This window comes from Pseudonocardia sp. ICBG601 (assembly GCF_020496245.1).
Genome location: NZ_JAHLJA010000148.1, coordinates 2,087,469 through 2,202,811, shown reverse-complemented (window position 1 = coordinate 2,202,811; position 115,343 = coordinate 2,087,469). Strand labels below are relative to the sequence as shown.

General features: G+C 75.2%; 101 protein-coding genes and 4 tRNA genes (1 of these 105 only partly in view). 65 read left to right on the top strand and 40 right to left on the bottom strand.

Annotated elements, in window-relative coordinates; genetic code table 11:
• Positions 1-125 precede the first annotated feature (125 nt).
• Together KPL57_RS39890 and KPL57_RS39885 are read left to right on the top strand one after the other, a co-directional pair.
• Entirely contained in the window at positions 126-1,784 is a 1,659-nt protein-coding gene (locus KPL57_RS39890; protein ID WP_226355638.1) for an AMP-binding protein, read from the top strand.
• A gap of 53 nt (positions 1,785-1,837) precedes the next feature.
• Positions 1,838-2,827 (top strand): sucrase ferredoxin, encoded by a 990-nt coding sequence (locus KPL57_RS39885; RefSeq protein ID WP_226355637.1) that lies wholly within the window; start codon positions 1,838-1,840, stop codon positions 2,825-2,827.
• 63 nt (positions 2,828-2,890) lie between these two features.
• On the opposite strand, the gene KPL57_RS70675 is transcribed toward KPL57_RS39885, so the two are convergent.
• Both KPL57_RS70675 and KPL57_RS39875 read right to left on the bottom strand, forming a co-directional pair.
• Entirely contained in the window at positions 2,891-3,676 is a 786-nt protein-coding gene (locus tag KPL57_RS70675) for an HAD family hydrolase (protein ID WP_226355636.1), read from the bottom strand.
• 100 nt (positions 3,677-3,776) lie between these two features.
• Positions 3,777-4,301, bottom strand: a complete 525-nt coding sequence (locus KPL57_RS39875; RefSeq protein WP_226355635.1) for a hypothetical protein — start codon at positions 4,299-4,301, stop codon at positions 3,777-3,779.
• 291 nt (positions 4,302-4,592) lie between these two features.
• Between KPL57_RS39875 and KPL57_RS39870 the strand changes: the two genes are divergently transcribed.
• The 5 genes from KPL57_RS39870 (at position 4,593) to KPL57_RS39850 (ending at position 12,835) form a co-directional block, all read left to right on the top strand.
• A complete protein-coding gene (locus KPL57_RS39870) occupies positions 4,593-6,770 on the top strand; it encodes a glycosyltransferase family 39 protein (protein ID WP_374203835.1) in 2,178 nt (725 codons plus the stop codon).
• A 101-nt stretch (positions 6,771-6,871) separates the two neighbouring features.
• Entirely contained in the window at positions 6,872-8,149 is a 1,278-nt protein-coding gene (locus tag KPL57_RS39865; protein WP_226355634.1) for a bifunctional glycosyltransferase family 2/GtrA family protein, read from the top strand.
• Complete coding sequence (locus KPL57_RS39860) at positions 8,146-10,365, top strand: glycosyltransferase family 39 protein (RefSeq protein ID WP_226355633.1); 2,220 nt, start codon at positions 8,146-8,148, stop codon at positions 10,363-10,365. Before KPL57_RS39865 ends, KPL57_RS39860 begins: the two co-directional genes overlap by 4 nt.
• A 167-nt stretch (positions 10,366-10,532) precedes the next feature.
• Entirely contained in the window at positions 10,533-11,081 is a 549-nt protein-coding gene (locus KPL57_RS39855) for a PH domain-containing protein (protein WP_226355632.1), read from the top strand.
• Positions 11,082-11,116: 35 nt separating this feature from the next.
• Complete coding sequence (locus KPL57_RS39850; RefSeq protein ID WP_226355631.1) at positions 11,117-12,835, top strand: PH domain-containing protein; 1,719 nt, start codon at positions 11,117-11,119, stop codon at positions 12,833-12,835.
• Between the two features lie 8 nt (positions 12,836-12,843).
• Here KPL57_RS39850 and KPL57_RS39845 read toward each other — a convergent pair whose 3' ends face one another.
• Complete coding sequence (locus KPL57_RS39845; RefSeq protein WP_226355630.1) at positions 12,844-14,412, bottom strand: helicase HerA-like domain-containing protein; 1,569 nt, start codon at positions 14,410-14,412, stop codon at positions 12,844-12,846.
• 79 nt (positions 14,413-14,491) lie between these two features.
• Between KPL57_RS39845 and orn the strand changes: the two genes are divergently transcribed.
• From orn to KPL57_RS39810, 7 genes are all read left to right on the top strand, one after another.
• Positions 14,492-15,124, top strand: a complete 633-nt coding sequence (gene orn, locus KPL57_RS39840) for an oligoribonuclease (protein ID WP_208821361.1) — start codon at positions 14,492-14,494, stop codon at positions 15,122-15,124.
• Positions 15,125-15,188: 64 nt separating this feature from the next.
• Positions 15,189-15,261, top strand: a tRNA-His gene (locus KPL57_RS39835).
• Between the two features lie 81 nt (positions 15,262-15,342).
• A tRNA-Lys gene (locus tag KPL57_RS39830) sits at positions 15,343-15,415 on the top strand.
• Positions 15,416-15,438: 23 nt separating this feature from the next.
• Positions 15,439-15,514, top strand: a tRNA-Lys gene (locus KPL57_RS39825).
• Positions 15,515-15,614: 100 nt separating this feature from the next.
• Positions 15,615-16,397 (top strand): SDR family NAD(P)-dependent oxidoreductase, encoded by a 783-nt coding sequence (locus tag KPL57_RS39820; protein WP_226355629.1) that lies wholly within the window; start codon positions 15,615-15,617, stop codon positions 16,395-16,397.
• 26 nt (positions 16,398-16,423) lie between these two features.
• Positions 16,424-18,352: an NAD(P)/FAD-dependent oxidoreductase gene (locus tag KPL57_RS39815; RefSeq protein ID WP_226355628.1), complete on the top strand. Its 1,929-nt coding sequence runs from the start codon at positions 16,424-16,426 to the stop codon at positions 18,350-18,352.
• Positions 18,353-18,433: 81 nt separating this feature from the next.
• The gene (locus KPL57_RS39810; protein WP_226355627.1) at positions 18,434-19,879 is read left to right on the top strand and encodes an MFS transporter; all 1,446 of its coding nucleotides are present in this window, start codon (positions 18,434-18,436) and stop codon (positions 19,877-19,879) included.
• 16 nt (positions 19,880-19,895) lie between these two features.
• Here KPL57_RS39810 and KPL57_RS39805 read toward each other — a convergent pair whose 3' ends face one another.
• The 7 genes from KPL57_RS39805 to KPL57_RS39775 all read right to left on the bottom strand — a co-directional run bounded on the left by KPL57_RS39805 (position 19,896) and on the right by KPL57_RS39775 (position 25,752).
• The gene (locus KPL57_RS39805) at positions 19,896-20,705 is read right to left on the bottom strand and encodes a D-glutamate cyclase family protein (protein ID WP_226355626.1); all 810 of its coding nucleotides are present in this window, start codon (positions 20,703-20,705) and stop codon (positions 19,896-19,898) included.
• Positions 20,702-22,033 (bottom strand): MFS transporter, encoded by a 1,332-nt coding sequence (locus tag KPL57_RS39800; RefSeq protein WP_226355625.1) that lies wholly within the window; start codon positions 22,031-22,033, stop codon positions 20,702-20,704. Before KPL57_RS39800 ends, KPL57_RS39805 begins: the two co-directional genes overlap by 4 nt.
• 192 nt (positions 22,034-22,225) lie before the next feature.
• Positions 22,226-22,699, bottom strand: coding sequence for a VOC family protein (locus tag KPL57_RS39795; protein ID WP_226355624.1), 474 nt, complete (start codon positions 22,697-22,699; stop codon positions 22,226-22,228).
• 11 nt (positions 22,700-22,710) lie between these two features.
• Positions 22,711-23,652, bottom strand: a complete 942-nt coding sequence (locus KPL57_RS39790) for a biotin-dependent carboxyltransferase family protein (protein ID WP_226355623.1) — start codon at positions 23,650-23,652, stop codon at positions 22,711-22,713.
• Positions 23,649-24,284, bottom strand: a complete 636-nt coding sequence (locus KPL57_RS39785) for an allophanate hydrolase subunit 1 (RefSeq protein ID WP_226355622.1) — start codon at positions 24,282-24,284, stop codon at positions 23,649-23,651. The genes KPL57_RS39790 and KPL57_RS39785 overlap by 4 nt, the downstream gene beginning before the upstream one ends.
• Positions 24,281-25,081, bottom strand: a complete 801-nt coding sequence (locus KPL57_RS39780) for a LamB/YcsF family protein (protein WP_226355621.1) — start codon at positions 25,079-25,081, stop codon at positions 24,281-24,283. The genes KPL57_RS39785 and KPL57_RS39780 overlap by 4 nt, the downstream gene beginning before the upstream one ends.
• Positions 25,078-25,752, bottom strand: coding sequence for a GntR family transcriptional regulator (locus KPL57_RS39775; RefSeq protein WP_226355620.1), 675 nt, complete (start codon positions 25,750-25,752; stop codon positions 25,078-25,080). The genes KPL57_RS39780 and KPL57_RS39775 overlap by 4 nt, the downstream gene beginning before the upstream one ends.
• A 147-nt stretch (positions 25,753-25,899) precedes the next feature.
• Here KPL57_RS39775 and KPL57_RS39770 point away from each other — a divergent pair, with 147 nt between their 5' ends.
• The 3 genes from KPL57_RS39770 to KPL57_RS39760 are packed head-to-tail and all read left to right on the top strand — an operon-like array spanning position 25,900 to position 28,796.
• On the top strand, positions 25,900-26,532 hold the full coding sequence (locus KPL57_RS39770; RefSeq protein ID WP_226355619.1) for a class I SAM-dependent methyltransferase: 633 nt from the start codon (positions 25,900-25,902) through the stop codon (positions 26,530-26,532).
• Positions 26,533-26,541: 9 nt separating this feature from the next.
• Positions 26,542-27,783: an FAD-dependent oxidoreductase gene (locus KPL57_RS39765; RefSeq protein ID WP_226355618.1), complete on the top strand. Its 1,242-nt coding sequence runs from the start codon at positions 26,542-26,544 to the stop codon at positions 27,781-27,783.
• 32 nt (positions 27,784-27,815) lie between these two features.
• Complete coding sequence (locus tag KPL57_RS39760; RefSeq protein WP_226355617.1) at positions 27,816-28,796, top strand: asparaginase; 981 nt, start codon at positions 27,816-27,818, stop codon at positions 28,794-28,796.
• Between the two features lie 9 nt (positions 28,797-28,805).
• Here the strand turns inward: KPL57_RS39760 and KPL57_RS39755 are convergent, their stop codons facing one another.
• Positions 28,806-29,783 carry a YafY family protein gene (locus tag KPL57_RS39755; RefSeq protein ID WP_226355616.1) on the bottom strand — a complete coding sequence of 326 codons (978 nt, stop codon included), beginning with the start codon at positions 29,781-29,783 and terminating at the stop codon, positions 28,806-28,808.
• 75 nt (positions 29,784-29,858) lie between these two features.
• Between KPL57_RS39755 and KPL57_RS39750 the strand changes: the two genes are divergently transcribed.
• Positions 29,859-31,310, top strand: a complete 1,452-nt coding sequence (locus KPL57_RS39750) for a carboxylesterase/lipase family protein (protein ID WP_226355615.1) — start codon at positions 29,859-29,861, stop codon at positions 31,308-31,310.
• Positions 31,311-31,359: 49 nt separating this feature from the next.
• Complete coding sequence (locus KPL57_RS39745) at positions 31,360-31,689, top strand: putative quinol monooxygenase (protein ID WP_020623433.1); 330 nt, start codon at positions 31,360-31,362, stop codon at positions 31,687-31,689.
• Positions 31,690-31,711: 22 nt separating this feature from the next.
• Here the strand turns inward: KPL57_RS39745 and KPL57_RS39740 are convergent, their stop codons facing one another.
• From KPL57_RS39740 to KPL57_RS39730, 3 genes are all read right to left on the bottom strand, one after another.
• Positions 31,712-32,716, bottom strand: a complete 1,005-nt coding sequence (locus KPL57_RS39740) for a TerC family protein (RefSeq protein ID WP_226355614.1) — start codon at positions 32,714-32,716, stop codon at positions 31,712-31,714.
• Between the two features lie 110 nt (positions 32,717-32,826).
• Positions 32,827-33,726 carry a hypothetical protein gene (locus KPL57_RS39735; RefSeq protein WP_226355613.1) on the bottom strand — a complete coding sequence of 300 codons (900 nt, stop codon included), beginning with the start codon at positions 33,724-33,726 and terminating at the stop codon, positions 32,827-32,829.
• A 23-nt stretch (positions 33,727-33,749) separates the two neighbouring features.
• Positions 33,750-35,066, bottom strand: a complete 1,317-nt coding sequence (locus tag KPL57_RS39730) for an SLC13 family permease (RefSeq protein WP_226355612.1) — start codon at positions 35,064-35,066, stop codon at positions 33,750-33,752.
• 206 nt (positions 35,067-35,272) lie between these two features.
• On the opposite strand from KPL57_RS39730, the gene KPL57_RS39725 reads away from it, so the two are divergent.
• From KPL57_RS39725 to KPL57_RS70670, 4 genes are all read left to right on the top strand, one after another.
• Complete coding sequence (locus KPL57_RS39725; RefSeq protein WP_226355611.1) at positions 35,273-36,550, top strand: NAD(P)H-dependent oxidoreductase; 1,278 nt, start codon at positions 35,273-35,275, stop codon at positions 36,548-36,550.
• Positions 36,547-37,236, top strand: a complete 690-nt coding sequence (locus tag KPL57_RS39720; RefSeq protein ID WP_226355610.1) for a GntR family transcriptional regulator — start codon at positions 36,547-36,549, stop codon at positions 37,234-37,236. Before KPL57_RS39725 ends, KPL57_RS39720 begins: the two co-directional genes overlap by 4 nt.
• 20 nt (positions 37,237-37,256) lie before the next feature.
• A complete protein-coding gene (locus tag KPL57_RS39715; protein WP_226356670.1) occupies positions 37,257-38,540 on the top strand; it encodes an MFS transporter in 1,284 nt (427 codons plus the stop codon).
• 782 nt (positions 38,541-39,322) lie between these two features.
• The gene (locus KPL57_RS70670) at positions 39,323-39,718 is read left to right on the top strand and encodes a MarR family transcriptional regulator (protein WP_308253084.1); all 396 of its coding nucleotides are present in this window, start codon (positions 39,323-39,325) and stop codon (positions 39,716-39,718) included.
• Positions 39,719-39,764: 46 nt separating this feature from the next.
• On the opposite strand, the gene glpK (KPL57_RS39705) is transcribed toward KPL57_RS70670, so the two are convergent.
• Entirely contained in the window at positions 39,765-41,282 is a 1,518-nt protein-coding gene (gene glpK / locus KPL57_RS39705; RefSeq protein ID WP_226355608.1) for a glycerol kinase GlpK, read from the bottom strand.
• Positions 41,279-42,040 (bottom strand): IclR family transcriptional regulator, encoded by a 762-nt coding sequence (locus KPL57_RS39700; RefSeq protein WP_226355607.1) that lies wholly within the window; start codon positions 42,038-42,040, stop codon positions 41,279-41,281. Before KPL57_RS39700 ends, glpK (KPL57_RS39705) begins: the two co-directional genes overlap by 4 nt.
• 299 nt (positions 42,041-42,339) lie before the next feature.
• Between KPL57_RS39700 and KPL57_RS39695 the strand changes: the two genes are divergently transcribed.
• From KPL57_RS39695 to KPL57_RS39660, 8 genes are all read left to right on the top strand, one after another.
• The gene (locus KPL57_RS39695) at positions 42,340-43,080 is read left to right on the top strand and encodes an MIP/aquaporin family protein (protein ID WP_374203678.1); all 741 of its coding nucleotides are present in this window, start codon (positions 42,340-42,342) and stop codon (positions 43,078-43,080) included.
• 52 nt (positions 43,081-43,132) lie between these two features.
• Positions 43,133-44,650 carry a glycerol kinase GlpK gene (glpK, locus tag KPL57_RS39690; protein WP_226355606.1) on the top strand — a complete coding sequence of 506 codons (1,518 nt, stop codon included), beginning with the start codon at positions 43,133-43,135 and terminating at the stop codon, positions 44,648-44,650.
• A gap of 130 nt (positions 44,651-44,780) precedes the next feature.
• Positions 44,781-46,493, top strand: a complete 1,713-nt coding sequence (locus KPL57_RS39685) for a glycerol-3-phosphate dehydrogenase/oxidase (RefSeq protein ID WP_226350901.1) — start codon at positions 44,781-44,783, stop codon at positions 46,491-46,493.
• Positions 46,494-46,508: 15 nt separating this feature from the next.
• Positions 46,509-46,811 carry a hypothetical protein gene (locus tag KPL57_RS39680; RefSeq protein WP_226350900.1) on the top strand — a complete coding sequence of 101 codons (303 nt, stop codon included), beginning with the start codon at positions 46,509-46,511 and terminating at the stop codon, positions 46,809-46,811.
• Between the two features lie 109 nt (positions 46,812-46,920).
• A complete protein-coding gene (locus KPL57_RS39675; RefSeq protein ID WP_226350899.1) occupies positions 46,921-47,514 on the top strand; it encodes a DinB family protein in 594 nt (197 codons plus the stop codon).
• A gap of 154 nt (positions 47,515-47,668) precedes the next feature.
• A complete protein-coding gene (locus KPL57_RS39670; RefSeq protein WP_226350898.1) occupies positions 47,669-48,643 on the top strand; it encodes a cytochrome c oxidase assembly protein in 975 nt (324 codons plus the stop codon).
• Between the two features lie 49 nt (positions 48,644-48,692).
• Positions 48,693-49,649 carry a pyridoxal-phosphate dependent enzyme gene (locus tag KPL57_RS39665; RefSeq protein WP_226350897.1) on the top strand — a complete coding sequence of 319 codons (957 nt, stop codon included), beginning with the start codon at positions 48,693-48,695 and terminating at the stop codon, positions 49,647-49,649.
• Between the two features lie 67 nt (positions 49,650-49,716).
• A complete protein-coding gene (locus KPL57_RS39660) occupies positions 49,717-50,856 on the top strand; it encodes an NAD(P)/FAD-dependent oxidoreductase (protein ID WP_226350896.1) in 1,140 nt (379 codons plus the stop codon).
• Here the strand turns inward: KPL57_RS39660 and KPL57_RS39655 are convergent.
• From KPL57_RS39655 to KPL57_RS39645, 3 genes are read right to left on the bottom strand one after another with little or no spacing between them, the layout of a single operon-like run.
• Positions 50,833-51,354 carry a DUF2127 domain-containing protein gene (locus KPL57_RS39655; RefSeq protein ID WP_226350895.1) on the bottom strand — a complete coding sequence of 174 codons (522 nt, stop codon included), beginning with the start codon at positions 51,352-51,354 and terminating at the stop codon, positions 50,833-50,835. The genes KPL57_RS39660 and KPL57_RS39655 overlap by 24 nt on opposite strands.
• Entirely contained in the window at positions 51,351-52,514 is a 1,164-nt protein-coding gene (locus tag KPL57_RS39650) for a YncE family protein (RefSeq protein WP_226350894.1), read from the bottom strand. The genes KPL57_RS39655 and KPL57_RS39650 overlap by 4 nt, the downstream gene beginning before the upstream one ends.
• Positions 52,515-52,537: 23 nt before the next feature.
• Positions 52,538-53,326 (bottom strand): polysaccharide deacetylase family protein, encoded by a 789-nt coding sequence (locus tag KPL57_RS39645; protein ID WP_226350893.1) that lies wholly within the window; start codon positions 53,324-53,326, stop codon positions 52,538-52,540.
• A 123-nt stretch (positions 53,327-53,449) separates the two neighbouring features.
• Here KPL57_RS39645 and KPL57_RS39640 point away from each other — a divergent pair, with 123 nt between their 5' ends.
• Complete coding sequence (locus tag KPL57_RS39640; RefSeq protein WP_226350892.1) at positions 53,450-55,162, top strand: MFS transporter; 1,713 nt, start codon at positions 53,450-53,452, stop codon at positions 55,160-55,162.
• Between the two features lie 29 nt (positions 55,163-55,191).
• Here the strand turns inward: KPL57_RS39640 and gndA are convergent, their stop codons facing one another.
• Entirely contained in the window at positions 55,192-56,628 is a 1,437-nt protein-coding gene (gndA, locus tag KPL57_RS39635) for an NADP-dependent phosphogluconate dehydrogenase (protein WP_226350891.1), read from the bottom strand.
• 94 nt (positions 56,629-56,722) lie between these two features.
• The gene (locus KPL57_RS39630; protein WP_226350890.1) at positions 56,723-57,586 is read right to left on the bottom strand and encodes an alpha/beta fold hydrolase; all 864 of its coding nucleotides are present in this window, start codon (positions 57,584-57,586) and stop codon (positions 56,723-56,725) included.
• A 77-nt stretch (positions 57,587-57,663) separates the two neighbouring features.
• Between KPL57_RS39630 and KPL57_RS39625 the strand changes: the two genes are divergently transcribed.
• Together KPL57_RS39625 and KPL57_RS39620 are read left to right on the top strand one after the other, a co-directional pair.
• Entirely contained in the window at positions 57,664-58,488 is an 825-nt protein-coding gene (locus tag KPL57_RS39625) for a sulfite exporter TauE/SafE family protein (protein ID WP_226355605.1), read from the top strand.
• A 56-nt stretch (positions 58,489-58,544) separates the two neighbouring features.
• Positions 58,545-60,827 carry a UvrD-helicase domain-containing protein gene (locus KPL57_RS39620; protein ID WP_226355604.1) on the top strand — a complete coding sequence of 761 codons (2,283 nt, stop codon included), beginning with the start codon at positions 58,545-58,547 and terminating at the stop codon, positions 60,825-60,827.
• Here KPL57_RS39620 and KPL57_RS39615 read toward each other — a convergent pair.
• From KPL57_RS39615 to KPL57_RS39600, 4 genes are all read right to left on the bottom strand, one after another.
• Complete coding sequence (locus KPL57_RS39615; protein WP_226356669.1) at positions 60,824-61,657, bottom strand: SCO1664 family protein; 834 nt, start codon at positions 61,655-61,657, stop codon at positions 60,824-60,826. The two genes, KPL57_RS39620 and KPL57_RS39615, sit on opposite strands and share 4 nt — an antisense overlap.
• A gap of 50 nt (positions 61,658-61,707) precedes the next feature.
• A complete protein-coding gene (locus KPL57_RS39610) occupies positions 61,708-62,292 on the bottom strand; it encodes a DUF3090 domain-containing protein (RefSeq protein WP_208821306.1) in 585 nt (194 codons plus the stop codon).
• Positions 62,293-62,389: 97 nt separating this feature from the next.
• Complete coding sequence (locus KPL57_RS39605) at positions 62,390-63,097, bottom strand: histidine phosphatase family protein (protein ID WP_226355603.1); 708 nt, start codon at positions 63,095-63,097, stop codon at positions 62,390-62,392.
• A 29-nt stretch (positions 63,098-63,126) separates the two neighbouring features.
• Positions 63,127-63,948, bottom strand: coding sequence for an undecaprenyl-diphosphate phosphatase (locus KPL57_RS39600; RefSeq protein ID WP_226355602.1), 822 nt, complete (start codon positions 63,946-63,948; stop codon positions 63,127-63,129).
• 168 nt (positions 63,949-64,116) lie between these two features.
• Here KPL57_RS39600 and KPL57_RS39595 point away from each other — a divergent pair, with 168 nt between their 5' ends.
• Entirely contained in the window at positions 64,117-65,064 is a 948-nt protein-coding gene (locus tag KPL57_RS39595; protein ID WP_226355601.1) for an aldo/keto reductase, read from the top strand.
• A gap of 105 nt (positions 65,065-65,169) precedes the next feature.
• Positions 65,170-65,454, top strand: a complete 285-nt coding sequence (locus KPL57_RS39590; RefSeq protein ID WP_062400830.1) for a DUF5703 family protein — start codon at positions 65,170-65,172, stop codon at positions 65,452-65,454.
• A 13-nt stretch (positions 65,455-65,467) separates the two neighbouring features.
• On the opposite strand, the gene KPL57_RS39585 is transcribed toward KPL57_RS39590, so the two are convergent.
• The 3 genes from KPL57_RS39585 to KPL57_RS39575 all read right to left on the bottom strand — a co-directional run bounded on the left by KPL57_RS39585 (position 65,468) and on the right by KPL57_RS39575 (position 68,144).
• Entirely contained in the window at positions 65,468-65,845 is a 378-nt protein-coding gene (locus KPL57_RS39585) for a VOC family protein (RefSeq protein ID WP_226355600.1), read from the bottom strand.
• A gap of 66 nt (positions 65,846-65,911) precedes the next feature.
• Entirely contained in the window at positions 65,912-66,682 is a 771-nt protein-coding gene (locus KPL57_RS39580; protein WP_226355599.1) for an SDR family oxidoreductase, read from the bottom strand.
• Positions 66,683-66,812: 130 nt separating this feature from the next.
• Complete coding sequence (locus tag KPL57_RS39575) at positions 66,813-68,144, bottom strand: M20/M25/M40 family metallo-hydrolase (protein ID WP_226355598.1); 1,332 nt, start codon at positions 68,142-68,144, stop codon at positions 66,813-66,815.
• 99 nt (positions 68,145-68,243) lie between these two features.
• On the opposite strand from KPL57_RS39575, the gene KPL57_RS39570 reads away from it, so the two are divergent.
• The 4 genes from KPL57_RS39570 to KPL57_RS39555 all read left to right on the top strand — a co-directional run bounded on the left by KPL57_RS39570 (position 68,244) and on the right by KPL57_RS39555 (position 71,806).
• Positions 68,244-68,328: transfer RNA gene (locus tag KPL57_RS39570), tRNA-Leu, on the top strand.
• A 125-nt stretch (positions 68,329-68,453) separates the two neighbouring features.
• Positions 68,454-69,635, top strand: coding sequence for an oxygenase MpaB family protein (locus tag KPL57_RS39565; protein ID WP_226355597.1), 1,182 nt, complete (start codon positions 68,454-68,456; stop codon positions 69,633-69,635).
• Positions 69,636-69,713: 78 nt separating this feature from the next.
• A complete protein-coding gene (locus tag KPL57_RS39560; RefSeq protein WP_226355596.1) occupies positions 69,714-70,154 on the top strand; it encodes a metalloregulator ArsR/SmtB family transcription factor in 441 nt (146 codons plus the stop codon).
• A complete protein-coding gene (locus KPL57_RS39555) occupies positions 70,151-71,806 on the top strand; it encodes a SulP family inorganic anion transporter (RefSeq protein ID WP_226355595.1) in 1,656 nt (551 codons plus the stop codon). Before KPL57_RS39560 ends, KPL57_RS39555 begins: the two co-directional genes overlap by 4 nt.
• A gap of 7 nt (positions 71,807-71,813) precedes the next feature.
• Here KPL57_RS39555 and KPL57_RS39550 read toward each other — a convergent pair whose 3' ends face one another.
• Complete coding sequence (locus KPL57_RS39550) at positions 71,814-73,007, bottom strand: MFS transporter (protein WP_226355594.1); 1,194 nt, start codon at positions 73,005-73,007, stop codon at positions 71,814-71,816.
• Positions 73,008-73,133: 126 nt separating this feature from the next.
• Between KPL57_RS39550 and KPL57_RS39545 the strand changes: the two genes are divergently transcribed.
• From KPL57_RS39545 to KPL57_RS39535, 3 genes are read left to right on the top strand one after another with little or no spacing between them, the layout of a single operon-like run.
• Positions 73,134-74,333: an aminotransferase gene (locus KPL57_RS39545; RefSeq protein WP_226355593.1), complete on the top strand. Its 1,200-nt coding sequence runs from the start codon at positions 73,134-73,136 to the stop codon at positions 74,331-74,333.
• Between the two features lie 50 nt (positions 74,334-74,383).
• A complete protein-coding gene (locus KPL57_RS39540; RefSeq protein WP_226355592.1) occupies positions 74,384-75,820 on the top strand; it encodes an MFS transporter in 1,437 nt (478 codons plus the stop codon).
• 56 nt (positions 75,821-75,876) lie between these two features.
• A complete protein-coding gene (locus KPL57_RS39535; protein ID WP_226355591.1) occupies positions 75,877-77,007 on the top strand; it encodes a GGDEF domain-containing protein in 1,131 nt (376 codons plus the stop codon).
• Between the two features lie 10 nt (positions 77,008-77,017).
• On the opposite strand, the gene KPL57_RS39530 is transcribed toward KPL57_RS39535, so the two are convergent.
• The gene (locus KPL57_RS39530) at positions 77,018-78,673 is read right to left on the bottom strand and encodes an FAD-dependent oxidoreductase (RefSeq protein WP_226355590.1); all 1,656 of its coding nucleotides are present in this window, start codon (positions 78,671-78,673) and stop codon (positions 77,018-77,020) included.
• A 165-nt stretch (positions 78,674-78,838) separates the two neighbouring features.
• Here KPL57_RS39530 and KPL57_RS39525 point away from each other — a divergent pair, with 165 nt between their 5' ends.
• Positions 78,839-79,993, top strand: coding sequence for a DegT/DnrJ/EryC1/StrS aminotransferase family protein (locus KPL57_RS39525; RefSeq protein WP_226355589.1), 1,155 nt, complete (start codon positions 78,839-78,841; stop codon positions 79,991-79,993).
• 25 nt (positions 79,994-80,018) lie between these two features.
• On the opposite strand, the gene KPL57_RS39520 is transcribed toward KPL57_RS39525, so the two are convergent.
• On the bottom strand, positions 80,019-80,678 hold the full coding sequence (locus tag KPL57_RS39520; RefSeq protein ID WP_226356668.1) for an ATP-binding protein: 660 nt from the start codon (positions 80,676-80,678) through the stop codon (positions 80,019-80,021).
• Between the two features lie 124 nt (positions 80,679-80,802).
• On the opposite strand from KPL57_RS39520, the gene KPL57_RS39515 reads away from it, so the two are divergent.
• The 4 genes from KPL57_RS39515 to KPL57_RS39500 all read left to right on the top strand — a co-directional run bounded on the left by KPL57_RS39515 (position 80,803) and on the right by KPL57_RS39500 (position 84,918).
• Positions 80,803-81,402: a sigma-70 family RNA polymerase sigma factor gene (locus KPL57_RS39515; protein WP_062404298.1), complete on the top strand. Its 600-nt coding sequence runs from the start codon at positions 80,803-80,805 to the stop codon at positions 81,400-81,402.
• A gap of 306 nt (positions 81,403-81,708) precedes the next feature.
• Entirely contained in the window at positions 81,709-82,542 is an 834-nt protein-coding gene (locus tag KPL57_RS39510) for a DUF5134 domain-containing protein (protein WP_226355588.1), read from the top strand.
• Positions 82,539-83,945: a PepSY domain-containing protein gene (locus tag KPL57_RS39505; protein ID WP_226355587.1), complete on the top strand. Its 1,407-nt coding sequence runs from the start codon at positions 82,539-82,541 to the stop codon at positions 83,943-83,945. Before KPL57_RS39510 ends, KPL57_RS39505 begins: the two co-directional genes overlap by 4 nt.
• A gap of 79 nt (positions 83,946-84,024) precedes the next feature.
• Complete coding sequence (locus KPL57_RS39500; protein WP_226355586.1) at positions 84,025-84,918, top strand: oxidoreductase; 894 nt, start codon at positions 84,025-84,027, stop codon at positions 84,916-84,918.
• Between the two features lie 53 nt (positions 84,919-84,971).
• Here the strand turns inward: KPL57_RS39500 and mftD are convergent, their stop codons facing one another.
• Positions 84,972-86,189, bottom strand: a complete 1,218-nt coding sequence (gene mftD / locus KPL57_RS39495) for a pre-mycofactocin synthase MftD (RefSeq protein ID WP_226355585.1) — start codon at positions 86,187-86,189, stop codon at positions 84,972-84,974.
• Positions 86,190-86,785: 596 nt separating this feature from the next.
• Between mftD and KPL57_RS39490 the strand changes: the two genes are divergently transcribed.
• From KPL57_RS39490 to KPL57_RS70660, 7 genes are all read left to right on the top strand, one after another.
• On the top strand, positions 86,786-87,667 hold the full coding sequence (locus KPL57_RS39490; protein ID WP_226356667.1) for a LytTR family DNA-binding domain-containing protein: 882 nt from the start codon (positions 86,786-86,788) through the stop codon (positions 87,665-87,667).
• 104 nt (positions 87,668-87,771) lie between these two features.
• Positions 87,772-88,791 (top strand): hypothetical protein, encoded by a 1,020-nt coding sequence (locus KPL57_RS39485; protein WP_226355584.1) that lies wholly within the window; start codon positions 87,772-87,774, stop codon positions 88,789-88,791.
• A gap of 189 nt (positions 88,792-88,980) precedes the next feature.
• The gene (locus KPL57_RS70665) at positions 88,981-92,094 is read left to right on the top strand and encodes an LCP family protein (protein ID WP_308253082.1); all 3,114 of its coding nucleotides are present in this window, start codon (positions 88,981-88,983) and stop codon (positions 92,092-92,094) included.
• A 138-nt stretch (positions 92,095-92,232) separates the two neighbouring features.
• Positions 92,233-93,231 (top strand): ABC transporter substrate-binding protein, encoded by a 999-nt coding sequence (locus tag KPL57_RS39475; protein ID WP_226355583.1) that lies wholly within the window; start codon positions 92,233-92,235, stop codon positions 93,229-93,231.
• The gene (locus tag KPL57_RS39470; RefSeq protein WP_226355582.1) at positions 93,228-94,286 is read left to right on the top strand and encodes an iron ABC transporter permease; all 1,059 of its coding nucleotides are present in this window, start codon (positions 93,228-93,230) and stop codon (positions 94,284-94,286) included. The genes KPL57_RS39475 and KPL57_RS39470 overlap by 4 nt, the downstream gene beginning before the upstream one ends.
• Positions 94,283-95,332 carry an iron chelate uptake ABC transporter family permease subunit gene (locus KPL57_RS39465; protein ID WP_226355581.1) on the top strand — a complete coding sequence of 350 codons (1,050 nt, stop codon included), beginning with the start codon at positions 94,283-94,285 and terminating at the stop codon, positions 95,330-95,332. The genes KPL57_RS39470 and KPL57_RS39465 overlap by 4 nt, the downstream gene beginning before the upstream one ends.
• On the top strand, positions 95,329-96,771 hold the full coding sequence (locus KPL57_RS70660; RefSeq protein ID WP_308253081.1) for an ATP-binding cassette domain-containing protein: 1,443 nt from the start codon (positions 95,329-95,331) through the stop codon (positions 96,769-96,771). The genes KPL57_RS39465 and KPL57_RS70660 overlap by 4 nt, the downstream gene beginning before the upstream one ends.
• A 19-nt stretch (positions 96,772-96,790) precedes the next feature.
• On the opposite strand, the gene asnB is transcribed toward KPL57_RS70660, so the two are convergent.
• Complete coding sequence (asnB, locus tag KPL57_RS39450; protein WP_226355580.1) at positions 96,791-98,404, bottom strand: asparagine synthase (glutamine-hydrolyzing); 1,614 nt, start codon at positions 98,402-98,404, stop codon at positions 96,791-96,793.
• Between the two features lie 261 nt (positions 98,405-98,665).
• Between asnB and KPL57_RS39445 the strand changes: the two genes are divergently transcribed.
• The 3 genes from KPL57_RS39445 (at position 98,666) to mihF (ending at position 101,190) form a co-directional block, all read left to right on the top strand.
• Positions 98,666-100,096: an NAD(P)/FAD-dependent oxidoreductase gene (locus KPL57_RS39445; protein WP_226355579.1), complete on the top strand. Its 1,431-nt coding sequence runs from the start codon at positions 98,666-98,668 to the stop codon at positions 100,094-100,096.
• Between the two features lie 91 nt (positions 100,097-100,187).
• A complete protein-coding gene (locus tag KPL57_RS39440) occupies positions 100,188-100,631 on the top strand; it encodes an ester cyclase (protein ID WP_226355578.1) in 444 nt (147 codons plus the stop codon).
• A 247-nt stretch (positions 100,632-100,878) separates the two neighbouring features.
• Positions 100,879-101,190: an integration host factor, actinobacterial type gene (mihF, locus tag KPL57_RS39435; protein WP_020621796.1), complete on the top strand. Its 312-nt coding sequence runs from the start codon at positions 100,879-100,881 to the stop codon at positions 101,188-101,190.
• Positions 101,191-101,260: 70 nt separating this feature from the next.
• On the opposite strand, the gene KPL57_RS39430 is transcribed toward mihF, so the two are convergent.
• Genes KPL57_RS39430 through KPL57_RS39415 form a run of 4 tightly spaced genes read right to left on the bottom strand, consistent with a single transcriptional unit; the run spans position 101,261 to position 104,828 of the window.
• Entirely contained in the window at positions 101,261-102,247 is a 987-nt protein-coding gene (locus KPL57_RS39430) for a glycine betaine ABC transporter substrate-binding protein (RefSeq protein ID WP_226355577.1), read from the bottom strand.
• A gap of 1 nt (position 102,248) precedes the next feature.
• Entirely contained in the window at positions 102,249-103,043 is a 795-nt protein-coding gene (locus KPL57_RS39425) for an ABC transporter permease (protein ID WP_226355576.1), read from the bottom strand.
• Positions 103,040-104,176: an ABC transporter ATP-binding protein gene (locus KPL57_RS39420; RefSeq protein ID WP_226356664.1), complete on the bottom strand. Its 1,137-nt coding sequence runs from the start codon at positions 104,174-104,176 to the stop codon at positions 103,040-103,042. The genes KPL57_RS39425 and KPL57_RS39420 overlap by 4 nt, the downstream gene beginning before the upstream one ends.
• A gap of 4 nt (positions 104,177-104,180) precedes the next feature.
• Positions 104,181-104,828: an ABC transporter permease gene (locus tag KPL57_RS39415; protein ID WP_226355575.1), complete on the bottom strand. Its 648-nt coding sequence runs from the start codon at positions 104,826-104,828 to the stop codon at positions 104,181-104,183.
• Positions 104,829-104,911: 83 nt separating this feature from the next.
• Here KPL57_RS39415 and KPL57_RS39410 point away from each other — a divergent pair, with 83 nt between their 5' ends.
• Positions 104,912-105,904, top strand: a complete 993-nt coding sequence (locus KPL57_RS39410; protein WP_226355574.1) for an alpha/beta fold hydrolase — start codon at positions 104,912-104,914, stop codon at positions 105,902-105,904.
• On the opposite strand, the gene KPL57_RS39405 is transcribed toward KPL57_RS39410, so the two are convergent.
• Both KPL57_RS39405 and KPL57_RS39400 read right to left on the bottom strand, forming a co-directional pair.
• Positions 105,886-106,584 (bottom strand): response regulator, encoded by a 699-nt coding sequence (locus tag KPL57_RS39405; RefSeq protein WP_226355573.1) that lies wholly within the window; start codon positions 106,582-106,584, stop codon positions 105,886-105,888. The two genes, KPL57_RS39410 and KPL57_RS39405, sit on opposite strands and share 19 nt — an antisense overlap.
• A complete protein-coding gene (locus KPL57_RS39400; RefSeq protein ID WP_226355572.1) occupies positions 106,581-108,209 on the bottom strand; it encodes a sensor histidine kinase in 1,629 nt (542 codons plus the stop codon). The genes KPL57_RS39405 and KPL57_RS39400 overlap by 4 nt, the downstream gene beginning before the upstream one ends.
• 144 nt (positions 108,210-108,353) lie before the next feature.
• On the opposite strand from KPL57_RS39400, the gene KPL57_RS39395 reads away from it, so the two are divergent.
• The 6 genes from KPL57_RS39395 to KPL57_RS39370 all read left to right on the top strand — a co-directional run bounded on the left by KPL57_RS39395 (position 108,354) and on the right by KPL57_RS39370 (position 115,132).
• Complete coding sequence (locus tag KPL57_RS39395) at positions 108,354-109,388, top strand: tripartite tricarboxylate transporter substrate binding protein (RefSeq protein ID WP_226355571.1); 1,035 nt, start codon at positions 108,354-108,356, stop codon at positions 109,386-109,388.
• 234 nt (positions 109,389-109,622) lie between these two features.
• On the top strand, positions 109,623-110,585 hold the full coding sequence (locus tag KPL57_RS39390) for a tripartite tricarboxylate transporter substrate binding protein (RefSeq protein ID WP_226355570.1): 963 nt from the start codon (positions 109,623-109,625) through the stop codon (positions 110,583-110,585).
• The gene (locus tag KPL57_RS39385) at positions 110,582-111,115 is read left to right on the top strand and encodes a tripartite tricarboxylate transporter TctB family protein (protein ID WP_226355569.1); all 534 of its coding nucleotides are present in this window, start codon (positions 110,582-110,584) and stop codon (positions 111,113-111,115) included. The genes KPL57_RS39390 and KPL57_RS39385 overlap by 4 nt, the downstream gene beginning before the upstream one ends.
• The gene (locus tag KPL57_RS39380; RefSeq protein ID WP_226355568.1) at positions 111,115-112,623 is read left to right on the top strand and encodes a tripartite tricarboxylate transporter permease; all 1,509 of its coding nucleotides are present in this window, start codon (positions 111,115-111,117) and stop codon (positions 112,621-112,623) included. Before KPL57_RS39385 ends, KPL57_RS39380 begins: the two co-directional genes overlap by 1 nt.
• Before the next feature lie 148 nt (positions 112,624-112,771).
• On the top strand, positions 112,772-113,146 hold the full coding sequence (locus KPL57_RS39375; RefSeq protein WP_226355567.1) for a hypothetical protein: 375 nt from the start codon (positions 112,772-112,774) through the stop codon (positions 113,144-113,146).
• Between the two features lie 15 nt (positions 113,147-113,161).
• Positions 113,162-115,132 carry an amino acid transporter gene (locus KPL57_RS39370; RefSeq protein WP_226355566.1) on the top strand — a complete coding sequence of 657 codons (1,971 nt, stop codon included), beginning with the start codon at positions 113,162-113,164 and terminating at the stop codon, positions 115,130-115,132.
• On the opposite strand, the gene KPL57_RS39365 is transcribed toward KPL57_RS39370, so the two are convergent.
• A protein-coding gene (locus KPL57_RS39365; RefSeq protein ID WP_226355565.1) for an AMP-binding protein crosses the window boundary here: on the bottom strand, positions 115,129-115,343 show its end. 1,372 nt of this gene lie beyond the right edge of the window; the window shows 215 of its 1,587 coding nt (coding positions 1,373-1,587); its start codon lies beyond the right edge, outside the window; the stop codon is at positions 115,129-115,131. The genes KPL57_RS39370 and KPL57_RS39365 overlap by 4 nt on opposite strands.

The following is a 115,343-nucleotide window of genomic DNA, read 5'->3' as shown; positions in this document are numbered from 1 at the left end:
GTGGGTCACCGAGGGACACATCGTCTTCACCCTACGAAACATGACGGACATGCTCAGTGACCTCTGACACAGATCCCCGGACCGGACCCGACGCGGCTGCGGGTGGCCCTGCCAGACTGCGCCGCATGGCTGGCTCCCCGCTGCTCCAGAACCTCTCCGGCACCGCCCGCACCGCCTACGAGCTGGGCAGCGGCACCGCCCGTGCCGCCGTGGCCCTGACCCGCTCGGGAGTCGTCCGACCGCTCGGCCCCGGGAAGCTGTACGGGATGGGCCGGGCCCTGGTGCGCTACGGCAACAGCATCACCGCCGCGTTCGCCGTCGGGGCGGCCCGCCACCCGTACCGGCTCGCCGTCGTCGACGACGACGGGGTCACCACCTACGCCGAGCTGGAGGCCCGCACCGACAGCCTCGCGCTGGCGCTGCTCGACTCCGGCGCCGGGCCGGGCGCCCCGGTCGGGGTGCTGTGCCGCAACGCCCGCGCGCCGATCGAGGCGATGGTCGCGGCGGGCAAGGCGGGCGCCGACGTCGTGCTGGTCAACACCGGGCTCTCGGCCGAGCAGATGCGCGGGGTGCAGGAGCAGCAGCAGCTGCACACCCTCGTCGCCGACCCGGACTTCCTCGACATCGTCCCGGACGGGCCGCGCGTCGTGCTGACCCGCACCCCGGACGGGCCGCGCCCCGCGGGCGACCGCGCGCTCGACGACCTCGACGCGATGGTCGAGCGCGGCGGGCCGGGCGAGCTGCCGTTCAAGCCGGAGCCGTCCAAGCAGATCGTGCTGACCTCCGGGACCACCGGGACGCCGAAGGGCGCCAAGCGGCCGCACCCGTCGACCCTCGCCCCGGCGGCGTCGATCCTGTCGGCGATCCCGCTGCGCGCCGGTGAGCCGACGCACATCGCCGCGCCGCTGTTCCACACCTGGGGCAACGCCGGGCTGCTGCTCGCCTCGCTGCACGGCGCGACCGTCGTGCTGCGCCGCAGGTTCACCCCCGAGGGGTTCCTCGACGCCGTGCGCGAGCGCCGGTGCACGACGGTGTTCGCGGTGCCGGTGATGCTCCAGCGGGTCCTGGAGTCCGAGACCGAGGGCTGGGGCGACGACGAGGGCCCGCGGATCGTGGCCGTCTCCGGGTCGGCGCTGCCCGGCGGGCAGGCCAACCGGTTCATGGACCGCTTCGGCGACTGCCTCTACAACCTCTACGGCTCCACCGAGGTCTCGTGGGTCTCGATCGCCGGACCGGAGGACCTGCGCGACGCCCCCGGCACCGCGGGCCGCGCCCCGGCCGGCACCACCCTGGTCATCCTCGACGACGACGACCGGCCCGCCGCGGCAGGCGTCGACGGCCGGGTGTTCGTGGGCAACGACCTGCCGTTCGAGGGCTACACCGGCGGCGAGGACGGCCTGGAGGAGCGCGACGGGCTGCTCGGGACCGGCGACGTCGGACACCTCGACGAGCAGGGACGGCTGTTCCTCACCGGCCGCGCCGACGACATGATCGTCTCGGGCGGGGAGAACCTGCACCCCGGCCCGGTCGAGGAGCTCGTCTCGGGGATGGACGGGGTGCGCGAGGCCTGCGTGCTCGGGGTGGACGACGACGAGTACGGCCAGCGGTTCGCCGCCTGGGTGGTGCTGGAGCCGGGTGCCGACGTCACCGCGGACGCGATCCGCAGCCGGGTGAAGTCCGACCTGGAGAAGTTCGCCGCCCCACGGGACGTGCACTTCCTGGACGAGCTGCCGCGCAACCAGACCGGGAAGGTGCTGCGGGCCGAACTACCCGGCCGGGGGTGACCCGTCCGAGGGGCCCGACTTGAAGTTAGGCGACCCTTCCCTACACTGGCCCGATGACGGACCCGCCGGCCACCGACGCGTCGCGCGGCCCCACCCCGCGGGCGACGGCCGGCTGTGCGGGTCTCAGCGAGGCCGCGGGCGAGCCCCAGACCGGGACCGCTCCCCACGTGCGACGGCTGGTGGCCGTCGAGCACGTCGGCGCGTGGCCGCGGGCCGTCGCCGACCATCCCGACCCCGCGGTCGCCGCACTGTGGGCACGGCTCCGCGCCGACGACGTGACGCTGCTGCTGATCCGGCGCACCGGACGGGCGGGCAGGTGTGCCGCCGACGACGCCCGCACCGTGTACGTCGCCGACCTCGCGCCGGGCGCCTCACTGTCCTGGTCACGCACCGTCCGTAGCACCGACGACCTGGCCGGGATCGACCTCGACCCGGCCGCCGGCACTCCGGTCACCGACCCGGTGATGCTCGTGTGCGCACACGGTCGGCGCGACGTGTGCTGTGCCGTCCTCGGCCGCGCGCTGGCCGGGGACCTGGCCGCCGAGGGCGCAGACGTCTGGGAGTGCACCCACCTCGGTGGGCATCGCTTCGCGCCGACCGCGCTGGTGCTGCCGACCGGCTACGCCTACGGCCGTCTCGACACCGGCGCCGCGCTCGCCGCGCTCAAGGCCGCGGCCGGTGGCGGCGTCGACCCGTGGGCCTGCCGTGGACACACCGGCCTGGACCCGGCGCAGCAGCTGGCGGAGCTGGCGGTGCGCGAGCACACCGGGATCGGGGACGCCGGCGCCCTGCTCGTCGACCCCGTCTCCCCCACCGACGGCGGACCCGTGACCGTGACCGTGCGCGCCCGCGACGGTCGGGTGTGGACGGTCCCGGTCCGGGCCGGCGCCGCGCTGCCGGCGCGGCCGCCGTCCTGCGGGGCCGCCCTGGAGCCGGCGGTGCCGATGGTCGCCGGTGTCCCCGTCCTGCGCCGGCGGGTGCGGCGCACCGCGACGCGGGTCCGGTCGGTCGTGCGCGCCCGGGTGAGCACCGCGCGCCACTGACCATCCCGGCGCAGCTCCCGGCCCGGCCCACGATCCGGACCGGCCCGGGCTCGGGGACCGGGCTCAGCCGAACGCGCGTTCCAGGGCGTGGGCCAGGCCGTCGTCGGCGACGGTCGCGGTCGTCTCGTCCGCGTCGGCGTGCACCTGCGGCGGGGCCTGGCCCATCGCGATCCCCCGGCCCGCCCAGCGGAGCATGGCGCGGTCGTTGTCACCGTCGCCGACGGCGAGGACCTCGGACCGGTCGATGCCCAGCCGGTCCGCGACGCGGGCCAGCCCGGACGCCTTCGACACCCCGGCCGGCACCATCGTCACCCACGGCAGCTCGTGGTCCAGCGTCGGCTCGGTGCCCTCGACGTGCAGGTCCGCGGCCCGCGCTGCGGTCTCGGCCGGGCTGTGACCCGGCCAGTACATGATCAGCTTCGGGGTCGGCTCGTCGAGCAGACCGGCCGGGCCGACCTCGCTGACCGTGCCGGCGAGGATCCCGTCCGGGAACGGCGCGGAGATCCGCTGGCCGACACCGACGTGCTCGCAGGCGAACACCGCGCCGGGGAACAGCGCCGTCATCCGCTCCAGCGCGTCGGCGACGACCGCCCGCTCGAACCGGGCCACGGACAGGACGCGCCGGGTGCCGGTGTCCATCTCCACCGCCCCGTTGGACGTGAGGGTGACGCCGCGGCTCAGCCCGATCGCGTCCAGGGCGGGTGCGACCCCGACGACGGTCCGGCCGGTGCAGAGCATGACCTCGGCCCGTGAACCGGCGAGCGCGATCGCGTCGAGCACCCGGCGGGTGGGCGGGCGACGGCCGTGGACGACGGTGCCGTCGATGTCGAGTGCGACGAGCCTGATCACCCGTCCGACCCTAACCGCGGTGATCACCGGTCGGGCAGTCCATGGCGCGGTGGGCGCGCGCTGTGCTCCCCGACCGGTGATCGTGCGGGATCGGGACGGGTCAGCCGGCGGTGCCCTGGGTCGCCTCGCCGCCGCCGGCGACGGACGCACAGGCCGCCTGCGCCTTCTCCCACACCGTGGCGTCGACGCCGGGCGGGGCCTGACCGGTGCCCTGGCCGCCGCCGGCTCCGGCCTGCGGCGCACCGCCGCCCTGTCCGCCCTGCTGGGCGCCGCCCTGGCCGGCCTGTCCGTTCGCGGCCGGGGCGCCGCTCGGCGGGGTCCCGCCGCCGGAGCCGCCGCCGTCCGGCGGGGCCGGGACGCCGTTCTGCTCCAGGCAGGCCATCAGCGCGTCGTCACCGGCGGCCCCGGACTGCGTTCCCGACGACGCCGCACCGGACTGTGCTCCCGACGACGCGGTGTCGGCCGATCCGGTCGAGGCGGCCGAGGTGCCGCAGGCGGCGGACCCCAGCAGGACGACGGCGATGGCGGTCCCGGCGGCGATCCGGCGGCCACGACGCAGCCGTGGGGTGGGTGACCCGTCGGCGTCGAGGACGTCCGTACGGGCGGGGGTGGTCTCGGGGGACATGGGGTGATGACTCCTCTTCCGGTCACGCGGGGCGGGCACGATGCCCGCGGCGCGCGACCGGCACCCACGCTGGTGGTCGTGCCTGTGCGCAGGCTGTGCGCGACATCGGAATCCGCCCTCCGTCCCGGTCTCCGGCGACCGCGACGACGACCGAGACCGCCACGGCCACGGCCACGGCGATAGGCACGGCGATAGGCACCGCGCGGCCGCGCGGCCCGGGGGCGGGTCCGCACAGCTGGTTCACAGGTCGATCACCGGGTCCGCACAGCGGTCGGCGGGAGCGTCGGCCGGGTGACGAGCACCCTGTCCCGGTCCCGACCGGTCCCCGCGCCCGATCCGTCCCCGCCGCCGCGACGGCTGCTCGGCCGGCTGCCGCTGGTCGTCCTGCTGGCCGGGACGGCGGCCCTCTACCTGTGGGGGCTGTCGGCGTCCGGCTGGGGCAACGCGTTCTACGCCGCGGCCGCGCAGGCCGGCGGCGAGAGCTGGTCGGCGTGGTTCTTCGGGGCGTCCGACGCCGCGGGCGGCATCACCGTCGACAAGGCGCCGGGCGCGCTCTGGCCGATCGGGCTGTCGGTCCGGCTGTTCGGGCTGTCGAGCTGGAGCGTGCTGGTCCCGCAGGCGCTGATGGGCGTCGGTGCGGTCGCGCTGCTGCACGCGTCGGTGCGCCGGGTCGCCGGGTCCGGCGCCGGGCTGCTGGCCGGGGCCGCGCTCGCGCTGACCCCGGTCGCGGTGCTGATGTTCCGCTTCGACAATCCGGACGCGATGCTCGTGCTGGTCCTGACCGGCGCCGCGTACGCGCTGACCCGGGCCGTGGAGCGGGGCCGCACCGGCTGGCTGGTGCTCGCCGGCGTGCTCGTCGGCTACGGCTTCCTCACCAAGATGCTGCAGGCGTTCCTGGTGCTGCCGGCGTTCACCGCGGTGTGGCTGCTCGCCGCGCCGGTCGCGTGGTGGCCGCGGATCCGCGGCCTGCTCGCCGCCGCGGCGGCGCTGGTCGTGTCGGCGGGCTGGTGGGTGCTCACCGTCGAGCTGTGGCCGGCGGCGGACCGGCCCTACATCGGCGGGTCGCAGACGAACAGTGTGCTGGAGCTGGTGTTCGGCTACAACGGCGTCGGCCGGCTCACCGGCGACGAGGTCGGCTCCGTCGGCGGCGGCGCGGGCGGGCGGACCGGGGGCTGGGGCGAGACCGGACTGCTGCGGCTGTTCGGGTCGGAGATGGCCCGGGAGGCGTCCTGGCTGCTGCCCGCGGCGCTGCTGCTGCTCGGCGTGCTGCTGGTGCGGACCCGGCGCGCCCCGCGCACCGACCCGACGCGGGCGGCGGCCCTGCTGTGGGGCGGCTGGCTGCTGGTCACCGCTCTGACGTTCAGCCTGATGGCCGGGATCATCCACAGCTACTACACCGTCGCGCTGGCCCCGGCGGTCGCCGCGCTGGTCGGGATCGGCGGCGCGTCGCTGTGGCGCGACCGCGGCTCGCTCGCCGCGCGGCTGTCGCTCGCGGCGGTCGTCGCGGTGACGGCGGTCTGGTCGTTCACGCTGCTGCCCTCGGACTGGCTGGCGTGGTTGCGCTGGACGGTGCTGGTCGTGGGGCTGCTCGCGGCGGCCGCGCTGATCGGGGTGCACCGGATGCCGCGGGTGGTCGCGGTCGGGGTGCTGACCGCGGCGCTGCTCGCCGGTGCAGGCGGTACGGCGGCCTGGGCGGTGGCGACGGCGGGGACCGCGCACAGCGGGGCGATCCCGAGCTCCGGGCCCGAGGGCTACGGCACCGGTCCCGGCGGACGCGGCGGTCCGGGCGGTGGCGGTCCGGGCGGTGGCGGCGGGTCCGGAGGCTTCGGCGGGATGCGCGGCGGCCAGGGCGGTCCCGGTGGCGCACCGGGCGGCGGCACGGCCCGGAGCGGCGCCGCACCGAGCGGTACGACACAGGGCGGCACGACACAGGGCGGCACGACACAGGGCGGCACGACACAGAACGGTGCGGCCCAGAACGGTGCCGCCCAGAACGGTGCCACGCAGGGTGGCGCGCCCCAGAACGGCATCACGCAGAACGGCGCGGCACAGGGCGGTGGTCGCGGCGGGGGTGCCGGCGGGCGCGGCGGTGGCCCGGGCGGCATCCTCAGCGCACCCACGCCGTCGTCGCAGGTCACCGCCCTGATCCAGCAGGACTCCGGCACCTTCACCTGGGCCGCGGCCGCGGTCAGCTCGATGCAGGCCGCGGGCTACCAGCTCGCCGCGGACGCGCCGGTGCTCGCCGTCGGCGGGTTCAACGGGACCGACCCGTACCCGACGCTGCAGCAGTTCCAGGACCTCGTCGCCGAGAAGAGGATCCATTGGTTCGTCGGGTCGTCGGGCACCGGGATGATCTCGACCGACTCCGGTGGCAGCGACGCCGCGGCGCGGATCGCCGAGTGGGTGGAGGCGACGTTCCCGGCGACGACCGTGGACGGCGTCACCCTCTACGACCTGAGCGCGTCGTGACCGGGCCGGCGGCGGGGCGGGAGCTCACAGCGGAGGGGCTCACAGCCGGCGCACAGGTCGATCACACGGCCGCGACAGCGCACGCGCCCAGTGTCGACGGCATGACCACCCTCGTCGCCGGCCCCGAGACCGGCACCGACCCGGCACCCGGCCGACACTCCCGGACGGTGCTCGACATCGTCGTCCCCGTCTACAACGAGGAGGGCGACCTCGAGTCCTCGGTCCGGCGGCTGCACGCCTTCCTGACCTCCGGGTTCCCCTACTCGTTCCGGATCACCATCGCCGACAACGCGAGCACCGACGCCACCCCGGCGATCGCGGCCCGCCTCGCCGGCGAGATCGAGCAGGTCGTCGCGGTGCGGCTGGAGCAGAAGGGCCGCGGCCGGGCGCTGCGCCACGTGTGGAGCGGCTCGGACGCCGACGTCCTCGCCTACTGCGACGTCGACCTCTCCACCGACCTCGGCGCGCTGCTCCCGCTGGTCGCGCCGCTGGTGTCGGGACATTCCGACCTGGCGATCGGGACCCGGCTGGCGCGGACCTCGCGGGTGGTGCGCGGGCGCAAGCGCGAGTTCATCTCGCGCAGCTACAACCTGATCCTGCGCGGCGCGCTGTCCGCCCGGTTCTCCGACGCCCAGTGCGGTTTCAAGGCGATCCGGTCCGACGTCGCGCGGCGGCTGCTGCCGCTGGTCGAGGACACCGGCTGGTTCTTCGACACCGAGCTGCTGGTGCTCGCCGAGCGCGCCGGGCTGCGGATCCACGAGGTCCCGGTGGACTGGGTGGACGACCCGAACTCCAGTGTGGACATCGTGGCGACCGCGACGGCCGACCTCAAGGGCGTGTGGCGGGTCGGGCGGGCGCTCGCGACGGGTGCGCTGCCGATCGCCGACATCCGGGCCCAGCTCGGCCGCGCCCCGCTCGCCCCGGCCCCGGTCCCGGGGGTACCGCGGGCGATGCCGTTCCAGCTGGCCCGGTTCGCCGCGATCGGCGTCGCGTCGACGGTGGCGAACCTGCTGCTGTTCCTCGCCTTCCGCGGGCTGTTCGGTGCGATCACGGCCAACGTCGCCGCGATGCTGATCTGCGCGATCGCCAACACGGCGCTGAACCGTCGGTTCACCTTCGGCGTCCGCGGCCGGGACCGGGCGGTCACCCACCAGTTCCAGGGCCTGGTCGTGTTCGGGCTGGGGCTCGGGCTGACCACCGGTGCGCTCGGCCTGCTGGCGCTGCTCGCGCCGGGGGCGCACCTGGCGGTGGAGGTGGCGGTGATCGTCGTCGCGAACCTGGTCGCGACGGTGCTGCGTTTCGTGCTGTTCCGTTCCTGGGTGTTCCGGGGCGCCTCCGCGCCGGCCACCGCCCCGCTCGAGAAGGCGACCGCTCTGTGACCAGCACCCTCGACCGGGACACCGTCCGGTCCGACACCGCGCCCGCCCCCGCCGGCCGGGGGTGGGCGCGGCCCGCCTCGGTCGCCGCGCTGCTCGCCGGCACCGCGGTGCTCTACCTCTGGAACCTCAGCGCGTCGGGCTGGGCGAACTCCTTCTACGCGGCCGCGGTGCAGGCCGGCGCGAACGACTGGACGGCGTTCTTCTTCGGGTCGCTGGACCCGGCGAACGGGATCACCGTCGACAAGCCGCCGGCGTCGCTGTGGCCGATGGAGCTCGCCGCCCGGATCTTCGGGTTCTCCTCGTGGAGCCTGCTGGTGCCGCAGGCGCTGATGGGCGTCGCCGCCGTAGGGGTGCTCTACGCCGCGGTGCGCCGGGTGTCCGGGCACGGCGCCGGGCTGCTGGCCGGGGCGCTGCTCGCGCTGACCCCGGTCGCGGCGCTGATGTTCCGGTTCGACAACCCCGACGCGATGCTGACCCTGCTGATGGTCGTCGCGGCGTACCTGGTGGTGCGGGGGCTGCAGGACGGCCGGACGCGCTGGATCGCCGGGGCCGGTCTCGTCCTCGGCCTGGCGTTCCTGACCAAGTCGCTGCAGGCGTTCCTGGTGCTGCCGGGGATGGCGCTGGCCTGGGCGTGGGCCGCGCCCGGCCGGCCGTGGCGACGGGTGTGGCAGCTGCTGGTGGGGGGCGCCGGGCTCGTCGTCGGGGCGGGGTGGTGGCTGCTCGCCGTCGCGCTGTGGCCGGTGGACGCTCGGCCGTACATCGGCGGGTCCGGGGACAACACCCCGCTCGGCCTGGCGTTCGGCTACAACGGGCTGGGCCGCATCACCGGCAGCGAGGGCGGCAGGGGCGGCGGGGGCATGCCGGGCGGCGGTGCCCCCGGTGGAGCCGGCGACGCCGCGGGCGGCGGCATGCCCACAGGCAGCGGCATGCCCACGGGTGGCGGCATGCCCACCGGCGACAGCATGCCCACCGGCGGCGGGATGTCCACGGCCGGCGGCATGAGCGGTATGGGCGGCGGCGGTATGGGCGGCGGGCCCGGGGGCGGCGGGTTCGGTGGGCAGTCCGGGCTGCTGCGGATGTTCGAGTCGTCGTTCGGCACCCAGATCTCGTGGCTGCTGCCGGCCGCGCTGCTGCTGTTCGTGGCCGCGCTGGTCGTGCGCGGACGCCGGTCGCGCACCGACGCCGTCCGCGGGTCGCTGCTGCTCTGGGGCGGCTGGACCCTGGTGACGGCGCTCGTGCTGTCGTTCATGGAGGGGATCGTCCACCCGTACTACTCGGTGGCACTCGCCCCCGGGATCGCCGCGCTGATCGCGATCGGCGGGCGCGAGGTGCTGGGCGAGCGGGACCGGTGGTGGGCTCGCGGAGTGCTCGCCGCCGCGACCGCGGGCACCGCGGTGTGGGCGTTCACGATGCTCGGCTGGTCGCCGGAGTTCCTGCCGTGGCTGCGGTGGGCGGTGCTGGTGGTCGGCGTGCTCGCCGGGGTCGCCCTGCTCCTGCCGGGCCGAGGACGCCGGAGGCTCGCCGTGGTGCTCGGGGTGGCCGTCCTGAGCGGGGTGGCGGCCCCGGCCGCCTACGCCGTGCAGACCGCCGCGACGACGCACGCCGGGTCGATCCCGACCGCGGGCCCGTCGGTCGCCGGTGGCGACGGCGGTGGTGGTCCGGGCGGGCGGGGCGGCCGGTTCCGCGACGGCGACCGGGCCGCTGCCACCTCGGGCGGCGACGCCGCGGGCGCCGGAGCGACGGGTCGGCCGGGCGCCGGCGGACAGAACGCCTCCGGGCAGAACGGCATGGCCGGACAGAACGGTGCGGCCGGACAGGGCGGCGCGGCCGGGCAGCAGGGCGGCGGGCGTGGTGGTCCGGGCGAGGGACGTGCGAGCGCCCAGGTCGCGGCGCTGCTCCGCGACGCCGGACCGGCCCGCTGGGCCGCGGCCACGATCGGTTCGCAGAGTGCGGCGTCGCTGATGCTCGCGGCCGGTGGCGACACCGCCGTGCTGGCGATCGGCGGCTGGTCGGGCAGCGACGAGTACCCGACTCTCGCGCAGTTCCAGCAGTACGTGCACGACGGCGAGATCCGCTACCTCGTGAGCGGTTCGGGTGGCGGCCCCGGCGGCGACCGCGGGGTCGGCGCCGAGATCACCACCTGGGTCACCGAGCACTACACGGCGACGACCGTCGACGGCACGACCGTCTACGACCTGTCCGCCCCGTCCCGCTGAGCCCGGCCCGAGCCCCCGTCGAGTGGCACGTCAGGTACCCGGCACCCTCCTGCCGAGGTACCTGACGTGCCACTCGGCGGGGTAGCTCGGTCTCTCCTCCGGCCACGGTCGCGCATCGCCCGGCGTGCTCGGGTGCTGCGCGCACGACCGTTCGGCAGAGTGGGGTCATGACCGCCACCGGCCCCCGCACGACCGGCGAACCCGGCCCCACCGGGGCAGCGCTGCCGCTGCCGCTGCGCCCGCCCGCGAACCGGGTCGACCCGCGCGCGATCTGGTGGTGGCGGCTGTCCGCGCTCCCGCTGCCGGTCCTGCTGCTGGTCGCGCAGGGTGTCGGCGCCTACCTGCTGCCGGCCCGCCCGTGGCACCCGCTGCTCGCCGTCGCGGCGGGGCTCACGGTGCTGTGGCTGCTGGTCGGGACGCTCGTCGTGCCGTCGCTGCGCTACCGGCTGCACCGCTGGGAGGTGACCGACGACGCCGTCTACCACCGCTCGGGCTGGCTGGTGCGCGAGTGGCGGATCGCGCCGATCCCGCGGGTGCAGACCGTCGACACCGAGCACGGCCCGCTGCAGCAGGCGCTGCGCCTGGCCACGGTCACGGTCACGACGGCGTCGGCGCGTGGACCGGTCCGGATCGCCGGGCTCGACGCCGAGGTGGCGAGCGAGCTGGCCCGCCGGCTCACCGAGACCACCGGCCGGTACGCCGGGGACGCGACGTGAGCGGACCCGGCCACACCGGGCACCGGGGACGCGACGTGAGCGAACCCGGCCACACCGGGCACCGGGACGAGCCTGCCGACCGGTACCGCGGCGGCCCCCCGCCGGCGCACGACCACCCCGCCGACCGGTACCGCAGCGAGCCCGCGCCCGCGCCCGACCACCCCGTCGCCGGGGCCGACCCCGGATCCGGCGGGTTCTCCGAGTCCCCCTGGCGGCGGCTGCCGGGCCGGATGCTGCTCGTCGCGCCGGGCACCGCGCTGCTGAGGCTCGCGCCCGCCCTGGTCGTGCTCGTCCTGTTCGGTGCGGGCAGCGGACACCGTGCCCAGGTGTGGATCGCGGGTGCGGCCGTCGTGCTCGCCGTCGCGGCGGGCGTCGTCCGCTGGCGCACGACCCGGTACCGGATCACCGACGAACGCGTCGAGCTCCACAGCGGACTGCTGAACCGACAGCGCCGCTCGGTACCACGGGACCGGATCCGCACCGTCGACCTGACGACTCCGTTGCTGCACCGGATGGTCGGGGTCTCGGTGGTGAAGGTCGGCTCCGGACAGGGCGGCCGGGACTCCGGCCTGGACCTCGACGCCGTCACCACCGACGAGGCCGAACGGCTGCGCCGCGAGCTGCTCGCCCGTCCCGGCCCGGCACACGGACGGGCCGGAGCCGATAACGGGACCCCCGAGAACGAGACAGCCGAGAACGGAACCGACGGGGACGCACGCGTTCCGGTCGGTCCGTCGGATCCCGCCGAACCCGGGGGCGAGCGGCTCGACCGGATCGACTGGTCCTCGCTGCGCTACGCCCCGCTGACGGTCAGCTCGCTGGCCGCGATCGGCGCGCTGGCCGGCGCCGGCTGGAACCTGCTGAACGAGACCGGCCTCGACCCGCGCTCGCTGCCCGGCGCGGACGCCGTCGCCGGGGAGCTGTCGGCCGCACCGGTCTGGGCGACGGTGCTCGTCGCGGTCGGGCTCCTGCTGCTGGTCATGGTCGCCGGCAGCATCGTGCTGTTCGTGGAGCGCTGGTGGGACTACCGGCTCAGCCGCGAGCCCGACGGCACGCTGCGGGTGCGACGCGGCCTGCTGACCAAGCGGTCGCTGTCGGTGTCCGAGCAGCGGCTGCGCGGGGTGACGGTGTCCGAGCCGCTGCTGGTGCGGGCCCTGGGCGGCGGCGCCCAGGCCGGGGCGCTGACCGTCGGGCTGGCCGGGGAGGACAAGGACTCCGGCGGCGGCGCCCTCGGCCCGCCGGTGCGCCGCGCGCACGCCCACGCCGTCGCCGCGACGGCCGCACGCGCGACCGGCCCGGTCACCGACGGCCCGCTGCGGGCGCACCCGGCGCGGGCCCGGACCCGGCGGCTGGTCCGCGCGGTCGGTCCGGCGCTCGTCCCCGCCGCGGTGCTCGGGGTGCTCGCCTGGTTCGACGCCGCGGTGTGGCCGGTCGTGGTGGGTGTGGCACTGGTGATGCTGGCCGTGCCGCTCGCGCTGGACCGTTACCGCGCCCTGGGCCACCGGCTCGACGAGCGCTACCTCGTCGCCCGGCACGGGTCGCTGCTGCGCACCACGACCGCGCTGCGCCGCGACGGCGTCATCGGCTGGCGGGTGCGGCAGAGCCTGTTCCAGCGCCGCGCCGGGGTGCTGACGCTGGAGGCGACCACCGCCGCGGGCGGCGGCGCGGTGCAGGTGCTGGACCTGAACCCCGCCGACGCCGTCGCGCTGATGGCCGCGGTGACCCCGGACGCGGTCGCCCCGTTCCGGGCCTGACCCGGGGGTCAGCGACGCCGGCGGGTCCCGAACAGGCTGCGGGTGATCTCGCGGGTCACCGTGTTCGTGAGCTGGCGGCCGGTCGGCGACTGCAGGAAGTCCCCGATCTTGGAGAGGAACCCGCCGCCCGGCGAGTCCTGCGGCGGAGGCGGGGGCGGCGGGGCCTGGCCCGGCTCCGGGGCGGGTGCCGGGGGCGCCTCGACCGGCGTCGCCTCGCCGCCCGGCCCGGCCGCGATGCTCGCAGTGAGCTTCTCGTAGGCGGACTCGCGGTCCACCATCTGTCCGTACTTCGCCTGCAGCGGTGAGGCGGCGGCGTCGGCGCGGACGTCGTCGACCGGCAGGGCGGCCATCAGCGAGCGCGGGGCCCGCAGCCGGGTCCAGGCGACCGGGGTGGGCGCGCCGCGCTCGGACAGCACCGTGACGACCGCCTCACCGGTGCCCAGCGAGGTCAGCGCCGACTCCAGGTCGTAGACGTCGGACTTCGGGTAGGTCCGCACCGTGCGCGACAGCGCCTTCTGGTCGTCCGGGGTGAAGGCCCGCAGCGCGTGCTGGATCCGCGCGCCCAGCTGGGACAGCACCTCGTTCGGCACGTCGGTGGGCAGCTGGGTGCAGAAGAACACGCCGACGCCCTTGGACCGGATGAGCTTGACGGTCTGCTCGATGCGGTCGAGGAACGCCTTGGAGGCGTCGGTGAACAGCAGGTGCGCCTCGTCGAAGAAGAACACCAGCTTGGGCCGGTCGAGGTCGCCCGCCTCGGGCAGCTCCTCGTACAGCTCGGCGAGCAGCCACATCAGGAACGTGGAGAACAGCACCGGGTTCGCGGCGCGTTCGGCCAGCTCCAGCAGGGTGACGACGCCCTTCCCGTCGATCTGACGCATCAGGTCCGCGGGGTCGAACTCGGGCTCGCCGAAGAACTCCTCGCCGCCCTGGGCCTCCAGGTTGACCAGCGCGCGCAGGATGACCCCGGCCGTCGCCGGGGAGACCCCGCCGATGCCCTTGAGGTCGGCCTTGCCCTGGTCGGAGGTGAGGTGCTGGATGACCGCGCGCAGGTCCTTGGTGTCGAGCAGCGGCAGCCCGCGCTGGTCGGCCCAGTGGAAGATCAGGCCGAGGGTGGACTCCTGGGTGGCGTTGAGGCCGAGCACCTTCGCCAGCAGGATCGGGCCGAACTGGGTCAGCGTCGCCCGCACCGGGACGGCGACGCCGCCGTCGCCCAGCGACAGGAACTGCACCGGGTACGCGGTCGGGACCCAGTCGTCGCCGGTGTCGGTCGCGCGGGCGGTGACCTTGTCGTCCGGCTCGCCCGCACGGGCCATGCCGGACAGGTCGCCCTTGACGTCGGCGAGCAGGACCGGGACCCCGGCGTCGGACAGCTGCCCGGCCAGTGCCTGCAGGGTCTTGGTCTTGCCGGTGCCGGTCGCCCCGGCCACCAGGCCGTGCCGGTTCAGCGTCGCGAGCGGGATCCGGACCCGTGCCTGCGGGTCGCACACCCCGTCGACCAGGACGGTGCCGAGCTCCAGCGCGGCCCCGTCGGTGGCGTATCCGGCGGCGATGGTGCGAGCAGGTGTGTCGTCAGCCACGGCGCGAGCCTAGGGCACTCCCCCGACGGTGACGGGCGAGGCTCGCACCCGTCGCACCGATGTCACCTAGGCTGTGGCGATGACCGATCGGCTGGTGTGGATCGACTGCGAGATGACCGGGCTGGATCTGGGCTCCGACGCCCTGATCGAGATCGCGGCACTGGTCACCGACGGCGACCTCAACATCCTCGGCGAGGGCGTCGACGTGGTGATCGCCTGTGACGACGCGAAGCTCGACGCGATGCCCGACGTCGTGCGCGACATGCACGCCCGGTCCGGGCTGACCGAGGAGGTCCGGCGCGCGACGGTCACGATCGAGCAGGCCGAGAAGATGGTGCTCGACTACGTCCGCACCCACGTCCCGGACGCCCGCTCCGCGCCGCTGGCGGGCAACTCGATCGCGACCGACCGCGGCTTCATCGCCCGGGACATGACCGAGCTCGACGGGTACCTGCACTACCGGATGATCGACGTCAGCTCGGTGAAGGAGCTGGCGCGGCGCTGGTTCCCGCGGGTGTTCTACGCGAAGCCGGAGAAGGGCCTCGCGCACCGCGCGCTCGCCGACATCCGCGAGTCGATCCGCGAGCTGGCCTACTACCGGCAGGCGCTGTTCGTGGCCCCGCCCGGTCCGACGACCGAGCAGGCGCAGGCCGCGGCGGCCGCGGTCGCGCACGTCGCGGCACCCCCGGAGGGCGGTACGACCCCCGCCTGACACCCCCCGGAGCGGGCGGGCTACAGTAGTCCAGCGCTTCCGGGAGTGCCCGGGAGAACGCATGGTGGGTGTAGCTCAGTTGGTAGAGCACCTGGTTGTGGTCCAGGGGGCCGCGGGTTCAAGTCCCGTCACTCACCCGGTCGCCGCCTCGGCGATCGATCCCACCGCACGTCCGGGATCGATCCTCCGTGCGTGGGCGAGGCACGACAACTCCACACGCGCCGTTAGCTCAATTGGCAGAGCAGCTGGCTCTTAACCAGCGGGTTCGGGGTTCGAGTCCCTGACGGCGCACGCAGTACCACAACTGAACACATGCGCCGTTAGCTCAATTGGCAGAGCAGCTGGCTCTTAACCAGCGGGTTCGGGGTTCAAGTCCCTGACGGCGCACCATCACGACGGCCGCCCTCCACACGGAGGGCGGCCGTCGTCGTCGTGGGGCACGGTCCACGGTTTTCTAGCGAGGCTTAGAAACGGTCGTTATGCTCGCCGCGTGACCGACCCCGCACCCCCGCCCTCCCCCGGCCCCCGCCCGTGGGTCCTCGTCGCCGGAGGGTCCGGTGGGATCGGCGCCGCCGTCTGCACCGCGCTCGCCGACGACGGCTGGGACGTCGCCCTCACCTACCGAGCGAACGCCGGCCGCGCCGAGGAGACGGCGGCGGCCGTGGCCGCGCGCGGCGCGCGCGTCCGGACCGAGGCGCTCGACCTGCGCGACGCCGGGGCGACCGGCGCGCTGGTCGACACCCTCGCCCGGGAGCACGGGCTGGCGGGCGTCGTCTACGCGGCGGGCCCGCACATCCACATGGACTACGTCGCGAACACCTCCCCGGAGCGGATGCGCGACCAGCTCCACGACGACACCCTCGCCTGCTACACGCTGCTGCAGGCGTCGCTCGCGGCGCTGCGGGAGACCTCGGGCGCGATCGTCGCCGTGTCGACGCCTGCGGTCGTCCGCTACCCGAAACGCGACCTGCTCTCCTCCGCCCCCAAGGCGGCCGTCGAGGCGATCGTGCGCGGGATCGCCGCCGAGGAGGGGCGCTACGGGGTGCGGGCGAACTGCGTCGGGCCGGGCCTGATCGAGGCCGGGATGTGGCACGACCTGAACGAGCGCGGCGACTACACCGAGCGCGCCCTGGAGATCGCCCGCTCGAACATCGCGCTGCCGCGGCTCGGGACGGCCGAGGACGTCGCGCACGCCGTGGCGTTCCTGCTCTCGGCCCGGGCGGGCTGGGTCACCGGCCAGACCCTGTACGTCGACGGCGGGTACAGCGTGTGATCCGGGCGACCCCGCGGACCGTCACGATGACGGCCGGCGACGACGAGCTCCGGACCGCGCTGGAGTCGGCGAACCTCCCGACGCTGCTGCTCGTGCTGGAGCGCTTCACCGGCGACCCGCGCTGGCTGGCCGACCCGTACCGGCCGAGCCGGACCAAGGGCCTCGACGACAACGACGACGGCGGGTTCCCCCCGGAGGTCCGCGACCGGATCCGGGAGGCCGCGTTCACGGTGCTGACCGAGTGGCGCGACGGCCGGCGCGCACTGCCGGAGCCACCGCCGGACTCCGCGATCACCGGGCTGCTGAGCGTCTCCCTGGGCGAGACCGTCCCGCCCGAGTACGGCCCGGGCATGGCCGCGGAGGCCGGCTTCCACCCGCGCCCGGAGGTCCGCTGGACCGCGGGACGCCCGGCGGCGGCGGACCGGATGCACGTGCTGGTGGTCGGGGCGGGGCCGTCCGGGGTGGCGACGGCCGCGACGCTGCGGGAGCTCGGCATCCCCCACACCGTCGTCGAGCGGGGCGGCGACGTCGGCGGGGTCTGGGCGCAGAACGACTACCCCGGCGCCGGGGTCGACACCCCGACCCACCTCTACAGCTACTCGTTCCTGCCCCGGCCCGGCTGGACGCGGTACTACGCGAAGCAGCCCGAGATCCTCGGCTACTTCCGGCACGCCGCCGACGAGCTCGGGATCCGCCCGACGGTCCGGTTCCACACCACGGTCACCGACGCGGAGTGGGACGAGGCGGCCGCCCGGTGGGACGTCACGCTGCGCGGACCGGACGGCACGACCGACCGCATGCGGGTCACCGCGGTCATCAGCTGCGTCGGCGTGCTCACCGAGCCGTCGGTCCCGGACCTGCCCGGGGCGGACACCTTCGCGGGCCCGCTGTTCCACTCCTCCCGCTGGGACCACGCGCTCGACCTCACCGGCAGGCGGGTCGCGGTCATCGGGACCGGGGCGACCTCGCAGCAGATCGTCCCGGCGATCGCCGACGCCGCGGGCCGGGTGCTGGTCTTCCAGCGCACGCCGCAGTGGGTCGCCCCGAACCCCAACTACCGCCGCGAGGTGCCCGAGGGCGCCCGGCTGCTGCTGGAGCAGGTCCCCTACTACGGCGCCTTCTACCGGATCCGGCTGGTCTGGCAGTTCCAGGACAAGCTGCTCGCCACCCTGCACCGGGACCCGGGGTGGGAGCACCCCGAGCGGTCGGTCAACGCCGCCAACGACCGGCACCGGGCCTTCTTCACCCGGCACCTCGAGGCGGAGCTCGGCGACCGCACGGACCTGCGGGACAAGGTCCTGCCGGACTACCCGCCGTACGGCAAGCGGATCCTGATGGACAACGGCTGGTTCCGCACCCTCCTGCGCGACGACGTCGAGCTCGTCACCGACGCGGTGACCGGCTTCGACGCCCACCACGTCCACACCGCGGACGGCGGGCGGCACGAGGCCGACGTCGTCGTCCTGGCCACCGGCTTCCGGACCAGCGCCATGCTGGCCTCGATGCGCGTCCGGGGCCGGTCCGGGGCGACCCTGCGCGACCACTGGGGCGACGACGACGCCCGCGCCCACCTCGGGACGACGGTGCCGGACTTCCCGAACCTCTTCCTCGTCGGCGGGCCCAACACCTTCCTCGGCCACGGCGGCAGCACGATCCACGTCACCGAGTGCTCGGTCGCCTACATCGCCCAGCTGCTGGTCCGGATGGTCGAGGACGGGATCGCGGCGCTGGAGGTGCGGGAGGACATGACCGCCGCCTACAACGCCGAGATCGACGCCGCGCACGAGGGCCTCGTCTGGACCCATCCCGGCACCACCAACTGGTTCCGCAACCGGGCGGGCCGGGTGGTCGCGCTGAGCCCGTTCCGCGGCGTCGACTTCTGGGCGCGGACGCGGACACCCGACCTCGCCGACTTCCACCTCACCCCGGCGGAGCCGGACCCCGCGGCGGGGTGAGACCGGTCGCCGTCGCGGGCCGGGCGCCGCGGGGCGGTCTATCGTCGACCCCGGTTCGTTAGCTCCGGACAAGGAGATGCCGTGGGGAACGACGTCGTCGTACCTGCCGGGCCCGCCGGACGCCGGCACCGGCTGCTGATCCTGGCCGTGCTGTGCACGAGCATCCTCGTCGTCTCCATGGACGTCACGATCATCAACGTGGCGCTGCCCGCGCTCGTCGCGGACCTGCACGCCTCGATCACCGAGCTGCAGTGGACCGTCGACGCCTACACCGTCGTCCTGGCCTGCTTCCTGATGCTGGCCGGTGCGACGGCCGACCGGGTCGGGCGCCGCCGCATCTTCCAGACCGGGCTCGTCCTGTTCGGGATCGGGTCGCTGCTGTGCAGCCTGGCCCCGACGGTCGGCTGGCTGATCGGGGCGCGGGTGGTGCAGGCCCTCGGCGGCGCGATGCTCAACCCGGTCGCGATGTCGATCATCACCAACGTCTTCACCGACGTCCGGGAGCGGGCCCGCGCGATCGGCGTGTGGGGCGCGATGGTCGGCATCTCGCTGGGCGTCGGCCCGGTGCTCGGCGGGCTGCTCGTGGACACCGTCGGCTGGCGGGCGATCTTCTGGGTGAACATCCCCGTCGTGCTGGCGGCCTGGGTCCTGACGGCCCGGCTCGTCCCGGAGTCGCGGGCCGCCCGTCCGCGGCGGGCCGACCCGGTGGGGCAGCTCCTCGTGGTGGCGCTGCTCGGGTCGACGGTGGCGGCGGTGATCGAGGGCCCGCGGCTGGGCTGGTCGTCGGCGGGGGTGCTCGGGCTGGCGGCGCTGGCCGTCGTCGCGCTGGTCTGTCTGGTCGTCTGGGAGCGGCGCCACCCCGAACCGCTGGTGGAGCTGCGGTTCTTCCGGAGCGCCCCGTTCACCTCGGCGACGGTGATCGCGGTCTGCGCGTTCGCCGCGTTCGGCTCGCTGCTGTTCCTGTCCGCGCTCTACCTGCAGGACGTCCGCGGGCTCGGTGCGCTGCAGGCCGGGCTGACCCTGCTGCCGGCCGCCGTCGCCACCACGGTGGTCGCGCCGCTGTCCGGGCGGATGGTCGCCGCCCGCGGGGCACGCCTGCCGCTGGTGCTGGGCGGCAGCGCGATGGTGCTGGTCGCGCTCACCTTCTCCCAGCTCTCCCCGACGACGCCGCTGTGGCTGATCCTGCTCGCGCACGGGGTGTTCGGCTGCGGGTTCGCCCTGCTCAACCCGCCGATCACGAACACCGCGGTGAACGGGATGCCGCCGGAGCGGGCCGGGGTCGCCGCCGCGGTGGCCTCGACGAGCAGGCAGGCCGGGCAGTCGTTCGGCGTCGCGGTCAGCGGGACCGTGGTCGCCACCGCGGCGAGCACCGCCGCCGGGGTCGCGACGGCGTGGGCGGTCGTGACGCCGCTGACCGTGGCGGTCGTGGTGCTCGGCGTGCTGGGGACGACGGCGCGGGCCCGTGCCTCGGCGGCACGGGTCGCGGCGCTGTTCCCCGCGGCCCCGTCCCCCGCCCGCGCGTCCTGAGCGGGGGACGGCGGCGTCACCCCCGCGGGCCGGCGGTCGCGGCCGCGTCGACCGAGTGGTCCAGCACCACCATGTGCCCGGCCGCGTGGGTGAACACGTACTCGGCGCCGCTGCCGGGCAGCGCCAGCTGCGGGGTGACGCCGCAGCCCCAGAAGACCGGGACGTCGCCGTCCTCGACCACCGGCGCCGGGCCGAAGTCCGGTGCCGCGAGGTCGGCGATGCCCAGCGCGGCGGGGTCGCCGACGTGCACGGGCGCACCGTGCCCGGTCGGGTAGCGCGCCGTGACCTCCCGGGCCCGGTCGACCAGTGCGGCGGGCACCGCGCGCATGCTCACCACGAGCGGCCCGTGGACGCGGCCCGCGGGGACGGTGGGCCGCGTCGTGACGTAGACCGCGGGCGCCGCGGACTCCGGGTTGCGCCGCACCGGGACACCGGCCCGCTCCAGGGGCTCCTCGAAGGTGTGGCTGCACCCGAGCAGGAACGCCACCGAGTCCTCACGCCACCGGTCGCGCAGGTCGGTCGGCCCGCCGTCGTCGACGCCGTGGTGCCAGGTCCGGTAGCGCGGGAAGTCGGTGCGGACGTCGACCCGGGTGTCCCCGACGGTGACGACCGGGTCGCCGGTGTCGCCGACGCCGAGCAGCGGGCACGGCGTCGGGTTCCGCACGCAGAACAGCAGGAAGTCGTACGCCGCCGCCTGCGGGACGACCACCAGGTTGGCCTGCTGGTACCCGCCGAACAGGCCCGCGGTGGGCCCGGTCCAGCGCCCGGCGGCGGCCAGTGCCCGCAGCTCGGCCGGGGTGGTGGGCGCCGTCGTCGCGGCGGTCACCGGGCCAGCTCCCGGCGGGCGGTCTCGCGGACGGTGAGCAGGGTCAGCAGCGCGACGACCGTCGCGACCATCAGCAGGTAGCCCGGAGCGAGGGGGTCGCCGGTGACCGACGTGAGCCAGGTCGCGAGGAACGGCGTGAGACCGCCGCCGATGATCGTCCCGCCGTTGAAGGCCAGGGACAGGCCGGTGTAGCGGACCCGGGTCGGGAACTGCTCGGCGTAGGTCGGGTAGGTGACGGCCTGGACGACCGGCATGGGCAGGGCCAGCAGGAACATGCCGACGACGGCGAGGGTGAAGTCGCCGGTGCCCATCAGCGCCATCGTCGGCAGGACGAGCACCGAGTAGCCGAGGAAGCCGACGACGATGAGCTTCTTGCGGCCGTAGCGGTCGGACAGCGCGCCGGCGATCGGCATCAGGCAGGCCACGAACAGCCCGATCGCGGCCATCAGCCAGAACGTGCTCGACTTCGGGTAGCCCAGCTCCGAGGTGAGGTAGATGTTCATGAAGATCAGGCCGATCCAGTAGCCGGCGTTCGACCCGGTGGCCAGCAGCAGCACGGTCACCAGCGCGCGGCGGTGGTGGGTGAACACCTCCCGCACCGGGGCCTTGGGCAGCTCACCGGAGGCGCGGCTCTGCTCGAACTCCTCGGAGTCCTCCAGCCGGTGCCGGGCGATGAGCGTCAGCACGACCAGCGGCAGCGCGAGCAGGAACGGGATCCGCCAGCCGAACGCCGACAGCTGCTCGGTGGTGAGGACGGTCGAGGTGATGCCGGCGACCAGCGCGGCGGTGCCGCCACCGAGCGCGACCCCGACCGGGGTGAAGGACCCGAAGAAGCCGCGACGGCCGGCCGGGGAGGACTCCGCGAGGTAGGTGGCCGACCCGGTCACCTCGCCACCGGCGAAGAAGCCCTGCGCGAGCCGGGCGAGGACCAGCAGCGCCGGGGCGAGCAGACCCGCGGTGGCCGCGGTCGGCAGGAGCCCGACCAGCGCCGTCGCGGTGCCCATCCCGGTGATCGTGAACACCAGGACGGGCTTGCGGCCGAGGCGGTCCCCGAGCCGGCCGAGGACGATGCCGCCGAGCGGGCGCATCAGGAACGCGCTGCCGAACACCGCCAGCGTCGACAGCAGGGACGCGACCGGGTCGGCGCTGGGGAAGAACAGCGGCCCGATGACGACGGCGAGGTAGCCGTAGACCCCGAACTCGTAGTACTCGACGGCGGTCCCGGACGCGGCGGCGAGCGCCGCGCGGCGGGACCGGGCCGGGCTCGGCGGGGCGACGGGCGCCGTTCCGCCGGACCGCCCGGTGGGGGCGTCGCTTGATAGGGTCATGGTGGTCTCCCGGTGAGGAACGCCCGCGGGAGCGGGCAGGCGTGATCGCGGTGTGGTGGGCGGACGAACCCGGCGCGCGCGAGACGGCGACACCGGCGGCACAGCGGGTCATCGGTGGGCGGCATCCCGCCGATGACCCGGCCGCGGACCGTCCGGGGGACGGGCCGCGACCGTACGGGGACCTCCCCGCCGTCAGACGGCGAAGAGCTGCTCCAGGTCGGCGAAGGCCTTGAACTCCAGCGCGTTGCCCGCGGGGTCGAGGAAGAACATCGTCCACTGCTCCCCCGGCTCGCCCTCGAACCGCACGTAGGGCTCGATGACGAAGTCGGTGCCCGCGGCGGTGAGCCGCTCGGCCAGCGCGCGGAACTCCGGGACGCTCAGGACCAGGCCGAAGTGCGGGACCGGCACGTCGTGGCCGTCGACGGGGTTGGTCCCGGCCACACCGGCGCGCGGGGTGTCCGACGGCTCGCCGACCTGGTGGGTGACGACCTGGTGCCCGGCGACGTTCCAGTCCGTCCAGCGCTCGGCGGAACGGCCGCGGCCGAAGCCGAGCAGCGTGCCGTAGAACTCCCGGGCCGCCTCGATGTCGTCCACCGGGATCGCCAGGTGGAACGGCGGGCGGACGGACGTGACGATCGCGGGGGTTTCCGTGGTCGGTGCGGACACAGGGGTACCTCTCATCCTTCGGTGTCGCGCCCGGACACGATGGCGTCCAGACGCAGGGGGTCCCCGGGCCGGAGCTGGCCGAGGAGGTCGATGTCGGCGTCGGCGACGACGCCGACCACCGGGTAGCCGCCGGTCACGGGGTGGTCGGCGAGGAACAGGATGGGCTCGCCCGAGGGCGGGACCTGGATGGCGCCGAGCGGCACACCCTCGCTGGGCAGCGAGCGGTCGCCGACCGCGAGGGTGGCGCCGGTGAGCCGGATGCCGACCCGGTCGCAGTGCCCGGAGACCCGCCACGCGGCGCGCCGGAGCAGGGACCGGTCCGCCGGGCCGAGGACCGCGTCGCGAGGGCCCCAGTGGAACCGGACCCGGGTGCCGGGGCCGGGGAGCCGGGGCGCGACCAGCTCGACGGGGACGGCGGGCGGCTCGCCCGGCGCCGGGCCGAGCGGCAGGTCGGCCCCGGGGCCGACGACGGGCGGGCCGAGGCCGGTCAGCGAGTCCCGGGCCCGCGAGCCGAGCACCGGTGCGGGGCGCACCCCGCCGCCGACGGCGAGGTAGCTGCGCAGACCGTGTCGCGGGGTACCGAGCCGCAGCTCGGCACCGGCCGGGACCCGCAGGCACCGGGGGTCGGCGACCGGCCGGCCGTCGAGGGTGACCGGGACCGGGGCGCCGGTGACCGCGACCCAGCGCGGCGTGTCCAGCACGACCGCCAGGCCGCCCAGGGTGACCTCGATGGCCGCCTCCTCCGGCGGGTTCCCGACGAGCCGGTTCGCGGTGGCGAACGCGGCCCGGTCGACCGGCCCGGAGGCCGTGACCCCGAGGTGGGCGAGCCCGGGCCGGCCGGGGTCCTGCACGCTGCAGCCCGGCCGGACCTCGAGCACCCGCAGCCGGGCCCCGACGGCGGACGGGCCGGCGGGTCGCGCGGCGCGGGCGGGCGGGTCGAGCAGCGTGGTCATGCGGGCACCTCCACGAACCGGACGCGGTCGCCGAGCGCCAGCCGGTTGGGCGGGGTCGCGTCGACGTCCCAGAGGACGGCCGTGGTGGTGCCGATCCGGTGCCAGCCACCGGGCGTCCCACCCGGGTAGACGACGGTCTGGTTCCCGGCGATCGCGACCACCCCGGCTGCGACCCGGGGCCGGGGCGTGGACAGCCGCGGCAGGCGCAGCGCGTCGGGGAGCCCGTCGAGATAGGCGAAGCCCGGCGCGAACCCGAAGAAGCCGACGTGGTGCTCGGCGGCGGCGTGCCGCCGGGCGACGAGCTCCGGGGTCGTCCCGAGCCGCTCGGCGACGGCGGGCAGGTCGGGGCCGTCGTAGCGGACGGGGACCTCGACCGTGCGGGGCCCCGGGACGGGTGTCCCCCGGCCCCGCGGGGTGCTCCCGGCGAGGGCGCGCAGGTGGCGGCGCAGCGCCGCCATCCGGGCACCGGGGCGGGCGACGACCAGCACGGTGCACGCGGCCGGGACGACGTCGGTCACCCAGGCGTCCCACCCGTCGGCCGCGGCGCCGTCGGCGACCTGGCGGACGGTCCCGGGGGGACAGTCCACGATCCACGCCCGGTCGCCCGCGCGGTGCACCGCGGGCGCGGTCACCGGAGGGCCCCGGTGACGGGGGCCAGCGGCTCCGGGCCGCAGCCGAACCCGGCGGCGGTGAGCGCGGCCCGCGCGGCCCGCGCCAGGGCGTCGGCGCCGGGGGTGTCGCCGTGCACGCACAGCGCGGCGACCGCGCCGCCCGCCGGGCGTACGGACACGACCGTCCCGTCGACGGCGGTGACCCGGCCGTCGCGGGCGATCGAGACGGCCCGGGCGGCGGCCTCGGCCGGGTCGCGCACCAGGTCGCCGGGCTGCCCGCGGGGCACCAGACCGCCGGCGGCGGTGTAGCCGCGGTCGAGGAACGCCTCGGCCCGCGGGCTCAGCCCGGCCGCGCGGGCCCGCTCCCAGACCTCGGTCCCGGGCAGGCACACCAGCGGCAGGCCCGCGTCGACCAGCCGGACGGCCTCGACGAGCGCGTCGGCGTGGGCCGGGTGCGTGCCGCTGGCGTGGTAGAGCGCGCCGTGCGCCTTCACGTACCCGACGCGGGTCCCCGCGGTCGCGGCGAACGCCGTCAGGGCACCGATCTGGTAGACGATGTCGTTCACCAGGGAGTCCCGGGCGACGTCGACGAAGCGGCGGCCGAACCCGGCGAGGTCGCGGTAGGACACGTGCGCACCGACCGCGACGCCGCGGCGCGCGCAGTCGTCGCAGGTGCGGCGCATGACGTCGGGGTCGCCGGCGTGGAAGCCGCAGGCGACGTTGGCCGCGTCGACGACGTCGAGCAGCGGGCGGTCGTCGTGGACCCACGCGCCGAAGCTCTCGCCGACGTCGGTGTTGAGCGCGATCGCGGTGCTCACCTCGCCTCCCGTGCCGCCCAGAACGCGGAGAGCTCGCCGCGGTCGGCCGACCAGGCCGCGTGCAGGCCCTCCTGGCCGCCGTCGATGTGGGCCAGCACGAGACGGCCGAGCTCGTCGGCGTCGCCGTCGGCCAGTGCCTGGACCATGCCCCGGTGCTCGTCCTGCACGCGGTCGTAGGCGCCGGTGCCGTGCACGTAGAACCGGGAGTAGGGCTCCAGGCGGTGGTAGAGCTGGGAGATCAGCTCGTAGCGCAGCGGCAGCCGGGCGAGCCGGTACATGTCGAGGTGGAAGGCCAGGTTGGTGCGGGACCACTCGGCGGCACCGGTCCGGGCGACCTGGTCCATGTCGCCGGCCATGCCGTCGAACCGCGCGACGTCGCGCCGGGACACCCGGTCCGCGACGTGCGGGGCGAAGCTCGGCTCGACCATGCGCCGCAGGTCGTAGATCTCGTCGATCTCGGCCAGGTCCAGCTCGGTGACGAAGGTGCCGCGGCCGGCCTCGCTGCGCAGCAGGCCCTCGCCGACCAGGGTGCGCAGCGCCTCCCGCAGCGGGATGCGGCTGACGCCGTAGCGGTCCGCCAGCTCCTCCTGCACCAGCCGGTGGCCGGGCGGGTACACGCCTTCCACGATTGCGCGACGCAGGGCGTCGACCAGCGCGTCATCCGGTGCCATGTGCTCTGTATACGGTGGATACAGCGTGTACGGAAGCCCCTCGGCGATCGCTTTACAGGAACGACACCGACCGACACACGCCCGTCGCCGGGTGACCCGGATCGCCCGGACATGACCGGGACCGCGCGAACGGCCACGATGTACCGCATGGGCCGACCCGACCACGCCGTCTTCCTCAAACGCTCGTTCTCGAAGATGGACCAGCTCGCGACCCCGTTCCTCACCGGACGGCGGCTGTGCCGCCAGCTCGCCGCCGTCGTCCCGCGCGGGACGAACGGCGTCGTCGTCGAGCTCGGCGCCGGACCAGGGGTGCTCGCCGAGCCGATCCGTGAGCGGCTCGGACCGCACGCGCGCTACCTCGCGATCGAGATCGACTCCGAGCTGGTCGCGCACCTGCGCCGGCACAAGCCGTGGCTGGAGGTCGTGCAGGGCGACGTCGCCGACCTGGACCGGATCCTCGACGAGGCCGGCATCACCGAGGTCGACGCGTTCGTCTCGACCCTGCCGTGGGCGGTGTTCCCGCAGACCCTGCGCCTGCAGGTCATGGGCACGATCGCGCGCCGGCTGGTCCCGGGCGGGGTGATGAGCATGATCATCACCTGGATGGCGCTGCCGAACCGGGTGCGGGTGCTGCGCGACCTGCTCGACACCCACTTCGACGAGGTCGTGGAGACCGCGACCGAGTGGCGCAACCCGCCGCCCGCCCGCACCTTCCTGTGCCGCCGACCGCTCCCCCAGTTCAACTCTCTCGACGAGCGAGACACTCGTTCGGCGAGCTAACATGGCCGGGTGACCGCGGAACGGACGATCGTCGCGGGCGGTGGCCCCGGCGGCATGCTGCTCGCCTACCTGCTGGCCCGGGCGGGCCTGCCGGTGACACTGCTCGAACGCCACCGGGACTTCGACCGCGACTTCCGCGGCGACTCCCTGCACCCGTGGACGCTCGAGCTGTTCGACCGGCTCGGGCTCGCCGGACGCCTGCTGGAGCAGCCGCACGTCCCGGCCCGGCGGTTCCGCTTCCGCACCGGTCGCGGGACGGTCACCACCACCGACTACGGCCTGCTCGACACCCCCTACGACTACGTCGCGCTCATGCCGCAGGCCCGGTTCCTCGACTTCCTCGCCGCCGAGGCGGCGACCCTGCCGACCTTCGAGCTGCGCACCGGCGCCGCGGTGAACGGCCTGCTCGGCGCGGGCACCGACGACGACCCCGTCCGCGGGGTGACCCTGCGGTCCGGGGAGCGGATCGACGCCGGGCTGGTCGTCGCCGCCGACGGCCGGTTCTCCCGCCTGCGCACCCTCGCCGGGCTGACCGCGGAATCCCAAGGAGCCACCACCGACCTGCTGTGGTTCGCGCTGCCCCGCCACGACGACGACCCGCCCGACGCCGCCGTCGACCTGTTCCTCGGCACCCGCAGCTACGTCGGGCTGCTCGGCGGCGAGGAGCGCTGGCAGGTCGGCCTGTCGCTGCCCAAGGGCGGCTACCCGGCGCTGCGCGAGGCCGGGGTGGAGCACGTGCGCCGCGAGGTCGCCGGGCTCATGCCGTGGCTGGCCGACCGGGTCGGGCTGCTCACCGACCTGAACGACGCCACACTGCTGTCGGTCGACATCTCCCGGGTGCCGACCTGGCACCGGCCCGGCCTGCTGCTGATCGGCGACGCCGCGCACGTCATCTCCCCCGTCGGCGGCAACGGGATCCTGATGGCCCTGCAGGACGCGCTCGCCGCGGCGAACCACCTGGTTCCCGCGCTGCGGGCGGGCACGGTCGGCACCGCGACGCTCGCCGCGGTCCAGGCCGAGCGGGAGCCCGCGATCGTGTCCGTGCAGAGCCGGCAGGTCCGCATCGAGCGGGGCGTCGCACGGGCCCGCGAGCGCGGCCGCACCATCGCCCCGCCCGCGTTCGTCCGGCTGCTGATGCGCCTGCCCGCCGTGCGGCGGCGCTCGGCCCGGGGCAACGCCTACGGTCCCGTCCCGGTGCACCCGACACCGGAGCTGGCACGGGAGCTGGGTCTGGCCCCGGTCCCCGCCTGAGCGCCCGCCGCGGCGGACGTAGCGTCGGCCGCATGAGCACGCCCGGCCCCGTCCCACCCGTTCCGCCCGTCCTGGCCGCCGCCGTCCCGCTGGCCGTCGTCGAGCGGGAGGGCACCGTGGAGTCGGTGCACCTGGGCACCGTCGCGGTGCACCACCCCGGCGGCACCGTGACCGGCTCCGGCGACCCGGACGTGGCGTTCCTGCCGCGCTCGGCGCTCAAGCCGGTGCAGGCGGTGGCGATGCTGCGGGCCGGGCTGGACCTCGGCGGCGAGCTGCTCGCGCTGGCCAGTGCCTCGCACTCCGGCGAGCCCGGCCACGTCGACGGCGTGCGGCGCATCCTCGCCGGTGCCGGGCTCGACGAGTCCGACCTGGACAACACCCCGGACCTGCCGCTGGGGCCGTCGGCCGCGGCGGCCGTCCGCGCGGCGGGGACGGGACCGTCGCCGGTGCTGCAGAACTGCTCGGGCAAGCACGCCGCGATGCTCGCCGCCTGCGTGGCCGCGGGGTGGCCGACGGCCGGCTACCGCGACCCCGCGCACCCGCTGCAGCGGCTGGTCCGGGAGACCGTCGCCGAGCTGACCGGGGTGCCGGTCAGCGTCACCACCGTCGACGGCTGCGGCGCGCCGCTGTTCGGCACCACCCCGGCCGGGCTGGCCCGGGCCTTCGCGACGCTGGCGACGGCCGCTTCGGACACCCCCGAGGGGCGGGTCGCGGCCGCGGTCCGCGCGCACCCGTGGTGGGTCGGCGGCACGGACCGGCCGGTGACCCGGCTGGCCGGCGCGGTGCCGGGCCTGGTCACCAAGGACGGTGCCGAGGGGGTGCTGGCGGCCGCGCTGCCCGACGGGCGGGCGTTCGCCGTCACCGTGCTGGACGGGTCGCCGCGACCGCTGCCGGTCGTCGCACGCGCCGTGCTGGAGTCCCTCGGCGCCGGGTCCGACGCGCTCACCGCCGCGACCCGCACCGACGTGCTCGGCCACGGCACGCCCGTGGGCGCGGTCCGCGCCCTGCTCTGAGCGGCCCGGTCAGCCGCCGCCGTTCGCGCGCGCGTGGTCCGCGGCCCGCCCGAGGCGGGCGGCGACCGCGTCGAGGTGCTCCACCAGCTCGACCGGCTCGACCACCTCGAAGTCGACGCCGAAGAAGCACAGCCACACCGCCAGCGACTCCAGGGTCCAGGCCCCGGCCGCGAGCTCGCAGCGGTCCCCGCCGAGGTCGGTCACGATCCCCGACGCCGGGGTGACGTGCTCGGCGATCCGCTCCGCCGGGGCGTGGAACACGATCCGCGCCCGGTGCGGGTAGGCACCCGAGGAGATCCCGCGCTGGGCGAACGCGGCGAGCCCGCCCTCCGGTTCCGGGCGCGGGGCGAAGCGCGGCCCGGCGGGCAGCTTGGGCCGCATCCGGTCCACCCGGAAGGTGCGGCGGTCGTCGCGGCCGGTGTCCCAGGCGACGAGGTACCAGCGGCGCCCGGTGTGCACGAGCCCCTCGGGCTCGGCGACCCGGCGGGTCTCCGTCCCGTCCCCCGCGACGTAGTCGAACCGCAGGACCTCGTGGTCGCGGCAGGCGGCGGCCAGCGCGGACAGCACGTCCGCGTCGACGGTCGGGCCGCGCGCGGCGAGCGTGGACGTCGCGGTGCCCAGGGCGGCGACGCGGCGGCGCAGCCGGTTCGGCAGGACCTGCTCCAGCTTGGCCAGGGCCCGGACCGAGGTCTCCTCGATGCCCGAGACCGACCCGCCCGCGGCGGTCCGCAGCCCGACCGCGACGGCGACGGCCTCGTCGTCGTCGAGCAGCAGGGGTGGCAGCGCGGCCCCGGCGCCGAGCCGGTAGCCGCCGGTCACCCCGGGTGTGGAGTGGACCGGGTAGCCGAGGGTGCGGAGCTTGTCGACGTCGCGGCGGACGGTGCGCACGTCGACGTCGAGGCGCTCGGCCAGGGCGGGCCCCGTCCAGTCGCGCGGCACCTGCAGCAGCCCGAGCAGGCGCAGCAGCCGCGCCGATGTCCCCATCACGACGACCAGTGTGCCGCCGATTCCGGTCGGATCCTGTCCTGGATGGCGGCGGTCGGATCGGAGTAGACCGGAACCATGGAATCCGAGGAGATCGTCGGCACCACCTCCGGACCGGTGCGCGGCGTCCGCACCGGCGACGTCGTCCGGTTCCGGTCCGTGCCCTACGCGGCACCGCCGGTGGGCCCGCTGCGCTACGCCGCCCCGGCCCCCGCCCCGGTGTGGGAGGGGGTCCGCGACGCCTCGGGCCCGCCCGGCCCGAACGCCCCGCAGCCGCCGCGCGTGATCGCGGGCGGCCTGGACATGAGCCCGGTGATCGGCACCGGGCGGCGGCCCGGCGAGGACTTCCTGACCGTCGACGTGTGGACCCCCGACCCCGGCGCGGGCGGGCTGCCGGTGCTCGTGTTCCTGCACGGCGGCGCGTTCGTCGCGGGTGAGTCCTCGGCCCCCGCCTACGACGGGGCCGTGCTCGCGGCGGGCGGCGCCGTGCTGGTCGCGGCGAACTACCGGCTCGGCGCGGAGGGGTTCCTGCCGCTCGGGGGCGGCGCGACGAACGTCGGGCTCCGTGACCAGCTGGCGGCGCTGGAGTGGGTGCGCGACAACGCGGCCGCCTTCGGCGGGGACCCGGACCTGGTCACCGTGGTCGGCGAGTCGGCGGGGGCGATGAGCATCGGCCTGCTGCTGGCCTCGCCGCGCTCGGCCGGGCTGTTCCGCCGCGCGGTGGTGCAGTCCGGGGGCGCCGAGATGTGCCGGTCCGCGCCGGAGCGGGCGGCCCCGCTGGCCGCGGTGCTGGCCGCCGAGCTCGGCGTCGCGCCCACGGCGGATGCCTTCCGGTCCGTCCCGGTCGACGACGTCATGGCCGCACAGGCCCGGGTGGACCTGCCCGGCCGCCGCGGCGACCTGCGCGAGCCCGACGGCGGCGACCCCGGCTTCGGCCTGGCCGGGTTCCTCCCGGTCCTCGGCGACGACCTGCTGCCCGCCGACCCGCTCGCCGCGCTGCGCGCCGGGGCGTCGGCCGGCGTCGACCTGCTCGCCGGGAGCAACGCCGAGGAGATGAACCTCTACCTCGTCCCGACCGGGGTGCTCGACGCGCTCACCGAGGACCAGGCACGGGGCGCGCTCGCCGCCGTCGCACCGCAGGTGACGCTGCCCGGCGGCGGCACCCCCGGCGAGCGCTACGCCAGCGCCATGACCGAGCTGGTGTTCGCCGGACCGACCCGGCGGCTGCTCGACGCGCACACCGGACGCCGGTTCGGCTACCTGTTCGCGCACCGCTCCGACGCCTGCGACGGGCGGCTCGGCGCGGCACACGCGACCGAGCTGCCCTACGTGTTCGGGACGCTGGACTCCGCGTCCGGCCCGTCCGGGCTCGCCGGGCACCACCCGTCGGCGGAGCTGTCGGAGCGGATGCGCGCGACGTGGCTGCGGTTCGCGGCCACCGGGGACCCCGGATGGTCCACCTGGGACCCGGCCGCCCCGGTGCACCGCCGCTTCGACGGCCCCGGCGACGCCGACGAGCCCGCGGGCTGAGCCCGCCCCGACCCCGGGGCGCCGGGAGGGGCCGTCTACGGTCGCCGCCGTGGACACGAGCGAGCGGGTCGGCCGGTACGTGCGGATGGTGGCCCTGGAGGGACAGGGGACCGAGCTGGCGGGCGCGCTGCTCCGCGTCGCCGACGACATGGCCGCCCAGCCCGGCTGCCTCGCCTACGTCGTGAACGCCACCCCCGACGAGCCCGACGTCGTCTGGGTCACCGAGATGTGGTCCGACGCCGCGTCGTCGGAGGCGGCGCTGAGCCGCGACATCGGCGAGAGCGGCCTGGGCGACGTGCTGGCGCTGCTCACCGCCCCGCCGGACTACATCGAGGTCACCCCGCTCGGCGGGCCCGGCCTGGCCGGCCTGCCCGGCTGAGCGCCGGGCCGGCCGGACCGGCTCAGTCGCGCTGCTCGGAGCGCTCCTTGCGGGCGCGCAGCGACCCGGCGTGGGCGGTCATCGACGGGTCGCCCTTGGTCTTGACGAGGCTGGCGACGGTGACGACCGCGAGGATCCCCAGGATCACGACCAGGCTGACCATGGTCGGGATCTCGGGCACGGCCGGCGAGATGTCGACGTGGAGCCAGTGCAGGATCAGCTTCACGCCGATGAACGCGAGGATGACCGCGAGCCCGGCCGACAGGTAGACCAGCCGGTCCAGCAGGCCCTTGACCAGGAAGAACAGCGCCCGCAGGCCGAGCAGCGCGAAGGCGTTGGCGGTGAAGACGATGAACGCCTCCTGGGTCACGCCGAACACCGCGGGGATCGAGTCGAGGGCGAACAGCAGGTCGATGCCGCCGATCGAGACCAGCACGATGAACATCGGGGTCGCGACCCGGCGGCCGTTGTCCCGGGTGAACAGCTTCCCGCCGTCGTACTCCTCGGTGACCGGGAAGAGCCTGCGCGCGCCCCTCACGACCATGTTGTCCTCGATGTCGGGGTCCTCGTCCTTGTGCCGGTAGAGCTGCACGGCGGTCCACAGGAGCAGCAGACCGAAGACCAGGAACATGAACGAGAACAGGTTCAGCAGCGTCGCCCCGACCGCGATGAAGATCGCGCGCATGATCAGGGCGAGCACGATGCCGAAGGTCAGCACCTTGTGCTGGTGCTCCTCCGGCACCGCGAACGTCGTCATGATCACGACGAAGACGAACAGGTTGTCGACCGACAGGCTCTTCTCGACGATGTAGCCCGTGAAGTACTGGGTTCCGAAGTCCCAGCCGTGGATCGTCGCGAACACCAGTCCGAACGCGATCGCGACCAGGATGTAGAACACCGACCAGGCGGTGGCCTCCTTGAATCCCACCCGGTGCGGCCGCAGCCAGCCCAGGACGAGGTCGAACGCGAGCAGCGCGATGATCACGCCGATCGTGACGGCCCATTCGAGACCGCTGATCTCGAGCACCGGGGGTCCTCCTGCAGGTCACCGCACCGACCACGGCGGTCGGTTGCGGAGCGCACCATATCGGGCAGTCAGGACACCGCGCCCGTCCTGGGGCCGGGCGCGGGCCGTGATCAGCCCTTCGGACGCGCCGCGAAGACCCCCTCGGCGGGGAACGCCCCGTTCGCCAGGGCCGTCCGGACGAACGCCCCGCCGAGCTCGCCGAGCCGCGTGGCCCCGTCGGCGCCGAGCGCGGACCACGGGGCGGCACCGAGACGGTGGGTGTCGTTCTCGATCCGCTTGCGCAGCGCCGTGCCCTCCTCGGTCAGGACCGGTTCGACGGCGTCGTCCCCGGCCGTGTCGGCCGGCTGCAGCAGGCCGCGGTCCGCGAGTCCGGCGACGGCGGCGTTCCACTCGGCGGCCGACCAGCCGCGGCTGCCGCGGGCGAAGGCCACGGTGAACCCGGTGCCCGTCGCGGTCGCGGTGACCAGCGCCTCCAGCCCGGACAGCCCGGCCTCGACCAGCAGCGCGATGTGCCCGTCGCCGCGGTGCTCGCGCAGGATCGACAGCGCGTGCCACAGGACCAGGTGCGGCGCGGTCGGCCAGGGCACGTCGAGGTGGCCGGCGGCGAGCGGGCGCCCGTCGGGGGTGACGGCCCCGGCCGCGGTCCGGGCCAGCCCGGCGGCCTCGGCCATCTCGGGCGAGGCGACGGCGTCGCCGCCCAGGGTGCGGCGCAGCGAGGCGTCGGCGACGGCGAACCGCACGTCGAGCAGGTCCGGTGCGGACACCAGCTCCCAGGCCCGCGGGACCGACCTCGCGACCAGGCGCGGGGAGAAGTTGTAGAACGTCGCGGTGACCACCGAGGCTCCGACCGCGCCCATCGGTGCGGCCCGCGGGGCGAAGTAGCTCATCCGACCCGGCTCCAGCCCGGCGGCGGTGTAGGCCGGTTCGCCCTCGGGGGCGAAGTAGACCTGGGAGTGCAGCGGTTCCAGCCCGCGGGCGAGGCGCCCGGCGGCCACGGCGGCGTCGTTCATGGCCGCGACGCTAGTCGGGCGGGTCAGAGGATGCCGGGCAGCACGAGCAGTGCCCAGGCCAGCAGCGGGCCGACCAGCACGACGACGCCCGCGTAGGCGAGCATCTGGCGGTAGAAGCGGTCCCGGTCGACGTCGGCGGGCGCGTTGGCGAGCACCAGCGCCCCGTTCGTGGAGAACGGGCTGACGTCGACGACGGTCGCGGCCACCGCGAGCGCCGCCACCATCCCGACCGCGGACACCTCGCCCTGCTGCAGGAACGGCAGGGCCAGCGGGATCGCGACACCGAGGATCGCCACCGAGGACGCGAACGCCGAGAGCACGCCGCCGACGTAGCAGAGCAGCAGCGCCGCGAGCAGCGGTGCGCCGATCCCGCTGATCCCCGAGGAGACCAGGTCGACCGCGCCGGCCTCCAGGAGCACGCCGACGTAGGTGACGACACCGCAGATCAGCAGGACGGTGGACCAGGAGATCTTCCCGACGACGTCCGGGCGGCGCGGGGCGACCAGCCGCAGCACGATCGCGACGGCGAGCGCGACGACGCCGACGTCCCAGCCGAACGCGGCGGAGCCGACGGCCATGAGCGCGATGCCGGCCAGCGTGATGCCCTGCTCCAGCCCGACCCGGCCGACGACCGGGGCCTCGGTCACGGTGCCGGTCGCGGCGGCGCTCCCGGTCCCGGTCCCGGCGTCCCCGGCGGGGGCGGCGTCGTCGCCCGGTGCCTCGACCGGGTCGACCGTGCGCCCGACGAGCGACCGGCCGCCGAGCACCAGGAAGATCCCGACGGCGATCACGACGTTGACCACGAGCGGGGTCAGGAACAGCGCGATCGGGTCGCTGGGCAGGCCCACGGTCGCCATCGTCGAGTTCACGAACGCGCCGTAGACGGTGATCGGCGAGAACGCCCCGCCGAGCGCGCCGTGCACGACCATCATGCCCATGAGCAGCAGGTTGATGCCGTAGCGCCGGGCGAAGGGCATCGCCAGCGGCGCGACGATCGCGACCGCGAACAACGCCCCGAGCGCCGAGAGCCCGCAGGAGATCGCGAAGAACACGAACGGCGCGAGCACCAATCGTCCGCGGACGGCCCGCATCGCCCAGTGGACCAGCAGGTCGACGGTGCCGTTGGCCGTCGCCAGCGCGAACAGGTAGGTCAGCCCGACGAGCAGCAGGAACAGGTCTCCGGGGAAGCCCGCGAGGACGTCGTCAAGGCTCAGCCCCAGCACGCCGATCCCGACCGCGGCCGCGGCGAGGAACCCCAGTGCGCCGAGGTTGACCGGCATCGTCGTGGCGATCACGAACATGACCACCAGCACGGCGATCGCGATGATCTCGGGCCCCATCGGCCTCGCTCCTCGGTGTCGACCGGCCCGGACGGCGGTGACCGGGCCGGTCGACACCGTGACAGATCGCCCACATCGTGAGCAAGCGACCACATCGCGGCGTTCCAGAGTCTGGTCAACCATTGACAGTCGACCGTGTACCGGCGCACGGTGCCACCGCCGGTCACAGCGGGGTGGCACGGCGGCGCGGCGTGGAGGGGCACCGGATGGGTCTGTTCGAGACGATGCAGCAGCGCTCCACACCGGTCCGGGCCGGCGTGATCGGCGCGGGCACGTTCGCGACGATGTTCCTGCACCAGGCGGCCCGGGTGCCGAACCTGCAGGTCAGCGCCGTCGTCGATCTCTCGGAGGAGCGCGCCCGCGCCGCACTGGACACCGCCGGGCTCACCGGGGCCCGGGTCGCGACCTCGGTCGACGCGGTGCTCGGGGCCGACGACGTGGACGTCGTCGTCGAGGCGACCGGCTCCCCCGTCGCGGGCGCCGCGCACGCGCTGGGCGCGATCGAGGCCGGGCAGCACGTCGTGATGGTGACCGTCGAGGCCGACGTGCTCGTCGGTCCGGTGCTCGCGGCCCGCGCGGCCGAGCGGGGAGTGGTCTACACGATGGCCTCGGGCGACCAGCCCAGCCTGATCTGCGAGCTGGTGGACTGGGCGCGGACCAACGGGTTCGGCGTCGTCGCCGCCGGGAAGGGCACCAAGTACCTGCCGGAGTACCACCGCTCGACCCCGGAGACGGTGTGGGGCCACTACGGGTTCACCCCCGGGCACGCGGCGGCCTCGGGGCTCAACCCGGTCATGTTCAACTCCTTCCTCGACGGCACGAAGTCCGCGATCGAGATGGCGGCCGTCGCGAACGCCACCGGCCTGCTCCCGCCCGACGACGGGCTCGCCTTCCCGCCCGCCGGCACCGACGACCTGCACCGGGTGTGCGTCCCGCGCGAGGCGGGCGGCGTCCTGGACCGCACCGGGACGGTCGAGGTCGTGTCGTCGCTGCACCGCGACGGCACCCCCGTGGAGCGCGACCTGCGCTGGGGCGTCTACGTGACGCTCGAGGCGCCGAGCGACTACGTGGCGGCCTGCTTCGCGAACTACGGGCTGCGCACCGACCCGTCCGGTCGCTACACCGCGATGTACCGGCCGTACCACCTCATCGGGCTGGAGCTGGCGCAGAGCGTGTGCGCCGCCGGGGCCCGCGGTCTGGACTCCGGGCGGCCGCGGGACTGGGTGGCCGACGTCGTCGCCACCGCGAAGCGCGACCTGGTCCCCGGCGACCGGCTCGACGGCGAGGGCGGCTCGACCGTGTACGGCGTGGTCCGCCCGGCCGCCGCGGCCCGGGCCGGCGGGTTCCTGCCGATCGGGCTGGCCGAGGGGCTCACGCTGCGGCGCGCCGTCGCCGCGGGCACCCCGGTCTCCCGCGACGACGTCGAGCCGGCCGCCGGGACCGGTGTCGCCCACCGCCTGCGGGCCGAGCTGGAGGCCCGGTGAGCGATCCGGCGACGTGGGGCGGGGACCTCGCGGCGCATCCCGGTCTCGGTGACGCCGTCGCCGACCGGGTCCGTGGCCTCATCCTGTCCGGGGAGCTGCGCGACGGCGCGCGGCTGGTCGAGCGCGACCTCGCCGAGCGGCTGGGGATCAGCCGCGGCCCGGTCCGCGACGCGCTGCGCAGGCTCGACGCCGAGGGGCTGGTCGTGCTGCTCCCCCGCCGCGGCGCCCGGGTCGCGACGCTGACCGCCGACGACGCCGAGGAGATCATCGCGCTGCGCGCCGCGACCGAGCCGCTGGCCGTGCGGTCCCTGGCCACGACCGGATCGGCGGAGCACGCCCGGGAGCTCGGCCGGATCGTCGACGACCTGCACGCCGCCTGCGCCGCGCGGGACAGCGCCGCCGCGGTGACCCTGGACTTCGCACTGCACCGCCGGATCCACGAGCTCTGCGGACGACGGCGCCTGCTGCACACCTGGGAGACGATCTCCGCGCCGCTGCAGCACGTCTTCCGGTTGTCCCGGGACCTCTACGACGACCTGGGCGACATCGCCGACAGCCACCGCACGCTGCTCGACGACATCACCTCGGGCGACCCGGCCCGCGCCGAGGCCGCCGCGCGGGCCCACGTGACCCGCTTCGGACCGGAGCTGCTGCGGCGGATGCCGCGCGAGGAGGGGGACCAGTGACCGAGCCCGCCGCACCCACGATGTCGGCGCAGCGCATCGCCGTGGCCAGCTTCATCGGCACCGCGATCGAGTTCTACGACTTCTACATCTACGGCACCGCCGCGGCCCTGGTCTTCGGCACGCTGTTCTTCCCCGACCTCGACCCGCTGACCGGCACACTGGCGGCGTTCGCGACCTTCGGCGTCGGGTTCGTCGCGCGCCCGGTCGGCGCGGTCGCGTTCGGACACTTCGGCGACCGGGTCGGGCGCAAGGCGACCCTGGTCGTCTCGCTGCTGACGATGGGCGTCGGCACCGTCGCGATCGGACTGCTGCCGACGTACTCGACGATCGGGATCGCCGCGCCGGTGCTGCTGGTGCTGTGCCGCTTCCTGCAGGGCTTCGGGCTCGGCGGCGAGTGGGGCGGCGCGGTGCTGATGGCCACCGAGCACGCCCCGGCGGGACGTCGCGGGCTCTACTCGAGCTTCCCGCAGGTCGGCCCGGCGGTCGGGTTCGTCATCGCGAGCGGGGCGTTCCTCGCGCTGTCCGCCGCCCTGACCGACGCGCAGTTCGCCGCCTGGGGCTGGCGGGTGCCGTTCCTGGCCAGCGCGGTGCTGGTGGTCGTCGGGCTCTACATCCGGCTGCGGATCGCCGAGACCCCGGTGTTCGAGAAGGCGATGCTCGAGCAGGAGCGCGAGAAGGCACCGGTCGCCGAGGTGGTGCGCCGCCAGCCCCGGTCCCTGCTGCTCGCGACCGGCGGGATGGTCATCACCCACACGATCTTCTACACGGTCACCACCTTCAGCCTGTCCTACGGCACCACCGAGCTCGGCCTGTCCCGCACGACGCTGCTGGTCGCGGCCATGGTCGCCGCCGCGGTGATGGGCGTGGCGACCCCGCTCCTCGCAGTGCTGTCGGACCGGGTCGGACGACGGCGCGTCTGCCTGTGGGCCTGCATCCTCGCGGTGCTGTGGGCGTTCCCGCTGTTCTGGCTGCTCGGCACCGGCGACGGGATCCTCGTCGCCGTCGGCTTCTCGGTCGCGATGATCGCCTTCGCCGGCGTGTTCGCCCCGATGGGCGCGTTCCTGCCGGAGCTGTTCGCGACCCGCTACCGCTACACCGGCGCGTCCATCGGCTACAACGCCTCCAGCATCGTCGGCGGCGGCATCACGCCACTGCTCGCCACCAGCCTGGTCGCCACGACCGGCGCGTCCTGGCCGGTGTCGTTGCTGATCGCCGGGCTGGCCGCCGTGTCCGGCCTGTGCGTGTGGGGCCTGCACGAGACCCGCACCACCGACCTGACCGACGCCGGGGCGTTCACCCGCTGACCCACCGCACCACCCCGCGGCCCGCCGGCACCGGCACCGGCACCGGCGGCGACACCACGATCGCGAACCGCCCGACGGAATCCGGCGTGGTGGACCGGCCGGACTGCTACCGCTTCCCCATGCAGCGCGACACGGACCACGCCACGGCCGGTGGCGGACCCGACCGGGGCCCGCGGGGTGCCTCTGTTCCGCGAACTCGCTTACCGGGTAAGCGAATTCGCGGAACAGGGTCCCCGGGTCCGTCCGACGGCGGGACACCGTCAGCGCCCGGCGCCATCTCCGACTCCGACGCCGGCTCCGGCTCCGACGCCGGCTGCGGTTCCGACTCCGACGCCGGCTGCGGTTCCGGCTGCGGCTCCGGGGCAGATCGTCCGGGTGCGGAGGACGAGCCGCTCCGGGCGCCGGGTGGGGAGGTCCAAGGAATTCGCTTACCCGGTAAGCGAGTTCGTCCGGACCTCACCCCGGGGAGCCGGAGCACCGACCCCGTCGAGCCGCCGGAGCCCGACGGAGCGACCGGGGACCCCGGGGACACCGATCAGAATGACCCCGATCAGCGGGACACCGGCCGGCAGGTCACCGACCGGGACGCACGTGCGAGGCAGGCCGCCGAGCGGGACGCACGTGCGAGGCAGGTCGAGGAGCAGGACGCACGTGCGAGGCAGGCGGAGGAGGACCGGCGGGTCCGGGACGAGACCGCGGACGCGCTCGGACCGCTCCTCGCCCGGGCGGAGCTGCTCGGCTTCTACCGGATCCGGTCCGTCGCCGAGCGGTGCGGGCTCACGGTGCACGAGTACACGGTGCTCGCCGAGCTGCTGCTCGGCCGGCGGGCCATGACCGGCGCCGAGGTCGCGGAGACCGTCGGGCTCGCGACCGGAGGTACCACCCGGCTGCTCGCGCGGCTGGAGGAGCGCGACCTGATCGAGCGCGAGCCGGATCCCGAGGACGGTCGACGGCTGCTCGTCCTCGCGACCACGCGGGCCCACGAGAACCTCTGGGAGGACGTGACCGACACCGGCGCCCGGCGGATCGTGACCGGTGTCCCCGCTGAGTGGGTCGACTGGTTCCGGCCGGTGACCGGGCGCCTCCTGGACGTCGGTGTGCGCCGGGTCCAGGAGATGCGGGACCGCGAGCACCGGGACCGGGTCCGACGGCGTCGACGGCGGGCGGAAGAAACCTGAGGGGTGCGCGGCACCTCCCGCCGAGGCGGGGCGGGCCGGCCGGGGCTCAGTCCGGGCGCGCCCACCCCGTGCTCCGCTGCACCGCCCGCTTCCAGTTGTCGTGCTCGCGGCGGCGCAGGCCGGGGTCCATCGTCGGCTCCCAGGCGGCCGCCCGGTGCCAGTTGCGGCGCAGCACCTCCGGATCCGGCCAGTAGCCGACGGCCAGGCCGGCCGCGTAGGCCGCGCCGAGCGACACCGCCTCCGACCCGAGGGGGCGTTCCACCGTGAGGTCCAGGACGTCGGCGACGCACTGCATGAGCAGGTGGTTCGCGGTCATGCCGCCGTCGACCTTCAGGCGGGTGACGGGCAGGCCGGAGTCGGCGTTCATCGCGTCGAGCACCTCGCGGGTCTGCCACGCGGTCGCCTCCAGCACCGCGCGGGCGAGGTGGCCGCGATGGATGTAGGAGGTCAGGCCGACGATCACGCCGCGGGCGTCGGGGTACCAGTGCGGGGCGTAGAGACCGGAGAAGGCGGGGACGACGTAGCAGCCGCCGTTGTCCGGGACGGTCAGTGCGAGCGTCTCGATCCGGGCCGCCGTGGAGATCATGCCCAGCGCGTCGCGGAACCACTGCACCAGCGAGCCGGTCATCGCGATGGAGCCCTCGAGCGCGTAGACCGGGTGGTCGCCGAACAGGTAGCCGACGGTCGGGATCAGGCCGGCCTCGGAGCCCGCGATGCGGGAGCCGGTGTTCTTCAGCAGGAACGCGCCGGTCCCGTAGGTGCACTTCGCCTCGCCGGGTGCGAAGCAGGTCTGGCCCACCAGCGCCGCCTGCTGGTCGCCGAGGGCGCCGGCGACCGGCACCCCGTCGAGCAGACCGGAGCACCGGCCGTAGACGCGGGCGTTCGGCACGATGGTCGGCAGCATCCCCCGCGGCACCCGCAGCGCCGAGCACAGCGCGTCGGACCACTCCAGCGTGCGCAGGTCCATCAGCATCGTGCGGCTGGCGTTGGTGACGTCGGTGACGTGCACGCCGCCGTCGGGGCCGCCGGTGAGGTTCCAGATCAGCCAGGACTCCATCGTCCCGAACAGGACCTCGCCGCGTTCGGCGCCGTCGCGCGCGCCCGGCACGTGGTCGAGCAGCCACTGCAGCCGCGGGCCCGCGAAGTACGTCGCCGGGCCGAGCCCGCTGACCCGGGCCCAGCGGGCGGCGTCGGTGTCGGCGGCGAGACCGGCGACGATGTCGGTGGTCCGGGTGTCCTGCCAGGTGATCGCCCTCGCGAGGGGGACCCCGGTGCGCCGGTTCCAGATGACCGTCGTCTCGCGCTGGTTGGCGATGCCGAGCGCGACGACGTTCTCCGGCCCCAGCCCGGCCCGGCGCAGTGCCGCGGGCACCACCCGGGTCACCGCCCGCCAGATCTCCGACGCGTCGTGCTCGGCGCGGCCCGGGCTCGGGAAGTGCTGCCGGTGCTCGCGCTGGGCGACCGCGACCATCCGGCCCGAGCGGGTGAACAGCAGGCAGCGCGTCGACGTCGTCCCCTGGTCGATCGCGGCGACCACCCGCTCCCCCGACGACAGGCCGCTCACGTCAGTCCCTCCAGCCCGTCGGCGATCTCGGCGGCCGCGGCGACGAGCTCGACGACGGCCTCCGGGCGGGCGCGGCCGTCCGCGGCGAACAGCTCCTCGACGGGGGCACCGATCCCCAGCGCCGCGACGGTCAGCCCGCCCCCGCTGCGGACCGGCACCGCGAGCCCGCCGACGCCCGGCTCCCAGCCGCCGGCGTCGGCCGCCCAGCCGCGCCGCCGCATCGCGGTGATCTCGCGGGTCAGCGCCGCCGGGTCGGTCACGGTCGCCCGGGTGTAGGTCTCCAGCGGCTCGACCGCCCGCACCGACGCCGGCGCGAACGCCAGCAGGCACCGCCCCCACGCCGTCGCGTGCAACGGCTGGGTGGTGTTGGTCCGCAGCCGCTGCGGCGTGTCGTCGGGCCGGAACACGTGGTGCACCACGTCGACCCCGGCCCCGTCGGCGGACGGCACGCCCAGGTACACCGCGCAGCCGGTGCCCGCCGCCAGCGCGTCGGCCCAGTTCATCGCCCGGGCGCGCAGGTCGTGCCGGTCCCACGGGGTGCCCAGCCGCCCCAGCCCCTCGCCCAGCAGGTAGCGGCCCGACGACGACTCCTGCGCCACCAGCCCCTCCTCGCGGAGGGTGCGCAGCAGACCGTGCGCCGTCGGGCGCGGCAGGTCCAGGGCCGCCGCCAGCTCGGCCAGCGCCAGCGGGCGCCCCGCGCCGCCGAGCAGCCGCAGCAGCGCCGCCGCCCGCTCCACCGACTGGATCGCCCGTGCCACGCAGCGATCGTAGGCCGTCCGGACGCTCCGCGGACTGGATCATGGACCGATCGACCCGCAACGTTCGGCATCGTCGAACGGTCTGCGTTGCCCGGGCACGTCCGCACTCCTAGCGTCGCGCATCACACGACGGGGCCGCCCGGCTCCGCGAGGGGACTCACCCAGGAGGGGGTTCGATGACGAGCTCCGAGAACACGGCAGCCGAACCGGCACCGGCGACCCGGGCCACACGCACGACACCGGCGACGGCGAAGGCGCCGTCGCTGATCGGCGAGCTGAGCGCCGAGTTCGCCGGGACGATGATCCTGATCCTCTTCGGCGTCGGCGTCGTCGCGCAGGTCGTCACCACACCGGACGGCTCGAAGGGCGCCTACGACTCGATCGCCTGGGCTTGGGGCTTCGGCGTGATGCTGGGCGTCTACGTGGCGGGCCGGATCTCCGGCGCCCACCTGAACCCGGCCGTCACGCTCGCGTTCGCCGTCTACGAGGGCTTCCCGTGGCGGAAGGTCGCGCCGTTCGTGCTGGCCCAGACCCTCGGTGCGTTCGTCGCCGCGCTGATCGTCCGGTTCGTCTACGCCGACTTCATCCGCTCGGTCGACCCGAACCTGACCGACACCCAGGGCATCTTCTCGACCTCGCCGGGCGACCCGACGACGATCACGACGGCGTTCTTCGACCAGGTCGTCGGCACCGCGATCCTGGTGTTCGTGATCTTCGCGCTGGTCCACCCGCGCAACAAGGGCCCGCTGTCCAACATGGCCCCGTTCATGATCGGCATCCTGGTCGTGGGCATCGGCATGGCCTGGGGCGCGAACGCCGGCTACGCCATCAACCCGGCCCGCGACTTCGGCCCGCGCCTGGCATCGTGGATCACCGGGTACGAGACCGCGTGGGTCACCGGTGACGGCACGCCGTACTGGTGGCTGCCGATCGTCGCGCCGCTGGTCGGCGCCCTCGTCGGCGGCGGCCTGTTCAAGCTGCTGATCGACCGCTACATCCCCGTCGAGGACGCTCCGCAGGAGGTCGGCGACGTGCGCTGACCGCACCCGCCCCCACCCCCGAACCACCCGCTCGAGACACACAGGAGAACTCATGGCCGAGTTCGTCGGCGCCGTCGACCAGGGCACCACCTCCAGCCGCTTCATGATCTTCGACCACAGCGGCAACGAGGTGGGTCGCCACCAGCTGGAGCACGAGCAGATCCTGCCGCAGGCCGGCTGGGTCGAGCACGACCCGATCGAGATCATCGAGCGCACCAACACCTGCCTGCAGCAGGCGCTCACCAAGACCGGACTGTCCGCGTCCGACCTGGTCGCGCTGGGCATCACCAACCAGCGTGAGACCACCGTCGTGTGGAACCGGCGCACCGGGCGCCCGTACTACAACGCGATCGTCTGGCAGGACACCCGCACCGACCGGATCGCGACCGCACTCGACCGCGACGGCCGCGGTGACGTCATCCGCCGCAAGGCCGGTCTCCCGCCCGCCACCTACTTCTCCGGCGGCAAGATCCAGTGGATCCTGGAGAACGTCGACGGCGTCCGCGAGGCCGCCGAGAACGGCGACGCGGTCTTCGGCAACACCGACACCTGGGTCATCTGGAACCTCACCGGCGGCACCAACGGCGGGCTGCACGTCACCGACGTGACCAACGCCAGCCGCACCATGCTGATGGACCTCGAGAGCCTCGACTGGGACGACGAGCTGCTCGGCTTCTTCGGCATCCCGCGGCAGATGCTGCCGGAGATCAAGCCGTCGTCGTCGGCGACCGCGTTCGGGAAAACCCTCGCGAACGGCCCCCTCGGCGGCGAGGTCCCCATCACCGGTGACCTGGGCGACCAGCAGGCGGCGACCGTCGGCCAGGTCTGCTTCGCCCCCGGCGAGGCCAAGAACACCTACGGCACCGGCAACTTCATGCTGCTCAACACCGGCACCGAGCTGGTCCGCTCGGAGTCCGGCCTGCTCACCACGATGTGCTATCAGTTCGAGGGCGAGCGTCCGGTCTACGCGCTGGAGGGCTCCATCGCGGTCACCGGCTCGGCCGTGCAGTGGCTGCGCGACCAGCTCGGCATCATCTCCGGCGCCTCGCAGTCGGAGTCGCTGGCCCGCCAGGTCGAGGACAACGGCGGCGTGTACTTCGTCCCGGCGTTCTCCGGCCTGTTCGCGCCGTACTGGCGTTCCGACGCCCGCGGCGCGATCGTCGGCCTGTCCCGGTTCAACACCAACGCGCACCTGGCCCGGGCCACGCTGGAGGCGATCTGCTACCAGTCCCGCGACGTCAGCGACGCCATGACCAAGGACTCCGGGGTGACCCTGGAGACGCTGAAGGTCGACGGCGGCGTCACCCAGAACGAGCTGTGCATGCAGATCCAGGCCGACGTGCTGGGCGTCCCGGTCTCGCGGCCCGTCGTCGCCGAGACCACCGCGCTCGGTGCGGCCTACGCGGCCGGGCTGGCCGTCGGGTTCTGGAAGAACACCGACGAGCTGCGGGAGAACTGGAACGAGGCCCGGCGCTGGGAGCCGACCTGGTCCGAGGAGCAGCGCAACGAGGGCTACGGCCGCTGGAAGAAGGCCGTCGAGCGGACCCTGGACTGGGTCGACGTCCAGTAGGACCACCCGCCCGGTGTCGCCCTCACCACACGTGGGGGCGACACCGGGCACACCCGCGATCGGACGGGTGTTCAACGGGTAGTCCCCCGGCGGGACAGCACGAGCACGAACCACTCAGGAAGGTCTGATCATGAAATCGGTGGCGCTCTCCCCGGAGGCCCGTACCACGGCGCTGCAGGCGATGGGCGACCGCGAACTGGACGTGCTGGTCGTCGGCGGTGGCGTCGTCGGCGCCGGTGCCGCCCTCGACGCGGCCACCCGTGGTCTGTCGACCGGGCTGGTCGAGGCCCGCGACTTCGCGTCCGGCACGTCGAGCCGTTCCTCCAAGCTCATCCACGGCGGCCTGCGCTACCTGGAGATGCTCGACTTCCGCCTGGTGGCCGAGGCGCTGCAGGAGCGGGGGCTGCTGATCCAGACCCTCGCGCCGCACCTCGTCCGCCCGGTGCCGTTCGTCTACCCGCTCAAGCACCACGTGTGGGAGCGCTTCTACGCCGGTGCCGGCGTCGCGCTCTACGACTCGCTCGGGCTGCTGTCCGGCCGGGCCCGCGGCCTGCCCCACCACCGGCACCTCACCCGTCGCGGCGCCCGCAAGGTCGTGCCGTCGCTGCGCAAGGACGCCCTGGTCGGGGCCCTGGAGTACTACGACGCCCAGGTCGACGACGCCCGCCACACCATGGAGATCGCCCGTACCGCGGCCGCCTATGGCGCGCACGTGGCGACCCGCGCCCGCGTCGTCGGGCTGCTGAAGGACTCCGGCCGCGTGATCGGCGCGACCGTGCAGGACCTGGAGTCCGGCGACCGGTTCGACGTCCGCGCCAAGGAGGTCATCAACGCCACCGGGGTGTGGACCGACGACACCCAGGGCCTCGCCGGCGAGCGCGGCCAGTTCAAGGTGCGTGCGTCCAAGGGCATCCACCTGGTCGTCCCGCGCGACCGGATCCGCGGCGACGCCGGGCTGATCCTGCGCACCGAGAAGTCGGTGCTGTTCGTCATCCCGTGGGGCCGGCACTGGATCATCGGCACCACCGACACCGACTGGGACCTGGACAAGGCGCACCCGGCGGCGAGCGCGGCCGACATCGAGTACCTGCTCGCGCACGTCAACGAGGTGCTGGAGCAGCCGCTGACCCACGAGGACGTCGAGGGCGTCTACGCCGGCCTGCGCCCGCTGCTGCACGGCGAGTCCGAGGCGACCTCGAAGCTGTCCCGTGAGCACGCCGTCGCCACCCCGGTTCCCGGGCTGGTCGTCGTGGCCGGGGGCAAGTACACGACCTATCGCGTGATGGCCAAGGACGCCGTCGACGCGGCCGTGCACTCGCTCGACGCGAAGGTGCCCGCCTCCTGCACCGAGAAGGTCCCGCTGCTCGGCGCCGAGGGCTTCACGGCGCTGCGCAACTCGACCCACCAGCTCGCCGCGCGCAGCGGGCTGCACCCGGTGCGGATCGAGCACCTGCTCGGCCGGTACGGCTCGCTGATCGACGAGGTCCTCGACCTCCTCATCGCCGACCCGACCCTGGCCGAGCCGCTCACCGGCGCCGAGGACTACCTGCGGGCCGAGGTCGTCTACGGCGCCTCGCACGAGGGCGCGCGGCACCTGGAGGACATCCTCGCCCGCCGCACCCGGATCTCGATCGAGACCTTCGACCGGGGCGTGGGTGCCGCCGAGGAGACCGCGAAGCTGGTCGCCCCGGTGCTGGGCTGGAACGACGAGCAGATCGCCCGCGAGGTCGACCACTACGTCAAGCGGGTCGAGGCCGAGCGGGAGAGCCAGAAGATGCCCGACGACGCCACCGCCGACGCCGCCCGCCTCGGCGCGCCGGACGTGGTGCCGGTCAGCGGCTGAGCACGCCGCCACCCCGTGAGCGAACCCGAGCGGACCCCGGACGGCCGGTACATCGTCGTCCGGGGCCGCCGGTGGCGCGCCACCGATCCGACGATCCCCGACGACGTGCGGTCCGCGCTGCAGCAGCACCTCGGGAAGGCCCGCGCCGAGGTCGGGGCCGGTAGGCGGACCGGCGACGACGACCGCGTCGCCGCCGCCCGGACGCGGGTGTCCGCGGCCAAGCACGGCCTCGGCGAGCGCGGCACCCCCTGGTGGGACCAGGACGACGACGCCCGCCGGGAGCGCTGGGAGACCGCGCTGCACGAACTCGACGACTGATTCCGGAGACGCCCCTGATCGAGGACCGGATCCGTCCGCGATCGGTCCTATCGTCGTTCCCGTCGGACCGGGACGGCCCCGGTCCGCGGACCCGAGAGGCGGCCCCGGAATGAACGCCACCGACGAGAAGCAGGCCCTGACCGGCGAGCGTGCCGAGCTGATCGCCACCCTGGAGCGGCACCGCGGCTTCCTGCTGCAGACCGCCGACGGGCTGACCGAGGAGCAGGCGCGCACCCGCAGCACGGTGAGTGCGCTGACGATCGCCTCACTGCTCAAGCACGTCGCGGACACCGAGGAGCAGTGGTTCCGCTTCGCCGTCGAGGGCGCCGCCGCGTTCGGTGACGTCGAGGTCTACAACGACTCCGTCGACTGGGGCGCCGTCGACGCCGAGGCCGACGCGAACGGCGGTGACTGGTCCGCCTCCGGCGAGGAGTGGGTGGACACCCGGTTCGTCCTGGCCGACCACGAGACCCTGGACTACCTGCGGGCCCGGGTCGAGCAGGTCGCCGCGCGCACCGAGGAGGTGCTGCGGACCGCGGACCTGGACACGGCGCACCTCCTGCCGGTCGCGCCGTGGTTCGAGCCGAACACGTCCTGGTCGGTCCGCCGGGTCGCGATCCACATGCTCGCCGAGACCAGCCAGCACGCCGGGCACGCCGACATCATCCGCGAGGCGATCGACGGCGCGCGGACGATGGGCTGAGCCCGGGCCCGCTGCTCCGGACGACCCGCGCGAACGGCGCCGAACGGATCCCGGGCGGGTTCGACGCAGTCGTGCCGACCCGCCCACCGTCCCTTCCACGGCGGTCCGGAGCGGCGCAGGATGACGCCGTGACCTGCTCCCCCGCGGCCCGACGGTGACGGCCGCCGCGCTGCTGCCGCCGCTGACGGCGCTCCGGCTGTTCACGACGTGGCGGTTCGCGCCCCTCCTGCTCGGGGCGAGTGCCACGGCGGCCGCGGGCTACACGGTCGCCGCCCGGGGCCGTCCAGGATGGCCGCGGGGCCGTGCCGTCGCGTTCGGCGCCGGGCTGGTCGTCGCCGTACTGGCCGGGTCGTCGTTCGTCGGGGTGTACGACGACACGCTGTTCTGGGTGCGCGCCGTGCAGAACCTGCTGCTGCTCATGGTGGTGCCGATGCTGCTCGCGCTCGGTGCGCCGCTGACGCTGCTGGCAGCGGGCGTGCCGGAGGACCGTCGCCCGGCCTGGCGACGGGTGCTGCACTCCCGGGCCGCGCGGGTGCTGACCGGCCCGTTCGCGGCGACCGTGCTGCTCGTCGCGCCCCTGATGGTCGTCTACCTCACCCCGCTCTACGCCATGACCCTGCGCGACGGCGTCGTGTCCGGTGCCGTCGGAACCGGCCTCGTGGCCTGCGGGTTCGTCTACTTCTGGACCCGGCTGCGGATCGACCCGACGCCCGCGTCGACGCCGTACCCGGTGACCCTGGTGCTGACGATCGCCGAGATGGTCGGCGACGCCGTGCTCGGGATCGTGCTGTGGCTGGGCCCGGCCGTCGCGGCGGCGTACTACCTGGGGCTGCACCGCGGCTGGGGCCCGGACCCGCACACCGACCAGGTGCTCGGCGCCGGGGTGCTGTGGATCGGCGGCGACGTGGTCGGGCTGCCGTTCCTCGGGGTCGTGCTGTGGCTGTTCTCCCGGGAGGACGCACGCCGGGCCCGCGCGACCGACGCCGAGCTCGACGCCGCCGAGACCCCGGCTCCTGCGTCCGGCACGACGTCCGGCCCGGAATCCGGCCCCGACGCCGCGCCCGCCCCGTCCCGGCTGTGGTGGCAGGACGACCCGCAGCTCGCCGACCGCTTCCGGCCCCGGACCTGACCGGGCCCGGCCGCGGGGCCGGGGTTACGTTGCGGCGGTGGCGGACCGGGTGAGCATCGCAGACATCGAGACGGCGGCGGAGCGGATCGCCGGGGGCGTGGTGCGCACCCCGACCGTCCCCTCCCCCGGGCTGTCCGCGGCCCTCGGCGCGCCCGTGCTGCTCAAGCTGGAGCACCTGCAGCGGGCCGGGTCGTTCAAGCCGCGCGGGGTGCTGGCCAAGCTCGCGTCGCTGACCGACGTCGAGCGCGCCGCGGGCGTCGTCGCGGTGTCGGGCGGCAACCACGGGCTCGCCGTCGCCGAGGTCGCGGGCGCCGCGGGGGTGGACGCGGTCGTCGTCATGCCGCGCACCGCGCCGGCCCGGTCGGTCGCCGCGGCCCGCGCCGCCGGTGCCGACGTGCGGCTCACCGACGACATCGCGGCCGCGTTCACGCAGGCCGGGGAGCTGCAGCGGGCCGGGCGGACGCTGGTGCACCCGTTCGACGACCCGGTGATCGTCGCCGCGCAGGGCACCGTGGGGCTGGAGCTGGCCCGCGACGCGGTCGCCCTCGGCGAGCCGCCGACCGACGTGCTGGTCTCCATCGGCGGCGGGGCGCTGATCTCCGGGGTCGCCACGGCCGTCCACGCCCTGCTGCCCGGCACCCGGGTGTGGGGTGTGGAGACCGTCGGTGCCGAGGCGATGTCCGCCGCCCTGGCCGCGGGCGGCCCGACGCCCGTCACGATCTCGTCGGCGATCACCACGCTGTCCGCGCCGTCGGCGTCGCAGCTGACCTACGACCACGTCCGCGCGCTGGTGCACGAGGTCCTCGTCGTCGACGACGCCGAGGCCTGCCGCGGCACCCTCGCCCTCGCCGAGCACGCGGGGATCTGGGCCGAGCCGGCCGCGGGCTGTCTGGTCCCGGCCGCCCGCCGGATCGTGGAGTGGCACCCGGACGCCCGGCTCGCCCTGGTCGTCTGCGGCGGCAACGCCGACGTCGCCGACGTGGTCCGCGCCGCGGCGCAGCCGTGATCACCGGTTGTGGAGCGCAGCGTCCGCGAGGCGGGCGTGATGCTCCACAACCGGCGATCACCGCGGGATGACCGGATGCGGCCGGGGCGTTGGCCCGGATGTGGAGCGGACCGGGGTCGTGGTGATCGGCGCGGGCCAGGCGGGCCTGTCGGCGGCGGCCGGGCTGCGGCGCGGCGGGCTGGAGCCGGGCCCCGGCTTCGTCGTGCTCGACGGCGAGGACGGCCCCGGCGGCGCGTGGCGGCACCGCTGGCCGACCCTGCGGATGCGCACGGTGAACGGCATCCACGACGTCGCCGGGGTCCGCTCCGGCTTCGACGACCCGGGCGCCGACCCGGACCTGCCCGCGCGGGACGCCGTCCCGGCCTACTTCGGGCGCATCGAACGCGAGCTGGACCTGCGGGTCGTGCGCCCGGTGCACGTCCGCCGGGTGTCCGACGCCGGCGGGCCGCCGGACGTCGACACCGGCGGACCGCTGGCGGTCGACACCGACCGCGGCACCTGGGTCGCCGACCACCTGATCAACGCCACCGGCACCTGGACCCGCCCGTTCGTGCCCGCCTACCCGGGCCTCGCGACGTTCCGCGGCACGAGCCTGCACGCCCGTGGGTACCCGGGTCCCGAGGCCATGGCCGGCCGGCGGGTCGTCGTGGTCGGCGGCGGGATCACCGCGGTGCAGCTGCTGCTGGAGATCGCCCCGTACGCCGCCGCGACGACCTGGGTCACCCGCCGGGAGCCCGAGTGGCACGACGGGCCGTTCGGGCCCGGGCAGGGGCGCGCCGCCGTCGCCCGGGTCGAGGAGCGGGTCCGGGCCGGGCTGCCACCCCGCAGCGTCGTCGGTGTGACCGGGCTGGGGCTCACGCCCGGGGTGCGGGCCGGGATCGCGAGCGGGGTGCTGGCCCGCAGGCCGATGTTCGCCCGGGTCGTGCCGGACGGGGTGGAGTGGTCCGACGGCACCCGCGAGCCCGCGGACGTGCTGCTGTGGGCGACCGGCTGGCGGCCCGCGCTGGGCCACCTCGCCCCGCTGCGGCTGCGCGGACCGGGCGGCGGGATCGTCATGGGCGCCCCGCTGGACACCGGCGTCGTCGCCGACCCGCGGGTGCACCTGGTCGGCTACGGCCCCTCGGCGAGCACGATCGGCGCCGACCGGGCCGGTCGCGCCGCGGCGCGCGCGGTCCTGGAGCGGCTACCGGTCGCTGCCGGCGCCTGAGTCGGCGGCCTCCCGGCCGAGCAGCCGGTACTCCCGGACCACCATCACGATGATCGCGATGTCGAGCGCGGCGAGGAACGGCAGCACGATGGAGTGCGTGTGCCAGGCGTGGACCAGCTCGTACACGACGAACACCGCCAGGATCACCACCGCGGGCGGGTAGGCAGGGCGCCAGCGGGTCAGCAGCGCCGCGACCAGGCCGAGCTTGAGCACGCCGTGCAGCCCGAGGTAGACGATCACGAAGGTGCGGTCCCCGCCGGCGAAGCGGTCGACGCCCTCGGTCAGGTGCCGGGCCAGGGTGCCGTCCGGTGGACCGATCAGGTCGCGGGCGAGGATCTGCGCGACGACCCGGTGCAGCCAGTCCCCCGACACCAGCACCAGCGCGACGGCGCCCAGCAGCTCCGCGGCCCCGTCGATGCCCTTCACGACCAGGGCGACGCGGAACAGCTGCTCGGTCCGGCGGGCCGAGGTCGTCGCCGCCGTCGGTCCGGCGGTCACCGGGTGATCCCGGTGTGGCCGAGGGAGTAGCGGCCGGGCTGCGGCCACACGCACAGCCCGTGCGGGCCGTCGCCGACCGGGATCCGACGGATCAGGTGCCCGTCGTCGGTGGAGAGCACGTACACCTCCCGGTCGTAGCGCCCGGACAACCACAGGGTCCGGCCGTCGGCCGAGACGTTACCCATGTCGGGACTCGCCTTCCCGGGGATCCGCCAGAGCGCCTTCGTCGCCCCGGTGCGGGAGTCCAGCACCGAGACGCTGCCGTCGTGCCGGTTGGTGACGTAGAGGTCGCGGGCGTCGCGGGAGAGGTAGAGCCCGTGCGCGCCGGCGCCGGTCGGGATCTCGCGCAGCACGCGGGTGGCGGCGCCGTCGAGCACCCAGACCCCGTTCTCCTCGGAGTCGGCGATGTAGAACACCGAGCCGTCCGGGGCGAGCTTGATGTCCTGCGGGCCCATCATGGTGTGCCGCACCGGCATGTCGACCATCCGCAGCAGCCGTCGTCCCGGGATGTCGACGACGGCGACGCGGCCGGCGAACTCGCAGGTGAACACCGCGGTCCGGCCGTCGGGGGTGAAGTCGGCGTGGTCGATGCCCGCGCAGTCCGGGGTCGGGATCTCGGTCTGGCGGGCCCAGGTGTGCGGGTCGTAGAAGACCAGCTTCCGGCGGGCCTCCGCGACCGAGATCGCCGAGGCCCCGTCCGGGGTGAAGTACATGTTGTAGGGGTCCTCGACCGGGATGTTCCGGCCCGGCAGCCCGGTGCGCGGGTCGAACGGGGTGATCTTGTTCGTGGTGTCGTCGGTGGCGTAGAGGGTCTGCATGTCCCACGCCGGGACCACGTGCTGCAGCTCCCCGCCGAGGCGGTAGGTGCCGACGGTGGCGAAGGTCGCCGGGTCGATCACCCGGACCTCCCCCGACTTCGTGTGCGGGACGTAGACCAGCGGCTTCGCCGCACGGGCGGCGTCGGAGAGCATGTTCGCGCCGGCGGCCGCGTCGACGTTGCCGGGGTCGGTCACCGGGGGCATGCCGGGCAGCCCGGCCTGCTCCGGCGCGGCCTGCGCGGCCGACGGGGCCGGGGACGCCCCGGGGGTCGTCGGCGCGGGGCCGGAGCAGCCCGCCGCGAGCGCGGCGAGGGCCAGCAGGACGTACAGCGGGCGGCGCACGGGTTCCCTCCGGGGTGGGCGGGTCATGCCGGGGCCAGCAGGCGGGTCGCGGTGACCGCGCGCAGGCCGCGGGCGTCGAGGTCGTCGAGGACGGCGGGGAGCGCGGCGAGCGTGCCGGGGTGGCCCAGGTGCATGCTCACGACGCTGCCGGGCCCGGCCGTCCGCACCCGGGCGGCGACGGCGGCCGGTCCGGGGTCGGTGAAGTCGCGGGAGTCGACGTCGTAGGACAGGGTCACCGGGTAGCCCGCGTCGGCGGCGAGGCGGCGCAGCAGCGGGGTCGCGTGCTGGGCCTGCGAGGGCCGGAAGAACGCCCCGGGCCCGCCGGTGGCCGCCGCGATCACGTCCCGGCAGCGCTCGATCTCGACGCGGGCGGCGGCCTCGCCGAGGCCGTCGACGTCGCCGTGGGACCAGGTGTGGTTGCCGATCTCGTGGCCGAGCCCGGTGACGATCCGGGCGGCGTCGGGGCTGTCGGCGAGCCAGGTCCCGACGGCGAGCACGGTCACCGCGGCGCCCCGGTCGTGCAGCAGCGTGAGCACCCGGCGGGCCAGGTCGAGCTCGCCGGCGCCGTGGAAGGTGAGCGCCAGCTCGGGGCGCCCGGTGCCGGCGTGCGCGACCTCGGTCCCGGCCGGGTCCGGGGCGGGCGTGGTGGTCGGCGGAGCGGACGGGGTGCCGGTCACCGGGGACGGCGGCGGGGATGCCGCGGTGCCCGTGGAGCACCCGCCCGTCGCCGCCAGCAGGGCTGCGGCGGCCGCCGCGCGCAGCACCTCGCGCCGGGTCGTCCCGGCGGACGGCTCCACCCCTCGCCACCTCACGCCGCGGACTGTAGACCCCGCCCGACCTGGGAATTCCTTTACCCGAGGGAGGATCGGGACGGACCGGACGAGCCGGGCGAGACCGTGGCGCGAACGCGCACCGGAGAGCTACAGTTATTAGCGATGCTCAACAAATCGGGACCGGCCGACCGGTACAAGTGGGTCGCACTGTCGAACACCACGATGGGCGTGCTGATCGTGACGATCAACATGTCGATCCTGCTGATCGCGCTGCCGGACATCTTCCGCGGCATCGGGATCGACCCGCTGGCGCCGGACAACATCGACTACCTGCTGTGGCTGATCATGGGGTACCTGGTCGTCACGGCGGTGCTGGTCGTGAGCTTCGGCCGGCTCGGCGACATGTACGGCCGTACCCGCATGTACAACCTGGGCTTCGCCGTCTTCACGGTGTTCTCGGTGCTGCTGGCCGCCACCTGGATGCAGGGCGACGCCGGCGCGGTCTGGCTGATCACCATGCGGGTGCTGCAGGGCGTCGGCGGGGCGCTGCTGCTCGCCAACTCGACCGCGATCCTCACCGACGCGTTCCCGGTCCACCAGCGCGGGCTCGCGCTCGGGATCAACTCCGTCGCGGCGATCGCCGGCTCGTTCCTCGGGCTGGTCGTCGGCGGGGTGCTCGCCCCGGTGAACTGGCACCTGGTGTTCCTGGTGTCGGTCCCGGTCGGGGTGTTCGGCACGATCTGGGCCTACGCCCGGCTCCGCGACACCGGCGCCCGCCGCGCGGCGCGGATCGACTGGTGGGGCAACCTGACGTTCGCGGTCGGGCTCGTCGCCGTCCTGATGGGCATCACCTATGGCATCCAGCCCTACGGCGACGACGTCATGGGCTGGACCAGCCCGCTCGTCCTCGGCCTGATCCTCGGCGGGATCGCGGTGCTGGCGCTGTTCACCTGGATCGAGCGCCGGGTGCCCGAGCCGATGTTCCACGTCTCGCTGTTCTCGATCCGCGCGTTCACCGCGGGCAACATCGCGAGCCTGCTGGCCGCGCTCGGCCGCGGCGGGCTGCAGTTCATCCTGATCATCTGGCTGCAGGGCATCTGGCTGCCCGAGCACGGCTTCCCGTTCGAGACGACGCCGCTGTGGGCGGGCATCTACATGGTCCCGCTGACGATCGGGTTCCTCGTCGCCGGACCGGTGTCGGGCATCCTGTCCGACCGCTACGGCGCCCGCGCCTTCGCCACGGTCGGGATGCTCGGCGCGGCCGCGACGTTCCTCGCGCTGCTGGCGCTGCCGGTCGACTTCGACTACCGGGCGTTCGCGCTACTGCTGGCGCTCAACGGCCTGGCGATGGGCCTGTTCAGCTCCCCGAACCGGGCGGCGATCATGAACTCGCTGCCCGCGCACCAGCGGGGCGCCGGGGCCGGCATGACCTCGACCTTCCAGAACGCGGCGACGGTGCTGTCGATCGGGGTGTTCTTCTCGCTGCTCATCGCGGGCCTGTCGACGACGCTGCCCACGTCGCTGCACGACGGGCTCATGGCCCAGGGCGTGCCGGAGCTCGCGGCGGACCGGGTCGCGGCGCTGCCGCCGGTCGGGATCCTGTTCGCGGCGCTGCTGGGCTACAACCCGATCGCGACGCTGCTCGGCCCGCAGGTCCTCGGCGCGCTGGCGCCCGCGCAGTCGGCGTACCTGACCGGGCGGGAGTTCTTCCCGCAGCTGATCTCCGGCCCGTTCGCCGACGGGCTGACCTTCGCCCTCGGCTTCGCCGCCGTCGCCTGCCTGGTCGCCGCGGTGGCGAGCGCGCTGCGCGGCGGGAAGTACCACCACGTCGACGACGAGGCCGACGTGGTGGCCCCGGTCCCCGCCCGGACCTGACCCCCGGGGCCGGGCGGGGACCGCGGGCGTCAGTCCGCGGCGACCTCGCTGCCGTCCTGGCTCCAGCGGGTGTGGAACTTGCCGTCGGCGTCGGTGCGCGCGTAGGTGTGCGCCCCGAAGTAGTCGCGCAGCCCCTGGATCAGGTTGGCCGGGCCGCGCTCGCGGCGGTAGCCGTCGTAGTAGGACAGGCTGGAGGAGAACGCGGGGATCGCCACGCCCTGCTCGGTCGCGGTCACCACGACCCGGCGCCACGCGTCCTGTGCGTTCGCGACGGCCTCGGTGAAGTACGGGACCATCAGCAGGTTGTCCAGGTCCGGGTGGGACTCGTAGGCCTCGGTGATCCGGTTGAGGAACTGGGCGCGGATGATGCAGCCGCCGCGCCAGATCCGGGCCATCGCGCCGAGGTCGAGGTCCCAGTCGTTGGCCTGCGAGGCGGCACGCATCTGCGCGAAGCCCTGGGCGTAGGCGACGACCTTGGACGCGTAGAGGGCCTGGCGGATGTCATCGACCAGCTCGTCGCGGTTCTTCCCCGAGCCCGGGGTCGGGCCGCCCAGCGTGGTCGAGGCCTCCCGGCGCTCGTCGCGCAGGTTGGACAGCGTGCGGGCGAACACGGCCTCGGTGATGCCGGTCAGCGGGACGCCGAGGTCGAGCGCGTCGATGGCCGTCCAGCGGCCGGTGCCCTTCTGCTCGGCCTGGTCGACGATGACGTCGACGAGCGGCTTCCCGGTCCTCTCGTCGGTCTTGGCCAGCACGATGCCGGTGATCTCGATGAGGAAGGACTCGAGGTCGCCCGAGTTCCACTCCTCGAAGATCTTGCCGATCTCCGGCGCGGACAGCCCGGCGACGTGCGTGAGCAGGTCGTAGGCCTCGGCGATGAGCTGGATGTCGGCGTACTCGATGCCGTTGTGCACCATCTTCACGTAGTGCCCGGCGCCGCCGGGGCCGACGTGGGTGCAGCACGGGGTGCCGTCGACGTTCGCGGCGATCGCGGTGAGGATCTCCTCGACCTCGCCGTAGGCCTCCTGCGGGCCGCCGGGCATGATGCTCGGCCCGTTGAGGGCGCCCTCCTCGCCGCCGGACACGCCGATGCCCATGAAGCGCAGCCCGCGCTCCTCGCAGTACGCGGCACGGCGGTCGGTGTCGGGGAAGTGCGAGTTGCCGGCGTCGATGATGATGTCGCCCCGGTCGAGCAGCGGGGCCAGCTCGTCGATGACGGCGTCGACCGGCTTGCCCGCCTTCACCATGACGACGATCTTGCGCGGGGTCTCCAGCGCGTCGACGAACTCCTGCAGCGACTCGGTGCCGGTGAAGGCACCCTCGTCGCCGTAGTCCTTCATGAACTCGGTCGTCTTCGAGGTGGTGCGGTTGTGCACCGCCACCGGGAAACCACGGCGGGCCATGTTGCGGGCGAGGTTCGCCCCCATCACCGCCAGCCCGGTGACCCCGATCCGGCTCTTCTCCGCCATCAGTGCTTCCTCCGTGTCGTTCGGACGCCGCTGTACCCGACCCATCCTGGCCCGCGGCCCCCGGCAGCGCAGCGAGGAGCGCGTGTCCCCTCGGTCACCCTGCGAGGAAGTCGGCGAGCAGGGCGCTCGCGGTCTCCGGCGCCTCCTCCGGGATCCAGTGCCCGCAGCCCTCGACGAGCTCGAAGCGGAAGTCGTCGACGTACGCCGAGGACCCCCGCATCTGCCCCTCGGTGAGCGCGAGGTCGCCGTCGCTCCACACCCCCATCGTCGGCACCGTGATCCGCGGGGGCTGCGGGATCGTGGTGGGCACGAACGTCGCCGGGTCGATGTTGGCGCGGTACCAGTTCAGCGACGCCGTCAGGGCGCCCGGCCGGGACAGGTCGGCGAGCTGACGGACGGCCATCGGGTGCCCCTCGGGCAGGGTCGCGTGCAGCCAGCCGCGCAGGAACTGCCAGTCGTCGGCCGGGACGACCTGCTCGGCGACGCCGGGGAACTGGAACCAGAGCATGTACCAGGACATCGCCTTCTGCCGGAACCCCGCGGTGGCGAACGCGGCCGGGTGCCCGACGGAGAACGCGGCGTAGCGGGTCACCCGCGGCGAGGCGAGGGTGAGGGCCCAGCCGAGGGAGGCGCCCCAGTCGTGCCCGGCGAGGGCGAACCGGTCGATCCCGAGAGCGTCGGCGACGCCGAGGACGTCGGCGACCAGGGCCCGCATCCGGTAGTGCTCGACCTCGGCGGGCCGGTCGGAGTCCCCGAAGCCGCGCAGGTCCGGGACGACGACGCGGTGCCCGGCCCCGGCGAGCGCGGCGGCCTGGTGGGTCCACAGGGCGGCCCGGTCCGGCCAGCCGTGCAGCAGCAGGACGGGGCTGCCGTCGCCGCCGGTGTCGTGCACGGACAGGGTGATCTCGGGCAGGGTCGTGCCGGGGACGGTGATCCGCTGCGGGGCCGGGAGCGTCATGGGCCGACCGTATCCCCGGTTCCCGCCCGCTGGGACGCCGCGCACGGCGGGACCGCCGGTGGGGTGACACTGGCCCGATGGTCCGCCTCTCCCCCGACACGGACCGGGACGGCCGGGCCGTGCCGGTGGGCGTGATCGGCCTGGTCGGCGGCGTCGTCGGCGGGCTGATCGGCGGCGGCAGCGGGGTGCTGTTCGTGCCCGCGCTCGACCGGTTCACCGCGATGTCGCGGGCCCGGATCCACGGCTCGTCGACGATCGCGAACATCGGGGTCTGCGTCGCCGGTGCGGCCGCCTACGCGCTCGGCGGCGGGACGCTGGACCTGCGGACCGGCGCCGGGCTGATCGTCGGCGGCACGGTCGGCGGGTGGATCGGGCCGAAGCTGCTGGCGCGCGCCTCGGAGACGCTGCTGCGGGTGCTGCTGGTGGCCGTGCTGGTGCTGACGGCGGCGAAGCTGCTCGTCGACGCGCTGGGCGTGCCGCTGCTCGGCGGGGCGGTGGTGCCGGCGTCACTGGTCGCCGATCCCTGGTTCCTGTACCCGACGGCGACGGTGGTCGGCCTGGTCATCGGGGCCTGGGCGGGTGCGATGGGACTCGGCGGCGGACTGCTCGCGGTGCCGGCGATGGTGCTGCTGTTCGGCACGGACCTGCACGTCGCGGCCGGGACCTCGCTGCTGATGTTCATCCCGAACTCGATCGTCGGGACGGTCGTGCACCTGCGTCAGGGCACCGCGTCCGGGAAGTGGGGCACGGTGCTGGCGGTGACCGCCGCGCCGGGCACGGTGGCGGGCGCGTTCCTCGGCCTGGCGCTCGACGCGGTCGTGCTGGGGCTGGTGTTCGGCACGTTCGCGACGGCGATGGCGGTGCGCGAGACCGTCGGGCTGGTCCGCCGACGACGGGAATGAGTGCGCAGGGAACCGGGGGCGCGCTACCCTGTGGGGTGCGCTCAGAACACGAGAACGTGGACCTGCACTTCAAGTATAACACGGATGGCAAGCCCCCGGCGACCACCGACTCCGCCTACGAGGCGGAGCTGACCCGCGAGACCCGGCACCTCCGCGGGCTGCACGCCCTGCTCGACGACGAGCTCGCCGCGGCGGGCGCGCAGGCCCGGAGCGCCGCCGCCGAGCGCGCCGGGGAGCAGCTCAGCGCCCGCTGGGAGCGCGACGTGTCGGTGCAGCGCGCCTCGGAGCGGGTGCGCACGCTCACCGCGGCCCGCGCGGGACTGTGCTTCGGGCGTCTCGACCACACCGACGGGGCCGCCCCGACCCGGGTCGGCCGGATCGGGCTGACCGACCCGGCCGACGGCGAGAGCGCGCTGGTCGACTGGCGGGCCCCGGCCGCGCAGCCGTTCTACTGCGCCACCCCGGTCACCCCGCTCGGGGTGACCCGGCGCCGGCACTACACCGTCGCCGGCACCGCCCCGCACGAGCGGGTCGCCGGCTTCCACGACGACCTCCTCGACGGCGACGGGCCCGGCACCGGGACCGTGTCGGCGTCGGACCCCGCGCTCCTCGCCGCCCTCACCGCGCCGCGCGGGACCCGCATGCGCGACATCGTCACGACGATCCAGTCCGAGCAGGACGAGATCATCCGGCTGCCGCTGTCGGGCACCGTCGTGATCGAGGGCGGCCCCGGGACGGGCAAGACCGCCGTCGCGCTGCACCGGATCGCGTACCTGCTCTACACCCACCGCGACCGGCTCGCCCGCAGCGGCGTGCTCGTCGTCGGGCCGAGTGCGGGGTTCGTGCACTACGTCGGCGGGGTGCTGCCCGCGCTCGGCGAGTCCGCGGTCGTGTTCACCACCCCGGGACGCCTCGCGCACGGCGTCGTGGCGGAGACGACCGACCCGCCGGGGACGGCCCGGCTCAAGGGCGACCTGGCGATGGTCGACGTGCTGCGCCGCGCCGTCGACGACCGCCAGGAGCTGCCCGGGACACCGGTCGCGATCGAGATGGACGACGTCACCGTCGAGATCGACACGGCGCTGGCCGCCGAGGCGCGCCGCCGGGCCCGCGCCACCGGGCAGCCGCACAACACCGCCCGCACCACGTTCCGCGACACCCTCGGGCGGCTGCTCGTCGACCAGGGGCTGGAGCGGCTCGAGGTCGGTCTGGAGGACCCGCCGGAGCTCGCGGAGCTGCTGGCAGGGCTGGACATCCCGGAGATCGAGCCCGCCGGGGCGGCCGAGGTGTCGGCCGAGATGCGGGCCGAGCTGCGCGACGCCGTGCGCACCGACCCGCGGTTCCACGCGGCCGTCGAGCGGCTGTGGCCGGTGCTGACCCCGCAGCGGGCCCTGACCGAGCTGTACGCCGACCCGGACCGGCTGGCCGCCGCGGGCGCTCCGGAGTCGCTGCGGCGGGACCCGGGCACGCCGTGGACCGTGGCCGACGCGCCCCTGCTCGACGAGCTCGCCGAGCTCCTCGGCCCGGTCCCGGACGGGACACCCGCCGCGGCGCCCGAACCGGACAGCGCCTACGCCGCCGAGGTGCTGACCGTGCTGGAGTCCGCGGACCGGTCGCTCGCCGGGGAGGACCCGGACGAGCTGCGCCCCACCGACTTCGTGACCGCGGACATGCTCGCGCAGCGGCACGTCGCCGGGGTGCCGCTGACCGTGGCCGAGCGCGCGGCAGGTGACCGGGACTGGCGCTACGGGCACCTCGTCGTCGACGAGGCGCAGGAGCTGTCCGCGATGGACTGGCACGTGCTGCTGCGGCGCTGCCCGGCGCGGTCGATCACCGCGGTCGGCGACCTCGCCCAGCGTAGCGCCCCGGCCGGCGCCCGGGCCTGGGCCGACGTGCTCGCCCCGCACCTGGCCGGACGCTGGACGCACCGCACGCTGACGGTGAACTACCGGACGCCGTCGGAGATCATGGACGCCGCCGCGCGGGTGCTGGCGACCTACGCCCCCGACCGTCGCCCGCCGGAGTCGGTGCGCAGCACCGGTGAACAGCCGTGGACCCGCACGGTCCCGGCCGGGGAGCTCGCCGCCGCGGTCCGCGCCGCCGTCGACGACGAGCGGGCCCGCACCGCCGACGGGACGGTCACCGTGATCGCCCCGCCCGGCACCGACCTGGGGTCACCCGGTGTGCCGGTGCACACCCCGGTGTCGTCGAAGGGCCTGGAGTTCGACGCCGTCGTGATCGTCGACCCGGAGCGGATCCGGGCGGCCGACCCGGCGGACCTCTACGTCGCGATGACCCGCGCGACGCAGCGGCTCGGGCTCCTGGAGGTGACCGGCTAGAACGCCGGCCAGGGGATCGCCGGGCCGTAGCCGTCCGGGCCGGGGAAGCGCGGCTCGGCGAGCAGGTGGTCGATCCGGGAGCGCAGCGCCGCGACCTCGCGGCGGGTGACGTGCTCGCCGAGGACGTCGGCGAACTCCCCCGCCAGCCGCGCACGCAGCTCCTTCAGGACGGCCGTGTGCTCCTCGCCGAGCTCGTCGCCGACCCAGCCCCACAGGACGGTGCGCAGCTTCGGCTCGGTGTGCAGGGTGAGGCCGTGGTCCACGCCGTAGACGTCGCCGTCCCCGGCGAGGATCACGTGCCCGCCCTTGCGGTCGGCGTTGTTGACGACGACGTCGAACAGCGCCATGTCCCGCAGCTGCGGGTGGTCGGCGTGGACCAGCACGACCGGATCCCCCGCGCCGTCGCGGGCACGGAGCACCGGCAGCCAGCCGCCGGGGATCTCGTGCGGCTCGCACAGCTCGACCAGCGACTCGGTGGCGAGCTGGATGGTCTCCTCGGTGATGTCGCCGTCCAGCTCGTCGCCCGCGTCGTCGGCGGGCGGCTCGGACAGGGCGCTCTCGTCGCCCGAGGAGACCCAGGCCTGCACCATGCCGGTCCCGAACGGGGCCTGGTCGCGCAGCACCGTGGGCGGGACGACGTCGAGCCCGGAGATCTGGGAGACGAGGAAGGCGCCGACCTCGCGCCCGGCGAGGGTGCCGTCCGGGAAGTCCCACAGCGGGCGCTCCCCGCGCACCGGCTTGTAGACGCAGCGCAGCTCGACGCCGTCGAGGGAGACGGTGCCGAACAGGGTCGCGTTGGAGGCGTCGACCATCCGGCCGGTGATGTCCATGCGGCCGGTGCGCAGGACCTCGAACACCGCGGGGTCGCGCAGGTCGAGCGTCACTCCGTCCCGGCCACGGGGTTGCGGTCGTGGTAGCCGTTGAGGCGCACGCAGACATGGCCAGCCGGGTCCAGCGGCTCGGCGCACAGCGGGCACGGGGCACGGCCGGCGTCGACGACCTTCTCGGCGCGCTCGGCGAAGGCCTTCGCCGCCGTCGGGGACAGGAACACGCGCAGCGCGTCCGGGCCCTCCTCGGTGTCGTCGAGGACGACCGACTCGTCGATCTCCTCCTCGGTGACCGCGAGCAGCTCGACGACGATCGAGCTCGAGTCGGCGTCCCAGCCCAGGCCCATGGTCCCGACCCGGAACTCCTCCTCCAGCGGGACCGCGAGCGGGTCGTTGTCCGAGGACCCCGTGGTCACGGTCGCGCCGAGCAGGTTGTCCTCGCCGAAGCGCTTGGACACCTCGCCCAGCAGCGCCGTGATGCGTTCGGCCAGCACCGAGACCTGCTGTTTCTCCAGCAGCACACTGATCGTGCGGCTGCTCTCGATCGCCTGCAGGTAGAAGGCGCGATCGCCGGGCTCGCCGACGGTCCCGGCCACGAAGCGGTCGGGTCGGCGGAAGACGTGGATGACGCGTGCCATGACCCTTCCCAGGGTAGGCGTATCCGGCTGCGGGGGCATCCCCGCGGTCACCTGTGGGTGCGTCCACCAGGGACGATGCGAGGTGGATCACCCCGCCTCACGCGTTCGTGGAACCCCCGACCACGGCGTCGGAGGCGTTCACCGGCTGCTCCTCGCCCTCGGCGGGCTTCGGCTTCGGGACCAGGCCGGCGACGTCCCCGGACTGCTCGTTCATCCGCGCGACGAACGGCCGCAGCTCGGTGTAGGTGACGACGCTCACCGAGCAGGTGTCGACGACGATCCGCTGGAAGTTGTCGAGGTGGCTGGCCAGCGCGTCGGCGAGGATCGCCTTGATCACGTCACCGTGGCTGCAGGCCAGGACGATGGCGTCCTCGCCGTGCTCGGCCCGGACCCGGGCGACGTGGCGGCGCACCGCCGCGACCGAGCGGGCCTGCATCCCGGCCAGGGACTCGCCGTCCGGGAAGGTCGCGGCCGACGGGTGCGCCTGGACGACCTTCCACAGGTCCTCCTTGACCAGGTCGGTGATCTTCCGCCCGGTCCACGCGCCGTAGTCGACCTCGGCCAGGTCGTCCTCGACGACCGGCTCCAGCCCACGGGCCGCCGCCAGTGGCGCGACGGTCTGGCGGCACCGCTCCAGCGGCGAGGTCACGACCGAGGCGATCGGCAGGGCCGCGAGCCGGTCGACGACGGCCGCCGCCTGCTCGCGGCCGCGGTCGTCGAGCTCCACGCCCGGGGTGCGCCCGGCCAGCACGCCCGCGGTGTTCGCGGTGGACCGGCCGTGCCGCAGCAGGATCAAGGTCGTCACGCCGACCGAGGCTACGGGAGTGACGGCGGTCAGTACGCGCTGACCGCGCCGAGCGACAGGGCGGCGAGCAGGGCGACACCCAGCGCGATCCGGTAGGCGACGAACACGTAGACGGTGTTGTTCTGCACGAACCGGAGCAGCCAGGCGATCACCGCGTAGCCGACGACGAACGCGACCACCACCGCCACCAGCATCTGCGCCCCGGACGGGCCGTCGCCGGCGAACACGTCGGGCAGCGTGAACAGGCCGGCCCCGAACACCGACGGGATCGCCAGCAGGAACGAGTACCGCACGATCGCGGGCCGGGTCAGCCCCAGGAACAGGCCGGCGGTGATCGTGCCGCCGGACCGCGAGACACCCGGGATCAGCGCCATGGCCTGGGCGAAGCCCAGCAGGATGCCGTCCTTGACGGTGATCCGTTCGACCGGCTTGACCTGCTTGCCGAAGCGCTCGGCCAGGCCGAGCAGGACACCGAACACGATCAGCGTGGTCGCGACCAGCCAGAGGTTCCGGGCGACGCCCTCGATCTGGTCCTTGAACAGCACCCCGAGCACCGCGATCGGGACCGACCCGATGATGACCAGCCAGGCCAGCCGGTAGTCGTCGGTGGCGCGGACCTCCGCGTCGCGGAACCCGCGCACCCAGGTGATGAACAGGTGCCAGATGTCCTTGGCGAAGTAGACGATCACCGCGGCCTCGGTGCCGAGCTGGGAGACCGCGGTGAACGCCGCCCCCGGGTCCCCGCCGAAACCGACCGCCGAGACGATCCGCAGGTGCGCCGAGGAGGACACCGGGAGGAACTCGGTGAGCCCCTGGACGATCCCGAGGACGACGACCTCGAGCCAGCTCACGAACGGCTCCCGTCGCGGCCGCGGACCGGGGTGCTCCGGTCCGGGGTCGTCCGGTCCTGGCGGCTCGGCTCCTGGTTGATCACGGGCCGTCACCGTACTCGCCGAGACGGGGGTCACTCTGCGCGCCCTCACCGGTCCCGCGGGCCCGCGCGCCTAGGCTCGACGACCGTGCAACGCAGACCGGTGGGCAGCAGCGGCCTCGAGGTGTCGCGGGTCGGCCTGGGCACCATGACCTGGGGCGAGGACACCTCCCCGGCCGACGCCGCGGACCAGCTGCGCGCGTTCGTCGACGTCGGCGGGACCCTCGTCGAGACCGCCGAGGACTACGGCGGCGGCGCCGCCCAGCAGGTGCTCGGCGGGCTGTTGCGGGGCACCGTGCGTCGCGACGACGTCGTCCTCGCCGGGCGCGGCACGGCCGCCCCCGACGCGGGTGAACGGGCCTCCCGGACCGCGCTGCTGCGCTCACTGGACCGCACGCTGCGCCGGCTGGGCACCGAACACCTGGACCTGTGGCAGTTCCCCGGCTGGGACCCCCGGGTGCCGCTGGACGAGACGCTGTCCGCGGTGCAGGTCGCCGTCTACTCCGGACGGGTGCGCTACGCCGGGCTGGTCGCCCCGGCCGGCTGGCAGCTGGCCACCGTCGCGGGCGGCGCCACCGCCGGGCCCGACCCGGCCGTCTGCCGTCCGGTGTCGGCGCAGGTGGAGTACTCGCTGCTCGCCCGGGAGCCGGAGGCCGAGCTCCTGCCTGCCGCCCGGCACCACGGCCTCGGGCTGCTGGCCTGGGCCCCGCTGGGCCGGGGTGTGCTGACGGGCAAGTACACCGACGGCACCCCGGCGGACTCCCGCGGCGCGAGCGCGCTGCTGGCCTCGTACGTGGAGGCGCGCCGCACCGAGCACTCGGCGCGGATCGTCCAGTCGGTCCTCACCGCCGCCGACGGGCTCGGCACCTCGCCGCTGTCGGTGGCGCTGACCTGGGTGCGGGACCGTCCAGGGGTGGCCTCGGCCGTCGTCGGGGCGCGGGACGCGGCCCAGCTGCGGGCCTCGCTCGCGGCCGAGGACCTCGTGCTGCCCGCCGAGATCCGCACCGCGCTCGACGACGTGAGCGACCCCGTCTGAGCCTCCCCCGCCGGCCCGGGTGCCCTTTACAGTGGGAATGCCCGACGCGACACCCACCGTTCACCCGGTGGGCACCGACGAGCACGGCACGACCGGGAGGCACGCATGACCGAGGGCGCTGGGAACGGGTCGGAGGACTCCGCCGCCGGGAATCGGGTGGCCGGGACTCGGGACGGCGACGGCTGGACCGACGACCGGTACGAGTACCGCCCGGTGCGCATCGAGGGGGACGTCTCCCGGCTCACGGCGTCGGTGCGGCTGGCGATCCAGGCCGAGTTCTCCGGCTGGGAGCTGTCCCGGCTGCGCCTCTACCCCGGTGGCGTACGCAAGATCGTGCTGCGACGACGGCTCGGTGCCCAGCAGGGCCTGCTGCCCGAGCCCACCTTCTGACGGTCCCCGCCCGTCAGCCGCCGTAGGGCACCGTGATGAGCTCCATCCGGTGCCCGGACGGGTCCTCGAAGTAGACGCCCCGGCCGCCGTCGTGGGTGTTGATCTCGCCGGGACGGCTCCCGCCGGGGTCGGCCCAGTACTGCCGGCCGCGGGCGGTGATCCGGGCGAACGCGGCGTCGAACTCGTCGTCGGAGACCAGGAACGCGTAGTGCTGCGGGACGATCGTCGCCGGGTCGGCGTCCATGAAGTCCAGGTCGACGCCGTTCGCGACGCGCACGACCCGGAACGGACCGAACGACGTCGGCTCGGGCAGTCCCAGGATCTCGGTCAGGTACGCCGCCCCGGCGCGCTTGTCACGGGAGTGGACGATGGTGTGGTTCAGCTCGGCCATGCCCCCAGGATGTGACCTGCACCGTGGTTCAGGTCAAGACGGTCCGGGTCACGACAGGCTCCGCGCTCAGGCGTCCTGCCAGCCGACCTCCGGCGGCGTGCCCGCCCCCCGCGGGCTGGGCACCCCCCGGAACCCGTAGGGCGCGGGCTCGCGGCCGGGCTGCACGTACCAGCACTCCCCCGGCTCGCCCCGCTCCAGGATCTGCTCGACGGCCGCGGCGACGTCGTCGGCCCCCAGCAGCGGGAAGTCACCGAACTGGGCGCGGACGTTGCCGATCAGCGGGGTGTCGGCGAACCCGGGGCACACCGCGGTGACCCGGATGCCCTCCCCCGCCAGCGCCGGGCCCGCGGCCCGGACGTAGCCGACGACGGCGTGCTTGGTCGCGGTGTAGAGCGCGTCGCCGGGCAGGCCGATCAGCCCGGCCAGCGACGCGGTCGCCACCACGTGCCCGCCCCCGGCGCGGCGCAGCGCCGGGACGGCGGCGTTGAGCCCGAACACCACGTGGTCGAGGTTCACCCCGAGGATGCGCCGGTAGCCGTCCAGGTCGAGGTCCTCGACGCCGGACTGGCCCGCCGTGATGCCGGCGTTGAGCAGCACGATGTCGAGCCGACCGAAACGCTCCTCGGCCGCGGCCACCGCGGCGGCCATCGCCGCGGGGTCGGTGACGTCGGCCGCGTGGGCGAGCCCACCGGCCTTCTCCGCGACGGCCGCGGCGCCGTCGGCGTCCCGGTCGACGACCACGACCTGCGCACCCGCCGCCACCAGCCGGTCGACCGCGGCCGCGCCGATGCCCGACGCGCCCCCGGTGACCAGGGCGACCTTCCCGGAGAGATCCATGGAGGTCACCCTGCCACCCGGCGACCGGTGCCGTCATCCGTCCCGGCGCCGGGCAGAGGCTCAGGCCGTCCGCAGGCCCCGCCCGATGTTCCTACTCACGCTGTTCGCAGGCCCTGCCCGATGTTCCTGCTCACGCTGTGCGCAGGAAGCGGTCGAGCACCCGGGTGCCGAACCTCAGCGCGTCCACCGGCACCCGCTCGTCGATGCCGTGGAACAGCGACGCGAAGTCCAGCTCCGGGGGCAGCCGCAGCGGCGCGAAGCCGTAGCACTTCATGCCCAGCGTCGAGAACGCCTTCGCGTCGGTCCCCCCGGACAGCATGTAGGGGACGATCTCGGCGGTCGGGTCCTCGGTGCGCAGCGCGGCCTGCATCGCGTCGGTCAGCGCACCCTCGAACGGCGTCTCGACGGCGGGCAGGTCGGTGACCCACTCCCGCTCGACGTCCGGGCCCAGCAGCTCGTCGACCTCGCGCAGGAACGCCTCCTCGCGGCCCGGCAGCACCCGGCAGTCGACGACCGCCTCGGCCGTCGACGGGATGACGTTGGCCTTGTACCCGGCGTTGAGCATCGTCGGGTTCGCGGTGTCCCGGACGGTCGCGCCGATGATCCGCGAGATCGGGCCGAGCTTGGCCAGGGCGCCCTCGAGGTCGTCCTCCGGGTACTCGACGCCGGTCAGCTCGGTCATCCGGTCCAGGAACGCCTGCACCGTGTCGGTGATCGTGAGCGGGAACGTGTGGTTCCCGAGCCGGGCGACGGCCTCGGCCAGGATGGTGACGGCGTTGTCGTCGTGCAGGAACGAGCCGTGGCCGGGCTTGCCCTTGGCCCGCAGCCGCATCCAGGCGATGCCCTTCTCCGCCGCCTCGATCAGGTACGCCCGCTGGTCCTCACCGAGGGTCAGCGAGAAGCCACCGACCTCGCCGACGGCCTCGGTGCAGCCCTCGAACAGGTCCGGCCGGTGCTCGACGAGCCACTGCGCGCCCCACTTGCCGCCGGCCTCCTCGTCGGCGACGAAGGCCCACACGATGTCCCGCGGCGGGACGACGCCCTCACGCTTGAAGCGGCGGGCGACCGCCAGCATCATCGCGTCCATGTCCTTCATGTCGACGGCGCCGCGGCCCCAGACGTAGCCGTCCTGCACGGCCCCGGAGAACGGGTGCACCGACCACTCGCTCGCGTCCGCGGGGACGACGTCGAGGTGGCCGTGCATCAGCAGCGCGCCGCGGGAGCGGTCCGCGCCCTCGAGCCGGGCGATCACGTTCATCCGCCCGGGCATGCCGGACTCGACGAGCTCGACGTCGTAGCCGACCTCGCGCAGCTTGTCCGCCACGTAGTCGGCCGCCTCGGCCTCACCGACGAGGGTCTCCGGGTCGGCGGTGTTGGTCGTGTCGATCCGGATCAGCTCCGAACACAGCTGCACGACCTCGTCCTCGGCGCTGCTCGGGTCGTCGTTCGCTGAAGCGGTCATGGGCGTCGTTCTACCACCGGCGGCGCGTGCCGACCCCGCCGCAACCCGGCCGCGGGCCTCGGCTATGCTTCCCCCACGACGCGATCGAGAGATCGCGACGTCCGAGTGGCGGAATGGCAGACGCGCTAGCTTGAGGTGCTAGTCCCCGTATAAGGGGGTGGGGGTTCAAGTCCCCCCTCGGACACACATCCTCCGAAACCGGTCACGGTCCTCCGTGGCCGGTTTCGTGCGTTCCGGGCCCGTCGCCCTCCGTAAGGGGGGATCGGCACGCCGTGGTTGTCGCCGGGCGGCGCAACTAGGAACGACGTCATGACCACATCGAACGGAGCTCCTCCGGTACCCGGGCGGGCCGTCGGCCTCGCCGCCGCCCGCACCCGCCACGGCGACGACGTCGACCTGCTGCTGCGGATGCTGCAGACGGGCGACCCGCTCGCCGACGCCGTCGTCGCCGAGTTCGACGAGCTCGGCGCCCCCGCCCGCGACGCGCTGCAGCGCGGTCTCGTCGCGGGGCGGGCCGACGTGCCGGACGCCCCACCGGCCGTCGACGCGCTGCTCGCCCAGGTCGAGACCGTGCCCGGCTGGGTCTCACCGGAGCTGCTGGACACCGGCGACCGGATCTCGCTCGCCGTGCCGCCGCACTGGAACCACCTGGCCTTCGCCGGCGGATCGCTGACCCACACCTACAGCTCGCCCTCGATGGCGAGGCTGCTGGTGGGGACCGACCGGCTGACCGCGACCGCGCCGCGCCGACTCGCCGAGACCGGGATGTGGGCCGCCGCGGCGACCCTGCCCGGCGGTCTGCGCCGCGGCGCCCCCGGCTACGTCCAGACCGTGCAGGTCCGGCTGCTGCACGCGCGGGTACGGGCCTCGGCCACCCGGCACGGGTGGGACGCCGACCGGTGGGGGGCGCCGGTCAACCAGGCCGACGTCGCCCGCACCTGGCTGGACTTCACCCTCGTGCCGTTCACCCTGCTGGCGGGCATCGGCCACCACCTCACCGCCCACGAGCAGTCCCAGCTGTACCGCTACTGGTGGTACGTGGGCCACCTGCTGGGCCTCGACGAGCGGCTCTTCCTCGGCATCGAGGACCACGAACGGGCCCGGACGCTGCTCGACCTGCTCGACTCGACCGCCGACGCACCGGACGCGAACAGCAGGGCGCTGGTCGAGGCCCTCTACACCGCGGCGACCGCCAACCTCGCCGCCGCGCCGGGCTCACCGATGGACGCGGCGGGCTGGCGCGACCTGCTCCATGCCGTCGCCCGCAGCTGCCACGGCGAGGAGGTCGCCGCGGCGCTCGGCATCCCGGAGTCCCCGTTCACGCCGTTGCTGCCGCTCCTGGCGGCGGGCGAGGCGACGGCGCGCCACCACCGGCGGCAGGTCCCGGGGGCGATGCGGCAGGCCGAGGAGGACGGCATCGCCGCCCGCCGCGGGCTCGTCGCCGTCGTCACCGGCAGCACTGCGTTCCAGGACCACATCACGCACCCGTGAACACCCGGGTGACGCGCCCGACCGTCCACGTTCTGTTTGACGACTTACGATAGTCGTCAAACGAGGAGGTGGGCGCCGGTGTCGCTCGACGACCGACGGACCGAACCGCTGTACCGGATCAAGGCCGAGCTGTTCAAGTGCCTCGCCCACCCGGTCCGGATCCGGATCCTGGAGGAGCTCGCCGCCGCGGAGGGCGACGCGGTCGCGGTGTCCGAGCTGATCACCGTCACCGGGTGCGAGGCCTCCCAGCTCTCCCAGCACCTCGCCGTCCTGCGCCGGGCCGGGCTCGCCACCTCGACCCGCAGCGGCAACGCCGTCGACTACCGGCTGGCGGCACCGCTGGTGGCCGAGCTGCTGGTCGTCGCCCGGGCGTTCCTCCTGGCCGGTCTGGCCCGCGACGAGACGCAGCTGGCCGCCGCACGGGCACTGCCCCCGCTGCCCGGGGCCAGCGCGCGGGTCCTGCTCGAGGCGGGCGACGCCCCGGCCGGGGCCGACGCCGGCACCGCGGCGCTGCGGTGAACGTCGCCGACCTGCTCCCCCGTCGCGAGGACTACGACCTCCGCCCCCGCACGCTGCGCGCCGACCTCGCCGCCGGGGTCACGGTCGGCGTCGTCGCCCTCCCCCTCGCGCTGGCGTTCGGCGCGAGCGCCGGGGTCGGACCGGCGGCGGGCCTGGTCACCGCGGTCGTCGCCGGGATCGTCGCCGCGGTCCTGGGCGGCTCGAACGTCCAGGTGTCCGGCCCGACCGGTGCGATGGCCGTGGTGCTCGCCCCGATCGTCGCCGCGCACGGTGCCGGCGCGGTCGCGCTCGTCAGCGTGCTCGCGGGGCTGATCGTCCTGGTCGCGGGCGTCGCGCGGCTCGGCCGGGTCGTCGGCTACCTGCCGTGGCCGGTGGTGGAGGGCTTCACCCTGGGCATTGCCTGCATCATCGCGCTCCAGCAGGTCCCGGCCGCCCTGGGCGTGCACGCCGAGGCCGGGCACGACACGGTCGTCACCGCGGTCCGGGCCGTCGTCGCGGCGGCCGGGTCCGCGTCGCCGACCACGGTCTGGACGCTCGGCGCGGTCGCCGTGGTGGCGGTGCTCGTGCCGGTCCTGTCGCGGCTGCACCCGGGCATCCCGTCCTCGTTGGTCGCGGTCGTGGTCGTCACCGTGGTCGCCGAGCTGACCCACGCGCCGGTGCCGCGGATCGGTGCGCTGCCGGACTCGCTGCCGTTGCCGGTCGTCCCCGGGTTCGACGTCGCCGCGCTGCGTGAGCTCGCCGGTGCCGCACTCGCCGTGGCCGCGCTGGCCGCGGTCGAGTCGCTGCTCTCGGCCCGGGTCGCGGCCTCGATGACCCGGACCGGGTACCGCGCGGACCGCGAGCTCGTCGGCCAGGGGCTGGCCTCGGTCGCGAGCGGGCTGTTCGGCGGGATGCCCGCCACCGGCGCCATCGCCCGGACCGCGGTGAACGTGCGCGCGGGCGCCCGGACCCGGCTCTCGGCCGTCGTGCACGCGCTCGTCGTGCTGGCCGTCCTGTACCTCGCCACCGGGCCGGTCTCCCGGATCCCGCTCGCCGCGCTGGCCGGGGTGCTGCTCGTGACCAGCGTGCGGATGATCCCGGTCGCGACGGTCCGCGCCGTCGTCGGCGGGGGCCGGGCCGCGGCGTTCACCTTCGCCGTCACCGCGGTGCTCACCGTCGCCGTCGACCTCATCGTGGCGATCGAGATCGGGATCGGGATCGCCGCGTTCTTCGCGCTGCGGCACCTGTCCCGCGACGCCGGGGTGCGCCGCGAGCCGCTGCCCGGCCCCGCCGAGCCCGGTGACGAGCACATCGCGCTGTTCCGGCTGCAGGGCGCGCTGTTCTTCGGCGCCGCCGACCGGATCCTGACCACGGTGCTGGAGGGGACCGCCGGGACCGGGGCGCAGGTGGTCGTCCTGCGGCTGTCCGGGCTCGGCATCCTCGACGCGACCGGTGCCCGTGCGCTCGGCGAGCTCATCGACACGCTCGAGGCGGGCGGGCTCACCGTGATCGTCAAGGGGGTCCGCGGGGAGCACCGCGACGTGCTGAGTGGGGTGGGGGCGCTCACCGGGCTGCGGCACCCGTCGCACCTGCACACCGACCTCGACGAGGCGGTCGCGCACGCGCGCACGCACGTCCGGCGCCCCGTCGTGGACGGCACGGGGCCCCGGTAGAGCCGGGTCAGCGCGGATCACGGACCCGGGTGCCGACGGCCAGCACCGCCCCCACCGCCGCGGCCCCGGCGAGCACCGCGAACAGCTGCGGGTAGCCCCCGAGCGGCCCGGCCAGCGCCGCACCGGCCCACGGCGAGACCGCGACCGCCACCGTCGCGGGCGCCGACAGCAGCCCGCCGAGCCGCCCGTAGAACCGCGACGGCCACCGGTCCGACACCGCTGTGGCCTGCAGCAGGGTCGTGATCCCGCGGGCCGCGCCGGTCAGCACCGCCGCGCCGACCAGCAGCCACGCCGGGCCGGGCAGCAGTCCCAGCAGCGCGGTCGACGCGGCCAGCGCCGCCAGGACGAGCACCGCCCGTGCCGGTGGGGCCAGCCGTCCCACGGCGCGGGTGTAGAGGGCCCGCCCGGCGACCTGCCCGACCCCGCCGAGCCCGAGCGCCCAGGCCGCCGTCTGTACGTCGAGCCCCCGCTCGATGAGCAGCGGCACCTGGTTCACCGCGACCGCGAACCCGCAGAACGTGCCGAGGAACACCGCGGCCACGGTCAGCAGGAACGGGCGGCTCCGCGCGATCGCGCCCGGGTCGGCGTGCTCGGGCGGGGCGGGGGCCTCCGGCCACGGGCCGCGCAGCCCGAGCAGGTGCGCGGGAACCGTCACGACCAGCAGGACGACGGCGAGCACCAGGTAGGTGCCGCGCCAGCCGAACCCGCCGAGCAGCGCCGCCGACAGCGGCGCGAACACCGTGCTGGCCAGGCCGCCGGCCAGGGTGAGCCCGGTCAGCGCGCGCACCCGGTCGCTCCCCCACCAGCGGGTCAGCGCCGCGAACGCGGGCGGGTACAGCGTCGCCGACTGCGCGAGCCCCGCGACCAGCCACGCGGCGAGGAACCACGGCCACGACGGTGCGACGGCGATCCCGACGACGGCGGGCACCCCCAGCAGCGACCCGGCCGTCATCACCCAGCGCGGGCCCCACCGGTCCAGCAGCCGTCCGACGACGATCCCGGCCAGCGCGGACACCCCGAGGCCCGCGGAGAACGCGCCGGTCACCGCGCTCACCGACCAGCCGGTGTCGGCGGAGACCGACGGCGCGAGCACCGGGAACGCGTAGTAGAGGACGCCCCAGCTGGTGATCTCGGTCAGGCACAGGACGAGCAGGACCCGGCGGCGGAACCCCGCGCCGGGCGCCGTCCGGACCTCGACCACCGTGCCACCTCGCAACGCCTCGTGCGGCGACCGTATCCCGAGGGTCGCTGGACCGCCCCGGGCCGCGTCGGCGACGATCGGACCCGCAGGACCGACGCAGGACGACCCGGAAGGCGGCATCCGACGGTGCGACTCGACCCCACGACGGCGGCCGGCAGCGACTCCCCCATCGGCGCGGCCCTCGCGCTGGCCGGCGAGCGGGACCCGGCGCGGAGCGCGACGCACCCGTTGCTGGACCTGTCGCAGGCCGCGCCGCCGTACCCGCCGGCACCGGAGGTCGTCGAGCGGGTCGTGGAGGTCGCCCGGGACCCGGGGCTGTCCGGCTACGCGCCGGTGCCCGGCATCGCCCCGCTGCGCCGCGCGGTCGCCGACGAGCTGACCCGCGACTACGCCGGCGGGATCTCCCCGGACGACGTCGTCGTGACGGCGGGCTGCAACCAGGCGTTCGCCGTGGTCGCCGACGCCCTCGCCGGCCCGGGCGACGAGGTGATCTCGCCGCTGCCCTACTACTTCAACCACGACATGTGGCTGCGGATGCGCGGCGTCACCCCGGTGTACCTGGAGCCCGACGCGGACCTGGTCCCCCGGGCCGCCGACGCGGCGGCGCTGATCACGCCCCGCACCCGCGCGATCGTGCTGGTCACCCCCGGCAACCCGAGCGGGGTGACGGTGCCGCCGGAGGAGATCGTCGCGTTCGCCGAGCTGGCCCGCCGCCACGACCTCGCGCTGGTCCTCGACGAGACCTACCGCTCGTTCCGGCCCGACGCGCACGCGCACGCGCCCGCGCACCCGCTGTTCGCCGACCCGTCGTGGCGCTCGACCGTGGTCAGCCTGCACTCCTACTCCAAGGACCTGGCCATCCCGGCGTACCGGGTCGGATCGGTGATCGCGGGCCCCGAGCTGCGACGCCAGGTGCTCAAGCTGCTCGACTGCATCGCCATCTGCGCGCCGCGGACCGGGCAGGAGGCCGCGCTGGCCGGGCTCACCCGCGCCGGGACGTGGCGGGCCGACCGGGTCGCGGAGATCGCCCGGCGACGGGAGTGGGTCGGTGCCGCACTCGCCGACCGGCCGGGTGGGTTCGAGATCGCCGCGCTCGGCGGGTTCTTCGCCTGGGTGCGCCACCCGTTCCCGGAGCGCCCGACCCTCGACGTCGTCCGGACGCTGCTGCTCGACCACGACACCCTGACCATCCCGGGCACCGCGTTCCTGCCCGACGACCGGCAGATGCTGCGGCTGTCGGTGGGGCGGGTGGACGAGGCGGCCGCGGCGCTGCTGGCCGAGCGGCTCACCGAGGCCGGGCGGCGGGCGGGGGTGGTCACCGGCTGACCCGGGGCCCGGCGACGGAAGAGACCGGGACGTCCCGGTGTTCGCCGACCATGGACACCGGACTGCGCACCGGCACCGCGGCCGGCCGCTGGGTCATCACGGCCTGCGTGCTCGGCTCGGGCATGGCGATGCTCGACAACACCGTCGTCACGATCGCCCTGCCCCGCATCGCCGAGGACCTCGGCGCCGGATTCGCCGGTCTCCAGTGGACGGTCAACGGCTACACCCTGACCCTGGCCGGGCTGATCCTGCTCGGCGGCTCGCTGGGCGACCGGTTCGGCAGGCGGCGGATCTTCGTGACCGGGGCGGTGTGGTTCGCGCTGGCCTCGCTGCTGTGCGGGCTGGCGCCGAGCGTCGAGGTGCTCGCCGCGGCCCGAGCCCTGCAGGGGGTGGGCGGGGCGCTGCTGACCCCGGGCAGCCTGGCGCTGATCTCGGCGTCGTTCCACGGGGCGGACCGGGCGGCGGCGATCGGGGCCTGGTCCGGGCTCGGCGGGGTCGCGGGGGCACTGGGCCCGTTCGTCGGCGGGACGCTCGTGGAGTGGTCGTGGCGGGCGGTGTTCCTGATCAACCTGCCGCTCGCGGCGGTCGTCGTCGCGGTGGCGGTGCGGCACGTACCCGAGTCGCGTGACCCCGACGCCGCGCACCGGCTCGACGTCCCGGGCAGCGTGCTCGCCGTCGCCGGGCTGGCGTTGCTGACCTGGGCCGGGACGGCGGCCGGCGCCGGTGCGTCGCCCGGGCTGCAGGTGTGGGGCGCGGGCCTCGCCGGGGTGGCGGCACTGGTGGCGTTCGCGCTGGTCGAACGGCGCAGCCGGTCCCCGCTGGTACCGCCGGAGCTGTTCACCGGCACCGGCGACGCCGGGGACGGGCGCCGGGTCACCGGCGCGAACGTCGTGACCGTCGCCGTCTACGCGGCGCTGGGGCTGCTGTTCGTGCTGCTCGCCGTGCAGCTGCAGATCGTGGCCGGGTTCTCCCCGTTGCTCGCGGGGACCGCGACGCTGCCGGTCACCGTGCTCATGCTGCTGCTGTCGGCCCGCGCCGGACGGCTCGCGACGCGCACGGGCCCGGCGCCGCTGGTCACCGGCGGACTGCTGCTGGCCGCGGCCGGGATGCTGCTGGCGTCGCGGATCGGGCCGGGCGCGGCCTGGCTCACCGACGTGCTCCCGGCGACGGCGCTGGTCGGGCTGGGGCTGTCCGCGGCCGTCGCGCCGCTGACGACGGCGGTGCTCGACGCGGCGGCGGACCGGCACGCGGGCGTCGCGTCGGGGGTCAACAACGCGATCGCGCGGGCCGCGGGCCTGCTCGCGGTGGCGGCCGTGCCCGCCATCGCGGGGATCCGCGGGGACGCCCCGGCCGACCCGGCGTCGTTCGGGCCGGGGTTCACCATCGCCATGACGATCGGGGCGGCACTCCTCGTGACCGGCGCCGTACTCGCCGCTGCGCTACTCCGGGGACGACCTGCGACTCACACCACACCTACGCTCCAGTAATCAGTACCCAGCGTATACATTAGAGACAAGCGTTACTGCAAGAGAGTGAGGCGTGTGTGCGCGGACTCGGACCGGATTCCCCGGCCGTGCTCGACGCCGCGGACCGTCCCTCACGGACCGTCACCAAGCCGCTGCTCGACGCGCTCGCCCGGGCGACCGAGGAGTTCGCGCTCGCCCCGTCCCGGGACCGGCCGATGGCCGTCGTCGGGCTCTTCCAGCGGTCGGAGTACCTCGGGCCGGTGCTCGGCGCCTGGGACCGGCTCGCCGCGGCCTGCGGGGACGGCGCCGTCGTCGCCACCGTCGGTGCGACCCCCGACGGGCTCCCCGACGGCCTCGGGCACGTCCGTCTCACCGACGGTGAGGACGCGGCCCGCGAGTGGAGCGTCACCGTCCTGACGCCGCGGTCCGGGGCGACCGTCGTCGCCCACGACCTGGAGGCCGTCGACGGGTCGGCGCGCTCGCTGGAGCGGGGCAGGCTGTTCTCCGCCCGCTGGTCGTTCCGGCACGCCGACGCCCACTCCGAGCTGCTGCGGCTGCGCCACCAGCTCGGCGCGCGGCTGGGCTCGCGGCACACCGGCGGGCTCGACGAGGTGCTCTCCCGGGTCGTCCCCATCCCCGGCACGGCCACCGACCACCGCTACGACGCCGCCGCGGACACCCTCGCCCGTGAGCTGTCGCTGGAACGCCGCCGCGCCGACGCCGCGCAGACCCGGCTCGACGAGCTCGAACCCGGCGCCGAGCGCGACCCGCGCAGCGGGCTGCCGACCCGGGCGTTCCTGGACCGCTGGCTCGACGGGTCGGCGCCGGGCACCCTGCCGCTGGGCCTGGTGCTGCTGCGGGTGCACGGGCTGGGGTCGATGACCCGGCGGCACGGGTTCCGCGCCGAGACCGCGGTGCTCCGCGGGATCGCCCGGCTGCTTACCGGGCAGGTCGGGTCCGCCGGGCGGCCGGTGCGCGTCGGGCGCGAGGAGTTCCTCCTCCTGCTGCCCGGCACCGACGTCCGGTCCCTGGCCGCGGCTGCCCAGCGGCTGTGCGAGACCGTCGCCGGGCTGGCGGCGGTGTTCCCGTTCGTCCCGACGCCGTCGCACGCGGTGATCACCCGGACCCGGCACCGCCCGCTGCCCCTCGAGGAGATGTGGGCGGCGCTCGACGACGCCGGGACCGGCGTCACGCTGCTGCGCGGCTGACCGCGCGGGCTCAGCCCCGGACGTCGGCCGCGATCAGCTCCGCGGTCCGGCAGGCCAGCGCGACCAGCGCCAGCGTCGGCCCGACCGCCCCGGCCGACGGGAACACCGCGCTGGAGGCGACGTGCACGTTCGGCGTGCCGTGCACCCGGCACTCCGGGTCCACGACGCCGGTGCGCGGCGAGTCCGACATGCGCAGCAGCCCCATCTGGTGGGTGCCGTCGGTCATGTCCATGTCGTGCACGCGCTCCACGTCGGACAGGTCGACGTGGGCGAGCCCGGTCCGCTCCAGCTCCTTGCCGATCAGCGACAGCGACGTCGCGATCGCCTCCCGGTCACCCGCGGAGACCCGGTAGTCGACCCGCAGCCGGTGCTGGCCCAGCGCGTCGCGCTCGCGGTCGAGCGTGACCCGGTTCGCCGGGTCGGGGGTCTGCTCGGCGTCGAACCGCAGCCGGCAGTGCGCGGAGTCCAGCGGCATGAACGACGGCACCCGCCGCTCCCCGGTGATCCGCGGCCGCGCCCATCCGCGGGCGAAGCGCGCCACCCGCAGCGGGTCCGCGGCCACGTTGCGCATGTGGTGGCCGATGTCGGTGGTGTGGCTGTACTGGGCGTGCGTCCCGGCGGCCTTGAACCCGGCACGGAGCTTGCCCAGACCCCAGTAGGTCAGCGCGAACGTCGACAGCAGCGCGTCGCCGTGCTCGGCGTCCTTGGGGTCGGCGAACCACAGCGCCGCCTTCAGGTTGCCCAGCCGGTGGTCGGCCTGGACCTGCGGGGACAGCGAGAGCATCCGGCGGGCGTAGACGCCGTCGTCGGTGGGCAGGTAGCCCAGGCCCAGCGTGCGCCCGGCCGTGGTCAGTCGCAGCCGCCCGACCTCGCCCACCGGGTGGGTCATGTAGTGCCGCCCGACCTGGCCGTACTCGTCACCGATCCCGGCTCCGGTCCCGGTGCCGCCGTAGCCGTCGGAGGCCAGCAGGATCCGGACCGACTCCAGACCCCCCGCCGCGACGACGAAGTGCCGCGCCCGGATCCGGATGTCGCACCCCGGCCGCGGGACGACGACGGCCTCGGTCGCGTTGCCCGACACCGGGTCGCGCTCCAGGCGGGCGACGGTGGCGTGCAGGAACAGCCGGATCCGGCCGGCCTTCGCCATGTTCTCCACGGTCGGCGCGAACGACGTCGGCGGGCTCCAGCGCCACAGGTCGTCCCAGCGCAGGGTGTCGCTGCGGATCCCGGGCGGGGGCGCCGGGAAGCCCGATCCGTCGGCCGAGTACTCGCAGGCACCGGCGTCGAGGTGCCGCTGGGCGGCCGGGTACCAGGCGCGCAGCTCCTCGTGCGGGATCGGCCACGCGGCACCGGGCATCCACTCGCGGTCGGAGAAGTCGACGTCGTCGAGCGGGGCGCAGCGGCCGCCCCAGACCAGCGAGGTGCCGCCGAGGCGCTTCTGCCGGACGGCGTCGACCGGGTCGTGCTTGCCCCGCCCGGTGATGCCCCGGTACGTGTCGCGGGCGGTGCGGCTCAGGCCCGGGCCGCCCCCCTCCAGGACGACGACGCGCAGGCCGCGGTCGGCCAGCTCGGTCGCGGCCGCGGCCCCGGCCGGACCGCTGCCGATCACGCAGACCTCGGCCTCGAAGATGGAGCCGGGGAGCGCGCGCCGGGTGTCGATGAGCATGGAGGGCGGTTCCTTCCGAACGTGGTGCGGTACTGCCACCGATGGTGCCCCGGCTCCGCTGTGAGGACGCTGTGGCTGCTCCCACCCTCCCGTCCCCCGGTCGCGCCGACCCCGCCCGGTACGGTCGTGTCCGGTTCACACGGTTCGCATCCGGAGGAGCACGGTATGGGACTCGCCGCCATGGCGACGACCGCACGGGGGATGGCCGCGACGGTCCGGGTCCTCGGGCGCGGGGAGCTGGGACGCTTCACCGGGGGCGACCGCTCGGAGGTCGCACGGTTCGAGTCCGAGCTCGCCGGGTTCCTCGGGACCCCGCACGCGCTGGCCGTCAACAGCGGCACCAGCGCCCTGGTCGCGGCACTGGTCGGTGCCGGGGTCGGCCCCGGCGACGAGGTGCTCGTCCCCGCCTACACCTGGGTGTCGACGGCCGCCGCGGCACTCGCCGTCGGCGCCGTGCCGGTCCTGGTCGAGGTCGACGCCTCGCTCACGATGGACCCGGCCGACCTCAAGGACCGGATCACCCCGCGCAGCCGGGCGGTGCTGCCGGTGCACATGCTCAACCACGTCGCCGACATGGACGCGATCATGGACGTCGCGGCCGCCCACGACCTCGTCGTGATCGAGGACGCCTGCCAGGCCATCGGCGTCACCTACCGGGGGCGCCCGGCCGGGTCGATCGGCCACGCCGGGGCCTTCAGCTTCAACCAGCACAAGAACATCCGCTCCGGCGAGGGCGGCGCCCTGGTCACCCGGGACCCGAAGCTGTTCGAGCGGGCGTCGATGTACCACGACGTCGGCAGCTACGAGCGCGCCGGATTCGCCGGGGCCGACGCGGACCTGATCGTCGGGGTCAACCTTCGGATGCCCGAGCTGTCCGCGGCGGTGCTGCGTCCGCAGCTGGCCGGTCTGCGGGCGCAGATCGCCCGGCGCGGGCGGCACCGCGACATCATGCTGTCGGCGCTGGCGGACCGGATCGGGCGCGACCTGGAGCCGGTCCCGCACCACGACCCGGCGAACGCCGCCGGCCTGGCTCTGGCCTTCCGGACCCCCGAGGAGGCGGCGGAGTTCGGTGCCCGCCGCGGCGTGCACCGGCTCATCGACACGGGCCGGCACGTCTACACGAACTGGCGCTCGCTGCGGGCCCGCAACCCGCTGCACCCCGGGTTCGACCCGTACGCGGCGAACGGCACCGAGATCGACCACGGCCCCGGCGCCTGCCCGGGCACCCTGGAGATCCTGGCCCGGACCTGTGTGGTCGACCTCGCCCCCGAGCTGCCGACGCCGGCGTTCCGGCTGCTCGCCTCCCGCACCGCGGGCTGAGCCGCCCGGCGGCCCCGGCCCGGTCTCAGCCGGCCGGGGCCAGCACGGCCTGCACGTGGCCGTCGCGGGCGACGGTGCCGGTGACCGCGACCGGCACCTCGTGGGCGAACCCCGGCCCGTCGGTGACGAAGGTGTGGAACTCGCCGTTCTCCCCGCACGGGTCCACTCCCGGTGGCAGCGCGGCCAGGAACTCCGCGTCGAAGGCGGCCCCGGCGAGCCGCGCGGGGACCCGGTCCGGGTCGACGGCGACGACGACCGCCCGCAGCCCGGCGTCGAGCATCCCGGCGGCCAGCGCGCCGGTCGCCGCGCCCCACAGCGGGAACACCCCGGTGACCCCGGTGCCGTCGAGGACCTCCTCTCGGAACGCACGGACGTCGGCCAGCGCCAGGTCGCCGTGCACCAGCCCCGTGACACCGGACGCGGCGGCCGGCGCGAGCGCGGCCCGCAGCCGGGCCCGGTACTCCCCGTCCGGGCACGACGGCGGCAGCTCCACCCGGTGCAGCGGCAGGCCCAGCGCGTCGGCCTGGGCGGCGACGAGCGCGGCGCCCACGCCGTGCACCGCGATCTCCGCGCCACCGGGCCCGGCCGTGACGGTGCTGAGCAGCCCGGTCACCCGCGTTCCGGCCCTTCGCGCGGCGGCCAGCGCCGTCGCCGCGTCCTTGCCCCCGGACCAGCTGACCCACATGTCGGACACTCCGCGACGGTAGCGTCCGGACAGCATCGATCCGGTCACACACCGTGTTCCCACGGAGCGGACGGTGACCGGGTCGGGCTTCTGCCCCGCACGGCCGACGGCTACCGTGACCAGCGTGCCCGAACGCCACGACGACGCCACAGTGACGGCGTGGGCGTTGGCCGCGGGTGCCGGTGACACCGCCGCGCTCGCGGAGTTCGTGCGGGCGACCCAGGTCGACGTCCACCGCTTCCTCGTCCACCTCGCCGGTCGCGACGACGCCGAGGACCTCGCGCAGGAGACGTTCCTGCGGGCCCTGCGGTCGCTGCCGTCGTTCGCGGGCCGCTCCACCGCCCGCACCTGGCTGCTGTCGGTCGCCCGCCGGGTCGCCGTCGACGCGGTGCGCACCGCGGTCCGCCGGCCCCGCGTGCGGGACCTGGGCGAGGACACCCAGGAGGTGCTGGAGCGCGCGGTGCCCCGCACCGGCGCGCAGGAGGCCGTCCTGCTGCGGACGCTGGTCGACGCGCTGCCCGACGACCGTCGCGAGGCGTTCGTCCTGACCCAGGTCCTGGACCTGGGCTACGCCGAGGCCGCGCAGGTCTGCGGCTGCCCGGTCGGCACCATCCGGTCCCGGGTCGCCCGGGCCCGCGAGGACCTGCTGCGCGCGCTCGGCGAGGACGGGACCGGGACCGCCGGGGCGCCCGCGTCCGGCGTCCGGCGCGCCGCCCGCCCCTGAGACCGCGCGCACCCTGACGCGCTCCCGCGGGCCGCCACACGCGCCCGCCGCCGCCCCTGCCGCCGCGGTGTCCGACCGCAGACGCCCCACGGTCGCGTCCCCCGGCCGTCGCGGCCCTCGGTCGTCGCGGCCCCGGGTCGTCGCGGCGTCCGGCCGCATGCCACCCGACCACCGCCGTCCGACGGTCACGACGGGAGTGACCGGCGTCGCACCCACCGGACCGGTACGGGCGGGAACCGGACGGGCCCCGCCGGCGACCACTTCCGGCGTGCGCCCCCGCACCTCCCCCGCCCCCGAGGAGTACCTGTGATCTCGTCGTTGCCGCTGGCCTGGGCCCTGACGGCGGTGTTCGCCGCCACCGGGTCCTACGCACTGGCCCGCTGGGCCGCCGCGGTCTCGGAGCGCCGCTCCGCCGCGCACCGCACCGCGGAGCTCGCGCACCTGCTGATGAGCGCGGCGATGGTCGTCATGACCTGGACCTGGTACGGCAGCGCCGGGCTGTGGACCCAGATCGTCCTGTTCGGCGTGCTGGGCGTGTTCTTCCTGGTCACCGCGTCGCGCGGGGTGCCCTGCGGGCCGTCGGGGCGGGTCGCGGGCGCGGCGCACGCGCTGATGGCCGCGGCGATGGTCTGGATGCTCGCCGCGATGCCGCTGATCATGGCCTCGCCGGTGGCGGCCGCGGGCGGCGGCGGTGCCCACGCCCACCACGGCGGCGACACCATGGACATGTCCGGGACGGCCCACGCCGCGGGCCCGGCCGGATGGGCGGTCGCGGTGACCGTGGCGCTGTGCGCCGTGCTGCTGGCCGCCGCCGGCTACTGGGGTGCCCGCGCGCTGAGCCACGACCGCGACGCCGGGGACCCGCTGACCCCCGACGACGCGTCCACGGCCGCTGAGGCGACCGACCTGGCCGCCTGCGACTGCGCCGACCCCGCGGCGGCCCCGCAGGCCGCGCAGGCCGCGCAGCCGGTGCCGGCCGAGGCGGCGGGGGCGGCGGGGGCGACCACCGCGCTCGCCGAGCGGGTCGGGGCGCCCGCGCGGCCGGCGGGCCGGCTCGGCGCGCGCTCGGACGCCGCCTGCCACGCCGCGATGAGCGTCGGCATGGTCGTCATGCTCGCGGCGATGGTGGCGGGCTGGTGAGCGCCGGCCTCGACACCCGGCCCGGGGCGCCCGTCCCGCCGCCGGAGCGGCCCCCGCTGTTCCGGGGCCTGAAGGGCCTCGTCACCCGGATCCACTTCTACGCGGGCCTGTTCGTCGGCCCGTTCCTGCTGGTCGCGGCGCTGACGGGGCTGCTCTACACGCTGTCGCCACCGATCGAGCGCTGGATGTACGCCGACGCGCTGACCGCCCCGGTCAGCGGCCCGGAGCTCCCGCTGTCCCGGCAGGTCGAGGCGGCCGTCGCGACCCAGCCCGGCCTGCCCGTCACCGAGATCCGGCCGTCGCGCGAGCCCGGCGCGACGACCCGGGTGTCGTTCGACGCCGACCTGCCCGAGAGCTACAGCCGCACCGTGTTCGTCGACCCGTACACCGCGCAGGTGCGGGCCACCCTCGACACCTACGCCGAGTGGCTCCCCGCCCGCGGCGTGATCGACAACCTGCACCGCTCGCTGCTGCTGGGCGCCCCCGGGCAGGTCTACACCGAGCTCGCGGCGTCCTGGCTGGCCGTGCTCACCCTGTCCGGCCTCGTGGTGCAGGTGACCCGCCGGGTACGACGACGCCGGGAACGGCTGCTGCCGCGGACCGGCGGGTCGTCGCGGTCGCGGCTGCGGTCCTGGCACGGCGCGGTGGGCGTCTGGGCCTCGGTCGGGTTCCTGTTCCTCGCCGCGACCGGCCTGACCTGGTCGCAGTTCGCCGGGGCCAACGTGGGCGCGCTGCGCACCGCCCTGGACTGGACGACGCCGTCGGTCAGCAGCACGCTGCCCGCCGCCGGTGGCGACGCGGCCGCGCCCGTGACGGGTGCCGCGACGGCACCGGTCGCCCCGCGGGCGGTCCCTGCCGTCGCCCAGCGGGTCCTCGACGCCGCGCGCGCCGACGGCCTCGTCGGACCGGTCGAGCTCACCCCGGGCGAGGCCGGGGAGGCCTGGAAGGTCCAGCAGACCGTGCGCAGCTGGCCGTCGCAGCAGGACTCCGTGGCGGTGGACCCGGCGACCGGGACGATCACCGACCGGCTCGCCTTCGCGGACTGGCCGGTCGCGGCGAAGCTCGCCCGCTGGGGCATCGACGCGCACATGGGCCTGCTGTTCGGCACCGTCAACCTGGTCGCGCTCGCCGCGCTCGCGTCGGCCGTGGTCGTGCTGGTCGTGTGGGGCTACCGGATGTGGTGGCTGCGCAGGCCGACCCGGCCGGACGGGTCGCGTGCGCTCGCCGGGCCGCCCGGGTCCCGCGAGCGGCCCTCCCCCGCCGCGGTGGCGCTGGTCGGGCTGGCCGCGGTGGCGGCCGGGCTGGTGCTGCCGGTGCTGGGGGTCTCGCTGATCCTCTTCCTGCTCGTCGACGCCCTGGTCGCGGCCCGGCGAGACCGGCCGGCCGCCGAGGTGGCGGGCTGACCCCTCCGGGGTGCGGGCGGGTGGGACCCGGCCGGAGCGGGTAGACCTGGACACCCGTTCCCCGTGAAGGAGTCACCCCGTGTTCCGGACCTCACCCGCCCCCTGGACGACGGCGGACATCCCGCCCCAGCAGGGCAGGACCGTGATCGTCACCGGCGCCACCAGCGGGCTCGGGCTGGAGACCGCCCGGGCCCTGGTGCACGCCGGTGCACGCGTCGTGCTGGCCGTGCGGAACACCACGCGCGGCGAGGAGATCGCCACCGAGCTCGGCGGGGCGGCGTCGGTGCGCCGGCTCGACCTGGCCGACCTCACCTCGGTCCGCGAGTTCGCCGCCGGGTTCGAGGGCACCGCCGACGTCCTGGTCAACAACGCCGGGCTGATGGCGGTGCCGTTCTCCCGCACCGCGGACGGCTTCGAGACCCAGCTCGGGGTCAACTTCCTCGGCCACTTCGCCCTCACCGGGCTGCTGGCCGACCGGATCACCGAACGCGTCGTGACGCTGTCCAGCCTCGCCCACCGGATGGGCCGGATCGGCATCGACGACCTGAACTTCGAGCGCCGCCGCTACGAGCGCTGGACCGCCTACGGCCAGTCCAAGCTCGCCTGCCTGATGTTCGCCTACGAGCTGGAGCACCGGTTCGTCGCCGCCGGGTCGCGGCTGCGGTCGATGGCCGCCCACCCGGGCCTGTCCTCCACCAACCTCATGGGGCGCACCGAGTCCTTCCAGGACACGATCATGTCGGTGTTCACCCCGCTGGTCGCCCAGCCGGCGCCGATGGGCGCGCTGCCGACGCTGTTCGCGGCGACCGTGCCGGACCTGCCGGGCGGTGCCTACATCGGACCCGACGGGATCGGCGAGGCACGCGGCAACCCGCGTCCGGTGGGGTCCACGGCGGCCTCGCACGACCGCCGGATGCAGCGGGCGCTCTGGGAGCGCGCCGAGGAGCTGACCCGGGTCACGTACCCGCTGTGAGCAGGCGGTGGTGCGGGGGCCCGGTCGCGCCGGGCCCCGCACCACCGGGTGTCTCAGAGCTTCGAGACGCGGGTGAAGTTCTCCGGGACGATCAGGTCGTCGCGGGAGAGCTCGTGGATCGACTTCTTGCCCAGGCCCAGCAGCGCCTCGTCGATCCCCTTGTAGAGGATCGAGAGGACGTTGGTGACCCCGCGCTCGCCCTGCGCGGCCATGCCCCACAGGTACGCGCGGCCGATCAGGACCGCGCGGGCACCGAGCGCGAGCGCCTTGACGACGTCGGCGCCGCGGCGGATGCCGCCGTCCATCACGACCTCGACCTGGTCCCCGACGGCATCGACGATCGCGGGCAGCGCCCGGATCGCGGCCGGGGTGCCGTCGAGGTTGTTGCCGCCGTGGTTGGACACCGAGACCGCGGTGGCGCCCGCGTCGACGGCGCGACGGGCGTCGTCGGGGTGCATGATGCCCTTGACCATGAACGGGCCACCCCACTTCTCGCGGAGCCAGGCGATGTCGTCCCAGGTCGGGAGCGGGGTCGTCCACCAGACGCCGTAGGCGCCGAAGAAGGTGGGGGCGTCACCGCCGCCGGGGGGCGCCATGTTCGGGGCCTTCAGGTCCGGGATCCTCCCGGACTTCGCCCAGTCCAGCAGGTAGCGCGGCTTGGTGATCATCTCGGGCGCGAACTGCAGCGCGGCCTTGACGTCGACCTTCTCCGGGATGGGCGGGCTGCCCCAGTCGCGGCGGGTGGCGAAGGTCCAGTCCAGGGTCACGATGAGGCCCTTGGCGCCCGCCCGCTTCGCACGCAGGGCGCGCTCGAGGATGTCCTCCTTGGACCCGGCCCAGTAGACCTGGAAGAAGACCTTGTCGTGGACGGCACAGACGTCCTCGACGGAGCGGGACGCGAACGACGACAGGCCCATCGCCGTCGACACGGTCTGGTCGGGGTTGAGCGGGTTCTGGATGTTGGAGCTGTGCGCCGCCCGCGCGACGGCGACCTCGCCCTCCGGGTCGACGGCCTGGACGCCGGTCGGCGAGATCAGGACCGGGAAGTCGATCTCCTGGCCCATCACGGTGGTCTTCTGGTCCCGCTGCGGCGGCAGCCCCGCGATGTGCGGGCGGAAGCCGAGCTCGTCGAAGGCGGCGACGTTGTCCGCCAGCGTGATCCCCTGCTCCGCGCCGGCGACCAGCGCGTAGTAGACCGACTTCGGCAGACGCTTGCGCGCCCGTCGCTGTGCCTCCGCGACCGTCTCGAACCAGTCCTTCGTGCTCGCCATGCCTGCCCCTTCGCAGTCGGAGGTTTGCGCCCGGCCACCGTCGGTCGCGGCCGGTCCGACACGCCGACCGGGTACGAGACGGTCCCACGTGGCGGGTCTCACGGCACGGTAGCGTTTCGGCACCGAGTGCCACAATGGCACCCGCCCGCAGCCCGTCCGATCGGCGGGGGAACGACCCTCCGCCCGACCAGCCACGACGCCGTCCCCGGCCCGTCCCACGGCCGGAGGACGCACCGCGTCCACGACCGGCTGCCACGACTCGTGACGCTCCGCTGTCACGTCCACTCCGACGGCCCACCCCGGATCGTGTGGGACGAGAGGCCGGACCGGCCGTCGGTGACGCTCCGCTGTCTCGATACGGTGTGCCCGCAGTCACCGGTCAGCGGGCGGTGTGCCCGCGGCAAGGAGGAGCCGTGTACAGCCACGCGCGGGGTGGGCACGCTTCGGGCGCGACGCCCGCCGGCCCGGTCGGCCACGTGCTGCAGCCCGGGTACGGCGCCGCGAGCAACCACCGGCCCATCGGGGTCCCGGGACAGCTCCGCGCCCCGGAGCCGCCGCAACCACCGCCTGCCGCCGCGGCGGGGACACGGCTCACCGTGCTCGCCGTCGACGACGAGGAACCGGCCCTGCTCGAGCTGGCGCACCTGCTCGGCGAGGACCAGCGGGTCGCGACCGTGCTGACCGCACCGGACGCCACCGAGGCGCTGCGCATCCTGCACGGCTCGCAGGCCGACGCGAACACCCCGACCGTCGACGTCGTGTTCCTCGACATCCGGATGCCCGGCCTCGACGGCCTGGAGCTCGCCCGGGTGCTGAACGCGATGGCCGACCCGCCGCCGGTGGTGTTCGTGACCGCCCACGACGACCGCGCCGTCGACGCCTACGAGGTCGGCGCCGTCGACTACCTGCTCAAGCCGCTGCGCACCGAGCGGCTGTCCGGCTCGCTGGACCGCACCATGGCGCTGCGCGCGGCCCGCCGGGCCGCCCCCGGCCCACCCCCGGCGCCGCCGCGCCACGGCGCCGAGCAGGGCGGCAGGCCCGACCCCGCGGCCGCCCGCCGGGGCGCCCCCGCCGCGACCACCGACGACGAGGTGGTGCCGGTCGAGCTGGCCGGCACCACGAAGCTCGTCCCCCGCTCCTCGATCCGGTTCGTCGAGGCCCAGGGCGACTACGCCCGGCTGCACACCAACGAGGGCAGCCACCTGGTCCGGATCCCGGTCTCGGTGCTGGAGGACCGCTGGGGCGAGGCCGGGTTCGTGCGGATCCACCGCGCCTACCTGGTGTCGCTGCCGCTCATCACCGAGCTGCGCATGTCCGGGTCGGGGTACGTGGTCCGCCTCGGCAACGGGCCGGGCGCGGTCGAGCTGCCCGTCAGCCGGCGGCACACCGCGGGCCTCAAGCGGATCCTGCGGGGACGTCCGCCGCGTCCGCAGCGCGGGCCCGAGGACGGCCCGGACGGACCCGTCGTCCCGCGCTGACGCGGGGCTGCCGACCGCGGCGGGTCACGGCCCGTCGCGTGGCCGACACGCCCGGTCACCGTCCGTACTGCCGTGCGCGATCCTGTCGCCTAGTCTGGTGACCGGTGTCCATCTCGGGTGAGTCCTCGCACGTCCTGTCCGTCACGAACCGTCGTCGCTCCGCGCGTCGCACGCGTCCGCCTGCGCTGCTCGTGGCGCTGCTGACCGCGTGCGCGCTGGTCGCGGGCTGCTCCGCGAGCGCCGCCGCCCCCGCCCCCGCCCCGGCCCCGGCCGCCCCGCCGTCCCCCGCGCAGCCGGCGCCCACCTCCGCCGCGCCCGCGGTGCCGGAGCTTCCCGGTGGTGGCACCGAGGTCTTCCCGGGCCGCCGGATGGCCGCGCTCTACGGCCACCCGGGCACCCCGTCGATGGGGGTCCTCGGCGAGCAGGACCTGCCGCGCTCGATCGCCCGCGCGAAGGACCTCGCCTCCGACTTCCAGCCGCTCGTGCGCGAGCCCGTCGTGCCGGCGTTCGAGATCATCACGACGGTCGCCGACCGCGCCCCCGGCCCGGACGGCGACTACTCGGCGGAGATGAGCGTCGACGAGCTGCGGCCGTGGGTCGAGCAGGCCGGGAAGGCCGGCGTCTACGTCGTGCTGGACCTGCAGCCCGGGACCACCGACTTCCTGACCCAGGCCGAGCGCTACGCCGAGCTGCTCGCGCAGCCGCACGTCGGGCTCGCGCTCGACCCCGAGTGGCGGCTGAAGCCGGGCCAGCGCCACGGCGTGCAGGTCGGCTCGGTGACCGCGGCCGAGATCAACCGGACCTCGGAGTGGCTGGCCGGGCTGGTGCGGGAGAAGAAGCTGCCGCAGAAGGTGTTCCTGATCCACCAGTTCCGGGTCTCGATGATCTCCGACCGGCAGACCGTGGTCACCTCCCACCGCGAGCTCGCGACCGTGCTGCACGCCGACGGCTACGGCACCCGCCAGGAGAAGACCGAGACCTGGAACGCGCTGCACGCCGCACCCCGTCCGCCGGGTCTGTGGTGGGGCTGGAAGAACTTCATCGACGAGGACAGGCCGACCTTCACCCCGCGCGAGACCTACGCCGTCCGGCCCGAGTCACCCGTCTTCGTGTCGTACCAGTGACGGGTATGTCCACCCTGTCCGACGCCACCCACCGGGGTGGGTGGCCGCTCACCGAGATCGTGATCACGGCAAGTACCCTCACCGGGACCCGAGCGCCGTCGTCGCCGCCGGGTGCGCAGGCACGTGCCGCGGCTCCTCCGCGCGGCACGGCCACCCCGCCCGTGCCGACCAGTGAAGGGGGTGCCCCGGGTGGACGAACGACCGCAGGAGGGCTCCCGCCCCACCGGTCCGGACCGGCCACGACGACCCGGCCCTCCCGAGCGCGCCCGCCGCGACGACCGCCCGCACCTGCGGGACGAGGCCCGGCGCGGCACCCCGCCCCGGGACCGCGGTGAGACCCCGCCGCCGAACGACCGTCGCGACACCCCGCCGCCGTCCGCCCGTGGCGGTGCCGCACCCCCGCCCGGCCCCGCCGGGCCCCCGGCCCCGCAGTCCGGCAGGCCCGGCGACCGCAGACCCCCGCAGTCCGGCAGGCCTCCCCAGGAGCAGCCGTCGGGCCCCCGGCGACGACCCGGTCCGCCCGCCCCCGGTGCGCCACGCCCGCCCGCCGGTGACCCGCGCCCCGGGACCGGTCCCGCGGCGCGTCCCGGTGGCAGGCCCCCCGGCCCGCCGGACGGTGCCGGGCGCCCCGCCGAGGACGAGTCCTGGCTCCCCCGGCGCGAGCGCGAGGCCCGGGCCGCGGCCCGGCGGGCCGCCGCCTGGTCGTCCCGCTCGACCCGGGACGAGACCCCGGGCCGTGGTGGGCACAGCGACAGCAGGCCCACCGACATCCGTTCCATCCGCGCGACCCGTCGTGGCATCGGTGAGACCGTGAAGGTCCCCGGCCGGCCGGACACCGCCGCGGAGCACCGGCGGCACCGCGCGTCCGAGCCCGACGCCCCGCCGGAGGAGCGCGACCGCGCGGCCCGGCTCAGCGGTGAGCTGCCGATCGTGCCGCGCCGGCCCGGCGACCGTCCCGGTGGCCCTGTCTCCGGCGGCGCAGCGTCCGGTGGCGCAGTGCCCGGCGGCGCCGCACCCGGTGGCGCAGGGCCCGGCGACCGTTCCGGTCGCGCGGTGCCCGGCGGCCGTCCCGGTGGTGCCGTGTCCGGTGGCCCCGTGCCCGGTGGTGCCGGTGCGTCCGCGCCCGCGGGTTCGCGCCCGGACGCACCGTCGCGCCCCGGGGGCCCCGCGGTGCCGAGCGGTCCGGGTCAGTCGGGTCCGGGCCAGGCGGGTCCGGCGTCGGTGCCGCCGGGTGGCCCCCGGCGCCCCGGTGAGACCCGTCCCGGCGGTCCCGACCCGCGCTCCGGCGGCCGGCCCGACACCGGCCCGCAGGCCGTACCGGGCCGTCCCGCCGCGACCGGGCAGCCCGGCGGCGCCACCGCGGCGCCCTCCGGTGCGCAGCCGTCCGGTGCCGTCCGCCCGGACGGCACCCCCGGCCGCCCCGACACCGGCCGACCGGACGGCCCGCAGGGACGCCCCGCCGACGCACGCCCGGCAGGTCCGGGCGGGTCCGCGCCGGAGGCCCCGCGCGACACCGCACGTTCCGCTCCCCCGCGGCCGCCGCACACCGGCCTCGCCGCCGGTGCCGCGGCGGGCACCGCCGCAGCAGGGTCCGCAGCGGCGGGAGGCTCCGTGGCGAAGGCCCGGGGTGGCCGCGGCGACGCGCGCGACGAGGACACCACGCTGTCCCCGCCCGCCGGCCCGTCGGCCGCACCCGACCCCGCGCGGCGCACCCTCGCCGCCGCGCTCGGCCTCACCGCGGCATCCACCCTGGTGCCCGGCAGCGGACACCTCGCGCTGCGTCGCCGTCGTACCGGTGGGCTGATCCTCGGCACCCTGGTCGCGATCGTCGTCGGGCTGGCGGCGCTGGTGCTCCTGGCCCGGCGCTCGACGCTGCTCCAGAACCTGCTGTCGACGACCACGCTGACCGTCATCGCGGGCGCGCTGGTGGTCGCCGGCATCGCCTGGATCGCCCAGGTCGCGCGGACCTACGCACTGGCCCGGCCGCGCGGGATGCCGCTCGGCCGGAAGATCCTCGGCACCGGGACCGCGGCCCTGCTGTGCCTCACCGTCGCCGTGCCCTTCGGCTACGGCGTCGAGTTGGTGAACTCCCAGCGCGGGCTGCTGAACTCGCTGTTCCAGGGCGGCGGGACCTCGGCGGCCGAGGCGCTGGGCAAGCCCCGGCTGAACGTGCTACTGCTGGGCAGCGACGCCGGCGACGACCGGACCGGTACCCGTACCGACACCATGATGGTCGCCAGCATCGACACCCGTTCCGGCCGGACGACGCTGTTCAGCCTGCCCCGCAACATCCAGCGGGCCGAGTTCCCGCCGGGCAGCCCGGCCGCGGAGAAGTTCCCGAACGGCTTCCACGACCCGTCGCAGCCGCTGTCGGGCGACTACCTGCTCAACGCCATCTACGCCTACGCCCAGCAGCACCCCGAGATCGCGCCGTCGGGGCCGACGTCGTCGCCGGGCATCAACCTGCTCCAGTCCTCGATCGCGTACATGACCGGCCTGCCGCTGGACTACTACCTCGAGGTCAACATGGCCGGGTTCTCCTCGATGATCGACGCCGTCGGCGGGGTCACCGTGAACGTCGGGCCCGAGCCGATCCCGGTCGGCGGCGTCACCGCGTTCGGCAGGCACGTCACCCCGGACCGCTACATCAGCCCCGGGGTGCAGACCCTGGGGGGCGAGGACGCGCTGTGGTTCGCGCGCTCCCGCCGCGACGGCACCGACTACCAGCGGATGGGCCGCCAGCGCTGCCTGATCCAGGCCGTCATCTCGCAGACGACCGCGACCGAGCTGATCTCCCGGTTCCAGAGCATCGCCGCGGTGACCCGGGACAACGTCGCCACCGACATGCCCCAGCAGGTGCTGCCCGCGCTGGCCGTCCTGGCCGACGAGGGGTTCCGGCTGGAGAGCGTCGCGTTCGACCCGTCGCTGCCGGACCCGAACTCCTCGACGGGTTACTTCGTCACCGCCGACCCCGACGTCTCCTACATGCGCGAGGTCGTCCGCAACGCCATCGCCGACCCGGCCCCGGAGCCGGCGTCCGGGACCGCCCCGGCGCTCGCCGCCCCGACGACGCAGCCGTCCCCGAGCACGGAGTCGTCGCGGTCGTCCTCGGCGAGCGCGTCGCCGACCCCCGACCCCGCCGCGGCCCTGCCGCAGTCGGTCGAGGAGTCCTGCGCCGCGACCGGTGCGGCCGACGTCCCCGCCGGGGGCGAGCCCGGCACGTCGCAGGACCCGTCCGCGACCGGTTCGACCGGGGTCTCCGGCTCCGACCAGGTCGACGGCCTCCGCCCCGACCAGAACTGAGCCCCTGCCGCCGGGCCCGCCGTACCGGGGCCGCCCTGCGGCAGTTGTGGCGCAGACGGCTGCGGTCCGCTCTTCCGTTCGCCACACCCGGGATGATGAAGTGAGGGTCACCTGTTCAGTGGAAAGGCGGCCCTTACCGTGCGTCGAACGCTCCCCCTGTTCGCCGGTCTGCTCACCGTGCTGATGGTGCTGGCCGGATGCGGCTCACCGGGACCCGCGCCCGCGCCCGGGACGGCTCCGTCCGGGGACGGCGCGTTCCCGGTGACGATCCCGACCGCGTTCGGCGACGTCACCGTCCCCGAGCAGCCCCGCCGGGTCGTCGCCCTGGGGTGGAGCGACGCCGAGACCGCACTGGCCCTGGGCATCGAGCCGGTCGGGGCCGCGGACTGGCTGGCCGTCGGCGGCGACGGCCTGGGGCCGTGGGTGCAGGCCCGCTACACCACCCCGCCGCAGATCCTCGGCACGCTCGAGGTCGACCTGGAGGCCGTCGCTGCGCTGGACCCGGACCTCGTCCTGGACACCCGGGCGTCCGGCGCCCGCGACCGCCACGACCGGCTGACCCAGCTCGGCGTCCCGGTGGTCGGCATCCCCGCCGGCGCCGAGAACTACAAGACGACCTGGCGCGACCAGCTCCGTATGGTCGGCGCCGCCCTGGGGAAGCCGCAGGAGGCGGCGCGCGCGCAGGCCGACCTGGAGCAGCGCTTCGCCGACGCCCGGGCACAGCACCCGCAGCTGCAGGGCGCCACCGTCGTATCCGGGGCCCGCAACACCCTCGGCGAGTACGCCGCCTACACCGGTGACTCCGGGCGGATCGCGTTCCTGTCCGAGCTCGGCATGGTCAACGCCCCGCAGATCGCCTCGCAGCGCACCGACGGCTTCTCCGTCCCCGTCTCCCGCGAGCGGATGAACCTGCTCGACGCCGACGTCACCGTCATGCAGGCGATCTCGAAGGACACCTCCGAGATCGCGGCCGACCCGCTGTGGCGGGCCGTGCCGTCGGTGGCCGCCGGGCGCGGCGTGCTGCTGTCGGACCGCGACGTGTCCCAGGCCTTCTCCAGTGCCTCGGTCGACGGCTGGCGCTACGCCCTCGACCGCACCGTGGGCCCGCTCGCGGACGCGGCGGCGAAGGCGCGGTGACCGCCCCGGCGACCACCGCCCCCGTCCCGCCCCCGCCGGGCGCACCCGCGACCGTGCGGCGCCGGCGGTGGCCCGCCGCGGCCGGCCTGGCCGCTGCGCTGCTGACCGTGGCCGCGCTGAGCCTGCTGGTCGGGGCCCGGCCGCTCGCGCCCGGGTTCGTGTTCGACGTGCTCACCGGCGCCGTCGACCGGACCTCGCCGGAGGCGCTCGTCGTCACCGAGGTGCGGCTGCCGCGCACGGTGCTGGCGGTCCTCGCCGGGTCCGCGCTCGGCGTGGCCGGGGTGCTCGCGCAGGGCATGACGCGCAACCCGATCGCCGAGCCCGGCATCCTCGGGCTCAACACCGGCGCCGCGCTCGCCGTCGTGCTCGGGATCGCGCTGCTCGGCGTCGACACCCTCACCGGCTACGTCTGGTTCGGCTTCGCCGGGGCGGCGGTGGCGGCCGTCGTCGTCGCAGGGGTGGCCGGGATCGGGCGGCGCGGCAGCGTCTCCCCCGCGACGCTGGCCCTGGCGGGCGCCGCGCTCGCCGCGGGCCTGCAGTCGATCACCACCCTGTTCCTGCTCACCGACCCCCAGGCCTTCGACGACTACCGGTTCTGGCAGGTCGGCTCGGTCGCCGGGCGGGACCTGGGGATCGCCGCGCAGGCCGCGCCGTTCGTCGTCGCCGGGCTCGCACTGGCCCTGACCTGCGGGCCGCGGCTCAACGCGCTGGCGCTCGGCGACGACGTCGCCCGGTCGTTCGGCCGCGCGGTCGGGACCGACCGTGCCGTGTGCGGAGTGGCCCTGGTCGTACTGGCCGGGGCGGCGACCGCCGCCGCCGGACCGATCGCCTTCCTCGGGCTGGCCGTGCCGCACCTGGTGCGCCGCCTCGCCGGGACCGACCACCGGGTGGTGCTGCCGCTGGCGGCGCTCGCCGGGCCCGTCCTGCTGCTGGCCGCGGACGTCCTCGGGCGGATCGTCACCCCGCCCGGCGAGGTCCAGGCCGGGGTGGTGACGGCCGTCGTCGGCGCCCCGCTGTTCGTCGCGCTGGTCCGGCGGCGGAGGTTCCTGCGATGACCGCCGCGACCCTCGGCGACGACCCCACCGCGGTGCTGCGCCGGATCCGGGCCCGGTCCCGGCGCCGGCGCGCGACGGCCGGGCTCGCCGTCGCCGCGGCCGCGCTCGCCGCGTTCGTCGCCTCCCTCTCGGTCGGCGCGCAGGGCCTCGGCCCCGGCGACGTGCTGGCCGCGCTGGCCGGGCTCGGCACGCCGCGCACCGAGCTGGTGGTGCTGCGGCTGCGGATGCCGCGGGCGCTGACCGCGCTGCTGGTCGGCGCCGCGCTCGGCCTGGCCGGGGCGCTGTTCCAGCGGGTGCTGCGCAACACCCTGGCCAGCCCGGACGTGATCGGCGTGGGTGCCGGTGCCGCCGTCGGTGCGGTCACCGCCTCGGTCGTGCTCGGCCTGTCCGTCACCGGGACCTCGGCCGGCGCGGTCGTCGGCGCCGTCGCGGCGGCGCTGCTCATCAGCGTCCTGGCCCGCCGCGACGGCCTCGGCGGCACCCGCTTCGTGCTGGTCGGGGTCGGGATCGGGTCGGCGGCGATGGCCGTCGTCTCCTACCTGATGATCACCGCGTCGCTGACCACGGCGCAGCAGACGCTGGTCTGGCTGACCGGCAGCGTCACCGAGACCGGCTGGTCCACCGCCGTCCCGCTGGCGCTCGCCTGCGTCGTGCTCGTCCCGGCCGCGCTGCTGCTGGCCCGCGCGCTGCCCCGTCTGGAGCTCGGCGACGACACCGCGACCGCGCTCGGGCTGCCCGTCGGCCGGGCCCGGGCCGCGCTGCTGGCGGTGGCCGTCCTGCTGGTCGCCGCCGCGGTCGCCGCGGCCGGGCCGGTCTCGTTCGTCGCGCTGGTCAGCGGGCCGCTCGCCGCCCGGCTCGCCGGGCCCGGGCGGGCGTCGCTGCCGCACGCCGCCGGGGTCGGGGCCGCGCTGGTACTGCTCGCCGACGTCGTCGCCCGCACCCTGATCGCCGAGGTCGCGCTGCCCGCGGGCGTCGTCACCGGCGCGATCGGCGCCCCCTACCTGCTGTGGCTGCTCGCCCGCTCCCGGACCGGAGGAACCCCGTGACCACGCCCGCCACCGCCCCCGCCGGGCCCGCGCTGGACGCCGACGACCTGGTCCTGCGCTACGACGAGCGCGTCGTCGTCGACGGTCTGACCGTGCACGTCCCGCCCGGCCGGATCACCGTGATCGTCGGCCCGAACGCCTGCGGCAAGTCCACCCTGCTGCGCGGGCTGGGCCGCATCGTCGCCCCGGCCGCCGGGACCGTGCGCCTCGACGGCACCGACCTCCGGACGCTGCCCGGCCGCGAGCTGGCCCGGCGGCTCGGGCTGCTGCCCCAGTCCCCGACCGCCCCGGACGGCATCACCGTCGCCGACCTGGTGGAACGCGGCCGGTCGCCGCACCAGGGCTGGTTCGGCGGCCGCGGCGACGCCGACGACGCCGCCGTCGCCGACGCGATGCGCGCGACCGGGGTGCTGGAGCTGGCCGACCGCCCGGTCGACGAGCTGTCCGGCGGTCAGCGCCAGCGAGTGTGGATCGCGATGGTGCTGGCCCAGGACACCGGGGCGCTGCTGCTCGACGAGCCGACCACGTTCCTGGACCTGCCGCACGCGGTCGAGGTGCTGGACCTGCTCGTCGACCGGAACCGGGAGCGGGGCAGCACGGTCGTCGTCGTCCTGCACGACCTGAACCTTGCCTGCCGCTACGCCGACCACCTGATCGCGATGGCCGACGGCGCGATCGTCGCGGAGGGCCCGCCCGCGACGACGATGACCGCCGACCTGGTGCGCCGGGTGTTCGGGATGGAGTCGCGGGTGGTGCCCGACCCGGTCGCGGGCACCCCGATGGTCGTCCCGGCCGGCCGGCACCACCCGCTCGCCGCACCGGGCACCGGCGCGGCCGACGGTTCCGGGATCCGGACCGAGGAGGAGCTGCGCGCCGTCGTCGCGGAGCCGCACCCGCTGGTCGCGGGCAAGTCCACCGACCGGGTCGACGAGGTCGCCGCCCGGTTCGTCGCCGCGTCGCCTCTGGTCTTCCTCGGCACCACCGCCCCCGACGGCACCGTGACGGTGACCCCGCGCGGCGACGCACCCGGTTCCGTGCGGGTCCTCGACGGCGGTCGCCGCCTCGCCGTCCCGGAACGGCCGGGCAACCGCCGTGTCGACAGCATGCGCAACCTGCTCGCCCGCGACGGCGTCGGCCTGACGTTCTGCGTGCCGCGCTCGGCCCACGTGCTGCGCGTGCACGGCCGGGCCCGGGTCACCCGGGACCCCGAGGTGCTGGCGCTGTGGGGGCCGTCAGACGCCGACGCCCAGGGCCCGGCGGCCCACCGGCCACCGCCGTTGGCGCTGCTGGTCGACGTGCACGACGCCTACGTGCACTGCGGCCGTGCGCTGACCGCGGCCGGGCTGTGGGATCCGGACAGCTGGGGCGACGGCCACGACACCCCCGGCCTGAAGGAGCTCGCCGACGCGTCCCGCGCCGACCGGGCGGCCCGGGGCTGACCCGGGGCCGCCCTGCGGCTCAGGCCGTCGCGAACGCCCCGAGCACGTGGTCCGGCCGGATCCCGTCGAAGTGGGTGCGCCAGATCCCGTGGTAGAGGACCTCCTCCTCGCTGCGCAGCGGCCAGGAGTCGGACGGGTGCTCGGGCACCCCGTCGGTCACCCCGGCGTCGGCCGCGGCGGCGGCCTTGCGGGCGGCCAGCTCGGCGAGCACGGTGCCGGCACCGGAGCCGTCGCCGAACTGCTCCTTGCCGCGCCACAGCAGGTCCTCGGGCAGCCAGCCCTCGAACGCCTCGCGCAGGATCGCCTTCTCGGGGCGGCCGTCCGGGCACTGCTTCCACTCCGGCGGCAGCGCCAGCGCGGCCCGGACCAGGCCGGAGTCGAGGAACGGCTCGCGGGCCTCCAGCCCGAAGTACATGGTGGTGCGGTCGCAGCGCTGCAGGTTGAGGTGGTGCAGCTGCTCCAGCGAGCGGACCAGCTCGGCCTGCAGGGTGTCCGGGTCGGCGTACTCGGGGCCGTGGATGTAGGAGTAGCCGGCGAACAGCTCGTCGGCGCCCTCCCCGGTGAGCACGACCTTGACCTTCTTCGCCGCCTCGCGGGCGAGGATCAGGTTGGGCACCGCGCTGCGGACCAGGGCCGGGTCGTAGTGCTCGATCACCTCGACGGCGTGGTCGAGGGCCTCGGCGATGTCCTCGGGGGTCACCAGGATCTCGTGGTGGTCCGACCCGATGTGCGCGGCGACCTTGCGGGCCGCGATCAGGTCACCGGACTCCGCGGTCCCGACGGCGAAGGTGGGCAGCTGCTCGCCGCGGGCCCGGGCCTCCTGCGCGGCGATGGCCGCGACCAGCGCCGAGTCCAGGCCACCGGACAGGAACACGCCGACACCGACGTCGGACATCATCCGGCGGCGGACCGCGGACACCACGGCCTCGCGCACCCGGGACAGGTCCGCGTCGTCCCAGCCGGGGCGGATCGCGCGACGCGCCGGGCGGACCTCGACCGGCACGGCGTCGGCGAACCGCACCAGCCCCGACGACGGGCTCCACAGACAGCCGGGCGGGAACGAACGCACGTACGGGCGGTCCTCGGGGTCGAACGCGCGGAGCTCGCTGGCGAACAGCACCGTCTCCGAGGGGTCCGGCGCGGTGTACGGGACGTCGTCGCCACCGGTCTCGGTCGGCGGCACCCAGTACAGCGGCTTCACGCCGAACGGGTCCCGGGCGACGAGCCCGGCGCCGTCGGTGCGCCCCATGGCGACGGCGAACATGCCGTTGAGGGAGGCGACCGCGGCCTGGCCGTCCCACATCACCGCGTGCAGCGCGGCCTCGGTGTCGGACTTGGTGCGCACCGTGCCGTCCGGGAACGCCTTGGCGATGCGCTCGTGGTTGTAGATCTCGCCGTTGCCGACGATCCACGCGGTGCGGGCGGCGTCGGACATCGGCTGGTGCCCGCCGCTGACGTCCATGATCGACAGGCGCTGGTGGCCGAGCCAGGTGTTCCCGACGACCTGCACGCCGGTGTCGTCGGGCCCGCGGTGCGCCACCCGGGCGAGCATCCGCTCGTACTTCTCGGGGTCGGCGGGCTCACCGCCCGGCCACGCCGTGGGTCCACCGAACGCAGCCACGATCCCGCACATGGCTCCATCGTCGCACGGTCGTGCGAACCCGCATCCCGGCTTCCGCTCCCCCACCGTGTGAGTTCGGACTCTGAAAGGCGTTTCCGGAGCGATCCGAATTGCCCCGGCGGCCGTGGGTTCGTACGGTCGGAGACCGGCCAGGACGGCCGCCGTCCACCGCCGACACCAGGACTCAGGGTCCGGAGGCGGGGACCGACACCGGCCATCGAGCAGGTGCGCGGTGACGCCGCGCCAGGACCGACCGACAAGGGGCGGACTCAGGTGAGCACGGCAGAGCACGACGAGCGGCAGGGCCGGCACAAGGTCGTGATCGTCGGCGGAGGGTTCGGCGGTGTGCAGGCCGCCAAGGCGCTCAAGGGCGCCGATGTCGACGTGACGATCGTCGACCGCACGAACCACCACCTCTTCCAGCCGCTGCTCTACCAGGTGGCGACGGGCATCCTGTCCCCCGGCCTGATCGCCCCGGCCCTGCGCCGAGTGCTGAAGAAGCAGAGCAACGTACGCACCCTGCTCGCCGAGGTCGGCGACATCGACCTCGAGGCCAAGGTCGTCCACGCGGCCGCGCCGGACGGGCAGCGGATCGTGCTGCCCTACGACACCCTCGTCGTCGCCGCGGGCGCCACGCACGCCTACTTCGGGCACCCGGAGTGGGCCGAGCACGCGCCCGGCATGAAGTCGATCGAGGACGCCCGGCTGCTGCGCTCGCGCATCCTGGGTGCCTACGAGCTCGCCGAGGTCGCGACGACCGAGGAGGAGAAGCAGGCGTGGATGACCTTCGTGGTCGTCGGCGCCGGCCCCACCGGCGTCGAGCTCGCCGGTCAGCTCGCCGAGCTGGCGCAGTACGTGCTGCCGCGTGAGTACCGGTCGATCGACACCCGCTCCGCGAAGATCATCCTGCTCGACGCGGCGCCGGCGGTGCTCCCGCCGTTCGCGAAGAAGCTGCAGAACTACACACGCAAGACGCTGGAGAAGAAGGGCGTCGAGGTCCGCCTGAACACCATGGCGACCGGGATGGACGCCGACTCCATCACGGTGAAGGGCCCGAACGGCGAGGAGCGCATCACCGCCCGCACCAAGGTGTGGGCCGCGGGCGTCCAGGCGTCGCCGCTGGGTGAGCTGCTGGCGAAGGCCTCCGGCGGTGAGGTGGACCGCGCGGGGCGTCTGACCGTCGACCCGGACTGCAGCCTGCCGGACCGCCGCGACGTGTTCGCGATCGGCGACATGGTCTCCACCATCGACCGGCTGCCCGGCGTCGCGCAGGTCGCGATGCAGCAGGGCACCTACGTCGGCAAGCTGATCAAGGCGCGGGCGAAGGGCGACGACACCACCCCGGCCCCGTTCAAGTACTTCGACAAGGGCTCGATGGCCACCATCGGCGCCCGCGAGGCCGTCGCCGACGTCCGCGGCATCAAGCTCACCGGCTGGCTCGGGTACTTCATCTGGTGCTACGTGCACGTGATGTTCCTGATCGGCTGGGGCAACCGCTTCGGCACGCTCTACAACTGGCTGCGGTCGCTGCGCTACGCCCGCTTCCGCGGGCACCGGCTGATCAGCGTCACCGCCTCCTACGACAAGGCGGTCGACCCGGAGAAGCCGCTGGGCGAGAAGACCGACGAGCGCGCCGAGCTGGACCCGCGGGTCTCGCCCGGCACGCCGCCCGCGCCCGAGGAGCGACCGGCCGCCACGGCCTGAGCCGGCCACGCACCACGACCGACGCCCGGGGGCATGTGCCCCCGGGCGTCGTCGCGTGCGCGGGTGGGCCGGGGCGTGGCACCGTGATCGGGTGACCCCGGCGATGCAGGTCCTGATGCGCGACATCGCACGGCTCTGGGACACCGCGGCCGACGCGCTCTACGACGCGGGCGACCCCGGTCCGGCGACGGCGGCGCTGGCCACCGATGTGAGCTGGACCGAGCTGCCGACCGGCGCCGGGGGCCACGGCCGGGACGCGGTCGCCGCGCACCTGGCCGCCGTCGCCGCGGCCCGGCCGTCCGGGCTGACCCGGACCCGGGTGTCGCGCACCGTCGACGTCCGCCGGGTGGTCGACGAGGTCCGCGTCGGCTTCACCCACGACCGGGAGCTGCCGTGGCTGCTGCCCGGGATCGCCCCCACCGGGCGCGCGGCGGAGGTGCTGGCGGTGCAGCTGGTGCGGGTGCGGCAGGGCCGGATCGACGAGGTCCGGACCCTCTGGGACGTCGCGGGACTGCGCTCCGTGCTCGACGGGTGAGCCCATCGTCACCGCTTTCGCGTTTTCATGCCGCTGACCTGCGGCAACAGTCCCGACCCCGCGTCGTGCGACGGGCGGTCGCCCGGGTGCGGTGAGCAGCGCCACGGACGGCCCCGAACAGGGCCGACACGCCCTGAAGAGGGGGTTCCCGCAGGTCGTGGCGATGTCTCTGCCAGTCTGTACCGCGATCGGAGATGGCAGTCCACCCCGGTGAGCGGGGTGCGTGAACCGAGAGGAGTTGTCAGCGATGGCTCTGCCCACCCTGACCCCGGAGCAGCGCGCCGAGGCGCTCAAGAAGGCGGCTGCGGCCCGTACCGCCCGCAAGGAGCTCCGCGACAAGATCGCCAGCGGCGAGGAGACCATCCCCGCGGTGCTGGGTCGCGCGAAGACCGACCAGATCGTCGGGAAGACCAAGGTCGCGGACCTGCTCAAGAGCGTCCCGGGCTGGGGCCCGGCGAAGGTCTCCAAGGTGATGGAGGAGGCCGGCATCGACGTGTCGCGCCGTGCCGCCGGCCTCGGCGACCGTCAGCGCGCCGCGCTGATCGAGAAGGTCGGCTGACCTTCCCCCAGCGCCTCGCGACGGCCCGGTACGCACACTGTGCGGACCGGGCCGTCGCGCGTTCTGCGGGTCAGGCCCCGATGAGGCCGTGGCCGGCGAGGAACTGCTGGGCGACCGACGTGGCGCTGCGGCCCTCCAGGTCGACCAGCCCGTTGAGCTCGATCATCACCTCGACGGTGAGCAGCTCGCCCAGCGTCGCGGCCAGCGTCCGCAGCGACGGGTACCGGTCCACGGTCTCCGCCCGGCAGGTCAGCGCGGCCAGCTGGGTGGTGAAGAAGTTCCGGTCGTCGGCCAGCACGACGAGGTCGAGCGAGCGGATCCGCGCGTCGGTCGTGAACACCTCCGCGAGGTCGCACGGGCTGGACCGGGCGACGTTGACGAAGTTCAGCGCGAAGTCGTTCTGGTAGGTCTGCGCGGCCGGGAACGTGATGCCGTAGGCGGCCTGCATGTCGGCGAACTCGCGGTCGAGGAACTCCGCGGCCCCGCAGAACGTCGCCCGGGACTCGTCGGCGGCGAAGTAGGGCCCCAGGTCGGACAGCGTCCGGACCTCACCGAGCGGGCCGTCGGCGTCGCCGCGGCGGGCGACGGCGTACTGGTTGCCGAAGCGGGCGGGCCCGAGCCAGGCGACGTCGTTGCGCTCGAGGTCCTGGGCGGCGACGGCGTCGTAGAGCGCCCGCTCACCGGGGATGGTCGTGTCGTTGCCCAGGAACAGCGTCCAGCCGGTGCCGGCGTACTCCCAGTAGACGTCGACGTCGCCCTGTTCCAGGGCCGCACGGACGATCGTGGAGCCGGACAGGCCGGTCCGGTCGACGGTGCGGGCCCCGCAGGCCTGCAGCGCGAGCAGGGTGATCGCGCCGAGCACCCGCTGCTCGGTGAACTCCTTCGAGCCGACGGCCAGCTTGGCGCCGGACAGGTCGACGTCGCGGGCCAGGGACCCGCCGCGCAGCTGCTGTGGCGACGGGCCGGCGACGGCGGCCGCGGCGCCGCAGCCCGAGACGAGCGCCGCGACCCCGGCGAGCAGGCCGGGCAGCGCGCGGCGCGGGAAACGGGTGGTCATCTCAGAGCCCCTTCGGGTGCAGGACGTCCTCGGCGAGGCCCGCCAGCCAGTCGATCAGCAGCGCGAGCGCCGCGACCAGCACGCTGCCGGTGACCAGGACGAGGGTGCGGTTGGACGCCAGACCGTTGGAGATGATGTCGCCCAGCCCGCCGGCGCCGATGAACGTCGCGAGCGCGACGGTGCCGGTGGTGATCGTCAGCGTGGTCCGGACGCCGGCCAGGATCACCGGCACCGCCAGCGGCAGCTCGACGGAGAACAGCACGCCGCGCCGGGTCATCCCCATCCCGCGGGCGGCCTCGATCACCGAGCGGTCGACCTGCTCCAGCCCGGCGATGGTGTTCCGGACGATCGGCAGGATCCCGTGGAGCACGAAGGCGAGCACCGCGATCACGGTGACCGGCAGGGTCAGGAACGCCACCGCGAACAGCACGATGAGACCGATCGACGGGATCGCCTGGCTGATGTTGGCCACGGTCAGCACCGGCCCGGCGAAGCGGCGGGTGGCCTCCCGGGTCAGCAGCACGCCCAGCGGCACCGCGATCACCAGCACCAGCACCGACACGACGGCGGTCAGCCAGACGTGCTGCCAGGTGCGGCTCGCGATGTAGGCGGCGTCGAGACTGCGGGCCTCGATCGAGTCGAGCTCGCGGGAGGACACGACCAGGAACAGCGTCGTCAGCGCGACGACGACCACGAGCGGCCGGGCGAGCAGCGCCGCCCACCGCCGGGCCGGGCGGGCGGTCCCGTCCGGCCGCGGCCCGGTCGTCGCGCCCGGGCGGGCGGCGGTGACGGTCATCGGGCGACGCTCCGGGTGTCCTGGCCGGCCGGGGCCGCGCCCGCGGGCCGGTGCACGGTCGCGAGGATCGTGTCGAGGTCGAGCACGCCGCGGTGCACGCCGTCGCCGTCGACGACGGCCACGGCGTTCGCGTTGCCGGCGAGCATCGCGTCGAGCGCGGTGTGCAGGGTGTCGTCCGGGCCGATCCGGGTGACGACGGGCAGCCCGTGGTCGAGCACGTCACCCGAGGCGTCGCGGGGCAGCCAGCCCAGGGGGCGGCGGTCGTCGTCGAGGAGCAGCACGAACTCGTGCTCCCCCGCGTGCAGTGCGGCGAGACGCTCCTCGCGGGTCGTGCCGCGCCCGACCGTCGGCCGGACGGGCACGTCGACCTCGCCGACCCGGGTCAGGGTGAGCCGCTTGATCGTGGCACCCGCCCCGACGAAGTCGGCGACGAACTCGCTCGCGGGCTCGGTCAGCAGCTTCTCGGGGGTGTCGAACTGCTCCACCCCGGAGCCCGCGTCGAACACCGCGATCCGGTCGCCCATCTTCACGGCCTCGTCGATGTCGTGGGTGACGAACACGATCGTCGTGCCGAGCTCGGCCTGGATGCGCAGCAGCTCGTTCTGCAGGGTCTCGCGGGTCAGCGGGTCGATCGCGCCGAACGGCTCGTCCATCAGCATCACCTCGGGGCCCGCCCCGAGTGCGCGGGCCACGCCGACGCGCTGCTGCTGGCCACCGGAGAGCTGCTTGGGGAAGCGGCCGCGGAACTCGTCCGGGTCGAGCCCGACCAGGGTGAGCAGCTCGTCGACGCGCTCGGCGGTGCGGCGGCGGTCCCAGCCGAGCATCTTCGGCACGGTCGCGACGTTCTCGGCGACGGTGCGGTGCGGGAACAGCCCGGTCTGCTGGATGGCGTAGCCGATCCGGCGGCGCAGCTGGTCCGGGTCGACGGAGGTGACGTCGTCGCCGTCGAGCAGGATCCGGCCCGAGGTCGGCTCGATCAGCCGGTTGATGAGCTTCATCGTGGTCGTCTTGCCGCAGCCCGACGGGCCGAGGAACACGACGAGCTCGCCGCGCGGCACCTCCAGGTCCAGGCGGTCGACGGCGGGCCGCTCCTGCCCCGGGTAGCGCTTGGTGAGCTGTTCCAGCCGGATCATCGGCTCAGGCACGGATCCCCCTCGAGGTGGTCAGGCGGGTGAGCAGGGCGATCGCGGCGTCGAACAGGACCGCCAGCACGACGATCCCGGCGATGCCCTGCACGGTCAGGTAGATCGCGAACGGGGTGCCCGCGCTGGACAGGCCGGACAGGATCAGGTTGCCCAGCCCCGGCCCGTTGACGGCCGCGGAGATCGCGGCGATGCCCAGCAGCAGCTGCGCGGCGACCCGGACCCCGGCGAGCACCACCGGCCAGGCCAGCGGCAGCTCGATGCCCAGCAGCAGCCGGGTGCGGTCCATCCCGACGCCGCGGGCGGACTCGGTGACCGCCGGGTCGACCGCGCGGAGCCCGACGATCGCGTTGCGGACCACCGGCAGCAGGCCGTAGAGCATCAGCGCGACGACCGCGGGGCCCCACCCGAGCCCGAGCAGCGGGATCAGCAGCCCGAACAGCGCGTAGGACGGCACCGTCATGATCAGCGACGACCCGTTGACGGCGGCGGCCCGGCCGAGGTCGGTCCGGTAGGTGGCGACGGCGAGCGGCACGCCCACCACCACCGCGAGTGCCAGCCCCACCACGACGAGCGCGGCGTGCTCGAGGGTGTACCCGAGCACCTCGCCCCAGTTCGTGGAGAGATACTCCCAGAAGCCCATGACCGGCATTCTCTACGCACACCGGACCAACCCCCCACCCGGTCGGCGGAGGCGGACCGTCACCGGTCTGGCAGCCTGCGCATGTGGAGATCGCCGGCACCGTACGCGAGGTCGAGACCGAGCCGGGCGTGACCCTCTGGGTGCAGGACCTGCCCGCACACCGGCCGACTCCGGCGGCGCCGGTGCTGCTGGTGAACGGGGCGGGCTCGGCGGGGTACGGCTGGCCGGACGCGCTGGTCGAGGTGCTGCGCGAGCGGCACCGGGTGGTCCGCTACGACCATCGCGACACCGGCCGCTCGACCCACACGTTCGAGGACCGGCCCTACGCCGTCGCCGACCTGGCGACCGACGCGCTCGCGGTGCTCGACGGCTGCGGGATCGACCGGGCGCACCTGGTCGGGATGTCGCTGGGCGGGACGCTGGTCCAGCTGCTCGCGCTCGACGCGCCGCACCGCATGGTCAGCGCGACGCTGCTGTGCACCGCAGCGCTCGACACCGGCGACGCCGACCTGCCCGGCCCGACCCGGGACGTGCAGCGGATGTGGCAGGAGCTGGGCGACCCGCGCGACGAGGCCGGGGAGCTGGCCTGGCGGGTCGAGTACTGGCGACGCGTCTCCGGCGGGGTGCTGCCGTTCGACACCGCGGAGTTCGCCGCGCGCGAGCGGCGGATCATGGACCACACCGGGCGGGTCGAGCCGTGCACCGCGCACGCCCAGGCCGACCTCGACGGGCTGGACCGCGGCGCCGAGCTGGGCTCGGTCACGGTGCCGACGCTCGTCGTCGAGGCGCCGGAGGACCCGGTGCACCCGCCGCCGCACGCGGACCACCTGGCGGCGCGGATCGGGGCGGCCGCGCAGCTCGTCACGGTGGACGGGATGGGGCACGCCCTGCCGGACCTGCTGTGCGAGCCGATCGCGGCGGTGCTGCTGGAGCACGCCGCCGAGGCCGAGGAGGCAGAGGCCGACCCGGTGGCACCGCAGGCGGAGGCGGACCCGGCGGCTCCGCGGGCGGAGGCCGATCCGGCGGCTCCGCGGGCGGAGGCGCTGCGGGGCGCCGGTCAGCCGACCCAGCGGTAGCGGCGCTCCGGGCGGCCGGTGCCGCCGTAGCGCAGCCGTACGGTGACCTGCCCGGTCGACACGAAGTGCTCCAGGTAGCGGCGTGCGCTGACCCGGGACAGCCGGGTGGCCTCGGCGCACTCGGTCGCCGACAGGTCCGCCTCCGCGTCGGTCCCCGAGTGCTCGCGCAGGGTGCCCGCGACGAGCTCCGCGGTCGGGGTGGTCAGCCCCTTCGGCATCCGTTCGGGGCCGCCGGGGGTGCGGGCCGGGGCGGCACCGGTGCCGCCGAAGAGCCGGTCGATGTCGGACTGGTCGCGGACCCGGTCCAGGTCGCGCCGGATCCGCGTCGCCCGGTGCACCTGGGCGGCGAGCGCGGCGGAGTCGAACGGCTTGACCAGGTAGTGCAGCGCACCGCCGTGCAGGGCGGCGGCGACCGTGTCGGAGTCGTCGGCGGCGGTCACGACCAGCACGAACGGGTCGTCGGCGGCGCCGGTGCGCAGCCGCGTCAGCACCTCCAGGCCGGACATGTCGGGGAGGTAGACGTCGAGCAGCACCAGCTCCGGGCGGAGCCGGGCGGCGGCGTCGAGGGCGTCGGCGCCGTTGTGCGCGACGCCGACCACGGTGCAGCCCTCGATCCGCTCCACGTAGCCGGAGTGGACCTTCGCGACCATGAAGTCGTCGTCGACGACCAGGACCCTCACACCCGCACCCCCGTCGGCGCCACCGGCAGCACCGCCTCGAACACCGCACCGACCCGGCCCGCCGGTGCCGGCCGCACCGCGATGGTGCCACCCCGGCGCAGGCACGCCTGCCGGGCCAGGGCCAGGCCGAGCCCGCGGCCGCCGATCTCGGCGGCCTTGGTCGAGTAGCCGGCCCGGAACACCTCCTCGGCCAGCTCGGAGGCGATCCCGGGGCCGGAGTCGCGGACCTCGACCCAGACCTCGTCGCCGTCGGTGTCGCCGCCGCCGGCGAGCCCGATCTCGATCCGGCGCGGGCCGTCCCGCCCGGCGGTCGCGTCGATCGCGTTGTCGATCAGGTTGCCGAGCACGGTCACGAGGTCGGCGGACAGGTCCGGGTCGTGGTCGGGGTCGGTCGGGTCGAGCCGGGACTCCGGGTCCAGGGCCAGCTCGACGCCGCGCTCGGCGGCCTGGCTGTTCTTCGCGACGAGCAGCGCGGCCGTCGCCGGGTCGCCGACGCTGGCGGTGACCTCGCGGCGCCACCCCTCCGAGGCGGCGACGATCCCGGCGACGAACCGGCGCACCTCGTCGTGCTCGCCGAGCTCGGTGAGCCCGGCGATGGTGTGCAGCCGGTTGGAGAACTCGTGGGCCTGGGCGCGCAGGGTGTCGGTGACGGTGTGCGAGGCGTCGAGCCGGTGCTGCAGGGTGGTGAGCTCGGTGCGGTCCCGCAGGGTGACCACGGCGCCCACGTCGCGGCCGTCGACGCGGACCGGGCGGCGGTTGAGCACCAGGGCCCGGGTGTCGCGCAGCACGAGCTGGTCCTCGCCGTCGGCGGCACCGGTGAGGACCTCGCGGAGCCGGTCGTCGAGGCCGAGGTCGGCGACGGCGTCGCCCTCGCGGGCGCCGGGCAGCTCCAGGAGCTCGCGGGCGACCGGGTTGAGCAGGGTGATCCGGTCCGCGGTGTCCAGCCCGACCACGCCCTCCTTGATCCCGAGCAGCATCGCCTCGCGGCGCTGCACCAGCTCGACGATCTCGTCGGGCTCCAGGCCGAGGGTCTGGCGGCGGACCCGCCGCGCGAGCAGCAGCGACCCGAGGACGCCGACGCCGAGCGCCAGCCCCAGGAGCGCGCCGGTCTCCGCGCGGGCCCCGGCGAGGGACTCCCACAGCGACGGCGCGCGGATCCCGGCCGACACCAGCCCGGCGACGGCGCCGCGGTCGTCGATCACCGGCACCTGGGCGACGACGGTGCGCCCGTCGGGGTTACCGACCCAGGCCCGGCCCTGCGGCGCGGTGCTGGCGCCGGGGTCGAAGCGCTGCCGGACCCGGGACGGGTCCGGTGAGGTGCGCACGACCATCCCGGCGTCGACGATCTCGATCTCGTCGGCCCCGGACAGGTTCTCCGCGCTGCGGGCGAACGACGGCAGCAGGTCGTAGCGCCGGGTCTGCAACGCCTCGCGGACGGTCGGCACGGACGCGACGTCCTCGGCGACCGACAGCATCCGGCGCCCCTGGGTCTCGCGGAACGACTCCGAGGACTGCACGGCGGCCAGCGCCGCGACCGCGGCGAGCAGCACGACCACGACCACCAGCTGCCAGACGAGGAACTGGCGGGCCAGCGGTCCACCCGTACCCCCGGCGCGCCGTCGCATGCGCCCAGCGTAGGACGCGCGGCGACGGCGGCGGCCACGCGAGGCGGTGGGACCACGACGCGTCGCGCGGCTCACCCTCGGTGGACCGGCCCGGCCGCGGACGCGCAGACTCACCGGCGGCGGCACGGCGACGGGCGGGTGGGCATGGCGGGGACGGTGACGCGGCCCGGCGGGCCACCGGTCGCCCGCCGCGCCCGCCGGGGTCCGGTCGTCGCGCTGGTCGCGGTGCTCGTGCTGGCCCTCGCCGCGGTCGTCGTCCCGATCGTGCTGACCGACGGGCCGCGGCCGTTGTCCGACCTGCGCATCCTGGTCCCCAACCCACCCGGCGGCGGCTACGACGTCACCGCGCGCAGCGCGGCGAAGGTGCTGTCCGACACCGGGATCGCCGGCCCGGTCGAGGTGTTCAACCTGTCCGGTGCCGGCGGGATCGCCGGGCTCGGCCGGGTCGAGGGCGAGGCCGGCAACGGCAGGCTCCTGATGAGCATGGGGCTCGGGATCGTCGGGGCGACCGCGTCCCGGGACACCCCGCTCTCGCTCGCCGACACCACGCCGATCGCGCGGCTGACCGAGGAGTCGGAGATCGTCGTCGTGCCCGCGGACTCGCCCTACCGCGACGTCCGCGCGCTGCTCGACGCCTGGCGCGCCGCCCCCGGCGGGCTCACCGTCGGCGGCGGCTCGACCGTCGGTGGGCCGGACCACCTCGCCACGATGCTGCTCGCCGAGGGCACCGGCATCGCCCCCGCCCGGGTCCGCTACGTGTCCTACGAGGGCGGCGGTCCGCTGCTCGCGGCGGTGCTGCGCGGCGAGGTGGCCTTCGCGGTGTCCGGGGTGGGCGAGTTCGCCGACCAGATCGGGTCCGGGGACCTGCGGGTGCTCGCGGTGACCGCGGGCGAGCGGGTGCCCGGCCTCGACGTGCCGACGCTGCGCGAGTCCGGGGTGGACGTCGAGTTCAGCAACTGGCGCGGGCTGGTCGCGCCGCCCGGTCTGTCCGACGCCGACCGCGCCGCGCTGGCCGACGCCGTCGCCGCGATGCGCGGCACCCCCGAGTGGCGGCAGGTGCTGGCCGCGAACGGGTGGCACGACGCCTGGCTCCCGGGCGCGGACTTCGCCCGGTTCACCGCCTCCGAGAACGAGCGGGTGGAGCACGTCCTGGGTGAGCTGGGCCTGCGGTCGCGCTGACCCCGTCCGGCGCGACCGAAACGACCACAACGACCGTTGTGGCCGTTACGGAGACACCGGACGGGTGACTCCGCACACTTCAGCGCGTTCGCTTCGCAACGGTGAGATCGGACGCACATGCCCCAGTCGACGGCTCCTCCGCAGTCGCAGGAACCGCCCTCGCAGCACCGGCCCACGCCGGACGACCCCGCGCCGCCCGTGCCGCGGCCCCGGGTCGGACCTCTCCTCGGCACGGTGGTGGCCGTCCTGGCCGCGCTGCTCCTCGTCCCGCCCGCGGTGGGCGCGATCGGCGGCGGCGGCGACGGCACCCAGCTCCGCGGACTGCGGATGCTGGTCCCGAACGCCCCCGGCGGCGGCTACGACGTCACCGCCCGCAGTGCGGCAAAGGCCATGGAGGACGCCGGGCTGACCGGGTCGGTCGAGGTCTTCAACCTGCCCGGTGCGGGCGGCACGGTCGGGCTCGGCCGGACCGTCAACGAGGCCGGCGACGACCGGCTCGTGATGAGCATGGGCCTGGGCGTGGTCGGCAGCGTGTACTCCAACGACTCGCCGGTCACGCTCGAGCAGACCACGCCGATCGCGCGGCTCACCGAGGAGACCGAGATCGTCGTCGTCCCCGGTGACTCGCCCTACCGGAACCTCGGCGACCTGCTGGCCGCCTGGCGGGCGGCCCCGGGGAAGACCCCGGTCGGCGGCGGCTCCTCCCCCGGTGGCCCGGACCACCTGGCCCCGATGCTGATGGCCGAGGGCGCCGGCGTGGACCCGCGCGCGGTCAACTACATCTCCTACGACGGCGGCGGCGAGCTGCTCGCCTCGGTCCTCGGCGGCAAGGTCGCGTTCGGGGTGTCCGGGCTCGGCGAGTTCGCCGACCAGATCGCCTCCGGTGACCTGCGGGTGCTCGCGGTGACCGCGGGCGAGCGGATCCCGGGCCTCGACGCGCCGACGCTGCGCGAGTCCGGCATCGACGTCGAGTTCACCAACTGGCGCGGCGTCGTCGCGCCGCCGGGGCTGGACCCCGAGGGCGTCGCCGAGCTGGAGCGCGCCTACGCCGAGCTGCACGCGACGCCGGAGTGGCGCGAGGTGCTGGCACGCAACGGCTGGCAGGACGCGTACCTGCCGGGGCCGGAGTTCGGCCGGTTCGTGGCCGACGAGGACGCCCGCGTCGAGCGGGTGCTGACCGGGCTGGGGCTGACGTGACGACCATCGGGGACACCGGGAACACCGGGACCGCTCGCTCCTGGTGGAAGGAGCACTCGGAGCTGGGTGTGTCGGTGCTGCTGGCCCTCACCGGCCTGCTGGTGCTCGGCGACACCCTCGCCGAGGGCGGCGGCGGCAGCGCGTCCGACCCGCTCGGACCGCGCACCGTCGCGTTCGTGCTCGGCGCGGCGCTGCTGGTGCTGGCGGCGCTGCTGACCGTCGACGTCCTGCGCGGCGGCCGCGGCGAGGCCGAGGGCGGCGAGGACGTCGACCTCGACGTGCCGATGGACCTGCGCACGGTCGGGATGCTGGCCGGGGTGATCGTCGCGACGGCGGCGCTCATCCCGCTCGCCGGCTGGCCGATCGCCGGGACCGTCCTGTTCGCCGGCGCCACCTACGCGCTCGGCTCGCGCGCGGTGCTCCGCGACCTCGGCATCGCCGCCGGGGTCTCGCTGCTGACCTGGGTGCTGTTCGACGCGGTGCTCGGCGTCGACCTGCCGGGCGGCCCGCTGATGGGGGTGTTCGGCTGATGGGCACGTTCGACCTGCTCATGAACGGGTTCGCGCACGCGCTGACCCCGCAGAACCTGCTGTTCGCAGCGTTCGGGGTGCTGCTCGGCACCGCGATCGGCGTGCTGCCGGGCATCGGCCCGGCGATGGCGGTGGCACTGCTGCTGCCGGTGACCTACGCGTTCGACCCGACCGGTGCGTTCATCATGTTCGCCGGCATCTACTTCGGGGCGATGTTCGGCGGGTCGACGACGTCGATCCTGCTCAACACCCCGGGCGAGTCCGCCTCGGTGATGGCGGCCATCGAGGGCAACCCGATGGCGAAGTCCGGGCGCGGCGCCCAGGCGCTCGCCACCGCCGCGATCGGGCACTTCATCGGCGGCATCGTCGGCGTGACCGGGCTGGTCCTGGTCGCCCCGCTGATCGCCTCGGTGGCCGTCGACATCGGCGCCCCGGACTACTTCGCGATCATGGTGCTGGCCTTCGTCGCCGTCAGCGGCGTGCTGGGTGCCTCGCGGGTCCGCGGGTTCGCCGCGCTCGCCCTGGGCCTCACGATCGGCCTGGTCGGGCTCGACCCGATCTCCGGGCAGCCGCGGCTCACCTTCGGGGTGCCGCAGCTGGCCGACGGCATCGACGTCATCATCGTCGCGGTCGGGCTGTTCGCGATCGGCGAGGCGCTGTGGGTGGCCGCCCACCTGCGACGACGCAAGCAGGAGGTCATCCCGGTCGGCCGTCCGTGGCTGGGCCGCGAGGACCTGAAGCGCACCTGGAAGCCGTGGCTGCGCGGCCCGTTCATCGGGTTCGGCTTCGGCTCGATCCCGGCCGGCGGCGCCGAGATGTCGACCTTCATGGCGTACGTGACCGAGCGGAAGCTCTCGAAGCACCCGGAGCAGTTCGGGAAGGGCGCCATCGAGGGCGTCGCCGGGCCGGAGTCCGCGGCCAGCGCGTCGTCGGCGGGGACGCTGGCGACGATGCTGACCCTCGGCCTGCCGACGACGGCGATCGCCGCCGTCATGCTCGCCGCGTTCCAGCAGTTCGGCATCCAGCCCGGCCCGCTGCTGTTCCAGAAGGAGCCGGACCTGGTCTGGACGCTCATCGCGAGCCTGTTCATCGGCCTGATCATGCTGCTGGTGCTGAACCTGCCGCTGGCCCCGGCCTGGGCGAAGCTGCTGCGGATCCCGCGGCCGTACCTCTACGCGGGCATCCTGTTCTTCGCCTGCGTCGGCGCGTACGCGGTCTCCGGCCAGCCGGTCGACCTGCTGGTGCTGCTCGCGATCGGCGGCATCGGGTTCCTGATGCGCCGGTTCGGGCTGCCGGTGCTGCCGGCGATCATCGGCGTCATCCTCGGTCCGGACGCGGAGCTGCAGCTGCGCCGCGCCCTGCAGATCGCCGACGGCGACGTCACCACGCTGGTCTCCACCCCGCTCGCGATCGTCGTGTACTCGCTGATCGCGATCCTGCTGGTCGCCCCGGTCGTGCTCCGCGCGGTCCGCGCCCAGCGGAGTGACCGGGAGTCCGAGACGGTCTGACCCGGTCGGCGCCCCGACACGCCCCGCGGCCGCACCGGCCGCGGGGCGTCGTCGTGCGCGCGGTGATCCGTGCGCCGCGCGCGTCCGGACGCACGCGCGGCACGGATCACCGCGCGCACAGCGGATCACGTCACGGCAGGATCGGGTCATGGGGTTCGACGCCGCCCGCGCGCTCGCCGAGACGCTGCTGGCCCACCAGCGCCCGGAGCTGTGGGAGCGCGCGCAGCGGGCGGCGATCGCGGCCCGCACCGCCGCCGAGGACGGCGGGCACGACCGGGACCTGCTGATGACGGCCGCGGTGCTGCACCCCATCGGGCACTCGCCGGTCGCCCGCCGGACCGGGGACCCGCAGCGCGACGCCGCCCGGTTCCTCGAGGTCCGCGGCTACGACGCGCGGGTCGTCGAGCTCGTCGCCGGGCGCGGCCCGCTCGCCGGTGCGCTGCGCGCCTGCACCGACGCGGCCACCATCACCCCATCGGATACGGACGATCCGCCCGCAGGAGCGGCGCCGACCGTGTCGTAGCGCAATCCTGGGCCGGTGGCGATCACCGAGACCCCGCGGCGGGTCCGCAACCGGGTGGGCTCCTGGCTCCTGCAGGACGCGCACCGCCCCGACCGGCAGGGCCCGCACGCCCGGCCCGAACCGGAGCACCCACGCCACGCCTGGTGGAAGGTCATGTGCCTGACCGGCGTCGACTACTTCTCGACGCTGGGCTACCAGCCGGGGATCGCGGCGCTCGCCGCCGGCGTGCTCTCCCCCGTCGCCACCCTCGTCCTGGTGGCGGTGACGCTGCTGGGCGCGCTGCCGGTCTACCGCCGCGTCGCCCGGGAGAGCCCGCACGGCGAGGGCTCCATCGCGATGCTGGAACGGCTGCTGCCCGGGTGGCGCGGGAAGGTGTTCGTCCTGGTCCTGCTCGGGTTCGCGGCCACCGACTTCCTCATCACGATGACGCTGTCCGCGGCCGACGCGACCGCGCACCTGGTGCAGAACCCGCTGGCCCCCGCGGCCCTGCAGGGGCAGAACGTGCTGATCACGCTGCTGCTGCTCGCGCTGCTCGGCGGGGTGTTCCTCGCCGGGTTCTCCGAGGCCATCCGGATCGCGGTCGCGCTGGTCGCGGTCTACCTGGTGCTCAACGCCGTCGTCGTGGTGGACGGGCTGGTCCGGATCGTCGCGGCGCCGCACGTCGTCGCGGGCTGGTCGGCGCTGCTCGTGTCCCGCTACCCGGACCCGCTGCTCATGGTGGGGGTCGCGCTGATCGTGTTCCCGAAGCTGGCGCTGGGCCTGTCCGGGTTCGAGACCGGGGTGTCGGTGATGCCGCTGGTGCGCGGCCGCGACGGTGACACCGAGGACCGCCCGGAGGGCCGGATCGCGGGCACCCGGCGGCTGCTCACCGTCGCCGCGCTGGTCATGAGCACCTTCCTGGTGACCTCCAGCGTCGTGACCGTGCTGCTGATCCCCGAGCCGGAGTTCGCCCCCGGCGGGCAGGCGAACGGGCGGGCGCTGGCGTTCCTGGCCCACCGCGACCTGGGGAACGTCTTCGGCACCGTCTACGACCTGTCCACGATCGCGATCCTGTGGTTCGCCGGGGCCTCGGCGATGGCGGGCCTGCTCAACCTGGTGCCGCGGTTCCTGCCCCGCTACGGGATGGCGCCGTCCTGGGCGCGGGCGGCGCGGCCGCTCGTCCTGGTCGTGATGGTGGTCGCGTTCGCGGTCACCCTGCTGTTCGACGCCGACGTCGACGCCCAGGGCGGGGCCTACGCCACCGGCGTGCTGGTGCTGATGACCTCCGCGGCCGTCGCCGTCGCGCTGTCGGTGCGGCGCACCGGGAGCCGCCCGGCCGTCGTCGGGTTCGCGCTGATCGCGCTCGTGTTCGTCTACACGACGGTGGCGAACGTCGTCGAGCGGCCGGAGGGCGTGAAGATCGCCGCCTGTTTCATCGCCGGGATCCTGGTGGTGTCGCTGCTGTCGCGCACCCTGCGCGCGTTCGAGCTGCGCATCACCGACGTCACCCTCGACGACACCGCCCGCGGGTTCCTCGACGAGTGCTCCGGCTCCGGCAGGCCGCTGCGCCTGGTCGCGCACGAGCCCCGCCCCGGCGAGCGGGACAGCGTCGCCCGCGACGAGGAGTACCGGGAGAAGCTGGCCGAGGAGACCGAGGACCACCACATCCCCGACCCCGGCCGCGTGGTGCTGGTCGAGGTCACCGTCACCGACCCGTCGGAGTTCGAGTCGGGCATCGCCGTGCGCGGGGAGCGCCGCGGCCCGTACCGGGTGCTGACGACGTCGGCGCCGTCGGTCCCGAACGCGATCGCCGCGCTGCTGCTGCACCTGCGCGACGTCGGCGACCGCGCCCCGCACATCTACTTCGACTGGACCGAGGGCAACCCGGTGCGCCACTTCGGCCGGTACCTGTTCACCGGCGTCGGCGAGGTCGCCCCGATCACCCGGGAGATCCTCCGGGAGGCCGAGCCCGACGTGGCCCGGCGCCCCGTGGTGCACGTCGGCTAGGGCGGCCCGTAGTGGCCGGCGTGGGTCTCGCGGACGACGTTCTTGCGGATCTTCCCGGTCGAGGTGCGCGGCAGCTCGTCGGCGACGATCACCGCCTTCGGGACCTTGTAGGGGTCGAGGTGCCCGCGCAGCGCGGCCAGCAGCGCGTCCGGGTCGACCGTCGCGCCGGGCCGGGGCACGACCACCGCGGTGATCGCCTCGCTCCACCGCT

Coding starts and splice junctions, on each gene's coding strand:
- KPL57_RS39890 (WP_226355638.1), top strand. CDS start 126: ATGGCTGGCTCCCCGCTGCTCCAGAACCTCTCCGGCACCGCCCGCACC.
- KPL57_RS39885 (WP_226355637.1), top strand. CDS start 1,838: ATGACGGACCCGCCGGCCACCGACGCGTCGCGCGGCCCCACCCCGCGG.
- KPL57_RS39875 (WP_226355635.1), bottom strand. CDS start 4,301: ATGTCCCCCGAGACCACCCCCGCCCGTACGGACGTCCTCGACGCCGAC.
- KPL57_RS39865 (WP_226355634.1), top strand. CDS start 6,872: ATGACCACCCTCGTCGCCGGCCCCGAGACCGGCACCGACCCGGCACCC.
- KPL57_RS39855 (WP_226355632.1), top strand. CDS start 10,533: ATGACCGCCACCGGCCCCCGCACGACCGGCGAACCCGGCCCCACCGGG.
- orn (WP_208821361.1), top strand. CDS start 14,492: ATGACCGATCGGCTGGTGTGGATCGACTGCGAGATGACCGGGCTGGAT.
- KPL57_RS39815 (WP_226355628.1), top strand. CDS start 16,424: ATGACGGCCGGCGACGACGAGCTCCGGACCGCGCTGGAGTCGGCGAAC.
- KPL57_RS39800 (WP_226355625.1), bottom strand. CDS start 22,033: ATGACCCTATCAAGCGACGCCCCCACCGGGCGGTCCGGCGGAACGGCG.
- KPL57_RS39790 (WP_226355623.1), bottom strand. CDS start 23,652: ATGACCACGCTGCTCGACCCGCCCGCCCGCGCCGCGCGACCCGCCGGC.
- KPL57_RS39775 (WP_226355620.1), bottom strand. CDS start 25,752: ATGGCACCGGATGACGCGCTGGTCGACGCCCTGCGTCGCGCAATCGTG.
- KPL57_RS39770 (WP_226355619.1), top strand. CDS start 25,900: ATGGGCCGACCCGACCACGCCGTCTTCCTCAAACGCTCGTTCTCGAAG.
- KPL57_RS39760 (WP_226355617.1), top strand. CDS start 27,816: ATGAGCACGCCCGGCCCCGTCCCACCCGTTCCGCCCGTCCTGGCCGCC.
- KPL57_RS39750 (WP_226355615.1), top strand. CDS start 29,859: ATGGAATCCGAGGAGATCGTCGGCACCACCTCCGGACCGGTGCGCGGC.
- KPL57_RS39735 (WP_226355613.1), bottom strand. CDS start 33,726: ATGAACGACGCCGCCGTGGCCGCCGGGCGCCTCGCCCGCGGGCTGGAA.
- KPL57_RS39730 (WP_226355612.1), bottom strand. CDS start 35,066: ATGGGGCCCGAGATCATCGCGATCGCCGTGCTGGTGGTCATGTTCGTG.
- KPL57_RS39725 (WP_226355611.1), top strand. CDS start 35,273: ATGGGTCTGTTCGAGACGATGCAGCAGCGCTCCACACCGGTCCGGGCC.
- KPL57_RS39715 (WP_226356670.1), top strand. CDS start 37,257: ATGTCGGCGCAGCGCATCGCCGTGGCCAGCTTCATCGGCACCGCGATC.
- KPL57_RS39695 (WP_374203678.1), top strand. CDS start 42,340: ATGATCCTGATCCTCTTCGGCGTCGGCGTCGTCGCGCAGGTCGTCACC.
- glpK (WP_226355606.1), top strand. CDS start 43,133: ATGGCCGAGTTCGTCGGCGCCGTCGACCAGGGCACCACCTCCAGCCGC.
- KPL57_RS39685 (WP_226350901.1), top strand. CDS start 44,781: ATGAAATCGGTGGCGCTCTCCCCGGAGGCCCGTACCACGGCGCTGCAG.
- KPL57_RS39675 (WP_226350899.1), top strand. CDS start 46,921: ATGAACGCCACCGACGAGAAGCAGGCCCTGACCGGCGAGCGTGCCGAG.
- KPL57_RS39660 (WP_226350896.1), top strand. CDS start 49,717: ATGACCGGATGCGGCCGGGGCGTTGGCCCGGATGTGGAGCGGACCGGG.
- KPL57_RS39640 (WP_226350892.1), top strand. CDS start 53,450: ATGCTCAACAAATCGGGACCGGCCGACCGGTACAAGTGGGTCGCACTG.
- gndA (WP_226350891.1), bottom strand. CDS start 56,628: ATGGCGGAGAAGAGCCGGATCGGGGTCACCGGGCTGGCGGTGATGGGG.
- KPL57_RS39630 (WP_226350890.1), bottom strand. CDS start 57,586: ATGACGCTCCCGGCCCCGCAGCGGATCACCGTCCCCGGCACGACCCTG.
- KPL57_RS39625 (WP_226355605.1), top strand. CDS start 57,664: ATGGTCCGCCTCTCCCCCGACACGGACCGGGACGGCCGGGCCGTGCCG.
- KPL57_RS39615 (WP_226356669.1), bottom strand. CDS start 61,657: ATGGACATCACCGGCCGGATGGTCGACGCCTCCAACGCGACCCTGTTC.
- KPL57_RS39610 (WP_208821306.1), bottom strand. CDS start 62,292: ATGGCACGCGTCATCCACGTCTTCCGCCGACCCGACCGCTTCGTGGCC.
- KPL57_RS39590 (WP_062400830.1), top strand. CDS start 65,170: ATGACCGAGGGCGCTGGGAACGGGTCGGAGGACTCCGCCGCCGGGAAT.
- KPL57_RS39585 (WP_226355600.1), bottom strand. CDS start 65,845: ATGGCCGAGCTGAACCACACCATCGTCCACTCCCGTGACAAGCGCGCC.
- KPL57_RS39580 (WP_226355599.1), bottom strand. CDS start 66,682: ATGGATCTCTCCGGGAAGGTCGCCCTGGTCACCGGGGGCGCGTCGGGC.
- KPL57_RS39575 (WP_226355598.1), bottom strand. CDS start 68,144: ATGACCGCTTCAGCGAACGACGACCCGAGCAGCGCCGAGGACGAGGTC.
- KPL57_RS39565 (WP_226355597.1), top strand. CDS start 68,454: ATGACCACATCGAACGGAGCTCCTCCGGTACCCGGGCGGGCCGTCGGC.
- KPL57_RS39540 (WP_226355592.1), top strand. CDS start 74,384: ATGGACACCGGACTGCGCACCGGCACCGCGGCCGGCCGCTGGGTCATC.
- KPL57_RS39530 (WP_226355590.1), bottom strand. CDS start 78,673: ATGCTCATCGACACCCGGCGCGCGCTCCCCGGCTCCATCTTCGAGGCC.
- KPL57_RS39525 (WP_226355589.1), top strand. CDS start 78,839: ATGGGACTCGCCGCCATGGCGACGACCGCACGGGGGATGGCCGCGACG.
- KPL57_RS39520 (WP_226356668.1), bottom strand. CDS start 80,678: ATGTGGGTCAGCTGGTCCGGGGGCAAGGACGCGGCGACGGCGCTGGCC.
- mftD (WP_226355585.1), bottom strand. CDS start 86,189: ATGGCGAGCACGAAGGACTGGTTCGAGACGGTCGCGGAGGCACAGCGA.
- KPL57_RS39465 (WP_226355581.1), top strand. CDS start 94,283: ATGACCGCCGCGACCCTCGGCGACGACCCCACCGCGGTGCTGCGCCGG.
- asnB (WP_226355580.1), bottom strand. CDS start 98,404: ATGTGCGGGATCGTGGCTGCGTTCGGTGGACCCACGGCGTGGCCGGGC.
- mihF (WP_020621796.1), top strand. CDS start 100,879: ATGGCTCTGCCCACCCTGACCCCGGAGCAGCGCGCCGAGGCGCTCAAG.
- KPL57_RS39430 (WP_226355577.1), bottom strand. CDS start 102,247: ATGACCACCCGTTTCCCGCGCCGCGCGCTGCCCGGCCTGCTCGCCGGG.
- KPL57_RS39425 (WP_226355576.1), bottom strand. CDS start 103,043: ATGACCGTCACCGCCGCCCGCCCGGGCGCGACGACCGGGCCGCGGCCG.
- KPL57_RS39420 (WP_226356664.1), bottom strand. CDS start 104,176: ATGATCCGGCTGGAACAGCTCACCAAGCGCTACCCGGGGCAGGAGCGG.
- KPL57_RS39415 (WP_226355575.1), bottom strand. CDS start 104,828: ATGGGCTTCTGGGAGTATCTCTCCACGAACTGGGGCGAGGTGCTCGGG.
- KPL57_RS39400 (WP_226355572.1), bottom strand. CDS start 108,209: ATGCGACGGCGCGCCGGGGGTACGGGTGGACCGCTGGCCCGCCAGTTC.
- KPL57_RS39395 (WP_226355571.1), top strand. CDS start 108,354: ATGGCGGGGACGGTGACGCGGCCCGGCGGGCCACCGGTCGCCCGCCGC.
- KPL57_RS39380 (WP_226355568.1), top strand. CDS start 111,115: ATGGGCACGTTCGACCTGCTCATGAACGGGTTCGCGCACGCGCTGACC.
- KPL57_RS39375 (WP_226355567.1), top strand. CDS start 112,772: ATGGGGTTCGACGCCGCCCGCGCGCTCGCCGAGACGCTGCTGGCCCAC.